This window comes from Niallia endozanthoxylica (assembly GCF_008710145.1).
GTDB lineage: Bacteria > Bacillota > Bacilli > Bacillales > Cytobacillaceae > Bacillus_BD > Bacillus_BD endozanthoxylica.
The window spans coordinates 1-115,343 of sequence record NZ_VYKL01000004.1; the positions used below are offsets into that span (position 1 = coordinate 1).

General features: G+C 37.6%; 106 protein-coding genes, 4 tRNA genes, 1 pseudogene and 1 riboswitch (1 of these 112 running past the window's edge). Of the genes and pseudogenes, 66 read left to right on the plus strand and 45 right to left on the minus strand.

The genetic code is table 11. The annotated features are described in order from the left end of the window. Nucleotides 1-75: 75 nt before the first annotated feature. From F4V44_RS00520 to F4V44_RS00540, 5 genes are all read left to right on the plus strand, one after another. Nucleotides 76-150 (plus strand) — tRNA-Gly (locus F4V44_RS00520). Nucleotides 151-158: 8 nt separating this feature from the next. After that, nucleotides 159-232, plus strand: a tRNA-Cys gene (locus F4V44_RS00525). Nucleotides 233-244: 12 nt separating this feature from the next. After that, nucleotides 245-326 (plus strand) — tRNA-Leu (locus F4V44_RS00530). Nucleotides 327-1,176: 850 nt separating this feature from the next. Continuing rightward, nucleotides 1,177-2,934 carry an ABC transporter transmembrane domain-containing protein gene (locus tag F4V44_RS00535; RefSeq protein ID WP_150438033.1) on the plus strand — a complete coding sequence of 586 codons (1,758 nt, stop codon included), beginning with the start codon at nt 1,177-1,179 and terminating at the stop codon, nt 2,932-2,934. After that, on the plus strand, nt 2,927-4,702 hold the full coding sequence (locus tag F4V44_RS00540; protein ID WP_150438034.1) for an ABC transporter ATP-binding protein: 1,776 nt from the start codon (nt 2,927-2,929) through the stop codon (nt 4,700-4,702). The genes F4V44_RS00535 and F4V44_RS00540 overlap by 8 nt, the downstream gene beginning before the upstream one ends. Before the next feature lie 523 nt (nt 4,703-5,225). Here F4V44_RS00540 and F4V44_RS00545 read toward each other — a convergent pair. Then, the gene (locus F4V44_RS00545; RefSeq protein ID WP_150438035.1) at nt 5,226-5,588 is read right to left on the minus strand and encodes a winged helix-turn-helix transcriptional regulator; all 363 of its coding nucleotides are present in this window, start codon (nt 5,586-5,588) and stop codon (nt 5,226-5,228) included. A 393-nt stretch (nt 5,589-5,981) separates the two neighbouring features. Here F4V44_RS00545 and F4V44_RS00550 point away from each other — a divergent pair, with 393 nt between their 5' ends. The 7 genes from F4V44_RS00550 (at nt 5,982) to F4V44_RS00580 (ending at nt 12,958) form a co-directional block, all read left to right on the plus strand. Further along, the gene (locus F4V44_RS00550; protein WP_150438036.1) at nt 5,982-7,097 is read left to right on the plus strand and encodes an S-(hydroxymethyl)glutathione dehydrogenase/class III alcohol dehydrogenase; all 1,116 of its coding nucleotides are present in this window, start codon (nt 5,982-5,984) and stop codon (nt 7,095-7,097) included. A 4-nt stretch (nt 7,098-7,101) separates the two neighbouring features. Beyond that, nucleotides 7,102-7,938, plus strand: a complete 837-nt coding sequence (gene fghA / locus F4V44_RS00555; protein WP_150438037.1) for an S-formylglutathione hydrolase — start codon at nt 7,102-7,104, stop codon at nt 7,936-7,938. 101 nt (nt 7,939-8,039) lie between these two features. Next, a complete protein-coding gene (gshAB, locus tag F4V44_RS00560) occupies nt 8,040-10,367 on the plus strand; it encodes a bifunctional glutamate--cysteine ligase GshA/glutathione synthetase GshB (RefSeq protein WP_150438038.1) in 2,328 nt (775 codons plus the stop codon). Between the two features lie 87 nt (nt 10,368-10,454). Further along, complete coding sequence (locus tag F4V44_RS00565) at nt 10,455-10,805, plus strand: thioredoxin domain-containing protein (protein ID WP_150438039.1); 351 nt, start codon at nt 10,455-10,457, stop codon at nt 10,803-10,805. 451 nt (nt 10,806-11,256) lie between these two features. Further along, entirely contained in the window at nt 11,257-11,907 is a 651-nt protein-coding gene (locus F4V44_RS00570) for a YdeI/OmpD-associated family protein (protein ID WP_150438040.1), read from the plus strand. A 37-nt stretch (nt 11,908-11,944) separates the two neighbouring features. After that, entirely contained in the window at nt 11,945-12,436 is a 492-nt protein-coding gene (locus tag F4V44_RS00575; RefSeq protein WP_150438041.1) for an SRPBCC family protein, read from the plus strand. A gap of 126 nt (nt 12,437-12,562) precedes the next feature. Next, complete coding sequence (locus F4V44_RS00580) at nt 12,563-12,958, plus strand: VOC family protein (RefSeq protein ID WP_150438042.1); 396 nt, start codon at nt 12,563-12,565, stop codon at nt 12,956-12,958. A gap of 46 nt (nt 12,959-13,004) precedes the next feature. On the opposite strand, the gene F4V44_RS00585 is transcribed toward F4V44_RS00580, so the two are convergent. After that, a complete protein-coding gene (locus tag F4V44_RS00585; RefSeq protein ID WP_150438043.1) occupies nt 13,005-14,402 on the minus strand; it encodes an FMN-binding glutamate synthase family protein in 1,398 nt (465 codons plus the stop codon). A 65-nt stretch (nt 14,403-14,467) separates the two neighbouring features. Then, on the minus strand, nt 14,468-15,880 hold the full coding sequence (locus F4V44_RS00590) for an FMN-binding glutamate synthase family protein (RefSeq protein ID WP_150438044.1): 1,413 nt from the start codon (nt 15,878-15,880) through the stop codon (nt 14,468-14,470). Between the two features lie 164 nt (nt 15,881-16,044). On the opposite strand from F4V44_RS00590, the gene F4V44_RS00595 reads away from it, so the two are divergent. From F4V44_RS00595 to F4V44_RS00620, 6 genes are all read left to right on the plus strand, one after another. Next, nucleotides 16,045-16,785: a YqjF family protein gene (locus tag F4V44_RS00595; RefSeq protein ID WP_150438045.1), complete on the plus strand. Its 741-nt coding sequence runs from the start codon at nt 16,045-16,047 to the stop codon at nt 16,783-16,785. 97 nt (nt 16,786-16,882) lie between these two features. Continuing rightward, entirely contained in the window at nt 16,883-18,457 is a 1,575-nt protein-coding gene (locus F4V44_RS00600) for a spore germination protein (RefSeq protein WP_150438046.1), read from the plus strand. A gap of 23 nt (nt 18,458-18,480) precedes the next feature. Next, nucleotides 18,481-19,695 (plus strand): Ger(x)C family spore germination protein, encoded by a 1,215-nt coding sequence (locus tag F4V44_RS00605; protein ID WP_150438047.1) that lies wholly within the window; start codon nt 18,481-18,483, stop codon nt 19,693-19,695. Beyond that, nucleotides 19,692-19,913, plus strand: coding sequence for a hypothetical protein (locus tag F4V44_RS00610; RefSeq protein ID WP_150438048.1), 222 nt, complete (start codon nt 19,692-19,694; stop codon nt 19,911-19,913). The genes F4V44_RS00605 and F4V44_RS00610 overlap by 4 nt, the downstream gene beginning before the upstream one ends. Nucleotides 19,914-19,953: 40 nt before the next feature. After that, entirely contained in the window at nt 19,954-21,042 is a 1,089-nt protein-coding gene (locus F4V44_RS00615) for a GerAB/ArcD/ProY family transporter (RefSeq protein ID WP_150438049.1), read from the plus strand. Nucleotides 21,043-21,156: 114 nt separating this feature from the next. Continuing rightward, a complete protein-coding gene (locus F4V44_RS00620) occupies nt 21,157-21,528 on the plus strand; it encodes a hypothetical protein (protein WP_150438050.1) in 372 nt (123 codons plus the stop codon). A 243-nt stretch (nt 21,529-21,771) separates the two neighbouring features. On the opposite strand, the gene F4V44_RS00625 is transcribed toward F4V44_RS00620, so the two are convergent. Then, a complete protein-coding gene (locus F4V44_RS00625; RefSeq protein ID WP_191090507.1) occupies nt 21,772-23,340 on the minus strand; it encodes a hypothetical protein in 1,569 nt (522 codons plus the stop codon). Nucleotides 23,341-23,519: 179 nt separating this feature from the next. Here F4V44_RS00625 and F4V44_RS00630 point away from each other — a divergent pair, with 179 nt between their 5' ends. From F4V44_RS00630 to F4V44_RS00640, 3 genes are all read left to right on the plus strand, one after another. Next, nucleotides 23,520-24,311, plus strand: a complete 792-nt coding sequence (locus F4V44_RS00630) for a hypothetical protein (RefSeq protein WP_223881740.1) — start codon at nt 23,520-23,522, stop codon at nt 24,309-24,311. 38 nt (nt 24,312-24,349) lie between these two features. Further along, nucleotides 24,350-24,589, plus strand: coding sequence for a hypothetical protein (locus F4V44_RS00635; protein ID WP_150438051.1), 240 nt, complete (start codon nt 24,350-24,352; stop codon nt 24,587-24,589). A gap of 305 nt (nt 24,590-24,894) precedes the next feature. Continuing rightward, nucleotides 24,895-25,437, plus strand: coding sequence for a DUF6143 family protein (locus tag F4V44_RS00640; protein ID WP_150438052.1), 543 nt, complete (start codon nt 24,895-24,897; stop codon nt 25,435-25,437). A 160-nt stretch (nt 25,438-25,597) separates the two neighbouring features. Here F4V44_RS00640 and ahpF read toward each other — a convergent pair whose 3' ends face one another. The 7 genes from ahpF to F4V44_RS00675 all read right to left on the minus strand — a co-directional run bounded on the left by ahpF (nt 25,598) and on the right by F4V44_RS00675 (nt 34,778). Then, the gene (gene ahpF, locus F4V44_RS00645) at nt 25,598-27,124 is read right to left on the minus strand and encodes an alkyl hydroperoxide reductase subunit F (RefSeq protein ID WP_150438053.1); all 1,527 of its coding nucleotides are present in this window, start codon (nt 27,122-27,124) and stop codon (nt 25,598-25,600) included. A 476-nt stretch (nt 27,125-27,600) separates the two neighbouring features. After that, a complete protein-coding gene (locus tag F4V44_RS00650) occupies nt 27,601-28,908 on the minus strand; it encodes a UDP-glucose dehydrogenase family protein (RefSeq protein ID WP_150438054.1) in 1,308 nt (435 codons plus the stop codon). A 1-nt stretch (nt 28,909) separates the two neighbouring features. After that, the gene (galU, locus tag F4V44_RS00655) at nt 28,910-29,809 is read right to left on the minus strand and encodes a UTP--glucose-1-phosphate uridylyltransferase GalU (protein ID WP_150438055.1); all 900 of its coding nucleotides are present in this window, start codon (nt 29,807-29,809) and stop codon (nt 28,910-28,912) included. Between the two features lie 129 nt (nt 29,810-29,938). Further along, complete coding sequence (locus tag F4V44_RS00660) at nt 29,939-31,573, minus strand: Na/Pi cotransporter family protein (RefSeq protein WP_150438056.1); 1,635 nt, start codon at nt 31,571-31,573, stop codon at nt 29,939-29,941. Between the two features lie 117 nt (nt 31,574-31,690). Further along, a complete protein-coding gene (locus tag F4V44_RS00665; protein ID WP_150438057.1) occupies nt 31,691-32,470 on the minus strand; it encodes a HipA family kinase in 780 nt (259 codons plus the stop codon). After that, nucleotides 32,467-33,582: a glycosyltransferase family 4 protein gene (locus F4V44_RS00670; RefSeq protein WP_150438058.1), complete on the minus strand. Its 1,116-nt coding sequence runs from the start codon at nt 33,580-33,582 to the stop codon at nt 32,467-32,469. The genes F4V44_RS00665 and F4V44_RS00670 overlap by 4 nt, the downstream gene beginning before the upstream one ends. Before the next feature lie 101 nt (nt 33,583-33,683). Next, nucleotides 33,684-34,778 carry a hypothetical protein gene (locus F4V44_RS00675; RefSeq protein WP_150438059.1) on the minus strand — a complete coding sequence of 365 codons (1,095 nt, stop codon included), beginning with the start codon at nt 34,776-34,778 and terminating at the stop codon, nt 33,684-33,686. A gap of 247 nt (nt 34,779-35,025) precedes the next feature. Between F4V44_RS00675 and F4V44_RS00680 the strand changes: the two genes are divergently transcribed. Continuing rightward, nucleotides 35,026-35,096 (plus strand) — tRNA-Gly (locus F4V44_RS00680). Nucleotides 35,097-35,237: 141 nt separating this feature from the next. Here F4V44_RS00680 and F4V44_RS00685 read toward each other — a convergent pair. Then, complete coding sequence (locus F4V44_RS00685) at nt 35,238-35,903, minus strand: B3/B4 domain-containing protein (protein WP_150438060.1); 666 nt, start codon at nt 35,901-35,903, stop codon at nt 35,238-35,240. Between the two features lie 111 nt (nt 35,904-36,014). Here F4V44_RS00685 and queG point away from each other — a divergent pair, with 111 nt between their 5' ends. The 8 genes from queG to yhbH all read left to right on the plus strand — a co-directional run bounded on the left by queG (nt 36,015) and on the right by yhbH (nt 46,700). Further along, the gene (gene queG, locus F4V44_RS00690; RefSeq protein WP_150438061.1) at nt 36,015-37,136 is read left to right on the plus strand and encodes a tRNA epoxyqueuosine(34) reductase QueG; all 1,122 of its coding nucleotides are present in this window, start codon (nt 36,015-36,017) and stop codon (nt 37,134-37,136) included. A 123-nt stretch (nt 37,137-37,259) separates the two neighbouring features. Then, the gene (locus F4V44_RS00695) at nt 37,260-38,156 is read left to right on the plus strand and encodes an amidase domain-containing protein (protein ID WP_150438062.1); all 897 of its coding nucleotides are present in this window, start codon (nt 37,260-37,262) and stop codon (nt 38,154-38,156) included. A gap of 66 nt (nt 38,157-38,222) precedes the next feature. Further along, nucleotides 38,223-38,696 carry a tRNA (uridine(34)/cytosine(34)/5-carboxymethylaminomethyluridine(34)-2'-O)-methyltransferase TrmL gene (gene trmL / locus F4V44_RS00700; protein WP_150438063.1) on the plus strand — a complete coding sequence of 158 codons (474 nt, stop codon included), beginning with the start codon at nt 38,223-38,225 and terminating at the stop codon, nt 38,694-38,696. A 95-nt stretch (nt 38,697-38,791) separates the two neighbouring features. Further along, entirely contained in the window at nt 38,792-39,541 is a 750-nt protein-coding gene (gene nfsA / locus F4V44_RS00705) for an oxygen-insensitive NADPH nitroreductase (RefSeq protein ID WP_150438064.1), read from the plus strand. A gap of 747 nt (nt 39,542-40,288) precedes the next feature. Continuing rightward, a complete protein-coding gene (locus tag F4V44_RS00710) occupies nt 40,289-42,184 on the plus strand; it encodes a PrkA family serine protein kinase (RefSeq protein ID WP_150438065.1) in 1,896 nt (631 codons plus the stop codon). Between the two features lie 279 nt (nt 42,185-42,463). Continuing rightward, nucleotides 42,464-44,155 carry a methyl-accepting chemotaxis protein gene (locus tag F4V44_RS00715; RefSeq protein ID WP_150438066.1) on the plus strand — a complete coding sequence of 564 codons (1,692 nt, stop codon included), beginning with the start codon at nt 42,464-42,466 and terminating at the stop codon, nt 44,153-44,155. Nucleotides 44,156-44,260: 105 nt separating this feature from the next. Next, nucleotides 44,261-45,286 (plus strand): DctP family TRAP transporter solute-binding subunit, encoded by a 1,026-nt coding sequence (locus F4V44_RS00720; protein ID WP_150438067.1) that lies wholly within the window; start codon nt 44,261-44,263, stop codon nt 45,284-45,286. 241 nt (nt 45,287-45,527) lie between these two features. Continuing rightward, the gene (gene yhbH, locus F4V44_RS00725) at nt 45,528-46,700 is read left to right on the plus strand and encodes a sporulation protein YhbH (RefSeq protein ID WP_150438068.1); all 1,173 of its coding nucleotides are present in this window, start codon (nt 45,528-45,530) and stop codon (nt 46,698-46,700) included. A gap of 40 nt (nt 46,701-46,740) precedes the next feature. Here yhbH and F4V44_RS00730 read toward each other — a convergent pair whose 3' ends face one another. Continuing rightward, the gene (locus F4V44_RS00730) at nt 46,741-47,775 is read right to left on the minus strand and encodes a lactonase family protein (protein ID WP_150438069.1); all 1,035 of its coding nucleotides are present in this window, start codon (nt 47,773-47,775) and stop codon (nt 46,741-46,743) included. A gap of 209 nt (nt 47,776-47,984) precedes the next feature. Here F4V44_RS00730 and F4V44_RS00735 point away from each other — a divergent pair, with 209 nt between their 5' ends. After that, on the plus strand, nt 47,985-48,587 hold the full coding sequence (locus F4V44_RS00735; protein WP_150438070.1) for a YczE/YyaS/YitT family protein: 603 nt from the start codon (nt 47,985-47,987) through the stop codon (nt 48,585-48,587). Nucleotides 48,588-48,710: 123 nt separating this feature from the next. Here the strand turns inward: F4V44_RS00735 and F4V44_RS00740 are convergent, their stop codons facing one another. Continuing rightward, complete coding sequence (locus F4V44_RS00740; RefSeq protein ID WP_150438186.1) at nt 48,711-49,352, minus strand: spore coat protein; 642 nt, start codon at nt 49,350-49,352, stop codon at nt 48,711-48,713. Between the two features lie 196 nt (nt 49,353-49,548). Between F4V44_RS00740 and F4V44_RS00745 the strand changes: the two genes are divergently transcribed. Beyond that, nucleotides 49,549-50,082 carry a helix-turn-helix domain-containing protein gene (locus F4V44_RS00745; protein ID WP_150438071.1) on the plus strand — a complete coding sequence of 178 codons (534 nt, stop codon included), beginning with the start codon at nt 49,549-49,551 and terminating at the stop codon, nt 50,080-50,082. A gap of 12 nt (nt 50,083-50,094) precedes the next feature. Continuing rightward, nucleotides 50,095-51,039: an alpha/beta hydrolase family protein gene (locus F4V44_RS00750; protein ID WP_150438072.1), complete on the plus strand. Its 945-nt coding sequence runs from the start codon at nt 50,095-50,097 to the stop codon at nt 51,037-51,039. A gap of 79 nt (nt 51,040-51,118) precedes the next feature. On the opposite strand, the gene F4V44_RS00755 is transcribed toward F4V44_RS00750, so the two are convergent. The 3 genes from F4V44_RS00755 to F4V44_RS00765 all read right to left on the minus strand — a co-directional run bounded on the left by F4V44_RS00755 (nt 51,119) and on the right by F4V44_RS00765 (nt 54,255). Next, nucleotides 51,119-52,420 carry an NCS2 family permease gene (locus tag F4V44_RS00755; RefSeq protein WP_150438073.1) on the minus strand — a complete coding sequence of 434 codons (1,302 nt, stop codon included), beginning with the start codon at nt 52,418-52,420 and terminating at the stop codon, nt 51,119-51,121. A gap of 204 nt (nt 52,421-52,624) precedes the next feature. Further along, nucleotides 52,625-53,623: an inorganic phosphate transporter gene (locus tag F4V44_RS00760; protein WP_150438074.1), complete on the minus strand. Its 999-nt coding sequence runs from the start codon at nt 53,621-53,623 to the stop codon at nt 52,625-52,627. Between the two features lie 14 nt (nt 53,624-53,637). Beyond that, nucleotides 53,638-54,255, minus strand: a complete 618-nt coding sequence (locus tag F4V44_RS00765) for a DUF47 domain-containing protein (protein WP_150438075.1) — start codon at nt 54,253-54,255, stop codon at nt 53,638-53,640. A 249-nt stretch (nt 54,256-54,504) separates the two neighbouring features. Between F4V44_RS00765 and F4V44_RS00770 the strand changes: the two genes are divergently transcribed. Then, nucleotides 54,505-55,329 carry an aldo/keto reductase gene (locus tag F4V44_RS00770; RefSeq protein WP_150438076.1) on the plus strand — a complete coding sequence of 275 codons (825 nt, stop codon included), beginning with the start codon at nt 54,505-54,507 and terminating at the stop codon, nt 55,327-55,329. A 51-nt stretch (nt 55,330-55,380) separates the two neighbouring features. On the opposite strand, the gene F4V44_RS00775 is transcribed toward F4V44_RS00770, so the two are convergent. Continuing rightward, nucleotides 55,381-56,298: an RluA family pseudouridine synthase gene (locus F4V44_RS00775; protein WP_396897464.1), complete on the minus strand. Its 918-nt coding sequence runs from the start codon at nt 56,296-56,298 to the stop codon at nt 55,381-55,383. A gap of 131 nt (nt 56,299-56,429) precedes the next feature. Here F4V44_RS00775 and F4V44_RS00780 point away from each other — a divergent pair, with 131 nt between their 5' ends. Further along, nucleotides 56,430-56,828, plus strand: a complete 399-nt coding sequence (locus F4V44_RS00780) for a YhcU family protein (RefSeq protein WP_150438078.1) — start codon at nt 56,430-56,432, stop codon at nt 56,826-56,828. Between the two features lie 30 nt (nt 56,829-56,858). On the opposite strand, the gene F4V44_RS00785 is transcribed toward F4V44_RS00780, so the two are convergent. Beyond that, complete coding sequence (locus F4V44_RS00785; protein WP_150438079.1) at nt 56,859-57,332, minus strand: thioredoxin family protein; 474 nt, start codon at nt 57,330-57,332, stop codon at nt 56,859-56,861. Between the two features lies 1 nt (nt 57,333). After that, a complete protein-coding gene (locus F4V44_RS00790) occupies nt 57,334-57,768 on the minus strand; it encodes a disulfide oxidoreductase (RefSeq protein WP_150438080.1) in 435 nt (144 codons plus the stop codon). A 232-nt stretch (nt 57,769-58,000) separates the two neighbouring features. Here F4V44_RS00790 and F4V44_RS00795 point away from each other — a divergent pair, with 232 nt between their 5' ends. Further along, nucleotides 58,001-59,743, plus strand: a complete 1,743-nt coding sequence (locus F4V44_RS00795; RefSeq protein ID WP_150438081.1) for a phospho-sugar mutase — start codon at nt 58,001-58,003, stop codon at nt 59,741-59,743. 69 nt (nt 59,744-59,812) lie between these two features. Here the strand turns inward: F4V44_RS00795 and F4V44_RS00800 are convergent, their stop codons facing one another. After that, nucleotides 59,813-60,067 carry a YhdB family protein gene (locus F4V44_RS00800; protein ID WP_150438082.1) on the minus strand — a complete coding sequence of 85 codons (255 nt, stop codon included), beginning with the start codon at nt 60,065-60,067 and terminating at the stop codon, nt 59,813-59,815. 254 nt (nt 60,068-60,321) lie between these two features. Here F4V44_RS00800 and F4V44_RS00805 point away from each other — a divergent pair, with 254 nt between their 5' ends. Both F4V44_RS00805 and F4V44_RS00810 read left to right on the plus strand, forming a co-directional pair. Then, nucleotides 60,322-61,731, plus strand: coding sequence for a SpoVR family protein (locus tag F4V44_RS00805; RefSeq protein WP_150438083.1), 1,410 nt, complete (start codon nt 60,322-60,324; stop codon nt 61,729-61,731). Nucleotides 61,732-61,975: 244 nt separating this feature from the next. Continuing rightward, on the plus strand, nt 61,976-62,998 hold the full coding sequence (locus tag F4V44_RS00810; protein WP_150438084.1) for an AI-2E family transporter: 1,023 nt from the start codon (nt 61,976-61,978) through the stop codon (nt 62,996-62,998). Nucleotides 62,999-63,062: 64 nt separating this feature from the next. Here F4V44_RS00810 and F4V44_RS00815 read toward each other — a convergent pair whose 3' ends face one another. Then, complete coding sequence (locus F4V44_RS00815; RefSeq protein WP_396897465.1) at nt 63,063-63,932, minus strand: YitT family protein; 870 nt, start codon at nt 63,930-63,932, stop codon at nt 63,063-63,065. A gap of 431 nt (nt 63,933-64,363) precedes the next feature. Beyond that, nucleotides 64,364-64,465, plus strand: a riboswitch (purine riboswitch). A gap of 109 nt (nt 64,466-64,574) precedes the next feature. On the opposite strand from F4V44_RS00815, the gene F4V44_RS00820 reads away from it, so the two are divergent. Further along, the gene (locus tag F4V44_RS00820) at nt 64,575-65,870 is read left to right on the plus strand and encodes an NCS2 family permease (RefSeq protein ID WP_150438086.1); all 1,296 of its coding nucleotides are present in this window, start codon (nt 64,575-64,577) and stop codon (nt 65,868-65,870) included. A gap of 79 nt (nt 65,871-65,949) precedes the next feature. Here the strand turns inward: F4V44_RS00820 and cydC are convergent, their stop codons facing one another. The 7 genes and pseudogenes from cydC to F4V44_RS27715 all read right to left on the minus strand — a co-directional run. Beyond that, entirely contained in the window at nt 65,950-67,686 is a 1,737-nt protein-coding gene (gene cydC / locus F4V44_RS00825) for a thiol reductant ABC exporter subunit CydC (RefSeq protein ID WP_150438087.1), read from the minus strand. After that, nucleotides 67,683-69,410: a thiol reductant ABC exporter subunit CydD gene (gene cydD / locus F4V44_RS00830; protein ID WP_150438088.1), complete on the minus strand. Its 1,728-nt coding sequence runs from the start codon at nt 69,408-69,410 to the stop codon at nt 67,683-67,685. The genes cydC and cydD overlap by 4 nt, the downstream gene beginning before the upstream one ends. Continuing rightward, nucleotides 69,410-70,423 carry a cytochrome d ubiquinol oxidase subunit II gene (gene cydB / locus F4V44_RS00835; RefSeq protein ID WP_150438089.1) on the minus strand — a complete coding sequence of 338 codons (1,014 nt, stop codon included), beginning with the start codon at nt 70,421-70,423 and terminating at the stop codon, nt 69,410-69,412. The genes cydD and cydB overlap by 1 nt, the downstream gene beginning before the upstream one ends. Then, nucleotides 70,410-71,813 (minus strand): cytochrome ubiquinol oxidase subunit I, encoded by a 1,404-nt coding sequence (locus tag F4V44_RS00840; RefSeq protein WP_150438090.1) that lies wholly within the window; start codon nt 71,811-71,813, stop codon nt 70,410-70,412. Before F4V44_RS00840 ends, cydB begins: the two co-directional genes overlap by 14 nt. 284 nt (nt 71,814-72,097) lie before the next feature. After that, on the minus strand, nt 72,098-73,477 hold the full coding sequence (locus F4V44_RS00845; protein WP_150438091.1) for a hemolysin family protein: 1,380 nt from the start codon (nt 73,475-73,477) through the stop codon (nt 72,098-72,100). A 63-nt stretch (nt 73,478-73,540) separates the two neighbouring features. Next, nucleotides 73,541-73,693 (minus strand): hypothetical protein, encoded by a 153-nt coding sequence (locus tag F4V44_RS27710; RefSeq protein WP_223881742.1) that lies wholly within the window; start codon nt 73,691-73,693, stop codon nt 73,541-73,543. A gap of 105 nt (nt 73,694-73,798) precedes the next feature. Then, nucleotides 73,799-73,933 (minus strand): annotated as a pseudogene (locus F4V44_RS27715) (MerR family DNA-binding transcriptional regulator); the annotation flags it as partial. A gap of 473 nt (nt 73,934-74,406) precedes the next feature. On the opposite strand from F4V44_RS27715, the gene F4V44_RS00855 reads away from it, so the two are divergent. Further along, a complete protein-coding gene (locus F4V44_RS00855; RefSeq protein WP_191090508.1) occupies nt 74,407-75,477 on the plus strand; it encodes an ATP-binding protein in 1,071 nt (356 codons plus the stop codon). Nucleotides 75,478-75,507: 30 nt separating this feature from the next. On the opposite strand, the gene F4V44_RS00860 is transcribed toward F4V44_RS00855, so the two are convergent. Both F4V44_RS00860 and F4V44_RS00865 read right to left on the minus strand, forming a co-directional pair. Continuing rightward, nucleotides 75,508-76,065 (minus strand): GNAT family N-acetyltransferase, encoded by a 558-nt coding sequence (locus F4V44_RS00860; RefSeq protein WP_150438094.1) that lies wholly within the window; start codon nt 76,063-76,065, stop codon nt 75,508-75,510. A gap of 46 nt (nt 76,066-76,111) precedes the next feature. Continuing rightward, complete coding sequence (locus F4V44_RS00865; RefSeq protein ID WP_150438095.1) at nt 76,112-76,987, minus strand: cation diffusion facilitator family transporter; 876 nt, start codon at nt 76,985-76,987, stop codon at nt 76,112-76,114. A 365-nt stretch (nt 76,988-77,352) separates the two neighbouring features. Between F4V44_RS00865 and F4V44_RS00870 the strand changes: the two genes are divergently transcribed. From F4V44_RS00870 to F4V44_RS00880, 3 genes are read left to right on the plus strand one after another with little or no spacing between them, the layout of a single operon-like run. Continuing rightward, on the plus strand, nt 77,353-77,577 hold the full coding sequence (locus F4V44_RS00870) for a FeoA family protein (RefSeq protein WP_150438096.1): 225 nt from the start codon (nt 77,353-77,355) through the stop codon (nt 77,575-77,577). Further along, nucleotides 77,577-79,583, plus strand: a complete 2,007-nt coding sequence (feoB, locus tag F4V44_RS00875; RefSeq protein ID WP_150438097.1) for a ferrous iron transport protein B — start codon at nt 77,577-77,579, stop codon at nt 79,581-79,583. Before F4V44_RS00870 ends, feoB begins: the two co-directional genes overlap by 1 nt. Before the next feature lie 17 nt (nt 79,584-79,600). Further along, a complete protein-coding gene (locus F4V44_RS00880; protein WP_150438098.1) occupies nt 79,601-79,759 on the plus strand; it encodes a FeoB-associated Cys-rich membrane protein in 159 nt (52 codons plus the stop codon). Between the two features lie 205 nt (nt 79,760-79,964). On the opposite strand, the gene F4V44_RS00885 is transcribed toward F4V44_RS00880, so the two are convergent. Further along, the gene (locus tag F4V44_RS00885) at nt 79,965-80,165 is read right to left on the minus strand and encodes an alpha/beta-type small acid-soluble spore protein (RefSeq protein WP_150438099.1); all 201 of its coding nucleotides are present in this window, start codon (nt 80,163-80,165) and stop codon (nt 79,965-79,967) included. 346 nt (nt 80,166-80,511) lie between these two features. Between F4V44_RS00885 and F4V44_RS00890 the strand changes: the two genes are divergently transcribed. Beyond that, nucleotides 80,512-80,754: a hypothetical protein gene (locus F4V44_RS00890; RefSeq protein ID WP_150438100.1), complete on the plus strand. Its 243-nt coding sequence runs from the start codon at nt 80,512-80,514 to the stop codon at nt 80,752-80,754. A gap of 50 nt (nt 80,755-80,804) precedes the next feature. Here F4V44_RS00890 and F4V44_RS00895 read toward each other — a convergent pair whose 3' ends face one another. Further along, the gene (locus F4V44_RS00895; protein WP_150438101.1) at nt 80,805-80,993 is read right to left on the minus strand and encodes a hypothetical protein; all 189 of its coding nucleotides are present in this window, start codon (nt 80,991-80,993) and stop codon (nt 80,805-80,807) included. Nucleotides 80,994-81,207: 214 nt separating this feature from the next. Here F4V44_RS00895 and F4V44_RS00900 point away from each other — a divergent pair, with 214 nt between their 5' ends. The 3 genes from F4V44_RS00900 (at nt 81,208) to F4V44_RS00910 (ending at nt 84,411) form a co-directional block, all read left to right on the plus strand. Then, nucleotides 81,208-81,561 (plus strand): YlbF family regulator, encoded by a 354-nt coding sequence (locus F4V44_RS00900; RefSeq protein ID WP_150438102.1) that lies wholly within the window; start codon nt 81,208-81,210, stop codon nt 81,559-81,561. A gap of 222 nt (nt 81,562-81,783) precedes the next feature. Continuing rightward, complete coding sequence (locus F4V44_RS00905) at nt 81,784-82,650, plus strand: Cof-type HAD-IIB family hydrolase (protein WP_150438103.1); 867 nt, start codon at nt 81,784-81,786, stop codon at nt 82,648-82,650. 243 nt (nt 82,651-82,893) lie between these two features. Next, complete coding sequence (locus tag F4V44_RS00910) at nt 82,894-84,411, plus strand: coproporphyrinogen III oxidase (protein ID WP_150438104.1); 1,518 nt, start codon at nt 82,894-82,896, stop codon at nt 84,409-84,411. A 257-nt stretch (nt 84,412-84,668) separates the two neighbouring features. Here the strand turns inward: F4V44_RS00910 and F4V44_RS00915 are convergent, their stop codons facing one another. Next, entirely contained in the window at nt 84,669-84,854 is a 186-nt protein-coding gene (locus F4V44_RS00915; protein ID WP_150438105.1) for a YhzD family protein, read from the minus strand. A 150-nt stretch (nt 84,855-85,004) separates the two neighbouring features. Between F4V44_RS00915 and F4V44_RS00920 the strand changes: the two genes are divergently transcribed. The 4 genes from F4V44_RS00920 (at nt 85,005) to F4V44_RS00935 (ending at nt 91,711) form a co-directional block, all read left to right on the plus strand. Then, nucleotides 85,005-85,907 carry an ABC transporter ATP-binding protein gene (locus tag F4V44_RS00920; protein ID WP_150438106.1) on the plus strand — a complete coding sequence of 301 codons (903 nt, stop codon included), beginning with the start codon at nt 85,005-85,007 and terminating at the stop codon, nt 85,905-85,907. After that, nucleotides 85,900-87,156: an ABC transporter permease gene (locus F4V44_RS00925; protein WP_150438107.1), complete on the plus strand. Its 1,257-nt coding sequence runs from the start codon at nt 85,900-85,902 to the stop codon at nt 87,154-87,156. The genes F4V44_RS00920 and F4V44_RS00925 overlap by 8 nt, the downstream gene beginning before the upstream one ends. A 341-nt stretch (nt 87,157-87,497) precedes the next feature. Continuing rightward, complete coding sequence (locus tag F4V44_RS00930; RefSeq protein ID WP_150438108.1) at nt 87,498-88,715, plus strand: metallophosphoesterase family protein; 1,218 nt, start codon at nt 87,498-87,500, stop codon at nt 88,713-88,715. A 23-nt stretch (nt 88,716-88,738) separates the two neighbouring features. Continuing rightward, the gene (locus tag F4V44_RS00935) at nt 88,739-91,711 is read left to right on the plus strand and encodes an ATP-binding protein (RefSeq protein ID WP_223881748.1); all 2,973 of its coding nucleotides are present in this window, start codon (nt 88,739-88,741) and stop codon (nt 91,709-91,711) included. Nucleotides 91,712-91,739: 28 nt separating this feature from the next. Here the strand turns inward: F4V44_RS00935 and F4V44_RS00940 are convergent, their stop codons facing one another. Then, a complete protein-coding gene (locus F4V44_RS00940; protein ID WP_150438110.1) occupies nt 91,740-92,972 on the minus strand; it encodes an HD domain-containing protein in 1,233 nt (410 codons plus the stop codon). A gap of 198 nt (nt 92,973-93,170) precedes the next feature. On the opposite strand from F4V44_RS00940, the gene F4V44_RS00945 reads away from it, so the two are divergent. Continuing rightward, the gene (locus F4V44_RS00945; protein ID WP_150438187.1) at nt 93,171-93,359 is read left to right on the plus strand and encodes a sporulation YhaL family protein; all 189 of its coding nucleotides are present in this window, start codon (nt 93,171-93,173) and stop codon (nt 93,357-93,359) included. 157 nt (nt 93,360-93,516) lie between these two features. Here the strand turns inward: F4V44_RS00945 and F4V44_RS00950 are convergent, their stop codons facing one another. Continuing rightward, the gene (locus F4V44_RS00950) at nt 93,517-94,368 is read right to left on the minus strand and encodes a peptidylprolyl isomerase (RefSeq protein ID WP_150438111.1); all 852 of its coding nucleotides are present in this window, start codon (nt 94,366-94,368) and stop codon (nt 93,517-93,519) included. Nucleotides 94,369-94,549: 181 nt separating this feature from the next. Between F4V44_RS00950 and F4V44_RS00955 the strand changes: the two genes are divergently transcribed. Further along, entirely contained in the window at nt 94,550-94,633 is an 84-nt protein-coding gene (locus F4V44_RS00955) for a YjcZ family sporulation protein (protein WP_150438188.1), read from the plus strand. 71 nt (nt 94,634-94,704) lie between these two features. Beyond that, on the plus strand, nt 94,705-94,794 hold the full coding sequence (locus tag F4V44_RS00960; protein ID WP_071396037.1) for a YjcZ family sporulation protein: 90 nt from the start codon (nt 94,705-94,707) through the stop codon (nt 94,792-94,794). Between the two features lie 116 nt (nt 94,795-94,910). Here F4V44_RS00960 and F4V44_RS00965 read toward each other — a convergent pair whose 3' ends face one another. Next, complete coding sequence (locus F4V44_RS00965; protein WP_317978296.1) at nt 94,911-95,096, minus strand: hypothetical protein; 186 nt, start codon at nt 95,094-95,096, stop codon at nt 94,911-94,913. A gap of 295 nt (nt 95,097-95,391) precedes the next feature. Beyond that, a complete protein-coding gene (locus F4V44_RS00970) occupies nt 95,392-95,940 on the minus strand; it encodes a DUF3267 domain-containing protein (protein WP_150438112.1) in 549 nt (182 codons plus the stop codon). Between the two features lie 148 nt (nt 95,941-96,088). On the opposite strand from F4V44_RS00970, the gene F4V44_RS00975 reads away from it, so the two are divergent. After that, a complete protein-coding gene (locus tag F4V44_RS00975; RefSeq protein WP_150438113.1) occupies nt 96,089-96,427 on the plus strand; it encodes a DUF1878 family protein in 339 nt (112 codons plus the stop codon). Between the two features lie 5 nt (nt 96,428-96,432). Here F4V44_RS00975 and F4V44_RS00980 read toward each other — a convergent pair whose 3' ends face one another. The 5 genes from F4V44_RS00980 to F4V44_RS01005 form a co-directional block, all read right to left on the minus strand. Further along, the gene (locus tag F4V44_RS00980; RefSeq protein WP_150438114.1) at nt 96,433-97,008 is read right to left on the minus strand and encodes an HTH-type transcriptional regulator Hpr; all 576 of its coding nucleotides are present in this window, start codon (nt 97,006-97,008) and stop codon (nt 96,433-96,435) included. Between the two features lie 252 nt (nt 97,009-97,260). After that, nucleotides 97,261-97,617 carry a YtxH domain-containing protein gene (locus F4V44_RS00985; RefSeq protein WP_150438115.1) on the minus strand — a complete coding sequence of 119 codons (357 nt, stop codon included), beginning with the start codon at nt 97,615-97,617 and terminating at the stop codon, nt 97,261-97,263. 417 nt (nt 97,618-98,034) lie between these two features. Then, nucleotides 98,035-98,565, minus strand: a complete 531-nt coding sequence (locus tag F4V44_RS00995) for a tryptophan transporter (RefSeq protein WP_150438117.1) — start codon at nt 98,563-98,565, stop codon at nt 98,035-98,037. A gap of 129 nt (nt 98,566-98,694) precedes the next feature. Next, nucleotides 98,695-99,777, minus strand: a complete 1,083-nt coding sequence (serC, locus tag F4V44_RS01000; protein ID WP_150438118.1) for a 3-phosphoserine/phosphohydroxythreonine transaminase — start codon at nt 99,775-99,777, stop codon at nt 98,695-98,697. A 159-nt stretch (nt 99,778-99,936) separates the two neighbouring features. Beyond that, a complete protein-coding gene (locus F4V44_RS01005; protein ID WP_150438119.1) occupies nt 99,937-100,356 on the minus strand; it encodes an HIT family protein in 420 nt (139 codons plus the stop codon). A gap of 1,259 nt (nt 100,357-101,615) precedes the next feature. Here F4V44_RS01005 and F4V44_RS01010 point away from each other — a divergent pair. From F4V44_RS01010 to F4V44_RS01025, 4 genes are all read left to right on the plus strand, one after another. Beyond that, entirely contained in the window at nt 101,616-102,356 is a 741-nt protein-coding gene (locus F4V44_RS01010; protein ID WP_150438120.1) for an ABC transporter ATP-binding protein, read from the plus strand. Beyond that, the gene (locus F4V44_RS01015; protein WP_150438121.1) at nt 102,349-103,560 is read left to right on the plus strand and encodes an ABC transporter permease; all 1,212 of its coding nucleotides are present in this window, start codon (nt 102,349-102,351) and stop codon (nt 103,558-103,560) included. Before F4V44_RS01010 ends, F4V44_RS01015 begins: the two co-directional genes overlap by 8 nt. A 77-nt stretch (nt 103,561-103,637) precedes the next feature. Next, nucleotides 103,638-104,357, plus strand: coding sequence for an EcsC family protein (locus F4V44_RS01020; RefSeq protein ID WP_150438122.1), 720 nt, complete (start codon nt 103,638-103,640; stop codon nt 104,355-104,357). A gap of 138 nt (nt 104,358-104,495) precedes the next feature. Further along, entirely contained in the window at nt 104,496-105,128 is a 633-nt protein-coding gene (locus tag F4V44_RS01025) for a phosphatase PAP2 family protein (protein WP_150438123.1), read from the plus strand. A 176-nt stretch (nt 105,129-105,304) separates the two neighbouring features. Here the strand turns inward: F4V44_RS01025 and F4V44_RS01030 are convergent, their stop codons facing one another. Then, nucleotides 105,305-106,696, minus strand: coding sequence for a hypothetical protein (locus tag F4V44_RS01030; RefSeq protein WP_150438124.1), 1,392 nt, complete (start codon nt 106,694-106,696; stop codon nt 105,305-105,307). Between the two features lie 386 nt (nt 106,697-107,082). On the opposite strand from F4V44_RS01030, the gene F4V44_RS01035 reads away from it, so the two are divergent. Together F4V44_RS01035 and F4V44_RS01040 are read left to right on the plus strand one after the other, a co-directional pair. Further along, nucleotides 107,083-107,457 carry a PilZ domain-containing protein gene (locus F4V44_RS01035; RefSeq protein WP_150438125.1) on the plus strand — a complete coding sequence of 125 codons (375 nt, stop codon included), beginning with the start codon at nt 107,083-107,085 and terminating at the stop codon, nt 107,455-107,457. A 320-nt stretch (nt 107,458-107,777) separates the two neighbouring features. Beyond that, nucleotides 107,778-108,281: a response regulator transcription factor gene (locus F4V44_RS01040; RefSeq protein WP_223881743.1), complete on the plus strand. Its 504-nt coding sequence runs from the start codon at nt 107,778-107,780 to the stop codon at nt 108,279-108,281. A 138-nt stretch (nt 108,282-108,419) separates the two neighbouring features. On the opposite strand, the gene F4V44_RS01045 is transcribed toward F4V44_RS01040, so the two are convergent. Further along, nucleotides 108,420-109,298 carry a LysR family transcriptional regulator gene (locus F4V44_RS01045; RefSeq protein ID WP_150438126.1) on the minus strand — a complete coding sequence of 293 codons (879 nt, stop codon included), beginning with the start codon at nt 109,296-109,298 and terminating at the stop codon, nt 108,420-108,422. 277 nt (nt 109,299-109,575) lie between these two features. Here F4V44_RS01045 and F4V44_RS01050 point away from each other — a divergent pair, with 277 nt between their 5' ends. The 5 genes from F4V44_RS01050 to F4V44_RS01070 form a co-directional block, all read left to right on the plus strand. Further along, nucleotides 109,576-111,651: a (Fe-S)-binding protein gene (locus F4V44_RS01050; protein WP_150438127.1), complete on the plus strand. Its 2,076-nt coding sequence runs from the start codon at nt 109,576-109,578 to the stop codon at nt 111,649-111,651. 24 nt (nt 111,652-111,675) lie between these two features. Continuing rightward, complete coding sequence (locus tag F4V44_RS01055) at nt 111,676-113,442, plus strand: thiamine pyrophosphate-requiring protein (RefSeq protein ID WP_191090509.1); 1,767 nt, start codon at nt 111,676-111,678, stop codon at nt 113,440-113,442. A gap of 104 nt (nt 113,443-113,546) precedes the next feature. Beyond that, entirely contained in the window at nt 113,547-114,557 is a 1,011-nt protein-coding gene (locus F4V44_RS01060; protein WP_150438128.1) for a tripartite tricarboxylate transporter substrate binding protein, read from the plus strand. Nucleotides 114,558-114,649: 92 nt separating this feature from the next. Further along, nucleotides 114,650-115,102 carry a tripartite tricarboxylate transporter TctB family protein gene (locus F4V44_RS01065; RefSeq protein WP_150438129.1) on the plus strand — a complete coding sequence of 151 codons (453 nt, stop codon included), beginning with the start codon at nt 114,650-114,652 and terminating at the stop codon, nt 115,100-115,102. Between the two features lie 12 nt (nt 115,103-115,114). Further along, nucleotides 115,115-115,343, plus strand: partial view of a tripartite tricarboxylate transporter permease gene (locus F4V44_RS01070; protein WP_150438130.1) — the beginning only. Its footprint extends 1,277 nt past the window's final position; 229 of the gene's 1,506 nt are visible here — the first part of the coding sequence; its start codon is at nt 115,115-115,117; its stop codon lies beyond the right edge, outside the window.

A 115,343-nucleotide genomic window follows, 5' to 3' on the forward strand; every position in this document is an offset into this window, starting at 1 on the left:
GCTATAGCCAAGCGGTAAGGCAACGGACTTTGACTCCGTCATTCGTTGGTTCGAATCCAGCTAGCCCAGCCATTCGCGGAAGTAGTTCAGTGGTAGAACACCACCTTGCCAAGGTGGGGGTCGCGGGTTCGAATCCCGTCTTCCGCTCCATTTCTTTCGGCGGCATAGCCAAGTGGTAAGGCAGAGGTCTGCAAAACCTTTACCACCGGTTCGAATCCGGTTGCCGCCTCCATTTTTATATCACGCCGGTGTGGCGGAATTGGCAGACGCGCACGACTCAAAATCGTGTTCCTTCTGGAGTGTCGGTTCGACCCCGACCACCGGTATCTTTAAGTAAAAACGAGTTAAATTATGAAACAATAGATCACGCACAAATGTTGATATATAAATATTTGTGGGTGTTTTTTGTGTTTCTTGAAAACGACTGAAAAAAGTTAGGTTTTGAATTTGTTTTACGCATTTTTTACAAAGAGATTGGAACAAATGTTAACTAATTTTTTATTAAAATAAACATATAGTAACAATTCTGTTGATTTTACAAGTGCATAAAAATACTTAAGATTATGAGAAATTTATTGAACCAGGTCCTATTCAAAAACAAATAGTTTGGGCTCAAGGAAAAATATCAGAAATTACACCTGAGAAGTAGAAGGTTTTTAAGTCGTTCAAAAAACTCTTCAAGAATGACTTTTAACTTCATTCAGCAGAAGTCCTCCACTTCTACAAGTGGGAGATGAATGCAAGTTGCTCTTCGATTCAGTGGGGGTTCAAACCCCGGCTGAATGAAGTTAAGCCTCCGGCGGATGTCTCGGATTTTTCAAGGGTAATTTATCGAGCGAGCTCGATAAAAATCCGGACGCAAATTCGACGAGCGAATTTGATCAAAAGAGCTTGCTTTGAGGATATTAGAGTTGAATCCCTTGCTTAAACTAGACAATTAATAGACAATGATTGTTGGAATTGATATTTCTTTTTATTTGAAGACTGTCTATTTTTTCTGAAAACTGATATTCGCTCATAGGTTTTGATTTTCGAAGTGAATGGGAGGCCGACACAACCGTTCACAGCAATTAGCAGAAAAATGAAAGAGGACAAGCACTCGCAAATGAGTGCTTTTTATTGGTGCAGAGAAGATGACAGGGCTCATATTCTTATGTTTTTACAGGGGGTGGTTGAATGAAGGTTTTTATGGATTTGAAATGGTTCTTTAAACAGGAAAAAAGACCATATATTGTAGGAATCCTTTTATTGATTTTGGTTGCGATGCTGGAATTGGTTCCGCCAAAAATCATTGGGATTATTGTAGATAGTATCAAAGAAGGGACTTTAACAGGAAGCCAACTTCTAAAATGGATGATCATTTTAACGGTCACAGGTATTTCGATGTATGTCATTCGCTATTTCTGGCGGTTCATGATTTTCGGTTCCGCTTATAAGCTTGCTAGACAGCTGCGAGATATGCTGTATTCTCATTTTACGAAAATGTCGCAAACCTTCTACCAAAAGAAAAGAGTTGGAGACTTAATGGCTCATGCGACGAATGACTTACAGGCGATTCAGCAGACCGCAGGAGCCGGCGTATTAACCATGGTCGATTCATTGACGATTGGGATTGCGGTCGTTGTGGTAATGGCAGCTACGATCAGCTGGGAATTAACGCTGATTTGCTTAATCCCTATGCCATTCATGGCGATTATGACGAACTGGTATGGTCGTTTGCTTCATCAACGGTTTTACAAGGCGCAAGAAGCCTTTTCATCTTTGAACGACAAAACGCAGGAGAGTATTACAGGAATTAAAGTCATAAAAACATTTGGTCAAGAAAAGGAAGATGTTGAAGAATTTTATCACCAATCAGCAGATGTCGTGAAAAAGAACTTGGCCGTTGCGCGGGTGGATGCCTTATATGACCCAACCATCGCTGGCATTGTAGGGGTCTCTTTTTTCTTATCCATTGCTTTTGGTGCGAAGTTTGTCATAGATGGAATGATTACAATTGGAGAACTCGTCTCGTTTAATGCTTATTTAGGATTGCTCGTCTGGCCGATGCTGGCATTTGGCTGGCTGTTTAATATTTTGGAAAGAGGAAGGGCTTCTTATGACCGGATCAGGTCGATCCTAGATGAACCAGTGGATGTAAAAGATACACCAGATGCGCTAGATCAAGTTCCAACTGGGGATCTTGCGTTTCATATTGATGATTTTACTTACCTAGGAGAACAGCAGCCGGTATTAAAACAAATTCACTTTAGGTTAAGAAGGGGAGAAACCCTCGGCATTGTCGGAAAAACAGGAGCTGGAAAAACGACTTTATTAAAACTTCTCATTCGAGAGAGTGAAGGGTTTGATGGAGACATTTTGTTTGGCGAAAGACGTATAGACCAATATAAACTTGAAAGGCTTCGTGAAGCCATTGGTTATGTACCACAGGAGCATTTCCTATTTTCTGCGACGGTTGCAGAAAACATTTCATTCGCAAAGCCGGATGCTTCAATCGAGGAGGTTCATCATGCCGCGAAATTAGCGAAGATCGATCAGGATATTCTTCAATTTACGGATGGGTATGAGACGATTGTCGGCGAGAGAGGCGTCTCCCTTTCCGGTGGACAAAAGCAGAGGATATCTATTGCCAGAGCATTATTAATACAACCGGAAGTCTTAATTCTCGATGACTCTTTATCCGCCGTTGATGCGAAAACGGAAGAGGGAATCCTAGCATCATTAAGGGAAACTCGCGCTGGAAAAACAACGATTATTACAGCACACCGTTTAAGTGCAATCCAGCATGCGGATAGGATTCTCGTTCTTGATGAAGGAGAGATTGCCCAAATGGGTACACACGATGAGCTAATGGGACAGGATGGCTGGTACAGGGAAATGTATCTCCATCAGCAGTTAGAAGCAATTGTAGAGAAAGGGGGATCTCATGGGTAAACCAACTGAATTTACAAAACAGGAGCAGCGTACGATCCTTTTTCGCTTGCTTACCTATACGACCCCTCATTATAAAAAAATTATTTTTGCCTTTATTCTGCTTACGTTGGCTACATTGGGGGAAATTGTCGGACCGCTAATGATTGCGCACTTTATTGATCAATATTTAGCACCGAGACATCTTCCTCTTCAGCCATTGCTCGTTTTAGGAGGAGGCTACCTTGCGATTCAAGTAGCAAAGTCGTTTATTACGTATTTTCAACAATATAATTTTCAGGAGATTGCCTTAAAAATCATTCAAAAAATCCGTGTGGATGTCTTTAGAAAAGTACAAGGGCTCGGGTTAAAATATTTTGATAAGACTCCAGCTGGAAGTACGGTTTCTAGAGTGACGAATGATACAGAGGCCATAAAGGAACTGTTTGTAACGGTTCTTGCCAGCTTTATCCAGAGTGGATTTTTACTTATCGGTATTTTTATCGCGATGTTCATCTTAAATGTGAAATTGGCAGCATTTTGTTTAATCATTATTCCGCTTGTCCTTTTGATCATAAAAATGTATCGGAAATACAGTTCGCGTTATTATGCGGAAATGCGTGAACAATTAGGTCTGTTGAATGCAAAGATTAATGAATCATTGCAGGGCATGGCCATGATCCAAATGTTCAGACAGCAGAAAAGACTGGAAAGAGAGTTTTCTGCAATCAACGAAAAGCATTTTCTTGCCGGTCGCAGAAATATTAAACTAGACAGCTTGCTCTTAAGACCTGCAGTCGAGCTCGTGTATATTGGTTCTTTAATTATGGCACTGAGCTATTTCGGGATTACCTCTTTAAATAGTCCTGTCGAAATCGGTGTGGTTTATGCTTTTACAACGTATTTGAATCGTTTCTTTAGGCCAGTGAATGAGGTGATGAGGCAGCTATCGTTGTATCAACAAGCCATTATTGCTGCGGGCAGGGTATTCCGACTGCTTGATGAAACAGAAATGGCACCAGAACAAAAGAATGCTGGTGAAACAAAAATTCAAGATGGGGAAATCCAGTTTCGTGATGTCAGCTTCTCCTATGATGGGAAAAAGGATGTGCTCAAAGATATTTCCTTCACGGCAAAACCCGGTGAGACGGTCGCATTGGTCGGTCATACGGGCAGCGGAAAAAGTTCCATCATTAATTTGCTGATGAGGTTTTATGAATTTGAGCGAGGGGATATTTTGATTGATGGAATGTCCATTAAGGAATATTCACTTGAGGAGTTACGGGGAAAAATGGGGCTCGTCCTTCAAGACCCTTTCCTATTTTATGGGACAGTAAAGGATAACATTCGTTTGCATAACGATTCAATGACCGATGAAAAAGTAAAAGAGGCAGCAGAGTTTGTTCGTGCCCATCGCTTTATCGAAAAGCTAGAAGATGGTTATGAGCATCGAGTCGTTGAGCGTGGCTCGACTTTCTCTAGCGGACAGCGGCAGCTTATTGCATTCGCCAGAACCATTGCGACGAATCCAAAGATTCTTGTTCTCGATGAGGCAACGGCTAATATTGATACGGAAACAGAAGAAGAAATTCAAGCTGCTTTAGCAAAAATGCGTAAAGGGAGAACGACGATTGCAATCGCGCACCGATTATCAACGATTCAAGATGCTGACTTAATTCTCGTTTTACATCAAGGAAACATTGTTGAAAGAGGATCACACCAGGAACTATTGGCTCAAAAAGGACTCTATTATCAAATGTTCCAGTTGCAAAACGGTCTCGTCGTTTCGTAATATTTGTCACAAATATTCACGTGAAAGACTAATATAGCAACTGTTACAAACTAAATCAGTTATTATCTGATTCACGTTCCAACCTTGCAGGAGGGCGTCACTCCTATATGGATCACATTTAATTTTTCAATATGGAATGCCGATCCGCTTCCTTGAACAAGCCTTTTATTACGCAGTAATGAACAGCGCAGCGAAAGGAGAGCGGGTCGGTATTCCCAGCCAATCTTAGCCGGAAAATCAATTGGGACTTATATAGACTAAAAGATAGATTTAGACGATAAGGGAAGAGAAGGGTTTGAGTCATTAATGTATAAAAGCCACGAAACGCGTTTCGTGGCTTTTTAAGTTTTTTCACCCCAACAGTTAAGAGTATTCTCGCAACTGTGTGTAAGTCGTATACATTAAGAGAGTTGAGATTAATATTCAATTCCTTCCGTTATCCTAATATTCTATATCGATTTTTTTGGAAATGGATAGCTTGCAGTCTCTGTATATCCTCTTGCCTATTGAGTCAACTTAAATTTTATTCAACTGTTTTTTTACTCGCATTTTCATCCATAAATGTTTTAAATTGATCTCCCCAATTACAAATGGAAGTGACAACAGGTTCTAATTGAAGACCAATTTCGCTTAGTTGATATTCCACTTTAGGAGGTACAACCGGGTATACGACTCTAGTTATGATATGATCTTCTTCTAATTCCCTTAATTGTCTAATTAACATTCGTTGATTGACATCGGAGAGGTATTTTTGTATTTCACTTAACCTTAATGGAGACTGCTGGAGTAAACACCATATAATTGCTATTTTCCAGCGTCCACCTATCACCGATAAAGCCAAATCCTTGCTAGTAAAAAAAGTTTTGTCTTTATAGAAAATAACCATCTATTATTATCCCCTTTACTGTTGTTTTTTTATTTGTAGTGACAAAAATGTCAGTATTGTTTGGTGAATTATAATATGTAATTATGGAAAAGTAAATGAAGGACAAAAGGCAAAAGGGACACAATTGAAAAGTAAGCTCCTGTTTGATTTAAGTCAGGAGAATACTTTTATCTGGCTTAACTGGCAGTAAGACCCTCCCCTTAAGATTCTGAGTACAATAAAAGAAGATAGTGGGGGATGAAAGAAAACCTCCACTGATGAAAGTTTCACTTTATTGATACCACTTTATTGATATTTTGGCTATAGTGACAAAAATGTCAGTATTGTATCCTAAATACTAATATGAAAAAATATAACTGTAAATACTTATAACAAAGGAAAGAAGGGATTCAATTGAAAAGTAGAGCTGCTGTTGCATTTAAACCAGGAGAACCACTTCAAATTGTGGAAATAGATGTAGAAGAACCAAAAGCAAAAGAGGTATTAGTGAAAATTCTCTATACTTCAGTCTGTCATACAGATGCATTTACATTATCTGGGGATGATCCGGAAGGCGTATTTCCTGCTGTACTAGGTCATGAAGGTGCTGGTGTTGTCGTTGCTGTAGGGGATGAAGTAACTTCAGTAAAACCAGGGGACCATGTGATTCCACTATACACAGCAGAATGTGGAGAATGTAAATTCTGTCGTTCTGGTAAAACAAATTTATGTAGTGCCGTTAGGGAAACCCAGGGGAAAGGGTTAATGCCTGATGGAACCACTCGTTTCTCTTATAATGGAGAGTCAGTTTATCATTACATGGGAACAAGTACATTTAGTGAATATACAGTCGTTTCTGAAGTCTCTTTAGTAAAAATTGACAAGGAAGCTCCACTTGATAAAGTTTGTCTATTTGGATGTGGTGTTACGACAGGGATTGGTGCAGTACATAAGACAGCAAAAGTGGAAGAAGGAGCTGTGACAGCTGTATTTGGTTTAGGCGCCATTGGATTAGCTGTTATTCAAGGATTGGTTCAAGCAAAAGCAAGTCGAATTATTGCCATTGACTTAAATGAAGATAAGTTTGAGTTAGCTAAAAAAATGGGAGCAACTGATTTTATAAATCCATCTAAATTTGATAAACCAATTCAAGAGGTAATCGTTGAAATGACGGATGGGGGAGTCGATTACAGCTTTGAGTGTATTGGGAATGTTGAAGTCATGAGATCTGCTCTTGAATGTTGTCATAAAGGTTGGGGCGAAAGTATTATTATCGGTGTAGCAGGAGCAGGTAAAGAAATTCATACTCGTCCATTCCAATTAGTAACAGGAAGAGTATGGCGTGGATCTGCCTTTGGTGGAGTGAAAGGAAGAACCGAACTGCCAGGAATGGTTGAAGATTATATGAACGGTGAAATTGATTTAGATTCGTTTATCACCCACCACTTAAACTTTACAGACATCAATGAAGCATTTGACTTGCTTCATAAGGGCGAATCCATCCGTACAATTTTAACTTATGGAGAGTGAGAAAGTGAGTCTTAAACTTATTGAAAAACGTCGCTCTTTCGGCGGAGAACAATGTAAATACACTCATTATTCGGAAGCTTTAAAATGCGAGATGACATTTAGTATTTACTTACCATCAAATAAAGAAGAGAAAAAAATTCCTCTTATCTGGTGGCTCTCTGGTTTAACATGTACGGATGATAATTTTAGTCAAAAAAGTGGATTTCAACGATTGGCTGAAAAACATCAAGTGGCCGTTATGATTCCAGATACTTCCCCACGTGGAGAACATGTGCCTGATGATGAAGGATGGGATCTTGGAAAGGGTGCAGGCTTTTATGTCAATGCGACACAAGAGCCGTGGGCAAAGAATTATCATATGTATACGTATATAGTGGAAGAATTAGCAGCAATTGCACCAACATTGGTTCCCCATTTTTCAGGAGAAGAAAGCATAATGGGTCACTCAATGGGTGGGCATGGTGCTTTAGTGATTGGCATGAAAAATAAAGCAAGGTTCAAAGCGATTTCTGCCTTTTCTCCTATTTTAAGTCCAAGTAGAATCCCATGGGGGTTAAAAGCTTTCTCCGCTTATTTAGGGGAAGATCAAGCTTCTTGGAAAGAATGGGATGCTTCAGAGTTGATCAAAGAGGTTGGTATGCCGCCTATTCTCATTACGCAAGGAACTGAGGACCACTTTTATCCAGAACAATTAGATGAAACTTATTTTTTAAAGAATGCTCAAGAAAAGAATCACGTAGTCCATTATGAGAAAAAGGAAGGTTATGATCATAGTTATTTCTTTATAGCTACTTTCTTAGAGGACCATTTCTCTTTTCATATGAAATACTTAAAATCATAATCATTAGGGGATGCAAATGAAAATATTCACATTTCAATTGAATGTGGATATTTTTATATATCCTTCGTCAGATATGTGGTTAATTGGGAGGGATCGCAGCTATGGATTTCAAAAAAATGTTAGCTAATGACCGTGTGAAACCATACTTATTAAAAGCCCGTTATGGGATTGAAAAAGAAAGTCATCGAGTTGACCAGTCGGGAAATTTAGCTAAAACAGATCATCCTAAGAGCATTACGTTAAAAGATGATCACCCATATATTCAACGAGATTTTTCAGAAACACAAATGGAATTAATCACACCTGTTACGGAGACTGTAGAGGATCTGTTTAATTACTTAGCAGCGATCCATGATGTTGCTTATCGCTCAATGGATGATGAAATGCTTTGGCCATTAAGCATGCCACCACAGTTACCAGAAGATGAAGAAGATATTGTGATTGCGAAATTGGAAAATGTCGAAAATGTTCGATATCGTCAATTTTTATCTCAATCTTATGGTCGTCGTAAACAAATGGTTAGCGGAATTCATTTCAACTTTGAATTCGGCAAAGAGTTGGTTCAAGCGTTATTTCGCTCACAATCGGAGATAGAAGATTACCAGCAGTTTAAAGCGGAAATGTATTTAAAGGTGACAAGAAATTATTTACACTACCGTTGGTTTATGACTTATTTTTATGGGGCTTCTCCTCAGAGTGAAAAGAACTTTTTTGAAGATGATTCTTTGAATGAAACCGTAAGAAGCATTAGAGCCAGTAAATACGGTTATGCCAATTCGGATGATGTTCAAGTGTCGTATAGCAGTATTCGGAACTATATATTGGATCTTGCTTCCATGGTTCAAAGAGGGCTTCTATCAGAAGAAAAGGAATTTTATGCACCTGTTCGCTTAAGAGGGGGGCGTCATGTTTCAGATTTAGAAGATCACGGTGTTCAATATATTGAATTGCGCAATATCGATTTAAATCCTTTTGAAAGACATGGAATTAGTGAGGAACAAGTAGAATTTCTTCATCTTTTCTTACTTTATTTACTATGGAAAGATGAAGGTGATCATTGTGATGAATGGGTAAAAATGGGGGATTCCTACAATGAGATCGTGGCTCTTGAGCATCCATTAGCGCGCACACAATTTGAAGTAGAAGCGGACAAGATGATTGATGAGATGGAGCAGTTAGTAGAAATCTTAGATTTACCTGTTTCTGATATGTTATTTGTTCATCTGAGAGAAATGCTAATGGATCCAAGCAAGACTTTAGCGGGCAAACTTTATAAAGAAAATGAAAAAAGCAGTCAAAGTCTAGTAGCTACATTAATCGCTAAAGAAAATTATAAAAAATCCTGGGAGAAACCATATCAATTAGCAGGATTTACTGATATGGAATTGTCCACTCAGATTTTAATGTTTGATGCGATTCAACAAGGTGTGCAAATAGAAATCTTGGATCGACAAGCTCAATTTTTAAAGCTGAAATTAAACGATCATATTGAATATGTGAAAAATGGGAACATGACAAGTAAAGATAATTATGTATCCACTTTAATTATGGAAAATAAAACAGTAACAAAGAAAATTCTTCACCAACATGGATTTCGAGTGCCTAAGGGTGAAGAGTTTCAAACAATCGATCAAGCTTTACAATCCTATCATTTATTTTCCACTAAACCTTTTGTTGTGAAGCCGAAAACAACAAACTATGGGTTAGGAATATCCATCTTCAAAGATGGTGCAAAGGAAGAAGATTATCTTAAAGCACTCACTTTAGCCTTTAAAGAAGATCATTCTGTTATAGTAGAAGAATTTATGAAAGGAACAGAATATCGATTTTTTGTGTTAAATGATCAAGTTCATGCTGTTTTATTACGAATTCCTGCGAATGTAAAAGGTGACGGTAAACATACTATTGAAGAATTAGTCATAGAAAAGAATCGTGACCCGCTAAGAGGAAGAGATCATCGGACCCCTTTAGAAACGATACAATTAGGTGAATTAGAGAACCTGATGCTTAAAGGTCAAGGATATCAAATGGATTCCATTCTAGAAAAGGATGTAATCGTCTATCTTCGTGAAAATTCTAATATTAGTACAGGCGGAGATTCCATTGATGTGACCGATCTCATTCCTGATGATTATAAAAAAATTGCAGTGGATGCGGTATCCGCCCTAGGCGTTAAAATTTGTGGAATCGATTTAATTATTGAAGATACAGAAGTTCCTGCAACCGATAAAAACGCTTATGGAATTATTGAAGCGAACTTTAATCCATCCATGTATATGCATGTTTATCCATATAAAGGCAAATCACGAAGATTAACCATGCATATTATCCAGTATTTATTCCCTGAACTATTACAAAGTCAGGACTCGAAATTTATCAAACTAGGGGTACCGCTAGCAAAACGCGAATTTACAATGGTACCATGTTAATGCAAGGGGACGGTTCTCCCGTTTTCCAAATAATTAGGGAAACAAGAGAACCATCCCACTGTGTACCTAAGAAAGGAGATTGGAACGATGATTGCTGCTTATGAAGAAGATGTAGCTAGTTTTGATAAAATTGATTCCGCAAAAGCACAGGAATTGATAAAAGGAGAAGGCGAAGCGGTTATCTACATTGGCAAGGCTGTATGTCCTTATTGTCAATTATTCATTAAAAAACTAAAAAAAGTGGCTGTAGAAACGGATACTCACATCTATTATATCAATAGTGTGGAGGAATCTGATATGGAAGGGATTACGGCCTTCCGTAATGAATATGACATTCCAACGGTTCCCGGTTTCATCTATACGAATGGTGACACAGTAAACGTGAAATGCGATTCATCCATGTCAGAAGAAGAAATCAAAACTTTTATCAATAAATAACTCAATACCAATGACAAGTGTCTGCTACATTTTGCTTGGAACATTTTTAAACAAGGTATATATTAATTTGAAAATCTAAAAAGATAAATCGTGTTATTCAATGAAAGGGCGCTTTTCTTCAATATCACAAAATATCAATCGCTAGATACAGTGATTCCATCTAAAAGTTTAAGGTAAACGAGATATTTTTTACACAACACTCACACATAACCTTATAATTTCAGCCCTGATCGCGTTATTTCGACCCCGACCACCGGTATCATTAGATTAAACACTCACAAATGTTGACATTACAATGTTTGTGAGTGTTTTTTGTTTGGAAGGAAAATATAACTATTCCATATATTAAATGATTTCTAGGAGGAATTAATATTCTTTTATAGAAAATGAGATTTGATAGTTAAATTATAGATACATCGTTTTGAATAGTAATCTAAATAAGGAGTATGTCATGACCATAATCATTAAATTAAATCTAACAAAATACAAAAAAATGGCGGTAATAAATCAACCTAGTGAATATAATCTATTTTCTAATTGCCAAACAACATTAACTGGAGAACATGATGCTATATTCATTTTTGTTGAAAGTATTGATGACATCGTCCAGCATACTCAACGTATTTTTAATGAGAAGTACTTGCTTGATAAAGGGTATTTGTTTTTTGCTTACCCGAAGAAAGGGAATAAGAGGTATCCTACTTTTGTTCATAGGGATGAGATTTTTCCAGCATTAAAGGTTGGAGATGATGGTTATGTACAGGATAGTGATTTGAAGTTTTCCCGGATGGTAAGCATGGATGATACGTTTACTGTTGTTGGACTTAAGCATGAGCAGAAGAAATCGAAAAAATCATCAGCTGCAAGCCAGTGTGTCGCAGATTATGAACATAATGTAGAAGATGTCAAAAAACTATTAACTGACTATCCGAATGAACTTGCATTCTATCAGAATCTGACACCAGGTTATCAAAGAGATTGGGCTCGCTATATTTTTTCTGCCAAACAACAAAAAACACGTGAAAAACGTCAGGAACAAATGGTTGATATACTATCACAAGGCTATAAAACAGTTGATTTGTATCGACTAAACAAGAAATAGATGATATTTTTGAGGGCAAATGACAGGGGGAGATTGGTTGAGTGTCAATTTTGAAGTGAAAAGAACCATCAAGGCATCCCAACAACCAGTGTATAGCAGTTTATTTGATCTTGATGCTGCTAGGAATTGGATGCAAGGCTTTGTGCGAATAGAACGGTTGGATGATGCTCCGGTGCAGGTGGGGAGCAAATGGCTCGAAACTAGGAAGATGTTTGGTAAAGAGGCTACTGAGCACTTTGAAGTAGTTGAACTGAACGGTACTGATAAAATTGTTCTGCGCTGTGATGGAACGAAAGGCACCACGGGCAAAGGAGAATTTGTGTTTACATATACACTTGTATCGTCAGGCGAAGAAACAGAGGTTACTTTAAATGGGGAGATAAATGGTCTTACTGGTTTAACAAAGCTTTTCGGGAAGCTGATGGTGGGAACTTTTAGTAAAGCGTGTGCGAAGGATTTAGATGCATTAAAAAGCTATTTAGAGAATGGAAAGAATGAATACACACTCAACCAATCGTTTAAGGGATAAAATAAACCTGCTGGCTTGTATAAAATTCTGTATTTGTTTCCATAATAGGCGTGGACATCGTAGAGGAACAGTTTTGCTGTATAGATTCATATAAACTTAAATTTTACGAAAAATTAGGAGGAAATTATGGGAAGACCAATTCATTTTGAAGTTCATGTAGATGATATGGAACGAGCGCAGAAATTCTATGGAGAAGTATTTGGCTGGAAGTTTGAAGACTGGAGTGAGTATGCAGGAATACCATATTTTGGAGCTGCCACGGGTGGTGAAAATGAGCTTGGTATTAACGGTGCGTTAATGCAAAGGCAAGGCCCTTCTCCAGCACAGAATCAGCCATTAAGTGGTTACGCCTGTACAATGGGAATAGAAGATTACGATTCAACTGAAGCTAAAATTCTTAGTCATGGCGGGAAGGTCGCCTTGCCAAAACATGCATTACCTGGAATGGCGTGGCAGGGATATTACATGGATACAGAAGGAAATATTTTCGGCATTCACCAGCCAGACAAGAATGCGAAATAAAATTAATCTAGATTTGGCAACACTCACAAATGTTTTGTGAGTGTTTTTACTGCTTAGTGTTAAATGTATATGGAATGCCAATCATTTTAGCGGTAGACTCATCGTACGATACCAAATCTTCTTTTGTTAATTCTTTTAAAGAGTGTTTTCCCATGGCTCTTAACGCCATTTTCATTTCCTCGATACTTGCTGTTAAGAACTTTTCCGCTGATTTTATGCCGTCTTCTACTTTAAATTGATCTTTGAATTTCCCATCATACCAAACCGCTTGTGTGGGCGGTTCAAATGGAAGGGCATTTAGGGATTGAGTATGTGCAAGTGTAAATAACATAGCTGAGCCTACATATACCGCATCAGCACCGAGGGCAAGGACTTTTAAAAAATGCCCAGGTACTAAAAGACCGCCTGACACGATTAAACTAATTTGTTCTTTCATATTTCTTTTTGTTAAGTGATTAACAGCCCTAACAACTCCATGCAATGTTGGGATTCCAAAGTCATCGCATAAAATGGGAGGTGCCTCTTTCATGGCTGCTTGTCCGCCATCAATCGCAATATAATCCACGCCCATTTCAATTAAATGATCGATATCTTCTTCAATTTTTCCTCCCATGCCTATTTTCACTCCAATGGGAACACCGCCTGATATACTCCGAAGTTCCTCCACAAGCTCTTTCATATCCTGTAATGTTTGGTTTTCAAAAAAATTCTCATCAATCACGGCATCTTCATTTTCCTCAAGTCCCATTACTTCGCGAGCACGCCCTTTTAAATCTTGGGCTTTAATCGTTCTGCCCATGCCAACGATTGCCCCTTGACCTAATTTAATTTCGATCATGTCAGCACGCTTAATAGTATCATCTTCCTTTGCCCACGTTGCTTTGGAAAATTGTAAAATATATTTCCCTGCAGCATCTAACTCCTCGGGTAAAATACCGCCTTCACCAGAATTTATGGCGGTTCCGGCATTTTTTGCTGCTGTTGTTAAAGAAAGCCTTGCCTGTTCGCTAATCCCGATTCCATAGCCCATCCCGCTGATGATTAGTGGAATAGAGAGTTTCATCGGTTTTTTTGCTTTTGGTCCAATAGTGACCATCATATCTACTTCCTCCTCACCATTGGTTGGGAAGGGTGAAACTTGAGCAGGAATAAAGGTAACGGATTCTAAATGCGGCCACTTTTTTGCTGAACCAGTAAGCGGCCGATGAAGGATGGTGCCTGTTTCAGCACGCAAGCTATTTTCTAGCAGATTTTGAATGCCCATATGCCGTAGTCCTGGCATCAACTCCATAATATTTTCTTGATAGCTATCGGTTAAAATAATCTTTCCAGCCTTTTTCACAACTTGTTTAAAAATCCAACGCCAGCCTAACAATATAAATAAAGATAAGACAAATAAAATGCTTATCATTGCAAATACCAAATAGGATAAAATGTTCAGCATATTCACTTCTCCATTATTACATTAATTTCATTCACCATTACAATTTACAGGAAAATAACTGCCATTCAGTGCTCTTTTTGTTCACCTTCCCAAGCATCAAATGTATAAGGAATTCCAATCATTTTAGCGGTTAGTTCATCATATGAAACTAAGTCTTTTTTTGACAATTCTTTTAAAGAACGTTTTCCCATGGCTCTTAACGCCATTTTCATTTCCTCTACACTCGCTGTTAAGAATTTCTCCGCTGATTTTACACCGTCTTCGATGTTAAATTGGTCTTTGTATTTTCCTTGATTCCAAACAGCTTGTGTAGGTGGTTCAAATGGCAAGGCATTCAATGATTGCGTGTGCGAGACAGCAAATAATATGGCAGAGCCTAGATAAACAGCATCTGCACCGAGTGCAAGTACTTTTAAAAAATGTCCAGGTACAAAAAGTCCACCTGAAACAATTAAACTAATTTGTCCTTTCATTTTTCTTTTTTCTAAATGCTCAACAGCCCGAACAACGGCATGTAATGTCGGTATTCCTATATCATCACTTAAAATAGGGGGGGCACCGAGAGTTGCAGCCTGGCCGCCGTCTATTGCAATAAAATCAACACCTAAATCAATTAGATGGTCAAGATCCTCTTCAATTTTTCCACCTGTCCCTATTTTGACTCCTATAGGAACACCACCCGTGAGGTTTCTAAGTTCTTCAACAAGGTCCTTTACATCTTGTAATGTTTGATTTTCAAAGAAAGTATCAAAAATTACTGCTTCTTCATTTTCTTTAAGTCCCATCACATCACGAGCACGACCAGTTAAATTTTTGGGTGAAATCCTGCCGCCCATTCCGAATAATGCACCTTGTCCAAACTTAATTTCAATCATGTCAGCACGCTTAATTTTCTCTTCTTCCTTTGACCATTCTGTTTTAGAAAATTGCAAAATATATTTTCCTGCTGTGTTTAATTCTTCAGGCATCACTCCCCCTTCTCCAGAATTAATAGCAGTTCCTACATTTTTGGCTGCTTCCGCCAAAGATAACCTCACTTGTTCACTGAGTGCAATCCCATAGGCCATACCGCTGATCATAAGTGGAATTTGAATTTCCATTGGTTTTTTTGCTTTTGGTCCGATTGTGACCGTCACATCTACTTCTTCGTCTCCATCAATTGGAAATGGTGTCGTCTGTGCCGGAATAAAGGTAATCGGATCTAAATGCGGCCATTTTTTTGAAGAACCAAGTGGACGATGAAGAACGTCACCTGTTTCAGCACGCAAGCTATTTTCCAGCATATTTTGAATGCCCATATGCCGAAGTCCTGGCATCAATTCCATAATATTTTCTTGATAGCTGTCGGTTAAAATGATTTTCCCTATACTCTTCACCATTTTTTTCATCCACCAACGCCAAGCCGCAAGCACGAAAATAAAAAGGACAAATAATATGGAAACCATGGCAAAAGCTACATAGTATAAAACGTTTAACATATCTTCTTCTCCACTATCAATATTTATTAGTTATTCATACTCTTCATTATTTCTCAAAAAGAGGGAATTATGTTATTTAATGAAAGATTTACCGTGAAAACATAAAGTAGCATGGTTTTTACTTTCTAAATCAGAAGTACTTTTAGGAAAGGAGGATTAGTTGTATGGATATCATGGGAGATATTGGTCGCCGTCCTTGGCCGTTGCCTTCAAAGAATTGGATTATGCGTCAACGTTGGAGAAACCTATTATTTTCTCATTGGCCCATTCCGCCAGAAATTTTAAGGCGTCACATTCCTTCTGCCTTAGAAATTGATACTTATCAGGGTTATGCCTATTTGGGAGTGATTGTATTCGTGATAGAAGGAATACACCCTCGGGGATTATCATCTATATCCTTAACTCCTGTATTCCCGGAAGTTAATCTAAGGACATATGTTCATTATCAGGGCAAACCTGGTGTTTTTTTTCTTTCGCTTGATGTGGAAGACTGGGCCTCCTATACCATTGCAAGGCGATGGTATCGTTTGCCTTACAAAAAAGCCTCGATTTTGTTTCAAAAGGATGGAGAAACCTGTATTTGTCAAAGTGTACGTAAAGGTACAATAGACCCTTCTATTTCATTTGGGGTAAAATATGAGCCCACATCAGAGTTGTATTTTCCAAAAGAAGGAACGCTGGATTATTGGCTGACTGAGAGATACTGTCTCTTTAGTACGAATAATGGCAGCAATATCTATTCTGGTGAAATTCACCATCAACCCTGGCCATTGCAAAAAGCTGAGGCAGAAATAAGCAAGAATACGCTATTTACCCCGTTTAAAATGGAAGGAGTGGAAGGAAAGCCTATCTATCATTTTTCGAAAGGATTGGATACATTATTTTGGAATATCAAGAAAATGTGAGAGGAATGTCAGGATTGGGGTTTTCTGTATAAAATAGCCTAAATGAAGAATTCTAGAATAAAGGAATTCGGTATCTGCAAGATGAGGGGGATTCTGCTTGATTCGTAATATCGATAAATTGCTAAAGAAAAAAAAGGAAAAGAAGCCGACGGCATCAAACAATCAGGAAAATTCCAAGCCAAAAGAGGCTCTTTCAGGCAATTTAGATCAAGATGTCGATACCTTTCGTTCCATTTATCAAAATTGTTCAGATGTTGTATTTCGTTCTTTTTTTATTTCGGGACAAAAGAAAGCGATGCTCATTTATATTGAAGGACTTTCAGATGTTGAGGGAATCGAGAATTTTGTACTTCTTCCTTTCATGAGAGAAATCAGTCCTTCTGGTTCCTTGAATGAATATCTCGAACATAAAATGCCTGTCTCGAAGGTGAAAAAAGTAAATACAGTGGCAGGATGTATTGAGTCGATTTCAAATGGAAATCCTCTTCTTTTATGTGAAGGAGATGTTAATGCTTATTCCTTAGGTTTGGCTAAACGGGAGCAGCGATCGATTGAAGAACCCGTAGCTGAAGGGGGAATTAGAGGTTCACGAGAAGGGTTTACGGAATCGCTTGCGATAGGAACTTCTCTATTGCGGCGTATTATTAAAAGTCCTGCTCTTAAAATGCAATCGATGACAATTGGAAGTTATTCGAGAACAAATGTTGTACTTGCTTATATTGAGGGAGTTGCAGATAAAACACTGATTGAAGAAATCATGAATCGTCTGAATCGAATTAAAATTGATGGAATATTAGAGAGCGGGTATATTGAAGAAATGATTGAGGATAATCCCTATTCCCCTTTCCCGCAAATTATGACAACAGAACGGCCAGATATTGCTTGTTCTAATCTATTGGAGGGCCGGGCAGCCATTCTAATAGAAGGAACTCCCTTTTGTTTAATTGCTCCTATTTCTTTTTTTTCTTTGCTTCAATCACATGAAGATTACTATCAACGATTTATGATAGGAACAGTCATTCGTTGGCTTCGTTATCTTTTTTTGGGAATCTCCCTATTGTTACCTTCATTATATGTGGCTGTTTTGACGTTTCATCAAGAAATGGTGCCCGCTCAATTGCTCCTTAGTATGGCAGCTTCCCGTGAAGCAGTTCCTTTTCCGGCCATTGTTGAAGCGCTGCTAATGGAAATTGCATTTGAGGCACTGCGGGAGGCAGGTATTCGATTACCGAAACAAATTGGTTCAGCTGTCAGCATTGTTGGGGCGCTCGTGATTGGTCAAGCGGCTGTTCAAGCAGGGTTGGTTTCAGCACCCATGGTCATTATTGTAGCGATGACAGGAATCTCTTCCTTTATGGTTCCTCGATATATTGCTGGAATTGCGATTCGGATGCTGCGTTTTCCAATTATGCTGCTTGCCTCTACTTTAGGATTACTTGGCATCGTGATGGGAGTTATTGCTATAGCGATTCATTTATGCACCTTACGTTCCTTCGGTGTACCGTATTTATCGCCACTAGCACCGCTAAAAGCCCGTGAGCTAAAAGACGTATTGTGGAGATCTCCTTTGTGGATGATGGATACGCGCCCACACCTTACCGGGGAATCCAATGTATACCGTCAGGTTTCGGGACAGACACCAAGTCCGAAAAAGGGCGATAAAACAGAGTAAAAAGCAGGGGAAGATGAACAAACATGATGGAAAGAGGCAATGGACAATATTTCGTGAAAAGGATTCCGCTTGTGCTTTCAATTTGTATGTCAATCTTTGTCTTAAGTGGATGCTGGGATCGGGTGGAAGTCAATGACTTGGCGATTATCACTGGAGCTGCCATCGATAAAGGTGGTGATAATCAAATTGAACTCTCCCTCCAAATCTTTATACCCAAAACATTAGGAAGCGGGGGAGGACAAGCTGGTGGAAGCGGAGGAGGGAAAATGACAGTCACTGCATCTCAAACAGGAAAAAATATTGCAGATGCTCTTTCAAAGCTTCAAGGGAAGATTCCTCGTGAAATTTTTTGGGGACAATGCAAAGTATTCGTAATTGGAGAAGAATTAGCGAAACAGGGAATTCAAGAGCAGATGGACTTTTTACTCCGTCATCCTGAGCCGAGGGGAAGAGCCTATGTCTATGTTAGTGAAGGGAAGGCAAAGACGATTCTTGAAGTAGTACCTAATCTAGAAAGGTATTCGGCAGAAGTTTTGCGGGAGATAACAAATTATCGTATCGGGATGCAAATTACACTTCAGGACGTAGATGAAATGTTGACAGGCATAGCTCCAGCCGTTGCACTTCCATATGTTCATATTGAAAAAGAACAGACAAGTGAAGGAAAATCGCTTAAGTATGTTCATATTGATGGAACGGCTGTTTTCCACAAGGATCAAATGGTTGGAATCCTTACGGAAGCGGAAACTAGAGGTGTTTTATGGTTAAGAGATGAAATCAGAGGATATACAGTAAATGTCGGAATTGAAGGTGAGGAAGGGCTTGTGTCTTTGAATCCGGTAGCAGCACGTGTTCATTTGAATCCTCAAATTGAAGGGGATAAATGGAAAATGACTGTGGATGTGGATACAGAAGGAGCGATTGTCCAAAATGAAACGAATATTAATTTTCATGATCCAAAGTTGTTGAAAAAGGTAGAACATGCCTATCAGAAAAGTATTGAAACTCGTATAGAAGAGGCCCTTAACCAAATACAGCATAAATTGCATGCAGATATCGTTGGTTTTTCAAAAGAATTTTATCGAAAATATCCTAATGAATGGAAAAGAGTTGAAAACCGCTGGGATGAGATGTTTTCGGAAATGGACATAACGATTAATGTTATGGCTCATATTCGCAGGGATGGTTATATCAATGAGCCAGGAGCAATGACAAAAGAAGAGGTGAAAGAAAAGTGAGATGGGGAGCATTTTTCGGAACGACACTTATTATTACCATACTTATTTTCATGCAATGGCCAAAAATTAAAAAATACTCTAAAAAAGAAAAATTGGTCTTTTTCATTCTGCTTTTTATCGGTTGGGGATTATCTCTGTTCGATCTTCCGCATATAGCGGGGCCAACGACATGGATGAAAGTAATTTTCAAACCATTTGCACCGCTCATAGAGTCATAAAAACAATCATTTTATTATTTAGCACAAGGAAGGAAAAAGGATGGAGAAAGAAAAAATTTCATCGCTTCAGATGGCAATCATGTTATACCCTTCTATTATTGCTACGAGTATTATTTCTGTGCCAAGTATTATAGCGAAATATGCAAAGAATGATTTATGGATCTCACCGATTCTCGCGTCTGTTATCGGATTTGCGACCGTTTATATTGCCTATGAATTACATAAACGGTATCCGAAACAAACGGTGATTCAATTCAGCGAACAGATTGTGGGTCGGTTTGCTGGAAGAATAATCAGTTTAATGATTCTTAGCTTTTATATTTCAGGTACTGGGCATATCATTAGAGGGTACAGTGAATTTATTGTTGGTTCTTTTTTAATTAATACACCGATTAGTGTCATTATGACAACGATGGTAATTCTTTGCGCATTTGCTGTGCAAGGAGGAATTGAAGTAATAGGGAGACTTGCTCAGTTATTTTTACCTGTGTTTATCCTGCCGATTCTTATTTTTTTCATTTTATTAAGCCCTGACTATGATATGAAAAATATATTTCCAATATTAAGTGAAGGAATCATGCCTCCAATCCAGGGCGCAATCGTACCAGGGGGGTGGTATTCGGAATTTTTCCTGATTATTTTTCTTCTGCCCTTCTTAACAGATGGAAATAAAGCTAGAAAATATGGGATGATATCTGTTTTAGCCGTAATGGTGACGTTGGTTATGGTTAATTTGGCTGTTCTTTTTGTGCTAGGGCCAACAACCCCTTCTAAAAATTTTCCTTTAATGAATGCCACGCGATATATTAGTATTGCGGAATTTTTTGAAAACCTGGAATCCATTGCTATGGCTATTTGGATTGTAGGTGCTTTTATTAAAATCTCTGTCTTTTATTATGCGACTGTTTTAGGCACTGCACAGTGGTTAAACCTTTCGAACTACCGGGTCGTTATATGGCCATTTGCGATTATTTTTATAGAATTTGCTTTTTGGTCAATACCTAGTTCGGCAGAATATACAGCTTATCTTACATCGGTAGTTCCTTTTTATGGACCCTTGGTACAGACTATTATTCCATTGTTTTTATTGTTGATTGCGATTGTACGCAAGAAATTAACAGCAAATTGAATCAAGCCGTGGCTGTCCCTTTCTTAAGCTTCAAATAATAAAAGGAACGGTAGTAAAGCCTATTAACAGATTAATTATTAGTCTTATTATAATATTTTTAGTTGGAGGTACTATTTGTTTAACAAAAAGAACAATACAAACCACTACGAAGAAGCACCATTTGCAGCTGGAATGAATTTTGATTTTGAAGAGGTAGACCCTTTTTTAAGACGTCTATCATCCTCAATTTTAGATTCAGGTTTTAGTCAAGATGATATCAATACTATTCAATCTGAAATTAACACAATGAAAGAAGATAACGAAGTAAAAGAAATTGGAATCTTTGATGTTATTTATAAAGGACAACCGACAAAGATACGGATTCAAGCTGAAATTCATATTGAGGATGTTGACAAAGAGATTGTTCTATATATGTTTAGTATTCAAGAATTAGTTGACATCATAGACGAGGAAATGCTGAAAACGGAAGAAGAACGGGAATTTTAAGTGAAAAGTTTCGCAATATCTATTTTGGATTAGATAAACAAGAGGGAGACGATCTTTAGTCAAGGAAAAAAGAACGTTCTCCCATGAAAAGCCATCTAAAAGAAAGAAACCAATAGAGGAATTAAAAGAAGCCTTATAAGTTGAAATAGAGCAGATACGCATGGAGAATGCGCATTTAAAAAAAGTGACAGGTCTTAATTTAGAAGAAAATGGTACTTTGGGCTTATTAGAAATACATTTTATCTACAGCTTAATTTCCTTATTAGCAATTTTAATTTTTATATCTTCGAAGACAGCCTTCTTCCGGCTGTTCTTTTTAGTAAAAAGGATGGCGCGATCCCAGATAACATCAAAAAGTGCTGGACCAACGAGAGTTTGTTTATCAACATAGATTCTAAAGATGATAGAAGCGTCCTGATGATTATCCACTCCGTAGGCCGTTCCATTCGGGTTGCCAGTACTATACGGTACAATAATATCCATTCCTTGTTCATCAATGTTTCTCGACATTCTGCACACATAATAGAACGTTTCGTTTTCGTAGCCTTCCGGGAAAAGTTCGGCTGCAGTGCCTTTGAATTCAGTGGTTGTGTTCGCTACAGCTACACCATTAAAATGCTCAGCTCCATAGAAGCTTGCATTGGAAAAGACCGCTTTTCCGGTTTGTTCATGGTTCACACCATAAAGGATCAGAAAATCATCATCCGATTTGAATTGAAAATAATCTGACTCAATGTAGATGGCATCCCTGTTATCCGCCCAGACATTTACATCATTTAAGATAGCCTCAAATCCCTCCACAATCGCTAGGTCAAAATTCAGGTCAACATGATCAAATTCTTCACTTCCATATTTGGCAAGAATCTGATTCCTGAGGTAATCCAGTTCATATCTTGCATAAGGCAGAATTTGAAATTCCGTGGTGCCTGTCTCCTTGATTTTAAGATTTGGAATGGGCCAAGGGGTTAGACTCTTGTAAGGTGTTTTAGGTGTTACTCGAAACACCTTCATGTAGCGGCTTAGATTATTCAGATATTGATCTCCGATGAATTTTTCGGCCCAAATGACGGCTCTCATAATATATGAAAAGGTATCCTTTCCCTTCTCAAGACCCATGTTTACCAAACCCGCTGGAATATTATCATCATTCATGATGCCCGGATCAAAGCCTGCTCCTGCCAGCGCATCACGCATTTGCTTATTTACACTCTGATCGGCTGTAGTAATAATAATCGTTGCACTGTTAAAAGGGCTGCCAGCTGTTCCTCCCTGCGTATTCTCCGTCCAAATGTTGAAATTATTTAATTGATCGCCAAGGCCTCCAAATACACCATGATAAAAACCTGTTTCCGCATCGCCTGCTGTAACCTCCTCGTCGCTGTAATCCTTGCCAGGTTTATTCTCAACAAAGCCAAGATAGCTCCGAAATCCGAAATAAACAGCCTGCGGAGGTGTCTGACCAATCATGACAATGGCTTCATCAGGCCGCAGTTTATAAGTAAATCCAGGTGCTACATAATTAAGATTAGGAGGATAATTAGTAGGATCATCCGGGTTATATCCAAGTGGAGGTTTCTGTCCTTCGGATGGATGTTGATTAGGAGCTGGCGGCAGCAAAACGGGCGAATAGGGAGCACCCGCATGATTTCCCATAGCATTATCCACAACACCTTCACTCACAAGCTTTAATACGTCTATATACCTTAATTCCCCTTCCTGTATAATAAAACCTCTCTCTTCTAATGTTGAGATAAACCTATTTATATTATCATTATGATCAGTAAACTCATTCATCATTGGGTTTTGATACATCCATGTCATCTCCTTACTAACTGTGAAAGCCCTGATAATAAGAATATGAAAATGGAGAAAAGTTGGTGCTATACGTATTGTTGACTCTGGCTATGAGCACATGAAATAAACGACATTCCTTCGTTCCTTCATGTCATGACCTTCATATACTACAATAAATCATTTTAGGAGGTCATACGTTGAATGACTATCCCTATCTATACATGAATCCTTATAGGAATCCTTACGTTCATTCAGGCTATAGGTCTCATGCTGCTGCTAGACAGAATAGGTATATCCTCGATAAACAAATAGGAGATGTAAACGGTGACAGCATACCGGATATCGTGTACCTAGTAGGTGAAAAGAATGAGAAACCTTTTTATGAAAAAATAAAAGTTATCGTCCAGGACGGCAAGACCAGGCTGTGGTATGTGATTCCCTTGGATTCCCAATACAGTATGGCCTATACTCCATGGCTGATTCTTGCCAGCTTTGCTAACGTAAATAGAAATGAAATAATGGTGAATCTCCCTGTTGGAGGAAGCGGGGCGCTAACCTATTACTATGTCATCTCTTTTCTCAATAATCAGGCAGAATATATACTTGGTCCTGAACAGTTTATGAACCTTTCGGATACCCTGGGCTTTGAAGTAATCTATTTGGATCATTATCGAGTACTTGTGAAAAGTGAAACACTCAATCAGTCCTATACACTGGATATTAGCGCCAGAAAGGAAGTATATGAAGGAAGTGTTTATGACAAGGATGGCAAGCTTATCAAACCCCAAGAGGGATTTGTCATTGATCTACCGCATCTGTATCCCATCAAAATAGACGGAAGTGTGCCTTATAAGCTGGAAGCGCAGCATGATATAGCAGGAACATCACATGCGGACCGGCTTGGATCTATCGTTTTATACTGGAAATATAAGGGGGATAATCAATCCTGGGTGTTAGATCCTAAGATGTTTTTTGTCACTCTTCAGTAATTGAATATGTAATATTTGAGTGAAAAGGGGGGGATTTCATGCCTTGGCAGCAAAAAATAGGGTACTTGTTAGGTCAGCCGGTAGGAATTTCGTTTATGGATGGTACAGGAACCTCAGGGGTCTTATGTGATGCATATGGTGGCAGCTTGTACATCATGGAGTATTTATATCAGTCACAATTTGCAATTAAGCATTATAGTTACAGCATGATTCAGGATATTCATCTTTTTCCAGGCTGTCATAATCAGCAGCAAACTAACGGTTCAGTAGTCTATTAACCTAAGAGGGAAAGAGATTTGCTTTTTCAATTAGATAGAAAAACCTAATATCAAACAAAATGATTTGTTAGATATTGGGTTATATTTTATTTTCTTTGGACAGGCGTCATACTATTGAAATTTTGATCAAATGTATCTATTAGTGATAAAAACATATTCCATTTATCAATATCACTCTCATAACATACATAAGTTTTAGCCAAGTTGGGGTATCAATGATGTTTCCCTTTTTTTGTTTTTTATTATCCTTGTCCAAACCATTTTTATCAAATTTCATACACTTAAGAAAGGAGTGATGATTTCTTATGCAATCGTTTAATCATGATGATCGATTGAGTAAAGTTGTAAACATACCTAACCCCTTGTATCAATCTTTACAGGGGAGATATTTTGTTGGACAAACGGAACACATTCGTTTCGGAAAAGGAAAAAATGCGTGGGGAGGCTTGGTTAACCCGTTTAAATCGGATGTCAATTTGTTTGTCAATGCGTTTACAATAACTAATCATTCTAATCAACCTGTTGAAGCTGAAATTTGGTTTAATTCTATTCCTCCTGGGAATCCGATGATTTCGAAAAATGTAACACCCGCAAACACAGCCCTTTCACCGCTTCCAAAGCCCGAAGGTAGAATCGCCTATGATGAAATGGTTGAAGGATTTCCGAGAAAAGGAGTCATGGCATTTAGGCGGATTGTCCCCCCGCAAAGTACGTTAGCCAGTGATGAAGATGGAAAATTTATTTTCCCGCCAGGCGGGTCATTTATTATTTTTCTAGTTTCACCAAACAATGAGATCATTCAAGCGGAAGTGGCATTTGGCTGGTTTGAAAAAAATAAAAGGGAATAGTGTGATAAGACAATTAACTAAAATACAAACTGTTTAGAAACACTTTGGAGATGTGAAGTGCTGTTCAAGCATCTCGAAAATCGATGCAACTTCTAATGAAGTAACAGAGGAAACAAAAAAAGCCGCTCCTCATTTAATAGAGAAGAGCGGCTTCATTATGTTAATTTCTAATCAGATATTCAAATGCACCTAAGGCTGCTGTTGCGCCTGAACCCATGGAAATAATAATCTGTTTGAATTTGCTGTCTGTACAATCTCCTGCTGCAAATACACCAGGAATATTTGTAGACCCAGCTTTATCAACAATGACTTCACCGCTGCGATTAAGCTCAACGGAGCCGCGAAGCCATTCAGTATTTGGAACCGTACCGATTTGAACAAATACCCCTTGCAGTTCAATATGTTGTTCTTCGCTAGTCACACGATCGATGTAGGTAATACCATTTACTTTGTCTGTACCAGTAATCTCCTTAATTTGAGCTTGTTCAATGACCGTTACGTTAGGCAGACTGCGCATACGATCCTGCAATACAGGGTCTGCTTTTAATTCCGATCTTGCTAAAAGGGTAACATGCTTGACGATTCCAGCTAAATCAATGGCTGCTTCAACGCCGGAATTTCCTCCGCCAATGACAGCCACATGTTTTCCAGCAAATAAAGGTCCATCACAATGGGCGCAGTAGGCAATCCCTTTATTTCTATATTCTGTTTCTCCAGGTACATCGGCATTACGCCAGCGGGCACCTGTTGAAAGGATAACCGTTTTACTTTTTAGAACAGCGCCATTTTCAAGTTCAATTTCAATGAATTCTTTCTTTTCCAATCCTTTGGCACGCTGCAAATTCATGATATCCACGTTATACTGCTTGACATGTTCTTCTAAAGTAGCTGCGAGCTTAGGACCTTCAGTGTAGTTCACAGTAATTAAGTTTTCGATTCCGACTGTATCTAATACTTGACCACCGAAACGATCTGCGACAATCCCTGTACGAATTCCTTTTCGTGCTGAATAAATTGCTGCGCTCGCACCTGCCGGACCGCCTCCAACAATAAGAACATCATAAGGTTCCTTATCCGCAAATTCCGAAGCATCGGGCCCGCTGCCAAGCTTCACAAGAATTTCTTCCAGTGACATGCGTCCACTGTTAAAGAATTCCCCATTTAAATGAACCGTTGGTACAGCCATGATATCCTTTGCTTCGACTTCTTCACGATAAACAGCACCATCAATCATTGTATGTGTGATGCCAGGATTTAGAAGACTCATGACATTAAGGGCTTGGACGACATCAGGGCAGTTATGGCAGCTTAAGCTGGCATAAGTTTCAAAATGATAGTCACCTTTAATTGCTTTAATTTGGTCGATGACTTTTTGGTCTGCTTTTGGAGCTCTGCCGCTTACTTGAAGCAAGGCTAATACCAAAGATGTAAATTCGTGACCAAGAGGGATACCGGCAAATGTAATTCCAGTATCTTCACCAGGACGGTTAACACTAAAACTAGGAGTTCTTTCTAATGTTGTTTGCTCCACCTTTATGTTAGATGACATAGCTGCTAATTCATCTGCTAAAGCAGTCATATCGCGTGAAACATTATCTGTTCCCGCACTCACTTTAATATGTACTTCACCTTCCATAAGCTGTAAGTATTGAGATAATTGTGTTTTAATTTCTCCATCTAATATCATATGTAATTCCTCCTTATTTGCTTATAATCTTATTATACTATTTGTTGATTTATTTGACCTGAAGAAGTGTGGACAAGTTGAGTTTCTTTATTAGTCGTGTCATGTGAGTCTACATATTTTAATTTATGGCTATGTTAACGAATCATGTTGTAAGTCAGATTTTTGACTCATCCGTGAGAAATGTCCATTTCTCACGCCTTTCAGCTATGCTGAAAGGTTGCTGTAGGGTTATGAAGTGACAGGAGAAAATGAATTTTCTTCTGTCACTTCATAACCCTACAGCTTTAGATGAGTCAAAAATCAATGATGTTAATAAATAAAACTTACTTTATAATAATTATTATTAATTTATAATCATTATCGTTTAAATGACTGTTTTTGTCAAGCATACTAGATTTATTTTATTATCACATACTAAAAAGCGAGTCGTTCTATTTTGAACAACTCGCTTTTTAGTATGTGATAATAACTCTAATTTAATTGATCACAATCGATGGCTTTCCGACTGGATAATATTCAATCTTTGAGCAGGCTCTAATTTTATCCTCTGCCAAACTATTCCGGCCGTCAAAAATAATCGGTTGCTTCATTTGTTTTGTAACCTCTGCCAAATCAAGCTTTTTAAATTCTTCCCATTCTGTCACAAGCAAAAGAGCATCAGCATTTTTAATGGCTTCTTCAACAGATTCAGCATACTGAATGGTATTTCCAATCACCTTTTTTGCATTTTCCGTTGCAACTGGATCGTAAGCGATAACTTCTGCACCTGCTTGGTGTAACAAGCGAGAAATGACGATGGAAGGGGCTTCTCGCATATCATCGGTGTCAGGTTTAAAGGAAAGGCCAAGCATGGCGAATTTTTTCCCTTTTAATTGCTGAAACCGTTCTAAGGCCTTTTTGACAAGCAGTTGGCGCTGGGATTCATTAATGCTAATCGTCTCTTTTAATAAGGAGAAGTCTACTCCATACTGGCCGGCAGTATGAAGCAATGCTTTCACATCCTTTGGAAAGCAGGAACCGCCATATCCAATACCTGCCTGAAGAAAGGCTTCACCGATTCGTTTGTCTTTTCCCATCCCATTTGCCACATCAATAATATTGGCTCCAACTGCTTCGCAAAGATTGGCTATCTCATTGATGAAGCTGATCTTTGTTGCTAAAAATGCATTTGAAGCATATTTAATCATTTCTGCACTTTTAACATTTGTCATAAGGACGGGAACGTTTAATGGACGATACATTTCTTGTATTTTTAGAGCAGCTTCATTGTCTTCAGAACCGATGATAATTCGGTCAGCCTTCATGGTATCTTTGATGGCTGAACCCTGTCTTAAAAACTCAGGATTGGAAACCATTTTAAACGGTTTTTTAGTATGGTTAGCAATAATGCTTCTAACATAATCATTGGTACCGACTGGAACCGTACTTTTAATTACCACGATGGCATCCGGTTTCAGGTGGGCTGACACATCTTTTGCGGCTTGCACAAGATAGGATAGGTCTGCAGCTCCATCATTGCTTTGAGGAGTGCCTACTGCAATAATAATGATTTCTGCCTTTTCTAATCCTTCTTGATGAGAGGTAGTGAAGTGAAGTTTTCCTGCAGCAGTATTTTTTAAAAGCAGGCTCTCGAGTCCAGGTTCATAAATAGGGGAAATCCCTTGACGGAGCCGGTTGATTTTTTGCTGGTCAACATCGATGCAAATAACATGATGACCAACTTCCGATAAACAAACACCAGTAGACAGCCCGACGTAACCAGTTCCCAAAACAGCTATTCTCATGTTAATCAGTCTCTTCCTTTATGATAATCTCTTTACTAGCAATAGCTTTTAAATAAGAAAGAACCTCTTTTTTGATGTCGTCCCTTTGCAGAGCAAAATCCAATGTTGCTTTAATAAAACCAATTTTATCACCCACATCATATCGGGATCCTTCAAAGTTGTAGGCTAATACAGCTTGTTGTTTATTCAGTTCATTTATGGCATCTGTAAGCTGAAGCTCATTATTGTATCCAATCGGCAGCTTTGACAAAATATCGAAGATTTCAGGTCTTAATACATATCTGCCCATAATGGCATAATTTGATGGTGCAGCTTCTTTCTGGGGTTTTTCAATTAATGAATCAATATAAAAGAGATTTGGTTCAATATTTGCTCCTTTTGGTTTAATAATGCCGTATTTATGGACCTGATTTTCCGGTACCTCTTGGACAGCTATACATGAACTATTGCAGTATTCAAATACATTAATCATTTGCTTTAAACATGGCGTTTCAGACATGACAATATCATCACCAAGCAATACGGCAAATGGCTCATCACCAATAAAGCTTTTAGCGCACAAAATGGCATGGCCAAGGCCTTTTGCCTCTTTTTGACGGACATAATATATATTGGCTAGGTTTGAAATTTTCTGTACTTCTTTTAATCTAGAAAGCTGATTTTTTTTAAATAATGCGTCTTCTAACTCATATGATTTATCAAAATGATCCTCAATGGATCTCTTGCCTCTGCCGATGATGATAACAATTTCTTCTATTCCTGAGGCCACCGCCTCTTCTACAATATATTGAATCGTAGGTTTATCAACAATCGGCAGCATTTCCTTAGGCTGAGCCTTTGTAGCTGGTAAGAAGCGTGTACCAAGACCAGCTGCTGGAATAATTGCTTTTCTGATTTTCATAAGCTGCCCCCATTTCTAAATTCCTTATTCTTTTATATGCTTACAGACAAGTACCGGTCACGTTAGTAGCCTATCATTCTGTATTTCGTGTCAGTTCTAAATAGTTATATAGATTTCGTCTCTAATCGATTAATGATGTTCACCTAGGACGGCATCAGCAATATTAACCGCATGGTCTGCAATACGTTCTAAGTTATTGATAATGTCTATGAAAACCACTCCAGCTTTCGGGGTACATGTCCCATCTGTTAAACGAAGAATATGCTGCTTTCGGAATTGCTGCTCCATGACATCAATCATTGTCTCTTTTTCTATTACCTGTCTAGCGATATCTTTGTTATTCCCTTTTAAGGCAGTCAAGGCTTCTTTTACAATAGAAATAGTCATCTCGTACATTTCATCTAAATCCTTCTTGGCAGAATCAGTCAGATTTACTTTATTGGCCATTTGAAACTCTATTAATTCAAGCATATTTTCACAATGGTCTCCGATTCTTTCAATATTTCGAACGGTATCTAGCAAAATACTATGCTCCTCGGATTTTTTGACAGATAAGGAGGCAGATGAAAGCTTTATTAAATATTCTGTAATGGTTTGGTCGAGGTGATTAATGGCTGTTTCTAGCTGATACATACTATTTGCAAATTTTGCTTGCTTCGTATCAATAAACCTTTTTGTTTCTGTAAGACCGCTAACAGCCATTTCTCCCATGTGAAGAACTTCTTCTTTTGCTTGTCCGAGAGCAATGGTTGGTGATTGTTCAATAAAAATAGGATTAAGGTGTTTGGGCTGGAAACTCCAAAGGGTATCTTTTCCTGGGATTAATTTTGTAACGATGAAGGCAAGAACGGAGACGAAAGGAAGAAGGAGAAGGGTATTAGTAGAATTAAAGATGCCATGTGCAAATGCAATCGCCATTTCTGGATTTAAATGGAGCATGGATTGCAGAGATTGTATGAGTGACGTAAACGGAACTAAAAGGATTAAAAAGAGGGTTGTACCAAAAACGTTAAACAAAACATGGGTGGCAGCTGCTCTTTTGGCAGCAATAGATGTACCAATGGAAGCCAAAACAGCTGTGATGGTAGTCCCGATGTTATCTCCGAATAAAACGGGAAGAGCTGCATTGAGATCTAGCAGTGATTCAGCATACATACTCTGTAAAATACCGATTGTTGCACTCGAGCTTTGAACGAGGACAGTGAAGAGGGTTCCAACGATGACACCAAGAAATGGATTGGCACTTAAGTCAACGGTTAAATCATGAAAGGCTTCCAATGTTCGAAGCGGCTTCATTCCATTACTCATTAATTCTAAACCGTAGAAAAGGGCACCAAACCCAAATAATACTTGACCTAGATAAGTCAGCTGTTTTCTCTTTTTAAAGAAGAATAAGAATACCGCACCTGCCGCTAGAATCGGGAGGGAGTACTCGCCTACATCTATTCCGATAATAAATGCAGTTATCGTTGTCCCGATATTCGCCCCCATAATCACTCCAATTGCCTGCCGTAGTGTCATAAATCCGGCACTTACTAGGCCGACAGTAATAACAGTAGTAGCTGAACTGCTTTGGATGATTACCGTGACGAAAATACCGGCTAATACGCCCATTAAAGGATTGGTTGTAAATTTATCGAGGAGATACTTTAATTTGTCTCCTGCAGAATTTTGAAGCCCGTCGCCCATTAATTTAATCCCAAACAGGAAAATACCAAGGCCTCCAAAGAATTCAAACAGCATTTGTTGAATATTTAGATCCATCTCGTCAACTCCTAACATAATTTTTTTGCTGCTAGTAATGTTGCAGAGGGTTTTCTAATGGCAAATGACCATTGAAAACCCTCAATAAATAAGTAACTTGATCCTTTGATTAGATTATTAAGAATGTTGATTATCATGTATGGGCCAATAGATTTTATTGACAAATTTTTGCATGAGGTCAGGCAGGATTTTTTTTCGGCGAAAGAGTAAAGAGCTGACCATTGCTTTTTTCTCCTCTTTTGTGACCATCCATTCGTCAGGTATCATAGAAACAATTTCTTCAATTAAAAAGATAGGGATAGTTTCGATAATGTCTAATTGATCAAATAATTGATTCTCATCCTCAATAAAAGAGGCCATGATTTGATGTGTCGCACTTTTAATGATTCCGACAGGCAGGTCCTCGATCTCTTCTATCTGCCAATTATAGGTACCGAATACTTCGGCATGGTCGATTGCCCACAGCCGATAGGTATTTTCTTGTTCTTTCTTTAACAGGATGTTTTTTCGTGTCCGGTCGCTGTTATACAGCCAATAATCAAAGGCAATGATACTCGCGAGTTCATTTGAATTGGATATATTAGGTATATTAGGTACCTGGTGGCCATCTTGACAATCAGGAATATAGGTGAGTGCAAATTGGTAGGGAGTATTGTTTATCTGTGCCAGTTCAGGAACTTGAGAAGAGAAGCTCTGCGGGATATCTACGATTCGAGCAAATGGGATTGGCAGACCAAGGTAACGTGCCAGGCAATAGGAGACCCATTCATTAGGTAATGTTTTTTCAAAACCCGTTTGAAAATACTTGACTACATAATCCTTTCCATCACTAAATGAAATTAAATGGGCGTTGGATTTACCTTCTAATTTTTTCTGATAGGCAATGGGTTCAATCATTGGTCAATCACCTCGTCATTACCCTCATGATTAATCGGAATTAACTTTTTCAATAGACTAATATATTGATTAGCCACTACCTGGATATCAAATTTTTCTTGCGCATGCTTGGCTGCTTGATTTGACATTTGTTGATGCATTTCAGGATTATCGAGAATAGTGTAGAGCTGCTTAATCGCATCCTGCACATTTTGCCCTCTAAAGAGAAGACCTGTTTCTCCTTGGACAACCAGCTCTGTGACAGGCATCATATTGGATGCAACAACCGGAACACCGCAAGCCATGGATTCAATAAAGGTATTTCCGAAGGATTCTGATTTTGTTGTTGCTAACGTACATCCGCCTGATGAGCGAATTTTTGCATAGGCATGCGGCATCTGCTGATAGGGAATGACGGGAAACCATTTGATAATATCGGAAAGCTGTTCTTCTTTCCAAGTCTGTGCAAATTCTTCGCGTTGTATACTTTGCGCTCCGCCAATTACCCAAAACTCTATGTCATCCCGTTCAGCCTTTATTTGTTTGGCAATTTCTATCAGCATCGGCCAATTTTTACGTTTATCCAATCTTCCTATCCAGCCAACCACCTTTTTACCGTTTTCAGGCAGAGGACTGCTATTCATATCAATTTTTTCTGCAGGTAACGGCCGGAAGAATGATGTATCGACACCATTGTAAATTACATTTCGTGGAATGGAATCAGTTAGAATGGATACTAATCGTTTTTGATAATGTGATGGTACTATGATTGTTAATGGATTGATTCCTTCGAAGGATTTTAAGTGGGGCATTAGTTTGATTAGTTCGGGGGTGCGGGCTTCAATGATGACAGGACCTTGATAGTTTGCCTTTTGAATCCACTTATAAGCAGCTGCGGTGTCAACGACTATAATGGCATCATAGGCGTTTTGCTTAATAATTTTTACAATTTCTTTCTTGTCCTTTGTTAAATATACAGGAGCAACATCCTCCATAATATGAAGACCGCCATGGTCAGTTGTATAAAGAAACTCAGTATCTATGCCATGTTTTTTAAAATAGACTGCGCGGTTTCTCCATCCTGCATTAACTCCGCCAACAGTGAGTAACCGCCAAATAATTAGCACTTTCATTTTGGTCACTCCTCACTAAATTTTTTAGGGATCCTCCTCTTTTTATGATTGTTTAGTTAATTTTTTGTTTATTTGTTGTAAAGCATTTGTTTACTATATGATTAACGGCGGTTTTTTTTCCCTTTTCTTCCGTAATTTTTATTCTTGTTTTCTTTTTCTTTTATCGGATATTCACTGTACCTTTCATTTCTAAATCCATAGTATCGGTCATTTTCTGAAATTCTGCCTTTATTACGGTATCCAAGAAAGCCATCTTTATCAGAATATTTTTCTTCTTTATTATTCTTATTCTTACTCTTAACATCCTCTTCTGTTTTTTCGGTGTCGGTATTTTTGCTTTCTTTTTCTTTTAAAGTTTCTTTTGAAGTTAGTTTTTCCATATGTTGTTCGATAGTATCCATTACTTTATCCGGGTCATATCCTTGCACAAGCATAGCTTTTACCCACTCTTCTTTAAAAACCTTGTGAACTAGGCTTTCTAATTGACCAGTATAAATTTTTTGCTCATTCGTTGTCAGCAGCTTTTTGCTTTTATTTTTTAATGTCTCTTTATCTGTAGATTCAGTCATTATTTTTTGACAAATTTGCCTTGCTTGTTCCTCCATTTCGATGTAATGCGTCCATTCTGAATACAACTCTGGATGCAGTGCTTGTACATGAGATAAAAAGATTTCTTTATTTTCTTTTCCTAAGGATGTTAGTAATTTCCGAGGGTATGGATAAACACGATCACGCCAAACCGTTCTGGCAACATCAATCACTTTTAGATTTCCTTCCGGCAAAATGAAAATCTGTCTTTTATGATGGTCTATCCTTTCATATCCGATTTCTTTAAAGGTGACTAACAGATCAATTAACTTCATGGAAAGTTCTTCTGTTAATGGCTGTGATTGCAAATACTCTCTTAAATCAACGCCTCTAATAATTTCCATTGCAATATATAAGGGCCCTTTTGCATAAACCTTTGGAAAGAGATCGGTCTGCTGTCCTAAGCTTAGAGCATAATGTTCACGCTCACAATCTTCTTCATTTCCAAATATTTTTATACAAATATCATCTGAATATTGAAAAACAGCTCCTTGTCGCCCTTTCCCCATCATGGTTAACGGGGAATAGTTAACGACTTCAACGTCTTCATTTTCCATATTACGAACCGTAATTTTACTGGTGTACTTTTCCAATTCCTTAGTGTCCATTTATTTCCTCCCGCTTCCTAGTAGACTATAATATTTATCCTCTTATATATGTAGTCACTTACATGGAGAAATGGAAGGGCATGTACCTAAATAATAAAAAATGTATCCTTGCTTATGAATAAAAAGAGGTAATGAAAAACAGTTTTTTGACGAAAAGCGACAAAAAACAACATAAATTTGCTATTTTTTTAAATTATTTATTGCATAATGACTTTTTTTTTGTTAAGATTATTTTTGTTGATGCGATGCGGGTGTAGTTTAGTGGTAAAACTACAGCCTTCCAAGCTGTTGTCGTGGGTTCGATTCCCATCACCCGCTCTCGATATATTTCATGATAACAACGCAGTATTTCGTTTCCTAATGAGAACGAAGTATTGCGTTTTTAATTTTGCTAGAAAAGCGATAACGTTAAATCTAGACTAAATAAAGGGATTTCGTGCTGAAGTCCCTTTTACTATATTATTCCATTATTTGCCAATGGGCTGTACCCCCATGAATCTGAGTGAACATACTCGCTAACGAAGCAGTCATTTTTTCTGCCTTCTCTATTTCGAGCGATGGCTGCAGGTATATAATCTGAATGGCGTTTTTTGTTGCTTCCGTAACTGCTGCTTTTTCTGAATCAACGAAAGGGCTGCCAAAGGCTGATTCGTTATCGGCTGATACGATTAATCGGTGCAATGAATTCATTCGTCCATTTAATCCTAGATATTCTTCTTCTTCTTGTCCCAGTCTTATGGAGATAGGTCCGGCTAGTTTATCACTGTCATATACTCCAATTGGAATTTGATATTGTAAAGAGAAGAAATTATTTAAATCAATGGCGCTATGTATCGGCATAAGATACTTTTGGTTTTGCACACGTCGATATAACGCTTCAGCAGAATGACGATAACGATTAGGGTCCTTTCCTGTTTTTTTGAAAATCTGTCTCCACTCTTGAATCCCTGAGAAATCCACTACTTTTTTGTCATCAAGTTCAAAGAAAATGGATTCTTGAAAGAGCTGCAGGCGCCCCTTTACCATTTGTGGAGATTCGCTGACACAAATATCATGATATTGGATAAAACCAAGTTTAAAATGGGGGATAAGGTTTGTTACTTCAGTAGCAATTGTTATTTCCATTGTTTCCGCCTCCAAATTCTTTGTAAAATAGTATAACATAGTATAGCATTATATCTTCTTGCCCATTTATCAATATGACTATAGATAATAAAGATGAGAGGAGGAGCTAAGTTGAATTACTCTCAGTTAAAACAAGAGGTCATTGAATATAGTAAAACGATTGGAATTGATAAGATTGGATTTACAACGGCTTCTCCTTTTAATGATTTAAGAAATCGGCTAATACGCCAAAGGGAATTGAATTTTCAGTCAGGTTTTGAAGAAAAGGATATTGAAAAAAGAACGAACCCTAGTCTTTTAATGTCTGGTGCCCAATCAATTATTTCGATAGCGGTCGCCTATCCTTCTAAAATGAAGAATCGTACAATAAGCAAAGAAGGGGAGAGGCGTGGAATCTTCTCACGGGCTTCCTGGGGATTGGATTATCATATTGTGCTGCGGAGGCGTCTAGAGAAGCTTGAAGAATTTATTCGTGATAAAGTACCGGAAGTCCGCCTGAAATCAATGGTCGATACGGGAGAATTAGCTGATAGAGCAGTTGCCGAAAGGGCTGGAATTGGTTGGAGCGGTAAAAACTGTGCGATTATTACGCCTGAATTCGGCTCATATGTCTATTTGGGAGAGATGATAACCAGTCTCCCATTTGAGCCGGATACGCCGCTTGAGGATCAATGCGGTACGTGTAATAAGTGTATTGAAGCCTGTCCGACAGGTGCACTTGTGGCAGGAGGACAAATTAATGCACAGAGGTGTATTTCTTTTTTAACGCAAACAAAAGAGGCGATTCCAGAGGAATTTCGGAATAAAATAGGAAACCGTTTATATGGCTGTGATTCGTGTCAAACAGCCTGTCCTGTTAATAAAGGAAAGGATTTTCATCTGCATGCGGAAGTTGAAGCAGACCCTGATATTGCAAAGCCTCTGTTACAACCGCTGCTTTCCTTGAGCAATCGTCAATTTAAAGAAAAGTTTGGTCATGTATCCGGAGCTTGGCGGGGAAAAAATCCGATTCAGCGGAATGCTGTTATTGCTCTTGCTCATTTTAAAGATCAAACAGCCCTTGATGATTTGATTGATATTTTAAAACATGATCCGCGCCCTGTCATGCGTGAAACGGCTGCGTGGGCTATTGGAAAAATTGATGGAAAGAATTCAAGAGCCGCGTTAGAGGAGGCTCTTGAGAAAGAAACGGATGAGGCTGTAATCTTCGAAATTAATAAAGTATTAAGTTAATGGGAGGGAAATCCTCCTATTTTTTGTGTTTTTTTCAGACAAGTGAGCATAAGTCTCTTTCTGTAATTTCATTCAAGTTAACAAACTCCTTTCATATATATAGTTTGAAAGGGGTGAATGAACATGCGGCAGCAGTTAAATGAGTTGCTTCAAGAGCGGGTTCAGCAATGTGTTTCAAGTAAAAGAACTTCATATTCAGTATGTGAAAAAATAGAACGTAAGAGAGAGTCGTTACATTGTCGAGAGGCAGAGATGGTGAAAGTGAACGCAAAAGGAGTCATCAAGGAGATAAAAAAGGAAAATGATGATATAGAGAACGTGTTCTATCAAATCCATTTCCGCTATTTTATTAAGCAAAAAAAACGGCTCTATTTGGAAGAGGAAATAGAAAAAAGACAAGCTCAATTTTATAAAGGGATGCTCGTTTATGATGAGGAGTTAAATCCATTTCAACTGAACGAGATAACAATGGATGATTCCTCATTCATGGAGATAGATGCAGGTGAAGATAGAACGGCTTTTCGTTATGATCGGCTGAAGGCCGTTCAATATGCTGAAAGATGGTGGAATGATTATAATCCGGCATATAAAAAATTTGATGAAGACTGTACTAATTATATTTCGCAATGCCTTCGCGCCGGCGGTGCACCAATGAGGGGATATCCAAACAGAGGCACAGGATGGTGGATGCAAAATCAGAATTGGAGCTACAGCTGGACTGTTGCCAATTCATTAAGATGGTATTTGCCAAACTCCAAAACAGGCTTAAGAGCAAAGGAAGTATCAAGTCCTGACCAATTATTATTAGGAGATGTTATTTGCTACGACTTTGAGGGAGATGGACGTTTCAATCATACTACGATTGTGACAGGAAGGGATGCCGAAGGGATGCCGCTTGTGAATGCCCATACTTTCAATTGCCGTATGCGTTATTGGGCATATGAAGACTCAACTGCCTATACACCAAATATTAAATATAAGTTTTTAACCATAATGGACAATAAAGGCTTCAAAGCTTAATCCACCTTGTTTCAAGAACGAACGGTGGTATAATAGCATATAGAGTTTATGGCAGAGGTGAAAAAATTGGCATTACATGTAGTTTTATACCAACCAGAAATTCCTGCAAATACAGGGAATATAGCCCGGACTTGTGCGGCTACTGATACTACTTTACATTTAATTCATCCGCTAGGGTTTTCTACTGAGGATAAATTGCTTAAGCGAGCCGGTCTGGATTATTGGGAATTTGTTCAGATTATTTCCTATGAATCCATAGAGGAGTTTTTTGAGAAAAATAAAGGTGGAGAGTTCTTTTATCTAACAAAGTACGGTACTAAGGCTCATTCCTCTTTTGATTACAGTGACAGGGATAAGGATTATTATTTTATTTTTGGCAGAGAGACAAATGGTCTGCCGAAGGATATTATTGAAAATAATCATGACAGGGCATTAAGAATTCCAATGAATGAAAATGTCCGTTCTTTAAATCTTTCTAATGCTGCAGCCATCCTTGTATATGAGGCATTGCGCCAGCAGAATTATCTTCATTTAAAATAAGAGAAAGGAACCTTAGCCAGGTTCCTTTATTTTTATTTTCCCATGAACTTCGTTATGATAAAGGTATTAATACATATTTTGGAAGGATGGTTGTTATGAATCAAGTCATTGAGACCTTACTAGCACACCGCTCTATTCGCCAGCTGCAGGATAAGCCCTTAACAAAAGAACAGGTCGAACTAATTGTCGCAAGTGCGCAGGCAGCTTCTACTTCAAGTTATATTCAATCATACTCAATTATCGGTATTACAGATCCTGCTAAAAAACAGAGACTTGCGGAACTGGCAGGAAATCAGAATTATGTTGAAAAAAATGGTCATTTCTTTGTCTTTTGCGGTGACTTATACCGCCATGAGCTTGCAGGCGATATGGAAGAAAAGGAAGTCATTGATTCAATTGAAAGTACAGAAAAGTTTATGGTTATGTTAATAGATACAGCACTTGCCGCTCAAAATGCTGCCATTGCTGCTGAATCATTAGGATTAGGAATTTGCTACATTGGAGGAATCCGAAACCAGCTTGATGAAGTATGCGAACTGTTAAATACGCCGAAAAGGGTTATACCGCTGTTTGGTATGGCAGTCGGTTATCCCGAGAAAATAACGGATCAAAAGCCGAGACTCCCATTAGCACATATTTACCATGAAAATGAATACGAGCAGGACGAATCTGTCTATAAGCAGCAGCTAGAGGAATATAATAAGGTAATTTCTCGTTACTATTATGAACGTACAAAAGGAAAACGTGATGATACGTGGACCAGCCAGATAGCAGGCATGCTCGAGAAACAGTCGAGAATGTATATGCATGATTTTATGAAGAAACATGGATTAAATCTAAAATGAAAAAAGGCCGCAACGAGCGGCCTTTTTGCTTAACTTCTTTTGTTTGTCTAGCTCCAGACGCCATCGGCTCTTTGGTCTACAGTCAAGCCGCCCAGAAAAGTAAAGAACACCTTTCCGTGAGACTCGTCATATGCTTGAGGGCCGCAAGATGCGGGTCATGCAGACGTTGCCACAGGATGTGGCGTTTTTAGTCTGCGTTCCTCATAAGCGGGCGCCTTCCGCTTTTCGCTGTTACTTCGTAATCTTCGGTTTGTCGTTATAACCTGCTGTAAAAATCGCAGCCAGGAAAGTTACCATTACTCCAAGAACTAGGATTGTCCCCATCGTTATGTAGGCCTCCTTTAATAAGTTATGGAAATGAATACTAATTAAGTAGATAGTTTCATTATAGCTTATTCTAAAAAATCTGTGAATGCAATGTTAGAAAATTTCCAACAAACAAAATAGTTAGTTTTCAAAATAGTAATCATTATTTTTCATTTCTAGCATAAATAAAGAACTATACCTTTTCTTTCTAGGCCAAGTTGATTCTCCTTTTTAGGCATGTTGGAACTTAACTAAGCATACATTGTATTAATCAGCTTGGAAAAAAGTGAAGCTTTCATTATTAGGGTACTCCTTTATCCAGTGATGAAAGTGACAAATCATAAGAAGGCGTTTTATTTGAAGGTTGGCACTTGCTCGGACTTTTACAGTCAGTTCGTTCTTTGGCCAGTAAACTGGGATAATGCGACAGGGGAGGTCCATATGGATATATTAAAAAAAATTGAACTATATCGTAAAGAAGAGGAAATGCTTAAATGGGAAGGTACATTTGGCGAATATTTAGAGATTATTAAGGAAAAACCATGGGTTGCCCAGTCAGCTCATTCAAGGGTCTACAACATGATAAAAGACTCTGGTGTCGAAGAAGTAAGTGGTAATAAAAGATATAAATTTTTTTCCAATCAGCTATTTGGCTTAGAGGAAGCATTAGAAAGATTAGTAGAGGAATATTTCCATCCTTCAGCTAAGAGGTTGGATGTCCGGAAGCGTATTTTGCTTTTAATGGGTCCTGTCAGCGGAGGTAAATCTACTTTAGTCACGATGTTGAAAAGAGGATTAGAAGCGTACTCATTATCGGATAGAGGGGCTGTCTACGGTATAAAAGGCTGCCCAATGCATGAAGATCCGCTTCATTTAATCCCGCTTCATTTACGGAAGGATTTTTACGATGAATATGGAATTCGGATTGAAGGAAATCTCTCTCCATTAAATTTAATGCGTTTAGAGCAAGAGTATGATGGTCGGATTGAAGATGTGATAGTTGAAAGAGTATTTTTCTCTGAGGACCGCAGGGTAGGGATTGGTACATTCAGTCCGTCTGATCCAAAGTCACAGGATATTGCTGATTTAACAGGAAGTATTGATTTTTCAACGATAGCTGAGTATGGTTCTGAGTCAGATCCGCGCGCCTACCGATTTGACGGGGAATTAAATAAAGCAAATCGCGGAATGATGGAATTCCAGGAAATGCTAAAGTGTGACGAGAAATTCCTCTGGCACCTGCTTTCGTTAACGCAGGAAGGTAACTTTAAGGCAGGAAGATTCGCCCTCATAAGTGCAGATGAATTAATTGTTGCCCATACGAATGAAACAGAATATCGTTCCTTTATCTCAAATAAGAAAAATGAAGCGCTTCACTCTAGAATCATTGTGATGCCGATTCCGTACAATTTAAAGGTGACGGAAGAAGAGAAAATCTATGAAAAAATGATCCGCGAGAGTGATGTGTCTGATGTTCACATTGCACCGCACACCTTAAAGGTAGCAGCCATGTTTACGATTCTAACAAGATTGAAGGAGCCTAAAAAAGGCGATATTGATTTAGTGAAGAAAATGCGTCTATATGATGGTGAGAGTGTCGAAGGCTATAATCGTGCGGATGTTGAGGAGCTTAAAAAGGAATATGTAGATGAAGGAATGAGCGGAATTGATCCTCGTTATGTAATTAACAGAATTTCTTCCACGATTATCCGAAAAGAAATGACAAGCATAAATGCTTTGGATGTACTCCGTTCCTTGAAGGAAGGCTTGGACCAGCATCCATCCATTACTGCAGAATTACGTGAAAAGTATTTGAATTATATCTCCTTGGCACGGAAGGAATATGATGATATTGCGAAGAAGGAGGTACAAAAGGCATTTGTTTATTCTTATGAAGAATCTGCAAAGACCTTAATGGATAACTATTTAGATAATGTTGAAGCCTATTGCAACAAAATCAAGCTTCGGGACCCTCTTACTGGTGAAGAAATCAATCCGGATGAGAAGTTGATGCGTTCGATAGAAGAGCAGATTGGCATCTCTGAAAATGCTAAAAAAGCATTCAGAGAGGAAATCTTAATTCGAATTTCTGCCTATGCTCGTAAAGGAAAACGATTTGATTACAATTCACATGACCGCCTGCGTGAGGCGATTCAGAAAAAGCTGTTTGCTGATTTGAAGGATGTAGTTAAGATTACAACCTCTACGAAAACGCCAGATGAGCAGCAGCTAAAGAAAGTGAACGAAGTCGTTGCACGATTAATTGATGAACATGGCTATAACTCTACTTCTGCCAATGAATTATTGCGCTATGTTGGCAGCTTATTAAATCGTTAATAGATTAATATAATATTTTGAGGCTATCCTTTACAATCGGATAGTCTTTTTGTTTTTGGCTTTGTGTATTCACAGTGTCCATTTCTCACGAATGAGTCAAAAATCAGGCTTATCAACATGGTTCGCTAACAAAGTTTTGTTTTTCCTTCTGCTTATTATGCGGCAGTTCAGATAAATAGTTCAAAAGTTACATGATAATAGATAAGTGTTACTTTACTCACAGCCCTTACTTATCAAGTACGTTAGAATTATTATATCAATTTAAAAGGGGAACTTCATATGGGGCTAACAATAGGAAAGAAACTATTAGCTGGATTTTTGTTTATTCTTTTATTATTAGCAATTGGCAGTGTTATTTCAATTAATAGAATAAGTTTTACAGAGCAGACCTACAAACAGCTTATTGATGAAAATGTAGAAAATTCCATGCATGCAAAGGATTTACAGGTACTTTATCTTAATCAATCTACAACAATAAAAAATTACTTAATGACAAGCGATGATACATACATATTGCAGTATGAAGAGTATTTAACACAAGCAAATAAGAAGCTAAAACAAATGCTTGAAGGCTATAACGATGAAAAGGATATAGAGATTATTAAACAATTAGCTGCTTTCCAGACAAGGTATGATGAGATTGTTCAAAAGGAAATAAGGTTGAAAAAAGCAGGAGATGAAATCGGATACATTAATTTAATGAACACATCAGGAAAAACGATTTCTAACGTTTTTCAGAAAAAAATTGCAGAACTTGATAGTGGACAGGAGAAAATTGTATTTAATGGGATTCAGAATGCATCCTATTCGGTTTCTGAAACAAAGATCTTTGTTCTAATAATAGGATTGATAAGTGTATGTGTTGGAATTGTTCTTTCGGTCCTGATGAGTCGCTCGATAGCAAAACCGATTAAACAAGCAGCAGAGGTGATTCATAAAGTTGCAGAGGGTGATTTACAAATACAGGAGTTAAAGAAAAAAACGAATGATGAAGTCGGGATTCTTTTTGATTCCTCTAATAGAATGGTGCAGGATTTACGGGAGATTGTGGGGCAGATTCAAGAATCTTCAACAAGTATGGCATCGAGCAGTGAGGAGTTGGCTGCCAGTGCGATGGAAAGCACTTCAGCTGCAGAGCAAGTATCCAGAATGACGCAGGATAGTGCAGAAGGCAATGAACAACAATTATTACAATATAGAGCACTATCTCATTTAATTAATGAGATGAATAATGGGATACACCAAGTGGCAGTAAACAGTGAAGATATGCTTCATTTAACGAAAATAACAAGTGATTTGACTGTAGAAGGCGAAAAGTATATTGACCATGTTGTTGGACAAATGAATCAGATTCAACAAACTGTTTCAAAAGCAAGCGGTTCCATCCATTCTTTAAGGGAGCGTTCAGATGAAATAAGCCAAATTATTGGAATCATTACAGGTGTTGCTGAGCAAACAAATTTACTGGCCTTAAACGCAGCTATCGAAGCTGCAAGAGCGGGCGAGCATGGAAGAGGTTTCGCAGTTGTTGCAGAAGAGGTTAGAAAGCTGGCCGAGGAATCAAAAAAATCTGCAGGAAAAATTACAAAAATGATACACCATATTCAAGTTGAAACATTGGAATCCGTACAAATGATGGAACAGGAAAGTATGCAGGTTGAACAGGGATTGAAAGAAACAGAAGAGGCCTGCCATGCATTCAAATCGATATCTAAGGCAATGGGAAAAGTGACAGAAAAGGTAGATGAGGTTTCTTCCTCTGTTGCAACCATGTTAGAGGCAAGTGATCGTATTATGCAATCAATAGAAAGGGCAAAAGAGATTGCTGAAAGAAGTACCCATAACAGCCAAGAGAGTGCCGCAGCAACACAGCAGCAGTTTGCTGCGATGGAAGAGGTGGCTGCATCGGCACAGTTTCTTTCTAAAATGGCGGAAGATCTTCTGTCTATTATTTCTAAATTTAAATTATAGATTTGTTTATTAACATGTTTAAATTTTGACTTATCAACATGATTTGTTAACATAGCCTAAATTAAAAAATAGAAGAAAATGAGATGACAAAGGGAGTATCATTCCATGAGAAAACGGAAATTTATATTGGTATTTATTATGGTTTTTGCAGCAGTTTTGACGGCATGCGGTCAATCTTCTTCAAATAAAAATCAAGATGAAAGTAAGAAGGATACCTATGTGATTGTTGCAGGACATGCGGCAGCAAAGGATCATTTTGCACAAAAATCATTTGAGAAGTTTAAAGAGCTGGTTGAAAAGAATAGTAATGGAAGAATAAAAGTGGAAATCCATCCAGGCGGCGAGCTTGGCGGAGAAAGAGAAATGGTTGAGCAAATTCTGCTTGGTGATTTAACAATGATGGCTCCAGCCTCTGCGCCTTTAGATGCAGTAACCAAGAGTATGGCAGTTTGGGATCTTCCCTATTTATTTACCGATCGTCAAATGGCTCATAGAGTGTTAGATGGGGAAGTAGGGCAGGAGGTACTTGATTCAATGTCTGATAAAGGTTTAGTTGGATTAGCTTATTGGGAAAATGGATTCCGGCATCTGACAAACAGTATCCTTCCCATTGCAAGTGTTTCAGATTTTGCAGGAATTAATATGCGGACACTAGAAAATCCAATGCAAATTAAAGCATGGTCTTTAGCCGGAGCAAATGCGACACCAATTGCTTTTACAGAATTATATGCAGCACTGGAGAATCATACAGTTGATGCCCAGGAAACGCCTCTTTCACTCATGTATTCTATGAAATTCTATGAAGTTCAGAAATATTTATCTCTCACAGGTCATACGTATTCACCTTGGCCGGTGGTCATGAATAAACAGTTTTTTGATAGTCTTCCTGATGATTTGCAGCAGGTTGTTCGTGATGCGGCCTATGAAACTCGTGAGTATAACAGACAGTTATCAAAAGAAGATGAAGAACAGGCATTGCAGTTGTTAAAGGATCAGGGGATGGAGGTTTTGGAGTTAACAGAAGCACAAAAACAGGAATTTAAACATGCGATGAGTGAGATTTATTCAGATGTCAAAAATGATGTTGGAGAAGAATTATTTGATAAATTAATGAAAGAAGTCTCGATGTAAGTATTATAAACTATGTTTAAGACCCGGTGTACGATGCTGTACACCGGGTTTTTGATATTAGTGAATACTTGTCCTTTTTTTAGGCAAATGATTCATTATTGAAATTACTTGTAAATTATTTTGTCTTTCCGCATATGATAGAGTAATCCACCATTTTATCTCCATTTTTCACTCGGGATAGTGTATGCATGTGAGGAAAAAATGTGCAAAGATAAGCAAAAACTTTTAAGGAGGGGTTGAAATGAGCGATAAAAATAACCATCAATTTGTGATTTCCAAAGAAGATTGGTCCCTCCATCGCAAAGGCCAAGATGACCAGCAGCGGCATCAGGAAAAAGTTCAAGAAGCGATTCGTAATAATCTCCCCGATTTAATTACTGAAGAGAGTATTATTATGTCAAACGGTCGAGAAGTGGTAAAAATACCGATTCGTTCTCTTGACGAATATAAGATTCGCTATAACTATGATAAGAACAAACATGTGGGTCAAGGCGACGGGGACAGCAAAGTTGGTGATGTAGTAGCTCGTGATGGTTCGGATGGAAAGAAAGGACCTGGTAAGGGTCAGGGCGCAGGCGACCAGCCTGGAGAGGATTATTTTGAGGCAGAAGTTTCTTTAATGGAATTAGAAGAGGCCTTGTTTAAACAATTAGAACTGCCAAATTTAAAAAAGAAAGAGTTACAGGAGAATATTGTTGAGGATATTGAATTTAATGATATTCGGAAAACCGGTTTAATGGGAAATATTGATAAGAAAAGAACGATGATGTCTGCCTTTAAACGAAATGCGATGAAAGGGACGCCTAAATTTCATCCTATCTATCAGGAGGATTTGAAATTTAAGACCTGGAATGAGATTGTAAAACCAGATTCAAAAGCAGTGGTTCTTGCTATGATGGATACAAGCGGAAGTATGGGGATATGGGAAAAGTATATGGCCAGAAGCTTTTTCTTTTGGATGACTAGGTTTTTAAGATCCAAATATGAAACGGTAGAAATTGAGTTTATTGCCCATCATACGGAGGCAAAGGTTGTGTCGGAAGAGGATTTCTTTTCAAGAGGAGAAAGCGGTGGAACGATTTGTTCATCCGCCTATCGCAAAGCACTTGAGTTAATTGAGGAAAAATATCATCCAAACCGCTATAATATTTATCCATTTCATTTTTCTGATGGAGATAATTTGACCTCTGATAATGCTCGCTGTGTAAAGCTTGTAGAGGAATTAATTAAGCTATCGAGCATGTTCGGCTATGGTGAGGTCAATCAGTATAATCGGCATTCAACACTTATGTCTGCTTATAAAAACATTAAAAATGAACATTTCAAATATTATATTCTTAAGCAAAAAGCAGATGTATTTCATGCCATGAAGAGCTTCTTTAAAAATGAGGATGAGAAAAAGCAATATGCATAAAAAAAACCGGCAGTGCTCAGAGCATCTGCCGGTTTTTTTACTATATAAATTTTACGCATACCGGGTGTGGAACGGTGATATCCGATTGTATTAATGTTAGTTCTCCTGTTTCAGTGTTTCTCTTGTATACGGTGAGATTACTCGATTCTTGATTTGAAGCAATCATAAATTCCTCTGTCGGATCAAGAGAAAAATCACGCGGCCAGTCACCTTCTGTTGAAATATGCTCTACAAAGGTCAGTTTGTACGTCTCAGTATCAATGTTGAACACGGCAATACTATTATGACCGCGATTACCTGCATAAACAAATCGTCCGTCAGAAGAAAGCTTAATGGCGCTGCCTTGATTGTTACTGCTAAAATCAGCAGGGATAGTGGAGATTGTTTGGATTTCTTTGAATGCTCCATTATTGGTATCATATTGTAATACAATGACCTCTGAACTGAATTCGGTCATGAGATAGGCAACTTTTTCGTTTGGGTGAAAGGCAAGATGGCGCGGGCCGCTCCCCGCCGTAAAGGATAAGTGATTCACTTTTACTAATTGATTATTAGTTAACTTGTAAGTCAGAAGCTGATCAATTCCTAAATCAATCACTGTAATATATTTTTCATCTGGAGTAAAGGCTGCAAAATGTGTATGTGGCTTTTGGTCAGCGTGCTCTCCTTGATGCTGGGCAATAGAAGGATTTGTATGAATGGTGCCCTCTTCTGAATTTATCTTATAGGCTGCAGCCGTACCCTTATGATAATTGCTTGATAATAGATGCTGATTATTCCGATTGACACTTACATGACAGGGGGGTGAACCTTTTACTGTTTGCTGATTTAGAAAATGCAATTCACCTGTTTCCCTATTAAGAGAATAGGCTGCAACACCTCCATTTTCTCCTTCTTTTGCAACTGAATATAAATATTCTTTGTTTTCACTAATTGTCAAATATGTAGGATTTTCTATTTTTGCAGCAAGCCTAATTGCCTCAATTGCCGCTGTTTCTGTATCAAAGATGAAGGAGTAAATACCTTCACTATCGCCTTTTGTATATGTACCGATAAACCCATGAAATTTTGTCATCAATCGATCCTCCTATAAATTTCTATGCAATCTGTATCTTAACATAATTAAGATTCGATTAGCGAGCAGCTCTCTATAGAAAAGGACTTGAAATTCCCAATCAATCGGAATAAATAGAGGAAAAGCTGTATATTTTATAACAACGTATCCTGTAACTAGATAATCCTAATTAATGAGGAAAAGAATAAATAGATATTGAGGGAAATCGGATGGGGAAAAAAATTCTTTTTTATGTGGTTGGAATCAGCATTGCTTGTTTAGGTGTTACTTTTATTTTGAAGTCAAATGCTGGGGCAGGTCCTCAAGACGTCGTGTTAATGGTTTTATCGGAAAAGTCGGGTTTGACCTTTGGAACGTGGGTGATTATTTCACAAGGATTGTTTTTATTATTTAATTCGTTACTCTTAAAGAAAAGGCCCGAGTTTGAATCGGTTATTACAATGATTTTCTGGGGGCTTGTTGTTGATTTTTGGATGGAAATTGTTTTTTATGATTTAGAATTATTTTTAAGCACCGCTTGGTTAAGGTGGGTTTGCTTTCTATTAGGTGTATTATTAATTGGAATAGGGGTGGGGATTTATTTAACGCCTAATTTGCCAAGAATGCCATATGACGGCATGATGGTGGCTTTATGTGAAAGATTCCAATTAAGTCTAATGGCATCAAGAACGATTCTTGAAATTACCTTTATTATTATTGGAGTCTTAGTAGGAGGTAACATCGGAGCAGGTACGATTGTATTAGTTGTATGTATTGGAACCATTATTCAATTTTTCAATCAACTGTCGCGAAAAATATATACAATTAGTTAAGGGGGTGTCCCATAAGGTGTCTGGCATCCACAAGTTATCTATATCCAATGCGATATTACGCAAAGTGATAAAGGATACTGTATGTGGTGCTTGACACCTTTGCTTTGGGACATCCCCTTTTCGTTATTGCAGTGTTTGACCTGTTGTCGTTGTATAGCTGTTAAGTACTAACTGCATATCTTGTGCATTCAGCTGTGCTACTTGGTAGTATTGATGCTTGTTCTGGTATTGGAATATTTCATAGGCCATTTCAATATAGTTTGGTACTGAATCAGCGATGACCCTTCTGACAACAGGGTTTGTTACCTCAAGAGCCGCTTTTGTCAGAAAAGCTGAGTCAGCTTTTATTAATCCTAACATGTAATTGGATATACAGCGGTCTCCAATTTCTGACGCATTCATTTTTGGTTTTCTTGGCTGACTTGGGGTTAAGCCATAAACCACGTCATTAGATTGCGTCATTTCATATCTAGAAGTATGGTGTGATGGGTTCATACCGGATTTAAAGCATTCTGTTAGGATATTATAATTATCTAGCATAAATTGATGCTGACGGTTAATGATATCCGTTAATTCAGGATCCTTTACATGCTGCTTATAAAGTAAATATTGATCAAGGGTTGATATAGTGCAGCTTAATACTTCATGAACATCCATTAGCTCATGACCGCCATGCTTTGTATCTGTAGGCTGCTGCATATTCTGCATCATGGCTTGGTTGTTTATAGCGGACTGTTGGTTCATTGGTTGCTGCTGTATGTTCATCATTTTATGAATGACCTCCAAATCATAATTGCAGGCGTATTCGCCGTACATGATTATTGTGTTAAAAATGTTTTTAATCATGTAAGGGAGTTTTACCCATGAATGATATTGTCATCTAAAAATGGGGTACATGATTGACTTTATATTATCACTAGTGATAATATAATCAATATAAATAACAAAAGGGTGATTAATAGTGAAAGAACGAAAAATTGATATTTTACTGCATCCTGTCCGCTTAAGAATTATCCAAAAGTTTCTTGGTGGTGATGAAAGAACCGCAAAGGAGCTAGCTAAGCTCCTGCCAGAAATCGCTCAGGCAACTCTTTATCGTCAGCTTGATACACTTGTAAAGGCTAATATATTAATTATTACTGATGAGAAACCAATTCGTGGAACAATTGAAAAGGTTTACTGTTTAAACCCGCTAGAAGCAAGCATAACAGCTAAAGATGTAAACACTGTTTCTAAAGAAGAGCATATCCAATATTTTATGTTATTTACAACCCATCTATTAGCTCAATTTGAGAGCTATTTAGAGAAGGAAGAAGTTAATTTGGAACGTGATGGTGTTGCATACAGGCAGACTGCCTTCTATTTTACTGATGATGAATTTCATGATTTCGTTCATGAAATTGTGAAGGTTTTTCAACATGCATCGACAAATCAGCCAGCTCCCGATAGAAAGAAACGATTTATTTCAACGATTATTATTCCGGAAGCCGATTAGGAGGTTGAAAACATGGGGGAAAATGAATATGTTACGATTGAAAGTCAATTTACGCTTAAGGGCACGTTAACGGTCCCGACTGACTTCAAAGAAAAATATCCGGCTATATTAATTATTCCAGGAACGGGTATGACGAATAGAGATGGCAACGACAAAGGAATCACGCTCAATCTTTATAAGGATTTAACTGATTTTTTAACCTCTTTGGGTTTTATCACGCTTCGATATGATAAGAGAGGAACTCATGAAAGTGCAGGGGATTATTATACAGCCGGTGTTAACGATCTTATTGATGATGCCGCGGCTTGCGTACGGTTTTTAAAAAGGGATCATCGTGTAGATACCCATTCCATAGTTATTTTGGGGCATAGTGAGGGAGCTTTGCTTGCACCGGCTGTTCATGACCGGGAACCAGTTGCCGGACTTATTCTGTTGGCAGGGGCAGCGGAGCCTTCAAAGGATTTATTGCCAAAACAGTTTGCCATGGCGATGAAAGAAATTAGGGAAACAAAAGGATTTAAAGGCTGGCTATTTAAAATCCTGAATGTAGCAAAAAAGGCTCAAAAACAGCAGGATACAGTGATGGCAAAAATACTGAATTCAACGGAAGACACATTGAAAATCAAAGGGACAAAAGTGAATGCTAAATGGATGCGGGAGCAATTTGACTATAATGTCTGTACGTATTTACAAAAAGCAACCTGTCCAACATTAGCGATAAGCGGGGAGAAAGATATTCAATCACCTCCAGAGCATGCAGAAAAAATAGCAGGGATGGTGAAAGGTGAAGCGGAGTGGTATATGATTGATAATATGAATCATATCCTTCGTAAATATCCGAAAGAACATAAGATGCTTACTTTGATGAAGGAATATAAAAGTATGTTTGACCAGCCAATGGATGCTGAACTTTTAGAAAGAGTGGAAAAATGGCTGAAAGAAAAGTTTCCTGTTTAACACAAAAAAGGTGTCAGTTACCACAAAAGGACAAAACGAAACGATTTGTCCTTTTTGTGGTGCCTGACACCTTTTCATATTAATGCGGCAGAAAAGCCAGTTGATAGAAGAAAAGTACAGCAAAAACATAAACAATTGGATGAACTTCACGCCATTTACCCTTTACAATTTTTAAGAGAGGATAAGAAATAAATCCAAGTGCGATACCAGTTGCAATACTTGATGTCAATGGCATGCTTAAAATGATTAAAAAGGCTGGAAAGGCTTCTTCAAATTCATTCCATTTGATATGGACCACATTTCCCATCATTAAACTTCCCACGATGATTAAGGCAGGAGCTGTAATGGCAGATAGTCCTGATACTGCACTGACAAGCGGCCCGAAGAAGGCAGCTGCGATAAATAAGACGGATACAGTTAATGTAGTTAATCCTGTTTTCCCTCCGGCAGCAACACCTGTAGATGATTCGATATAGGCAGAGGTAGGACTAGTTCCGAACATTGCTCCAACTGTTGTTGCTATGGAATCTGAGAGAAGTGCTTCACGAGCACGCGGCATTTTATTTCCTTTCATTAGTCCAGCCTGCTGTGCAACAGCAAGCATTGTACCTGTAGTATCAAAAATAGTTACTAATAAGAAAGAAAAGACAACTGCATAAAGGCTGTGTTGAATCACATCACTAAAAGCTGTAATTGGATTAGCAACCATTAGTCCTTCAGGGAGACTAGGAAGTGAAACAAATCCTTCTTGGAATGAAAGTTGGCCGAAAAAGAATGCAATTAAACCAGTCAAAACCATTCCAATGAATAATGCTCCATTAACGCCTAGTGTCATAAGAATTAATGTAATGGCTAAACCAACTAATGCTAATAAGGCGGATGGTGAATGAAGATCACCAAGTGCAACGAGATTCGATGGGTGGCTTGTAATCAAGCCTGTTAATCGTAAACCGATAAAGGCAATAAATAAACCGATACCAGCACTAATTCCGTGTTTTAGGTTTTCTGGGATGGCTTCAATCAATACTTCTCGGAAGCGAGTTAAAGATAAGATAACGAAAATGATACCTGCGACAAATACAGCCGCAAATGCTGTTTGATAGTCAATATTTCCATGTGAACCAACAACTGAATAGGAAAAATAGGCATTCATACCCATACCTGGGGCAATAGCGATAGGATAGTTAGCGAATAGTGCCATCCATAGAGTTCCGACAACAGAGGCAATAATAGTTGCCAAGAATACCTGTTCAAAAGGAACGCCGGCATCGGAGAAGATAATAGGATTAACGACCACGATATATACCATCGTTAAAAAGGTAGTGACACCGGCCATAATCTCAGTTTTTACGGATGTGTGGTTTTCTTTGAGTTTAAACATAATATCCTCCATAAATTACGAACGTTTTACAAACACATTTTATATAATATTCGCTTTTATTATGTAATTCAAGTTTTTTCTTAGTATAAGTAAAAAACAAATATTGATGCTTTTAAATGAAGAAAAATACATGTAAATGAGCAAAGGGTAAGAATCCGTTACTGGACTCCTACCCTTTAGATTCTTATATGAAATCATGGCAAATTAAAAGAATAGATTTAGTATATAGTAAAAAATACCAGCTACAGTTGCTGAAATCGGTAAAGTGATAACCCAAGTAATAAGCATGCGCTGTGCCGTGCCCCATTTAACGCCTTTTAAGCGATGGGATGCGCCAACACCCATAATAGATGAAGAAATAACATGTGTTGTACTTACTGGTAAATGAATATAAGTGGCACCGAAGATAATCAGTGCACCGGTTAAATCGGCAGCAACCCCATTTACAGGACGAATCTTCATAATATTGCCGCCTACTGTTTTAATAATTTTCCAACCACCGACGGAAGTACCAAGACCCATGGCAAGAGCACAGGAAAATTGAACCCAGAATGGGACATCGTCTGTAGAAAGCTGTCCGGCAGCAATTAAGGCCATTGTGATAATTCCCATTGCTTTTTGTGCATCATTTGTTCCGTGAGAGTATGCCTGTAAAGCGGCAGTGAAAATCTGAAATATCCGAAAGCCTTTATTTGTTTTTGCTAAGTTGTTTTCTTTGAATACTACTTTAAAGATACTATATACAATATAACCTGCGACAAATGCAAGAATTGGTGAAATGATAAGTGCTTGAAGAATTTTAAGAAAGCCAGAATAATTTAGTGCGTTAAATCCGGCTGCAGCTATCGCAGCACCGGCAATGGAACCGATAATGGCATGTGATGAGCTGCTTGGAATTCCATAGTACCATGTAAGCAGATTCCAAAAAATAGCTGCCAGCAGCGCTGCTAAAATAACAACAGAGCCATTTTCTAATGTAAAGGGATCTACAATATCCTTCGTAATTGCTTTTGCTACACCTGTAAAGGTCATTGCCCCAACAAAGTTCATAATTGCTGCTAATATAATTGCTTGCCTCGGTCTAAGTGCCTTAGTTGAAACCGATGTTGCAATTGCATTGGCAGTGTCATGAAACCCATTAATGAAATCAAATGCTAAGGCACAAATGACAATTAAAGCGGTTAATATTAAAAGTCCATCCATCTAGTCATTACTCCTTATGCATTTTTCATTATGATAGTTTCTAACGTATTGGCAACACTTTGGCAGTAATCAGCTATATCTTCTAGGTTTTCATAAATTTCTTTGTACTGAATGATTTTAATTGGATCTTTTTCAACAGAGAACAAATGTTTAATTGATTGTCTTCGAATACCGTCACATTTTGATTCATAATCTTTAATCTTGATTGCATGGTCGCGAATTTGTGGAAGCTTTTTCGTTGCAAGAAGATCGATTGAATCTTGAATTTCATGTGTACAGTTTTTAATGGCATCAACGAATTTCAGCATGAAATCATCAGCCACGGTAATAGAATACATTTCAAATAGAGCGGAACAATGTTCAAGACCATCTAATACATCATCCATGCTCATTGCTAGTGCAAGAATGTCTTCTCTTTCGATAGGTGTGATAAAGGCATTATTCAATTCTTTGATGACATCATGGATATATGTATCTCCTTTTGTCTCATAGTCTTTCATTGTTTCGGAAAAGATTTTTAAATCACTGACATTCTTTAATTTATAATCATAGAAATAGTTTGTTGCTTCCTTCAAATTAGAAGAAATGTTGTTTAGTAAAGTAGAGAATTTATCCTTTTTCTTGAATACCATTTTGTTACCCCCAATTATTTATCCACTTTTTCCAAATAAGCCTAGATAATTTTATAAGAAAAATGTCGAATGTTAAAGTAATTTCACGAAAAATTTACATAAAATTAATATTAACAGACTTGCTATCTTTATAATGTATTTTTGTACTATATAATATTTGTTTGATTAAAGGATTTATGTGTGTATTTTATTCAATCTATCTAATATTAGTGTTAAGCTATGGTTAAATTAGGTAATGGAGGTGCTAAAATGGTCATAAGCATAAATCATAAAATTCGTTTGCACAACGGAATAGACATGCCGCAGTTTGGTCTAGGTGTTTATAAAGTGGAGGACGGAAGCGTTGCTGTTGATACGGTAAAAATGGCCTTAAGCGTAGGGTATCGCTCCATCGATACGGCTGCGTTCTATGATAACGAAGAGGGAGTCGGTCAAGCGCTGAAGGAAAGCGAGATTCCGAGGGAGGACATCTTTGTAACAACAAAGGTTTGGAATACGGATCAAGGCTATGAAGAAACACTTGCAGCTTTTGAACAAAGCCGTAAAAAGCTTGGTTTGGATTATATTGATTTATATTTAGTTCATTGGCCTGTAAAGGATAAATATATACATACTTGGAAAGCTTTAGAGAAGCTATACCAAGAGGGAGTAATAAAAGCAATCGGTGTGAGTAACTTTCAAATTTATCATTTAGAGAATTTATTCTCCCATGCGAACGAAAAACCAGTTTTGAATCAAATCGAACTTCACCCTTTATTGATACAACAAAGGGTAAGGGCTTTTTGTAGTGAAAACGATATTGCTGTTGAAGCATGGTCGCCGATTGCCAGAGGAAATTTAATAGAAAATCCTATCTTACAGTCAATTGCTGAGAAGTATGGAAAAACAAGCACACAGGTGATTTTAAGATGGCATTTGCAAAATGATATTATTGTTATTCCGAAATCTGTGACACCATCTAGAATAAAAGAGAATGCGGATATTTTTAATTTCTCATTAACAAATGAGGATATGGAAAAAATCAATGGATTAAATGAAAATAAACGATTCGGTCCAAATCCAGATGACTTCTAAATATAACAATACATAAAAAAATCCTGCACACTTGCAGGATTTTTTATGTATCTAAATAGAATAGGGGTCAATTCCCGTAAAAATATTTTGGGTATCAAGAAATGGAGCATGGCATGTGATTGTTTCTTCTGTAATTGGATGGACAAATTCCAGTTTTATGGCATGTAATGCCTGACGCGAAAATATCGGTTTCCCTCCGTAAAGAAGGTCCCCCGCCAAAGGAAATCCTATATGGCTGAAATGCACACGGATTTGATGTGTCCTTCCAGTTTCAAGGAAGCATTTTACCAGTGTGAGATTCTGCTTTTTATTGGTTTGCAAGACCTCAAAATGAGTGACAGCCCTCTGACCGGATGGAGAGACTCGTCTTCTTGTTGCATGATGGCGATCTCGTCCGATTGGTTCCTTAATGGTCCCTTTTTTGGCTGTTATGATTCCCTGAACGAGAGCTAGATAGGTCCGCTTAATTTCCCTCTTTTCAAGCATTTGATCAAGTATAGAGCCGATGAAAGGATGTTTGGCAAATAGCACGGCTCCGGTTGTATCACGATCAAGTCTGTGAACATGCTTAACTTGTCGATATTCTGCATTTGAAAGGAGATGATAGGCTACTGCATTTGATAGTGTATCTGTTTCTTCTGGGACATTGGGATGTGTATCCATTTTAGCCGGTTTATTGACAACGATTAAATGATCATCTTCATATAAAATGGATAATTCATGATAGGATGGCTGAATTCCGAATTCCTGCTCGGAAAAAAAACGGATGGCTAGACGATCATTTAAGTTTAATGCAGCCGTCCAATCAGCTGGTTGGCCATTTACTTTTACGCCTTTTTCCATTCGTAAAGAATGGGTTAGTTTTTTAGGTGCCTGCCAAAAGGTCCGAAATATTTCCTGGACAGAATAGTTTGTCCATTTTTCCGGAACAATGATTTCCAGCCACTCACCTTTCCGACTTGTTTCAATCATAAAAAGCTCCTTTTATCCATTTTCTCTTGCTTGTGGTGTGAATTACCACCATGATATCACACGATAATATGTTATTCTATGTATATCTAACATGGATGAATATTGAGTAGTTAAAGGTGGGGTATTTTGTGAAGGTGGTTTTTGCTTCAACTCCAGATCAGCAAGAAAAAATTATGGAGTTAATTAGGCAACTGTATTCAGATGTATTTCCGAATTATTTTTCAGATGATGAAATTGCTAAGTTTGAAAGGCTTAACGTATTACATATTTCGTCGAGCCAATTTGAAAAATTGGATACGTTAAAAGATGCTTTTCAAGTGATTACAAGCTTACAAACATTAATTTCGATTCTTGAAAGTGAGAGTCTAGATGAGCAGTATATTGAAACATACTATAAAAATATATCTATTCTAGAACAATACGGTTTGAATTTTCCATTTGAATTTCAGCAGTTCGTTGACTTAAAAATAACAGGAAATAATGAATTAAGTATCTATTCAAAAGCTGCAAATGAATTGCTTATATAGAGAAAAATAAAAGGCTGCCTATGCAGCCTTTTATTTTTCTTGACTATTCTCAAGAAACCATTGTCTGTATTCTGCTTCACTCGTTAAGCCTGTAATTCTGGCCGCTTCTTTTCCATCTTTATATTGAATAATTGTTGGTGTTTCCTGAATGCCGTAATCATCCCATCCCTGCTCAAATTCGAGTAGATTATATTGTACCAGGTCAATCCCCATCTCTTCAGCTAATGGTGAAAGAATGGGGGTTGCTTCTTTACAATAAGGGCAGGTTGACTGGAAATAATAAACTGTCATATCTTCCTTGTCATTTAATTTTTGTTCAAGCTCGTCTGGTAAGATAATGTTTTGGTAATTTTCATCTTCTAATAGGGCTACGGTTTCCGGATGAAGGGTGTCTTTTCCATATGGATTATCTTCCACTTTTTCGCTGTTTTGCATGTTCGTAAGGACAGCGACTCCAGTAAATAAAACAATAATGATAGCTAAAAATATAAGTACTTTTTTCATCTTATCTCTCCTTTGATTGTTTCCAGATGAGAATACTGCAAATGAAGATAATAATAAATGCAGTTAGTGCTAAAAATGGAATGGAAATAAATCCAAACCAATTGATGTACTGACCTGTGCATGGAACTCTTCCGCAGGCTGGTGCAAAATCGGCAAGAAAGCTTAGTTTTTGTATTGAATAGTGATAAATAGAAATACTGCCTCCGACTGCCGATAAAATCATGGAGTACAGTGCCATCTTATAATCCTTTTTTACATAAGCAATCCCTAATAAAATCGTTAAGGGATACATAAGGATACGCTGATACCAGCACAGCTCACAGGGCTCGAATTGACGAATTTCCGAAAAATACAAGCTGCCAAACATAGCTATGACAGAGGCTGCCCAGGCGGTGAAAAGGAGTGGCTCTCGTTTATCTTTTTGATTTTTTACCATTTTTGACTCCTTAAGAAAATAGTATTAGCTTGTACAAATTATTCCATCTATTTTGAATTATATATGGGAAATGGAAAAGGTGTAAATAAAAAGCCGAAGTTTGTTGTTTTTTTTCTACTAGATGAATCGGGGCACTTCTTTATTAATTGGTATATTTCCTGTATATTTTAAAGAGTACCTCATATTAAGCTTATAATGTGATAAAGATGGATTGATTCAGGAGGGTTACATAATGAATTGGAAGCAAAAGGCTGAAAAATGGATTCAATATGATGGGTTAGATAAAGTTGTTAAAGAACAATTAGATAAGATTAAAAATGATGACAAGAGCCTTGAAGAGGCATTTTATAAAGATTTAGAGTTTGGAACAGGGGGAATGAGAGGAGAGATTGGTGCTGGCACGAATCGAATGAACCTCTATACGATACGAAAGGCTACAGCCGGACTTGCTGCTTATATTGAGGCAAATGGATTTGAGGCTAAAAAAAGAGGGGTAGTCATTGCTTATGATTCAAGGCACTTCTCTCCGGAATTTGCCATGGAAGCTGCTAAAACATTGGCATCGAGAGATATTCAAACCTATGTATTTGATGCATTACGACCAACACCAGAGTTATCATTTGCCGTCCGTTATTTACAGGCTTTCTCTGGTATTGTTATTACAGCAAGCCATAATCCGCCTGAATACAATGGATATAAAGTATATGGACCGGATGGGGGACAGCTGCCTCCTGAAGGAGCAGATGTAATTATTGCAAAGATAAACGAGATTGAAAATGAATTATTAATCGAAGTAGAAGACCAACAAGAATTAATGGATAAGGGCTTAATTACGATTATTGGTCAAGAAATAGATCAAGCGTACAATGAAAAGCTAATGACCATTTCAGAGAATCCTGCTATTGCAGATGAAGTGGATGTGAAAGTCGTATTTACGCCGCTCCATGGTACAGGAAATATCCCGGTTAGAAATGGGTTAAAGTCCTTAAAGTATCAGCATGTGTCAGTTGTTAAAGAACAAGAATTACCTGACCCAGAATTTTCGACAGTAAGTAGTCCAAATCCGGAGGAGCACGCTGCTTTTACATTGGCGATTGAGGAAGGGAACAGGATAGGCGCAGATCTTTTGATTGCAACAGACCCGGATGCAGACAGATTGGGTATTGCAGTCAAAAATGATAAGGATGAATATGTCGTTCTGACTGGAAATCAAACAGGTGCTATTCTTTTGCATTACATTTTATCTGAGAAGCAGGCAAAGGGTACTTTACCGAGGAATGGTGTAATGATCAAAACCATTGTTACAAGTGAATTAGGAAGGAAAATTGCCGAATCCTTTGGTGTAACAACGCTGGATGTCTTAACCGGATTTAAGTTTATTGGAGAAAAAATAAAGGAATATGAAACAACTGGTGAATATAAATTTTTGTTTGGCTATGAGGAAAGCTACGGTTATTTAATTGGGGACTTTGTACGTGATAAAGACGCAGTCCAGGCAGCGCTCTTGGCGACTGAGGTAAGTGCTTACTATAAAAAGAAGGGCATGAGCCTGAATGATGCGCTGCTTTCTATTTTTAATCAATACGGCTATTTCCAGGAGGGTCTTCGTTCTTTAACATTAAAAGGGAAGGACGGGGCTGAATTAATTCAAAAAACACTTGCATCCTTCCGCTCTACTCCGCTTAAAACATTAGACGGTTTAAAGGTTTCTGCAGTAGAAGATTATTTAACCTCTTCTCGAATCGAAGCAGATGGAGCAGAGAAGGCGATTACCCTGCCAAAATCAAATGTGCTTAAATATTATTTTGAAGACGGGACCTGGATTTGCTTAAGGCCATCTGGAACAGAACCAAAAGTGAAATTTTATTTCAGTGTGCATGGTTCAAGTTTACAAGAGAGTAAGCAAAAGCTGGAAAATATTGAAAAGAAATTTATGGAGCTTGTTGAACAAAAAATAGCTGATTTGTCAAAATAAAGCATTTTAAAAAACACGGATTCTTGTAGGAAGAACCCGTGTTTTTGTATTTTCTTGAGAGTCAGCCTCTCATTTCAACATGTATTGTGTTTCTTCTGTTATATTGTAATCATGCAGTTCAAGTGCATGATCAATATATCTAAGTAAAGAATATAGATGTTTTTCGATGATGGAATAATCCTTTTCAAAATTATAGGCATGAAGAAAATGTTCAATTTTCTTTGCCAAAAAGTTGTCGGATGTTCTTACCATAAGGATTAATAAGTTATCCCATTCCGAGCGGTGTGTATAATATAATGCCCGGTCATAATCCATAGTCATCAAATCCTCTCCTCCTCCTTTGTCTTTAAGGAGTTGATATTAGTGTATGAAGGAACAAAAAAATATTACAGTGTAAATGTTGGACACAATATAAAACAACAAACGTTCCAGTATGCTTTTGCACATTCTTTACAAGTTCAGTACACATATCTTTGGCAAGTTGCATTTCCTTTTCATTAATTGCTTGACACAAATATTCATCATTCAGCTTTTTCCCTCATACATTGTGATATGGAAGCATGAAGGGAGAGAGTGGGATGAACGAAGCAGAAAGGAAAGAGCTCGAATATGCAATAGCTGAGATTACAGAGATTGCTTCAGGTTTTGGACTTGATTACTATCCTATGCGTTATGAAATATGCCCAGCAGATATTATCTATACTTTTGGAGCATACGGAATGCCTACACGCTTTTCACACTGGAGCTTTGGAAAGCAATTTCATAAAATGAAGCTTCATTACGATCTTGGCTTATCAAAGATTTATGAACTTGTTATTAATTCAGACCCTTGCTATGCCTTTTTACTTGATTCAAATTCACTTATTCAAAATAAATTAATTGTTGCTCACGTATTGGCACACTGTGATTTCTTTAAAAATAATGTCCGTTTTCAAAACACGAAAAGAGAAATGGTTGAGAGCATGGCAGCAACGGCTGACCGAATCAGGCAATACGAAATACTGCATGGGAAACAAGAGGTAGAGTTATTTCTAGATGCTGTATTGGCTATTGAAGAACATATTGATCCGTCATTAATGAGGCCGAAGTTGGCATGGAATTTAGAGGATAATGATTTTGAAGAAGAGGTAAAAAAATCTACGCAGTATGATGATTTATGGTCGCTTGATGAAGTGAAGACGGCAAAAGAAGATACAAAAAAACAGCGGAAATTCCCACCAAAGCCTGAAAAGGATTTATTACTGTTTATTGAATCGTATAGTCGTGAACTGACTGACTGGCAGCGGGATATATTAACCATGATGCGCGAAGAAATGCTTTATTTCTGGCCGCAACTGGAAACAAAAATTATGAATGAGGGCTGGGCTTCTTATTGGCATCAGCGGATTTTGCGGGAAATGGATTTAACAAGTGCTGAGGCGTTAGAGTTCGCAAAATTAAATGCAGGTGTTGTACAGCCTTCACGTACAAGCATTAATCCATATTACTTAGGATTGAAAATTTTTGAAGATATTGAAGAAAGATATAACAATCCAACAGATGAAATGCAAAAAAGAGGAGTAGTACCAGGTTCAGGCCGGGAGAAAATGTTTGAAGTTCGTGAAATTGAATCGGATATTTCTTTTTTACGTAATTATTTAACGAAAGACTTGGTTATGCGTGAAGATATGTATTTATTCCAGAAACAAGGAAAAGAGTATAAAATTGTCGGGAAGGAATGGGAGCAGGTCCGTGATCAACTTGTAAACATGCGGGTAAATGGGGGATTTCCGTATATTACTGTTAATGATGGGGATTATATGAAGAGTGGAGAGCTCTATTTAAAGCATTGGTACGAAGGAATTGAATTGGACTTACGTTACTTAGAAAAGGTTCTGCCATATGTACATCAACTATGGGGAAGAGCCGTCCATCTTGAAACGATAAGCGAAGAAAGACATATTTTATTTACGTATGATGGTAAAAATATTCAACGAAAATTTATTTAACATCCTAATTTTATTTCTTTTACATGAAAGGAGGCTGCACTTTTACTTAGTGACAGCCTCTTGTTTTATTTCTATACAATTCCAGAGTGAATAAAGTCTAAGGCTGCAGCTACTAGAAAAAGGAATGTGAGTTTCTTGATTTTATGTATACGCACGAAAGAAAATCGGCTAATATTAAGATAACGAGATGGCTCTTACCTGTTTTGATAAGCAGCCTATAGGCATTATATAAAGGGGATGGATTATGAATGAACTTACAAAATTGCTGCAAAATAAAGGGTTAAAAAGAATATTCATTTTTGTACTTATCCTTCTAATTTTATACAGTATGAAAAGCATGATTAATTTTATTTTGCTTACATTTATTTTTTCCTTTCTAATGGATCGTTTAGTTACCTTTGTTACAAAAAGGATCCCTATTAATAGGAAATTGACTGTATTAGTATCCTATACTCTTATTGTTGGCTTTTTATCTTATGGGATTGTGAAATACTTACCAATTGTAATCTTTGAGATTACGGCGTTGATTAAACAGGTGACAGCCTTTTATAAACAGCCACAAGAAAATGCCATAATGAATTACTTAGTTAGTATGCTCGAGAAAAATCAAATATCTCAATACTTGGAGCAGGGTCTGACTTTTGTAATTGGATATTTTACTAATTTTAGCCAACTAGCATTACAAGTTTTTCTAGCTCTTTTACTAAGTTTATTTTTCTTATTGGAGAAGCCAAGACTGGTTGCTTTTACAAAGAAATTTAAAAATAGCAAACTTGCTGCTTTTTATACTGAAATTGAATTCTTTGGCGGGAAATTTGCCCGGACATTTGGAAAGGTTATTGAAGCACAATTTATTATTGCGATTGTAAACTGTGCTTTATCGGTTATAGCCCTGTCTATCATGGGGTTTCCGCAATTGTTTGGATTAGCAATTATGATTTTCTTTCTGGGGCTTATTCCAGTCGCAGGGGTTATTATTTCTCTGATTCCGCTTTGTCTAATTGCTTATACGATCGGCGGATTTATCCAGGTTGTATATATCTTAATTACGATTGCGATTATCCATGCAATTGAGGCCTATATATTAAATCCAAAGCTTATGAGTTCAAAAACAGATCTCCCTATTTTTTATACATTTATTGTGTTAATTTTCTCAGAACATTTCTTTGGGGTTTGGGGATTAATCATCGGTATTCCGATTTTTGTTTTCTTACTTGATGTATTAGAAGTTACGAATCGTGAAGAAATGAATACAGAAAAAAGCTGAGTTGATCTCAGCTTTTTTTGTTCTTTCATTGTATAGGTTTAGGAGGAACATTGTATTTGAAGACTTAGTGGATTGCTTTTTTCTTAAATCTTCCTCCGCGGACTTCTGATATGTTTGCTACGGCAAGGAATGCGGAAGAATCAATTTCTTCAACAATTGATTTCAGCTTTGCTTCTTCTAACCTTGTAATGACACAGAATATGACTTTTTTATCGTCTCCTGTATATGCACCTTCACCGGTTAAATAGGTTACACCTCGTCCTAAACGGGCTAAGATAGCTTCTCCGAGTACTTTGTGATTGTCGCTGATAATCCAGGCAGATTTTGACTCATCGAAACCTATTATCATAATATCAATTACTTTGTAGGCGATGAAATAAGCAATCAGTGAATACATTGCTCGATCCCAGCCAAAAACAAAGCCGGCAATTCCAAAAATGAAAATATTAAAGAACATGACCACTTCACCAACGGAGAAAGGCAGTTTTTTATTGAGAAGAATGGCCATAATTTCAGTGCCATCTAATGATCCTCCGAAGCGAATAACGGTTCCAACACCAGCTCCTAATACAATCCCGCCAAAGACGGTTGCTAAAAGAGGGTCTTCTGTAAAGACAGGTACTTCATGAAGTAAAGAGGTTGTGATTGATAGAATGGTAATACCTAAAAGAGTAGATAAAGCGAAGGTTTTTCCAATTTGTTTATATCCAATATAGAAAAATGGAATATTTAATATAAAGATAAAGAGTCCTAACTTCCAGTCTGTTAAGTGAGATAAGATAATGGATATTCCGACGATTCCTCCGTCGAGGATTTGGTTGGGGACGAGAAACTCTTCTAGGCCGACTCCCATTAATATTGACCCGAAGATAATAAAGAAAGTTCTTTTTGCAATTTGTACGGCTGTTAACTTTTTATGGTTTATTGCAGCCATTACATTCTGTGGCGTTGGTTCCATCCATTTTCCCCCTTCAGTTATGTGAAAAGTTAATCTTGCAACGATTTGCATTTATTCATATTTTATCATAAATTTACAAATAATTATAAAGAGAAGCTCTGAAAGGCTTTTATTACCAATGGATTATACGTGTAAATTATTTGTTTGATAATTAAAATTTATTGTAAAATCCCGAATAAATTAAAGAATTGACGGGTTTTAGCTGTGTCTGCTAGAATGAACGAAATTATACCAATCAATCCAGCTACAGCGACTAGCCCCTCGAGGTCTTAAGTTGTCTTGATGAGAAGGTTAAAATACAACCTTCTCCCCGAGCCACCTTAAGCTTGTCGGACTTGCACAGGATGTGCTGACGTCTACGTTCGCCATAGGACGTGGCGGTTTTTAGTAGACGTTCTGCTTTCCTAGCCGCTTCCGCTTTTTATCCTTGTATATATTCAGAAATAAGGTCTGAATGTTTCTACCAAGCTGCCGTAAATAGCTAGACTACAAGGGAATTTATTCGGGTAGTATCAATCTGATTAAAATTCCCTTTCATCTGCAGCTGCACATATGATGTGCGGCTTTTTTAGTATCCTACAAGCAAGCATTTATTTAGTCATCAATGGAGGAGACATCATGAAAGAGTATTTTCAATTTGTAAGTCGGAATACAAATTATCGTCAGGAGACGATAGCAGGGTTTACAACCTTTTTATCAATGGCCTACATATTGGTTGTTAATCCTATCATTCTTAGTCAATCAGGAATGGATCAAGGTGCTGTTTTTACAGCCACGGCATTATCCGCTATTATTGGTTCATTATTAATTGGTGTCCTTGCGAATTATCCTATTGGCATTGCTCCTAGTATGGGACTTAATTCATTTTTTACATTTTCTGTTTGTATTGGTATGAATATTCCTTGGCAAACAGCTTTAACAGGTGTTTTTGTATCGGGAATATTATTTGTTATTTTAAGTTTATTAAAGATACGTGAGAAAATTATTAACATCATTCCAAAAGATTTAAAACATGCCATTGCTGCAGGAATCGGCTTTTTTATTGCCTTTATCGGATTGAAAAATGGGGGATTAATCGTTGCCAATGAGGCAACCTTTGTTTCTATCGGTGATTTGAAATCGGTGACAACTTTATTAACCATTTTTTGTTTTGTATTAACGATTATTCTGCTCGTGCGCGGGGTTAAAGGGGCCATCTTTTATGGAATGGTTGTTTCAACGATTATTGGTATGGTGTTTGGTATTATAGAAACACCGAAGAGCATCATTGGGGCGGTACCGAGCTTGACACCGACTTTTGGAGAAGTATTCCTTCATCTTGATCAAATCTTTACACCAGATATGCTTGCTGTTATTTTTACCTTTTTATTTGTTGCTTTCTTTGATACGGCGGGTGCATTAATTGCCATTGCTAGTCAGGCGGGGTTAGTGAAAAATAATGAAATCCCAAATGCAGGAAGAGCACTTCTGGCAGATGCTTCGTCAACTGTTTTTGGAGCAGTGCTGGGAACCTCTACAACTGCTTCCATGATTGAATCCAGTTCAGGAATTGCTGCGGGAGGCAGGACAGGCTTTACCTCTATCGTTATTTCTGCTTGTTTTGCTATTTCCTTGCTTTTCTTTCCCTTGTTATCTGTTGTAACGGCAGGTGTGACAGCACCGGCACTCATTATTGTAGGTGCATTAATGGCGATGGAAGTAAAGCAAATTGATTGGCATCAGCTTGAAATTGCTATTCCAGCATTCATTACCATTTTGATGATGCCACTCACTTATAGTGTGGCAACAGGTATTGCTTTAGGTTTTATTCTTTATCCGATTTTGAATATTGCTCTTGGAAGAGGCCGTAAGATCCATCCAATCATGTACGGCTTGTGTGTCGCATTTATTTGCTATTTTATCTATTTAGTTTAATCATTAGAATTTCTAAAATAAAAGAGTTAAATTACGATATAGTTGTATACGTAATTTAACTCTTTTTTCTATGAAAGTATTATTCCGGGTGTCCTCGATCCAATAAATAGAGCTGACGATAGCGGTTATTCGTTTTTATTAAATCTTCATGTGACCCCTTCATTGTAATGGTTCCTTTGTCAATAAATAATATTTGATTCATTTTTTCAATTCCAATTAAATGATGGGTTATCCAAATGACTGTTTTATCTTTAAGGACGGTAAACATGGTATCAAGTAAATACCGTTCTGTTTGCGGGTCAAGCCCGACAGTTGGTTCATCCAATATAACAATCGGAGTATTTTTTAATAGAATTCGGGCTAAAGCAATCCGTTGTCTTTCACCGCCGGAAAAACGCTGTCCGGTTTCTTCCATTTGTGTATCCAAACCATTTGGAAGTGAATGAATGTATTTATCAAGCCTAACTTGCTTTATAACATTTTCGATTTCTTCATCTGTCGCCGATTGATTCCCTAATCGAATATTATTCTTTACACTAGTTGCAAATAAATATGGCTTCTGGTTTAAGACACTAATCATTTCAAAAATGTGGCCACCGTAGTTTTCCGGTTCATGCCCGTTGATATGAATACTTCCTGCTGAAGGGGAAATGGCCCCAAGCAATAATTGTATTAATGTGGATTTTCCTGCCCCGCTCTTTCCTAAGACTGCAATATGCTCTCCATGTGGAATGAAAAAAGAAATTTTCTTGATGGCATCTTTTTGTTCATTTTCATAACGATAATAAACATCTTTTAGTTCTACATTGGCTGTGTCAGAAATAGGGGGAGTTTCTGAGGCCGTGCTTAGCGTTTCAGGAACATACCTACTAATGGATTCAAGACGCTGCATAGATTCAAGATAAGTCGGAATACGCTCAATTGCGTGTGAAAGGGGAAGTAATCCTTCAATGATTGGAAGAGTTACTAGTGTAAACGCCGCAATATAGGTAGGTGCGATTACTCCGGCCTGCGCTTGATTACCAGCCCAAACTCCAACGGAAACAAGAATAAGACCTGTAATCATCTGTAATTGGAAGGTCCGTGTTTGATTCCAATAACGCAGCTTCTTATCTATCTTATTATTAGCCTGAAGGTCAGCTGAAAACCTAGTGATAAAACGTTCCTTTTGCCCGCTTATAATCCAATCTCCTAAGCCGAATATAGCATCTGTTAATGATTGATAAAGGGTGCTGCGAATTTTCTTTTGTTCAATTTGTCGTTTCTTGAGTAAGTAAAGAGAGAAGATAGGATACACGATGACAATAATGCTTAAACAAAAAGTAATCCATAAAGCAAAAATCCAATCAAATAATGCGAGTGAGAAAATGGATGCAACAAATAAAAACAATCCAATAAAGGTTGGAAGGATTGTCCGTATATATACATCCTGCAGATGTTCAATATCATCTGCCAAAGTCCCTAACAAATCACCCGTCTGAAAGCGAGAGCGGATAAATAATGCTTGCGGCTCTAGTATGGTATAAAGCCTAACGCGCATTTGCGAAAGGATTTTTAAGACAGCATCATGTCCAATTAAACGTTCAATATAATGGGTAACCGCTCGGGATATTCCAAACGTACGGACCAATACAACCGGCACGTATACCATTAGGATATTTTCTGGTCTTTGCGCTGCTCTTGAGATTAAGTAGCCGGAAGTAAAGGTGAGCATAGAAGCTCCGACTACAGTTAAGAGACCAAAAAGAATGGCCAGCAGGATAGACTTTTTAAATTGTTTCAAATAAGGGATAATATATAATTGAAAAAGCCTCACGTAAGTCTGTCTCCTCTCTGGGCTTGTATGAGGCGATAATAAGCCCCTTTGTTTTCATATAGTTCTTCATGTGTACCAGTTTCCACAATTCTCCCGTCCTCAATAACAAAAATAACGTCCATTTCACGCATCCAGTGAAGACGATGGGTAGCGAAAAACACTAATTTATTATTTAACAGTGGTAAAATCATTTCCTTGATATCATGCTCTGTTTCGATATCTAAGTGAGCAGTCGGTTCATCAAATAACATAATGGGCCTTTCCTGCAGTAAAGAGCGTGTCAAGGCAATCCTCTGTTCCTCGCCTCCGCTCAATACTCGTCCACCTTGACCGATCCTTTCATCCAATCCCATTGGCAGACGTTCAATTAATTCAGTCAATCCTGTAATTTTAATAGCCTCTTCGATGATTTCTTTAGCTGTATCAGGTGCATACAAGCTAATATTTTCCGCAACCGTTCCAGCGAAAATATAGGGATGCTGCGGTATATAAATCAGTTGTTCCTGCCAGCTGAGATTGGAGAAGTCCTTCATTTCAGTATGATTTACTAGAATGGAACCGCTCGTCGGTAAAGAAAAACCGGATAATACATCAATAATTGTGGATTTTCCAGCACCAGAAGCACCAATAATACCGACTTTTTGATAGCCTTTTACTTCGAAATTTATATCCTTTAGAATTTCTTTATTTTCTGCATCTGACTTTTTATTTAAATGACGGATTGTGAGTGTACTTTCAGTATTCCATCTTGGAATAGATACAGGAATAAGGTGTTCTTGTGACGTGTTAACAGCTAATAGACTATGAATATGTTTACCTGAGTCTTTACCATCCATAGTAGCATGGTAATCATTGCCTAAATCTCTAATTGGCTGAAAGTATTCAGGAGCCAAAATTAATAGAGTTAACGCAGTTTGCAGTCCCATCACACCATCAATCAGTCTTAGACCTAGTTCTACAGCAACAACCGCAACGGAGAGACTCGAAAAAAAATCTAAAGAAAAGGTGGACAAAAAGGCAAGTCGTAATGAGCGGTTTGTAGCAATCCGGTATTTATTACTGACACTTTCAATTGCCTTTTGATGAGATTTGCTCTTTCCTAAATATTTCAAAGTCAAAAGACCTCGTAAGGAATCTACAAAATGCCTGGAGAGCAATTGATAGCTGCCCCACTGTGCAGTTGCATGCTTCTTAGCCACGAGCCCTAATAATATTAGGAAGGAGATTAAAATGGGCATGGTTAATGTAAGGACAATACCTGAAATCAAATCAGAATAAAAAACATAAATAAGCAAGACAACAGGTATAAAAAACATAGAAATGGCACGAGGGATAAAAAGTTCTAAGTATGTGCGGAAGTTTGGAATACCTTCTAACGCGAGAGTAATCATATTTCCTGACCCATTTGTTCCTATCCCTCGCGGTCCTAATTCAAAAAGTTTACGAATGAGAAGGGACTGAATGTCAGAAGATGTCCTTGCAGCAAACCGAAAGGAAAATCTGCCTTTTACCCATTGAATCAAGTGCCTGAAACCAAATGTAATGACAAAGCCTAAAAAATAGGGAAGGACAGCTATAGCTGCTGTCCCGTTAAACATTTTTGTAATTGCAGTGGCTAAAAATATAGCTTGAAAAACAATTACAATCCCTTGGCATATAGTTAGTATAGCGACAATAAATAAATGCGCTTTGATGCCTTTGTAGCTGAAAAGATGTTTATCCATTAATATTCTAAATGCTCCTTATCAGTTACTCGTTTGCGGAATACATAATAGCTCCAAATTGTGTAGGCAAGAATGATAGGTACCATTGTAAACGCAACAATGGTCATTAATTTAAGTGAATACTCACCAGATGCTGAATTATAGACAGTTAAGTTATTAGCAAAATCCGTCGTACTAATCATCACGTTAGGGAATAATGCAATAAAGAAGGATGCCATAACAAGAATTAAAATAAAGCCGGTTGTTGCAAAGCTGAATCCTTCTTTCTTGTTTTTTAATAATGGATAGAGTGCCAAATAAAGGACAATAGCAAGTGCATATAATGGAATAAGTATATTACCTTTATCTGCAAAAGCGTTTGTGTAAATCCCTGTGAGTGCTACAAATAATACAACGACAACTGCACAGGCAAGAAATAGTTTCTTGGCTTGTTCACGAGCACGTTCTCTAATGCTGTCCGTTGTTTTTAGAGAGATAAACATTAAGCCGTGCATATAGGTTAATAATACAAAGGCAATTCCACCTACAATTGTATAAATATTCACAATATCTAAAAGTCCTGCTGTCATATTCATATTTTGGTCAATAGGTACACCTTTTATTAGACTTGTAAATAAAACACCTAACAAAAATGGAGGTAAGAGACTGCCAAGGAAAATCGACCAATCCCATGTTTTTTTCCATTTAGCTGAGTTCATTTTTCCTCTAAATTCAAAAGCAACACCACGGGCAATTAGGGCTAACAATAATACGACAAATGGCAGGTAATAGCCGCTGAATAATGTAGCATACCAGTGTGGGAACGCCGCAAACATGGCACCGCCGCCGGTAATCAGCCAAACTTCATTTGCGTCCCAAAAAGGTCCAATCGTATTAATGAGCACGCGTTTTTCAATCTCATTTTGAGCGAGGAATTTTGTACTCATTCCCACTCCAAAGTCAAATCCCTCTAAAAAGACAAATCCGACAAACAAAACTCCGATAAGTACGAACCATATCTCACTTAGTTGCATGTGATATACCCCTCTCATTAAAAGGATCTGAGTCACTAATATCATCTTTTGGTTTTTCGTGTGGTCCCTGTTTAATGACTTTTATAAATAATGCAACCATTGCAATAGCGAGCAATGTGTAAACCAATGTAAAGGCAACTAATGAGAATAAAACTGAACCGGCAGATACAGTTGGTGAAACACCATCTGCCGTTCTCATTAAACCATTTACAATCCATGGTTGCCGGCCAATCTCTGACATAATCCAGCCGGAAGTATTAGCGATAAATGGGAAGAACAGTGATGCAACCATTAGTTTTAAGAACCAGGTTTTGTTTTCAAGAGTACCGCAGCGTTGCATATATAAACCTATTAAGCTAATTAAAATAAGTATTCCGCCAAGACCCGCCATGATTCTAAAATTCCAGAAGGTGGTTTTAACAGGGGGGATATAATCTCCAGGACCATACAATTTTTCGTATTCAGCCTGAAGGGTGTTCATTCCCTCTACTTTTCCTTTAAACTCTCCGTAAGCCAAGAAGCTTAATGCATAAGGAATTTCTAAACGCATGCCGGTTTGCTTATTTTCTGTATCAATATTGGCAATAACCGTCCAAGCGGCGGGATCACCGCTGTCTTCATACAATCCTTCGGCTGCAGCCATCTTCATTGGCTGCGCACCCATTAGATATTCAGATTGAGAGTGACCGCTGAAAGCAATACCAAAGCTGGAAACTAATCCAATGACAAGACCGATTGTAACGGAACGTCTAAAAAATTCTAAATCTCGTTTTTTCAAGAAATTGTATGCGCTGATACCAATAACAAAAAAGGCGCCAGTAGCTAAAGCTCCAAAGATAACATGCGGAAATGCAACTAATAATTTAGGATTTGTAATAACAGCTAAGAAATCTGTTGTTTCGGCACGGCCGTTTTGAATCGTATATCCAACGGGATTTTGCATAAATGAGTTAGCCGCTAAAATCCAAAAAGCCGACATCATGGTTGAAATGGAAACAAGCCAAATGGAAGCTAAGTGAACTTTTTTAGGTAATTTATCCCATCCAAAAACCCAAAGTCCAATAAAAGTTGATTCAATGAAGAATGCGAGCAAGGCTTCAATGGCCAGCGGAGCACCAAATACATCCCCCATAAACCGGGAATAGCTTGACCAGTTCATTCCAAACTGGAATTCTTGAATAATACCGGTTACAATCCCGACAGCAAAGTTGATGAGGAAAAATTTACCCCAAAACTGTGTCATTTTTTTGTAGACTTCTTTTTTCTTTACTAAGTACATGGTTTGCATGATGGCAATGGTGAACGCAAGACCAATAGATAATGGAACAAAAATGAAATGAAAAATCGTTGTAGCAGCAAACTGTATACGTGCGAGTATAAGTGCCTCCATAACTTTTCCTCCTACTAAAATGAACTTTTTCTATCCTAACTATAGCAAAAAGACTTTGTGCTTTTGTGAACATTTCAGGGACATATTATTACGAATTTGGTAATTTGCTGCTAAAGTGACCGTTATTATTGACAAATAATATGATTAAGTCGGAATAGAAGGAAAAAGTAAAAAGCCTTCTCTAATTTTGTAAGAGAAGGCTTTAATGTATCTATGAATGTAGTCTTTATCATTAAGCAATAGGAGCTTTATAGACATGAGATAATGAATCATTCTTGAAGGTTTTAATATATTGCTTCCGACTTTGTCAAAGGGACAGTGGAATGAATTTCACGATCTTCATAAGTTGGACTTTCGTTATCTTCGAGTATTTGAATCTTTGTGACTTCAACATATTTAATATGGTGCTCTTCCATATCAATAATCTTAAAGGAATAGGAATCAAAGTTAATGACATCACCCTGTTTGGCCTCATAGTTTTCAGTTAAGATCCAACCGCCAATTGTATCAATATCTTCATCATTAATATCAACTCCAAGCAAGTCATTTACTTCACTAACAAGTACTTTAGAATCAATGATAAAATGATCGTCTTCAAGCTTCCTTATTTCTGGAATCTCATCTGTATCAAATTCATCACGAATTTCTCCAACAATTTCTTCTATAATATCTTCAACCGTAACTAAACCAGATGTCCCGCCGTATTCATCCATTAAGATGGCCATATGAATTCGTTCTTTTTGCATTTTTACAAGTAAATCGTGAATAGGTGCTGTTTCAATTACTTTAATTATTGGTCGGATATATGTTTCAAGTGTTTTTGTATTTAGATTATTAAATTCTAAAATATCTGTCATAAGCTCTTTTAGATTAATCATTCCAATTATGTGATCTTTGTCGCCATCCATAATTGGATATCGTGTGAACTTTTCGACGTGAATAATGGAAAGAAACTCCTCTAAAGTTTGATTTTTTGATAAAGAAACAATTTCGGTTCTGGGAACCATAATTTCTTTTGCAATCCGATCATCGAATTCAAATATTTTATTTACATATTTAAACTCAGATTGGTTGATTTCACCATTTTTATAGCTTTCTGACAAAATAATACGCAGTTCTTCTTCTGAATGTGCTAATTCATGTTCCGATACTCGCTTTAGCCCGAAAATACCTGTGATTAAACGGGCAGATCCATTTAAAATCCAGATAAAAGGATACATCATACGATAGAACATAATAAGTGGTTTTGCAGTAATTAACGTAACCCATTCTGCTTTTTGGATGGCAACTGTTTTGGGTGCAAGCTCCCCTACCACTACATGCAAAAAGGTCATAATCGCAAAGGCCAAAGCGATTGATAGAATTGGAGTTAAAGATTCCGGAATATTCAAAAAGGATAAAAGTGGATGGAGAATATGCTCAAATGTTGGTTCTCCCAGAGCACCAATTCCAAGAGCAGTCATCGTTATCCCTAATTGGCAAGCTGATAAGTATTCATCCAAGTTTGTGATGATTTTTTTCGCTGCAATTGCATTTTTATTTCCCTCTTCAATTAACTGATCAATTCTGGAACGTCTCACTTTAACAATAGCAAATTCAGAAGTAACAAAAAATGCCGTCAAAGCAATCAAAATGGCTATAATAACCAAGTTTAATATGTCCAAATAGATTTCCTTATCCTGTAGGAAACAGGAAAGGAGTCACCTCCTGATAATTCAAAAATATGATTAACTTGTTATTCTCATCAGGGATTCAATGAGAGCTGTTCCTTCTTCATTCAACTTTTTTGACATCGGGTCTTGCTTGTATTTGCTAATAATTGGCAGTAGTACAGAAAGATCATGTTTTAGTTGTTTGATTTGGTTTGTAACAGTCTCCATTTGTTTTTCCACATCCCTGTCTTGGAGCTCGGTATGATTATTTAATTCTAATTTTCTTTTAATCTCATGAAGAGGAAGATGTATTTTTTTATATTCTTCAATTAATTTAAGATCGTTTAATGCCTCTTCAGGATAAATTCTGTAATTGCTATTCGAACGTTTTGCTTGTAATAATCCTAAGCTAGTATAATAGTCAATTGTTCTTTTTGAAACGTTTGCTAAATTTGCTAATTCTCCAATCCGATAAACTGCCCCATCATACCACCTCGGTTCATTTTTTTATCTATTAATTATAAGGTAACCCAAACTATACAGTCAAACGTTACGGTTTAAAAAGGTTTTATACAAATTATATGAAGCGAATAGAGAATTTATGAATTTTCAAAAATTGAAAAAAATAAGTTAGTATACTAAGTTATACGCAGGATTTTTGACTCATCCGTGTGAAATGAATATTTCACACGCCTTTCAGCTATGCTGAAAGGTAGCTGTATAATCATGAAAAGGCAGGAGAAAACGTGTTTTCTCCTGCCTTTTCATGATTATACAGCTTTAGATGAGTCAAAAATCAACTTTATTAGAAAACAACATCTACAATATGTTTAAAACCTCTAAGGCGTATTTCTTATTAAATATAGCAGAAAATCTCATTGTATTTTATTCGAATATTCAGTAAAATTTAATTGAGCATGATGATTAAGGAGGGGCGAAGATTGGGAGTACCGGAAACAGGGAAGTCAAACCATTTTGTCGAGGAGAAAACTGGACAAAATATGGTAAATGGGAAGTCGAATTTCATTGTTAAACTTTCTTTAGACGGTACCATTACTTACATAAGCAAAAATGTATACATGGTGCTGGGATACAATTCTCGGGAGTTAATCGGAACCCACATAAGTAAAATCATGCATCAAGAAGATTATCAAAGGGTAACAAACGAGTGGGAAAGCAGGAAAGAAGAAATCAGTAACTTGACATATCGAATGAAAAAAAAAGATGGAAAAGATTTTACTGTAGAATCTACATCTTCGCCCATCAGCCATTTTGACTCTGAAATACCTGAGGGGATTATTTGCTTTATTAAGGAAGCTGGATTAGATAAAAATGAAGCTGAAAACATCATGATTGAAAGTGAGAAGTTAAAGGTAGCCGGACAATTGGCTGCAGGAATTGCACATGAAATAAAAAATCCGCTAACAAGTATTAAAGGTTTTATTCAGTTAATGAAAGCAGAGGAAAATCCAAATAAAAAATATTTAGAAATTATGGAAGATGAAATTCACAGGCTTGATATTATTTCAAATGAACTGTTGGTTCTTGCAAAACCGCATAAACACAAAGTGAGTGTTCAAAATTTCACAAAGATAGTCACAGAGGTAATCTTTTTGTTAGAAGCAGAGGCATTGAAAAAAAGTATTCAAATAAAAAGTGTGTTTGAAGAGCAGAAACTAATGATATTATGTGATGTCCATAAAGTGAAGCAAGTGCTGATTAATATTTTGAAAAATGCTATTGAAGCAATGGATCAGGGAGTTATAACTATTCATATGGCTAAAAATGCAAATCATGCATTGGTTTCTGTAATTGATGAGGGATGCGGCATTCCTGATGAATACTTAGATCACATAGGAAAACCATTCTTTTCAACAAAAGCGACTGGAAATGGACTTGGATTGATGATATGCCAGAAAATTATTACAGAACACGGCGGAACGATTTCTGTCCAATCAACAAAAATGCAAGGTACAACATTCACCATAAAAATCCCAATTGCAAAGAATTAAAAAAGCTGCAATGCAGCTTTTTTGTTTTTTTTAGTAAGTATACTTTCGTTGTAGCCACTCATTGTACAATATCCCATAAATGATCAAATCATGATAATGATCATAAAGATATTCTCCGTCCCGTATTAATCCTTCTCTTTTGAAGCCAAGTCTTTCGGGGATTGCCCGGCTCTTCATATTAAACTCTCCGCAGCGGATTTCAGCACGATGCAGATGAAGATGGAAGAAAATATAATTGAGAACTGCATGGACTGATTTTGTCATAAGTCCCTTTCCTTCAAATCCCTGTCCTAAGTAGTAGCCAATGCTTGTTTGTTTATTATGCCAATCGATAGAATGAAGACTAATGACACCAGCGAGTTTGTTCTTGTAATGGATTCCTGCGTGGAAGCCATTGTGATCAGCAAATTGTTTCAGCCATGACGGAATGATGGAGTGGTATTGCAAGGGTGAATAAATATTATCAACCCAGGGAAGCCATTTTTTTAGATGCTCTCGATTATTATCAACGAGCTGAAATAATTGTGAACTGTCTTGAATTTGAAGCAATCGAAGTTCAATATCATGATCTACCTTTAATGTGAGCATATCCCCCAAACTCCTTTAATAACGGATTCTCCTAAAGCTGGCCTGCTTATTTAACATATTGATATGGTTCAATGTGTATTAATGATCCTGACACATGATGCTTATCTTTCAGCTGTTCTTCAATTTTTTCAGTTATTTCATGACTTTCAATAACATTTAAATGGGGGTCTACACAAATAGTTGCATCAACAAGTATTTGATTACCTTGCAACCTTGCTTTTACGGTGATTACCTTTTTGACACCGGCAGTATGGATAATGGTTTCTTCCATTCGGTACAGTAGCTTCGTATCAAAGCCATCCGTCAGGGCATGTGAAGAATCCCGAAATATTTGCCAGGCTGTTTTACAGATGATGACTCCGACAATGATTGCAGCTAGAACATCAAGGAAGCCAATCCCAATATATGTGCCTGCTATTCCGATAAAAGCGCCTATACTTACTAATGCATCAGAACGATTGTCGTATGCAACCGCTTTAATAGAGGAGCTATTAATTTTTTTGCTTAGTCTAAAGTTATATAAAGAGACTGCATACATAATGATAGCGCAAAATAAGGCTACCCACGCTGTGAGCCAGTCTGGTGTCACTGCTTGTTCACGAAAAATACTTTGTATTCCATCAATTAATACTTGTAAACCGATTGTCATCATAATAAAGGCAGCTATAAGAGAGGCGATGGACTCTGCTCGATAATGTCCGTATGTGTGGTCTTCGTCAGGCGGTTTTTGTGAAATCTTTAGTCCAATTAAGATGGCAATAGACGATATGACGTCCGTGGTGTTATTTAATCCGTCTGCAGTTAGACCTTCTGAATGTCCCATTTTTCCTATATAGAGCTTTAAAACAGCTAAAATTACATAGGTAAAAATACTAATCCATGCACCTCTTTCTGCTAATTTTAATTGGGTGTTTGCATCCATTTATAATTCCTCCAGCAATCCTCTCTTTCTAAAAGATTATCAAATAAGACATGAGTGGGTCTACACAAACATTGTAGTATCTAGGCATGTCTATTGCGTGAATTGAAAAAAGTTTCCTTATGGAAAATATATATATCCTTTTTAATATTTCGATATCTAGCGGAAGAACCATGTTTACTACTCGTACATGATAGAAAAAGAATTCCCTATGTCGATTGAATAAGTTGGATATATATAAATATAAAGTATATGGTAATATCTATTGTTTTCTAGTCTTCTATAAAAGTTCATCATTATGTTTTTGAAAGGATAATCATTCTCAATTAATCATGATAAAATAAAGGAAAAAAATACAGGTGATAAAGATGCTGGGAAAATTAAAAATTGGTGATAAAGGTAAAATAGCAGATTTATCAATGGCAGATCGTTTAGTAAGAAGAAGGCTGATGGATCTTGGTATTACTGAGGGAACAGAAGTATGTATTAAAGGTATTATGCCCTTTGGCGGACCATTAATGCTTGAATCTTACGGTCAATGCGTCGGAATTCGCAGAAGAGAAGCCTTACAGATAAAAGTGGAGAAACTATAATGGAAGTAGCTCTTTTAGGTAATCCAAATACCGGAAAAACATCGCTTTTCAACCATCTAACAGGCTCTTATGAATATGTTGGAAATTGGAGTGGTGTAACAGTTGAAAAGAAAGTTGGTGTGTTGAAAAATAAAACAGATAAATTAATTGATTTGCCAGGAATATATACGCTTGTACCGCTTTCAAAAGATGAAGGGGTCGTTACGAATTTTTTCTTGCATGATCATGTGGATCAAATTCTAAATATCCTTGATGCCTCTCAATTAAAAAGAAACCTTCAGCTAACCATGCAAATCCTTGAATACGGACAACCTGTAACGATTGGGCTAAATATGATGGATGTTGCAAAACAGCGAGGTATTCATGTAGATGTGAACCAATTATCAGCTAAACTGGGAGTGCCAATCGTCCCGATTATTGCACGTTCTGGAAAAGGCTGTAATGAATTGGCAAAAACAATTGTCACAAATCATTCAATACATCAGGAAAGAGTATTTGTTGATTATGGCAGAGAAATAGATGAGGCGGTCTTAAAACTTGAAAAAATGCTTAATGAAAGTAAAGTGCTTTCATTTAGATGGTTGACGCTTCAACTGCTTGAAGGAAATCAGGATGTAAAATCATATTTAGCTGAATTCATTAAACTAGAAGAAATAAATAAACTTGTACGCGATGTCGAGGAAAAACTAAACAAAGAATATGGCATCCATTCTGCTGATCAATTCATTTACCAACGCCGCAGTGAGTTTATTGAGGAAGTTCTGACAACTGCTATTCAAAGCTCTAATGAGAATAAAATTTATTTGACTGATAAGGTGGACCGAATTGTTACCAGTCGGATTTTGGGAGTACCAATCTTTTTGCTTATGATGTATCTAATGTTCATGCTGACATTTGATTGGCTAGGCTTCCCGTTATCAGATTTACTTGATGGATTTATCTCAGGTCCGATAACCGATGGAATTGAATCATTGCTATCTTTGATGGGTGTATCGGCATTTATTCATGATTTAATCATTGATGGAATAATAGCTGGTGTTGGCGGGGTTCTCGTGTTTGTTCCGCAAATTTTTATTTTGTTCTTTTTTATTTCCTTGCTAGAAGACTCCGGTTATATGGCAAGGGTTGCTTTTGTAATGGACAGAATTATGGAGTCAGTCGGCTTGAATGGAAAAGCATTTATACCAATGATTATCGGGTTTGGCTGTAATGTACCAGGCGTTATGGCAGCAAGAACCATTGAGACATCGAAGGAAAGACTTTTAACGATTCTCTTAACCCCGTTAATGTCATGCTCAGCGCGGCTGCCAGTGTACGCTTTGTTTGTAGGTGCCTTCTTTGTGAAAAATAGTGCATTAGTGGTGTTAGGATTATATGTACTTGGAATTATGTTAGCGTTAAGTTTGGCTTTTCTTTTCTCAAAAACGATTTTAAAAGGGGAAAATACATTATTTGTTATCGAATTGCCTCCATATCGTATGCCGCAGGGACAAACTCTATGGAGAAGTACTTGGGAAAAAGGTAAAGGCTTTATCCGTAAAGCAGGTACATTTATTTTTGCAGGTTCTGTTCTGATTTGGCTTTTATCTTATCTGGGTCCAAGCGGGTTTAATGTGGAAATGGACCAAAGCTTTTTATCATTAATTGGTGGAATATTTGCTCCGCTTTTCGTTCCAATTGGTTTTGGCACATGGCAGGCAGGGGCATCCTTATTAACTGGATTTCTTGCAAAAGAAGCGATTATTTCATCCATGAATATTATTTACTATGTTCCCGATGAGGCTTCTTTACAAGGATTGCTGGCAGCACAATTTACACCGCTTTCTGCCATTAGCTTTATGGTCTTTATTTTGCTTTATATTCCTTGTTTAGCAACAGCTGCAACCATTTATAAAGAAACTGAATCAAAGAAATGGACAGGCTTTTCAATTGGATATGCACTTATATTAGCTTATGTTATGTCGCTTTTAATTTATCAGGGTGGAAGACTGTTTGGTTTAGCATAGGAAAAGAGGCGGAATGAATGATTGCAAATATATTAATCGGTTCAGTAATATTTGGATATGCAGGTTGGGCTCTCTTACGTCATATAAAAAAATCGAAACAGGGCGAATGTGGTTCATGTAGTTCGAAATCATCCTGCTCTAGTTGTTCAAGTGAAATAAAATCAAGTTTAAAGTAAAAGCCCGGGAAATTCCGTTTTTTTGTAATGGACGATTCTCCATTACATTATCCGTTGCAAGTTTTGGCGTTAGATTAGTTTATTGGTAATAACATTGTCAAAAAAAAAGCGTAATGCAAAGCTTTTTAATTAATTTTAAAAGGGTCCCCTTCAAGGAAGGAGACCCTCAGCCATTTTATTAAATTGTTCTAAAAAGAACTGCTTCTTATCGAATACCGCCTAATTGTTGTTCAGCCATTTGAACAAGACGTTTTGTAATTTCTCCTCCGACAGATCCGTTAGCACGAGAAGTAGTGTCTGCCCCAAGGTTTACACCAAACTCACTTGCAATTTCGTATTTCATTTGATCTAAAGCTTGTTGTACTCCAGGAACTAATAATTGGTTTGAAGAATTGTTGTTTGGCATGATACGCACTCTCCTTCGGTAAATTTTTTTTGGTGGACTATTTTGGAATTGAACCAAATTGATTATTCAATCAAGCAGCCAAGCATAGTCCTAAAAATGTAAATTTTATCTCATAAATAATCATTGATTGGTTAAGCTATTGAAGTAGCTTTTTTGTTGCGGTGTGTTGCTTTGTAATGATTATTATGGTTAAAAGTTAAAAAGCTATTCGTTATTAATTAGTGGTAATTATTACCTTTTTTTATGTACCTTTTTTAATAAATATTTAGATAGCTTACACACAGATTAATGAAGTGAAATTTAAGAACGAAATAGATGCAAGCAACATCTTCGGAGGGTGAACAAAATGGGAATTTGCCCAGTATGCAATGGATTTGAAGAATTGAAAATAGCTTGTCCAACATGCGGTTCAGCGGCAACTGATAGAGGGAGAATGATGGATTTCTACGATGATTATAGCGCATATATGCCGATTGACCAAATGAAGCTAGAAGATGGATACCGTAATGATTTAGTAAAAGAACAATGTCCACATTACGTAAAGTGTGATCATTGTGGATATGAAACGGCTTATTTCATACAGGAATAGACAAAAAAGTGCCTGACACAAGCGTGCCAGGCGGACTTTTTTTGTGAATGCTATGATTTCGTTTGATACGGCGGATTTTCTTGATAAAATTCGTGTGCCTCTTCTATATTTGTTTCCTGATCAATTATGTCCACTGTTCCGCCGGAAAGACCTTCATTCACCATTCGGTCAATATCTACATATGCCTGATCTCTTCCTTCAAATTGACTATCCTTTTTAAAACCCTTTTTGTTTTTCATATGATCTGTGACCCTCCTTCGAGTAACCTATAATTAGGTTCCCCTGAATCTAATAAATGTCATACTAAAAATAAAGTGTTTTATCTTCATTCAGCATAATTCCTCCCTGCACAAATTTGGTATTCCTCTAACAAGGTTAAAATTGGTTTCATGTTGGTGATTTAATACATATTTTGGTATAGTTAGATGATGGTTAATATAAAGGAGTGAAAACATGGCTGTAAATTTACATGATAGTGCCTATGAATTAGAAAAAGCACTTAGAAGTAGCGATGAATATAAAACATTGAAGAATCTATATGATGAAGTGAATGCTGATTCAGCAGCAAATGATTTGTTTGGCAAGTTTCGTCAGATGCAGTTAGAGATGCAGCAAAAACAAATGATGGGACAGGATATTTCTCAAGAAGAGATTGCTAATGCACAAATCCTTGTTTCTGATGTACAGAAAAACGAAAAGATTTCAAAGTTGATGGACGCTGAACAGCGCATGAGTCAAATAATAACAGAATTAAACCAAATTATTATCAAACCTCTAGAAGAACTTTACGGTTCTGTTAATCAATAAGGAATAAAGAGCAGAAGATCATATTCTATGGTCTTCTTTTTTTGGCTATAGAAGGTATGGGAAGGATAGAAAATAACCTGCATGAGGACATGGATTATCGCAGATATAAGGTTGATTAGGTACTTTCGCTTTTTTTGTTTATGGTCTGGCTTAGTTCTATTCCTTTTCTTTTTTCATAATTTTAAGTAAAGGGAATTTCACCAGGAATAGGGGGCCATGAACATGATCTACCGAATGCTTGCGCTAAATATTGATGGAACACTGCTTCAGACCAACGGTAAAATTCATAAATCAACAAAAGAAGCGATTGAGTATGTCCAGCAAAAAGGTATTTATGTAACCCTTGTTACTTCACGAACCTTTGCCTCAGCCAAAAAAGTAGCGAAAGCATTAAAGCTAGATAATATTTTAATTACGCACCGAGGTGCTTATATTGCAAAAGAAATAGGAAAGCCTATTCATGCGGCTAGGATACAAGAAAATATTACCTATGATTTAGTTCGTTTACTAGAAGGATTTCCTTGTCAAATTAGGTTAGTCCATGAAAACTATTCCCTTGCAAATAAATATAAGCTCAATCATAATTTGCTTGCCAAAACAGTATTTACTACGGGTGATCCTGTTTTTTATTCGCAGCAGTTCGTTGATTCAATTGGTGATATGATTATTGATGAACCGGCAAACCCTTCAAGTATTGAAGTCTATTTTGAATATAAAGATGACCTGATTGATGTCCAGGAAGCAATCCAAAGAATGTTTACAGAAGTTGACTGTAAGGCTTTAAATGAATTGAGGCTTGATATTGTGCCAGTTAGGGTCTCAAAACTAAATGGACTATTATACTTAGCCGAACGATTAGGCATATCTAGAAACGAAATTGTTTGTATTGGTGATGATAGTGATGATATTGAAATGATTGAGGCTGCCGGTCTAGGTGTGGCAATGGGGAATGCTTCGGTTGAAGTAAAACGAGCAGCCGACTGGATCACCCGCTCGCAAAACCAACAAGGTGTTGCTTATATGGTGAAGGAACATTTCCGTAAACAGCAGCCAATTGAGTTTTTGCGGAAAATGAACATTATTAAATAACAGGGAAGTAGAAAAGCTTGGATATCCAAGCTTTTTTTGATATTTTCCGCTTCGGCGCCTAGCCCCTCGAGGTCATAAGTCCAGGTTAAAGAACAACCTCTTCTTGTCGGATTGGCTTATGCTTGTCGAGGCTGAACAAGGAGCTTCCGCTACTCATAGCCATTTTTCTCTTCTTGACCTTGTTATAGCGATTCTGTACACTAATAACAGTTTAATTTATTTGATAATGTAAAGGTGATTTTATTGTATATAGACATTAAAGGATTAGATGATGAACGGTTTATTCGGCCGCTTGAGTTAATAGCTAATTTATTCTATGAAGAAACAACCATAACTTTTGAAAAGGAAGAAAACTGCGATTTAAGTATTCACTTTGCGCTTGATATAAAGGAGAACTCAGTTTATGTAACTGGGAAATTGTTTGACAAAGAGGGCTTTCTGGAAAGCTCAGAATACGAGAAGGAGTTTTCCAGTTACCAGACGGAAAAAGAACGATTTAAACAAATAAAAAATGCTGTCTCTCATGCATATCTAACCATGCTGCAAAATAAGACAGGAATGATACAAAAGTGGGGAATCTTAACAGGAGTCAGACCTACTAAGCTCATGCACCGTAAAATGCAGGAAAATGTGCCTGTTGATAAGGCACATAAGCAGCTGCAGGAAGAATATTTAATAAAAGAAGAAAAAATCCAGCTGATGCAGCAAATAGTAGAGCGGCAGCTAGCGGTGGTACCGGATTTATATGAATTGAGAAATGAAGTAAGCATTTATATTGGGATTCCCTTTTGTCCGACGAAATGTGCCTATTGCACGTTTCCAGCCTATGCAATAAATGGCCGTCAAGGCTCAGTCGATTCCTTTTTAGGCGGACTTCATTATGAAATGAGAGAAATCGGAAAGTGGTTAAAGGAACATAATATTAATGTGACAACGGTTTATTTCGGCGGAGGTACACCGACAAGTATTACGGCTGAAGAAATGGATATGTTATATGAAGAAATGTATACATCCTTCCCGAATGTCAGTAAGATAAGAGAAATTACGGTTGAAGCCGGAAGGCCGGATACGATTACGGAAGAGAAGCTTGAAGTGTTGAAAAAGTGGAAAATTGACAGAATCAGTATTAATCCTCAATCATATATCCAGCAAACACTTAAAGCAATCGGCCGTCATCATACGGTTGAGGAAACTGTTGATAAATTCCATTTAGCTCGCTCAATGGGAATGAAAAATATTAATATGGATTTAATCATTGGTCTTCCGGGCGAAGGGATTGACGAATTTACACATACATTAAACGAAACAGAAAAACTAATGCCAGAATCGTTAACTGTTCATACACTTTCGTTCAAGAGAGCCTCAGAGATGACCAAAAATAAAGAAAAGTATAAGGTGGCAGACCGCGGAGAAATCAGTAAGATGATGGAGCTTGCGGAAGATTGGACAAAAGCACATTCGTACCATCCATACTATTTATATAGACAGAAAAATATATTAGGGAACTTGGAAAATGTTGGTTACAGTCTAAAAGGACAAGAAAGCATATACAATATTATGATTATGGAGGAGCAGCAATCCATTATCGGTCTTGGTTGTGGTGCTTCAAGTAAATTGGTTGATCCTAAGACAGGGAAAATTACCCGATTCGCGAACCCAAAAGATCCAAAAACCTATAACGAAAACTTTCAGACCTATACAGATGAAAAGATAAAAATGCTTTCTGATCTTTTCCAAGTAAAAACAACCTCTGCTAATTAAAGCAAAGGTTGTTTTTTTATGAATATCAAACTTGATAGTGCTCCAGCGCTTAGCGCCTAGTGGACTTCACACTTCCCCCGCAACGATTGCCTCAACATCGAATCACGCTAGCGCGTTCTTCGTGTTTCCTTTATCTCGGTCCGGAAGTAAGAGGAACATCGACTAAAAACCGCCACGTCCTGTGGCGAACATCGATGTCAGTACATCCTGTGCAGGTCAGTCCATACGTCGCTGAGTAAGGCGCTTCCGCTTTTCTTTTATGAATGAAATAAAATTAACTTTCCGCTCGATGAAGTACAGCGGTGTGTTTTATCATGTAAATTTTTTTCTTTCAGTAAATATTCTGCCTGTAATTTTGCTTTTACATCATCTTCAGCTTCAAAGGTTTCATCAAGAAGTTTTTCACCTGCAGCGGAGAATGCTGTTAATTTATACATCTTCATGAAAATTCACCCCTTGCCTTAATATTCCAACAATTAAATTTTCCCATATTGTGCAGTGAAAGGCAAATTCATCTATTTGGCCAATACCCCTTGGAATGAAACTTTTATTCACTATAATCGTAGTAAAAAGAGACAAAGGAGGGGAACCAGATGGTATTACAGATACATAATGTTACGAAGAGATTTGGAAATTATACCGCTGTAGATCAATTATCGTTAACGATTCCTGAAAAAGAAATGTTTGGTTTTCTTGGGGCAAATGGTGCTGGGAAAACGACGACCTTTAGGATGATACTTGGTATCTTAAAACCGAGCAGTGGGACAATCACATGGGATGGAAAGAGCATTGACTATTCCACAAGCTCTATCATCGGTTATTTGCCTGAGGAAAGAGGATTATATCCGAAGCTGAAAGTACGTGATCAGATGGTCTATTTGGCAAGGCTGCGAGGCATGGCCAAAAAGGATGCATTGAGGGAATTAGATTATTGGCTTTCCCGTTTTAAAGTTCCTGAGTATGCAGATAAGAAGGTAGAAGAACTTTCAAAGGGGAATCAGCAAAAAATCCAGTTTATCGCTTCGGTGATTCATAAACCTAAATTATTAATTTTAGATGAACCTTTTAGCGGTTTAGACCCTGTCAATGTTGAGCAACTAAAAGAAGCGGTTCTTGAATTAAAGAACAATGGAACGACAATTGTTTTTTCAAGTCATCGAATGGAACATGTAGAGGAAATGTGCGAGCATCTTTGTATTCTGCATAAAGGAAAAACCGTTGTTCAAGGTGGATTGAGGAATATCAAACGTGCTTATGGGAAAAAGAATCTAGTCATCCATGCTGATTTTAATCTTGAAGCGTTAAGGTCATTTCCAGGCGTGACTGACGCGAAGCTGACACCTGAAGGAATTTCATTGCAAATTCAGGATGAAGAAGTAACAGCCCCGCGTATATTAAATAGCATTTATGATAAAGGCTTCATTACAAAATTTGTTTTAGAAGAGCCTTCACTAAATGATATTTTTATTGAAAAGGTGGGTGCTTCCTATGAATAGATTTTGGATTATACTTTTTCATACCTATCTTAGTAAGCTGAAAACAAAGTCATTTATTGTGACTACCTTGATAACTGCACTCATCTTAATCGGTTTAACGAATATGACAAACATCATTGATTTCTTTAATAAAGGAAATGAAGAGAATCAGAAGATAGCCGTTATTGATGAAACAGGAGAATTGTTCCCATTAATTGAAGCTCAGCTTAAAACGGTCAATGAAGAGCTTGAACTAGAGGTGTATACCCAATCAGAGGGGAAGGCTGAAGCTGAAGTAGAGAAGGAGAAGTATAAAGGTCTGTTAATTCTTAAGTTAAATGAAGATCAGCTTCCAAGTGCTGTCTATAAATCTTTGAGCGTGGCAGATTATCAAATACCAGGTGATTTAGAGTTTACGCTGCAACAGATGAAGGCACAAATGGCAGCCTCCCAATTACAGTTAACTCCTGAACAGCTATCTAAATTATCGGAGCCCGTTTCATTTGAAAGAGTGGCGTTAAAGGATAATGCTAAAACACAAGAGGAATTAAGTCAGGCGCGAGGTCTTGTCTATGTCATACTATTTGTTATTTATTTTGCCGTCATCATGTATGCCAATATGATAGCCATGGAGGTAGCTACAGAGAAGTCTTCACGTGTCATGGAAATATTAATTTCAAGTGTATCTCCAATTAAGCAAATGTTTGGAAAAATCCTTGGAATTGCTTTGTTAAGCTTGACACAAATGGCTGTACTTCTAGCTGTCGGTTACTATTTTATTAAGCGTAATCTTCAATCCTTACAGGGAGGATTTTTCGAATTCCTGGGCTTTCAAAACATTCCTTTATCAACAATTATTTATGCACTAGTATTCTTTCTGCTTGGGTATTTTCTGTACGCGACACTTGCAGCCTTCCTTGGTTCACTCGTCAGCAGAATAGAAGACGTTCAGCAAATGGTTACGCCTATGACATTTATTATTGCAGCTGGTTTTATGATTGCTATGTTTGGTTTAAATAACCCGGATACGACATTTATTACAGTGACATCCTATATTCCGTTTTTTACACCAATGCTGATGTTTATGCGTGTCGGAATGCTTACGATACCAGTTTGGGAACCGATGCTTGGAATTGTTATCCTGCTTGTATCTATCATTCTTCTTGCTGTCTTTGGTGCAAAAGTGTATAAAGGAGGAGTATTAATGTATGGTAAATCGAATTCCTTTAAGGATATTAAAAAGGCTCTTCAATTAACAAAAAATGATTAATTCAAAAAAGAGATTAGCTTTCGCTAGTCTCTTTTTTGAAATTTCCCATAGAACGTGCATTCGCCTTTTGAAAATGATAAAATGAAACAAAATAGCTTTCTTAATAAAAGGCTATGTTAACGAATAATGTTGATAAGTCGGATTTTTGACTTATCCGTGAGAAATATTCATTTCTCACGCCTTTCAGCTGTGCTGAAAGGTTGCTGTATGGTTAGGAAGTGACAGGAGAAAATTCATTTTCTCCTGTCACTTCCTAACCATACAGCTTTAGATGAGTCGAAAGTCAACAATGTAAATAAATAAAGCCCAATAAAAAGAATAACGAAGTGGAGAATTGTTTTATGAAGGAGATTACTTTTATCCATGCAGCAGATTTGCATTTAGATAGTCCGATGACGGGTCTATCGCATCTGCCAAAGGATATCTTTGAACGGTTGAAAGATAGTTCGTTTGCTGCGTTAAGAAAAATCGCGGATGCAGCCATTCACTATCATGTTGACTTTGTCATACTCGCAGGAGATTTATTTGATGAACAGGATAGGAGTGTACGTGCACAAACGAGACTGCGTAAAGAAATGGAAAGGCTTAATGCCCATCAAATCCAGGTCTATGTCGTTCATGGCAACCATGATCACTTGAACGGGACATGGGTTCATTTAGATATGCCGGAGAATGTACATATTTTTGGAGGAAAGGTAGAGGTAAAAGCCTTTACGAAGCCAAATGCAGTGACTCATTTATATGGATTTAGTTATGAGAAAAGGCATGTAATGGAAAATAGGATGCCTGAATATAGCAAAAAGGATGGGGCTGACTTCCATATCGGGATTTTGCACGGACATCATGAAGGAGCCAGTAATCACAGGGCGTATGCACCCTTTCGTTTAAAGGAATTAATGGAGAAAAACTTTGACTATTGGGCATTAGGTCATATACATAAAAGAGCCATATTACATGAGAATCCTTATGTCATTTATCCTGGAAACATACAAGGTCGAAACAAGAAAGAAACAGGTAAAAAGGGGTGTTATCTGGTTACAATGAATCAGCTAGAGACAAAGCTTGAATTCATTGATACAGCATCTATTCAATGGGAGCAGCTGTTGCTAAATGGACAGGAAGTTAATCAATTTCAAGAACTGTACGTTCTTTGTCAACGAGCAATCGAAGAAAAGCGCCTGCCCGGGAAAGGTGTACTATTATCCATTGCTTTACAAAATATTCAGCTAGATGAGAAAGAACTAACAAGTGTGCGTAATGGAGAGCTCCTGCAAGCATTGCAAGAGGATGAAAGGGAAGAGGATTCTTTTGTATGGCCGATAAAGCTAGAGGTCGAGCAGTCGTTTACATGGGACAGAAGTCAGCTTGAAAAGGAATCTGAATTTTATGCTGAATTGTTTAGGGTATCAGATGATATGGAAAATATAACAGGAAGCATCTCTCAGTTATTTGAACATCCTACAGCTGGAAAATTCTTACCGCCTCTTTCTGAAAAAGAAAAACAGGAACTTAAAAATCAAGCACTCCATACACTAGTAAGTTTGTTGCATAAGAATTAAGGAGGTGAACCCTTTTGAAAATTATGGAGATATACATATATGGATATGGGAAATTTGAAAATCGAAAATTTACCAACATCCAAGACCAGCACGTATTCTTCGGTGAAAATGAAGCGGGTAAGTCTACTATTATGTCGTTTATTCATAGTATATTATTCGGGTTTCCAACAAAACAGCAATCAGAGCTTCGCTATGAACCTAAAAAAGGTGCAAAATATGGCGGACAGCTAACGGTTCTTTTTCCTGATAAAGGGACAGTAATTATTGAAAGAGTTAAAGGCAAAGCGGTTGGGGATGTTTTAGTCAGGCTGGAAAATGGGGTCATTGGCGGGGAAGAATTATTAAAAGAGCTGCTTTCATCGATAGATAAGCAGGTATTTCAAGCAATCTTTTCCTTTAACCTGCATAGTCTGCAAAATGTGCATCAAATGAAGGGAGAAGACCTTGGCCGCTTTTTATTTTCGACGGGAACGATTGGCACTGATCGTCTGCTGAAGGCAGAGAACGAGCTTGTAAAGGAATTAGAAAACCGTTTTAAGCCAAATGGAAGAAATCCGAAACTGAATAGTAAGCTGAAGGAATTGCGCGGGCTAAGAAACGATTTGCGCAGATTAGAAGAAAAGAATGAACAATATGTAAATCTGGTAGGAAAAAGGGGTTTTCTTGAAGCTAGAATCAAAGCTCTCAGATCGGAGTCTCTCCTGCTATCTGCCGAGCAAACTCGTTTAGAGGAATGGAAAAAGGTTTATCCTCTCATTCAAAAAGAAAAGCAACTGAAATATGAACTGTCTCAATATAATGAACTTGTATTCCCGGAAAAGGGACTAGAAGAGCTTGAAAGATTAAAGCAGTATCAAAAGGAGATTGAACGGAAAAGAATTACACTAAAGCAGCGTATCGAACATTTAAAGGAAGAACTTATTTCCTTACAACCCAATGCGGAGCTTATCGAAAAGGAAAATGAGCTGACGAAAGCAGTTGAAAGCTTATCGCTGTTAGAGAAATGGAAGCAGGAAAATGTTCAGCTGCAGGTTAAATTGAATAAGCTGGATGAGGACATCTTACACATGCAGAATAAAATGCATTTGCCACTTACAGACGATGAAATTCTCTCAATCAACACCAGTGTATTTATGAAAGAAAGAGCGGCGGAATTGCAAGCGAAACAAAAACGATTAGTAGACAAAAAATTGGAGCTTGATGATCACTTTCAAGAGGAAAAAAGGCAATTAGAGGAGCTAGAGGCAAAGGAGAGCTCTCTTAAAGACGAACTGCTGCCGGAACTGGAAAGAAAAAGACTACAGGAACAACTGTCTCGTTTTGATTCAAAACGAAATCTGGAGAATGAGTATGAAGAAATAAAGAATCGATTGATTCTTTTAACAGATGCTGTACAGAAATCATCTGCAAAAGTAAAAAATGAAAAGCTGCAATCTACTATCTTTGCTCTTCTATTTATAATTCTTTGTATGTGGGGCATAATCTCCGACACCTTTATTCTGATTATTGCAGGGGGTGCAGGGGCAATATTTGCCGTTTTTTCATATGTAAAAATACGCTCGACCTCAGATTCTTTATTACAGACTGAAATTCAGCAGCTTCAGAAGCAAAAACTAGAAGTAGAAATTAGTATGAAGCAGCCAAAAGAACATCTAGAGATTTTCGAACAAAAGCTTAATAGAGATACAAAGCTTAGAGAACAATTGATTCAATTAAAAATAATGCTTGAAAGGCAGCAGGAACGGTATGATCAAGTAATTGACCGATTTGAGTCATGGGAAAGAGATTCGCTCAAGCTAAACAGGGAAATCGTACTGGTCGGTGAAGAACTTCGGATTCCAAAGGCGATTGCAGCTAAATATTTATATGATGCTTTTGAGTTAATAGACGGGTTAAAGAAACTTTACCAAGAGCGTAAATTTCAAATGGCGCAATATGAATCAAATCAATCCGCTATAAAGGAATTAATGATACCGCTAGGCCATTTAATCCAACAATTCTTAACAGATGACAATCTTCCCCTGCAAGAGGCAGCACTTTTGTTGAAGAGGACATTACGGGAAGAGCTGGATAAACAGGTAAAATATAAAGAAAAAAATGAACTGCTAGAGGTTCTTCTGGATGAATATCAAGTATACCAGCTTGAATGGGATAGAATTAGCTCCGAAATTTCTGTCCTTTATACGGCTGCATCAGCTAAGGACGAACAGCATTTCAGAGAGCTTGCCGAAAAGGCAGGTGTGAAAACAAAGCTCTTAGAGGAATTGAATAACCTGCTATTTCAGTTGAAGCTGTCCTCTTATACAGAAAAAGAAGCGGAGCAGCTTTCTGAAAAACCAGTAGAACTATCCCTTCAGGAGATAGTGGATAAAAGAGAAAAAAAGGAAGGGGAATTAACTCTTTTACAAGAGGAATTAGCTGCTATCAAATATGAAATCCAAATGCTGGAGGAGGGAGGGAGCTATGCGGAACTTCTCCATCGCTTTAAACAATTAAACGCTGAATTTGAGGAAGATGCAAGAGAATGGGCGCGTTTTGCTGTGGCAAAAGAGCTTCTTCAGAGAACGGTTAATAAGTATCAACAAGAGCGTTTACCAAAAATGCTCCGTCTTGCAGAAAGCTATTTGCAGTTTTTAACGGAAGGCAGATATTATCGGATGATCCCGAAACAGGAAGGCAGCGGCTTTTTAATAGAGAGCAGAGATCATCTTCTATATGAGGCGAACGAACTCAGCCAAGCAACGACAGAACAAATATATGTATCATTGCGGCTTGCGCTAGCCCTTACTATATATGAGAAATATAAGTTTCCTATCATCATTGATGACAGCTTTGTAAACTTTGACAGTACAAGAACGAGCAAAGTAACCGAACTATTAAAACAACTAAAAGATCACCAAATCCTATTTTTTACTTGTCATGAACATTTACTTCAGTATTTTCCAGAGGCTGAAATTACTCGCTTAAATAAGCAGAATTCAGTTTCAACGAAATAATAAAAGCAAGGGCAGCCCCTTGCTTTTATTATTTCGTCTCTTCCGTATTTTCATATCGGCTGTCGAGATAGTCAGCAATATGAATAATGTAGCCTTCGATGGTTTGGGGACTTCGAATACAGGAGCCCCATTCAGGAAGGCCGTGATGACATAAAATACAATGTGACATGTGGTGAATATCTTCCAGTGTCACTTGAATCCCTTCTGTTTCTATGATTTTAGACAGCATGAGAACTCCGTATGGAATATGTCCAATCATCACACCTAATTCATCCATAATGATTCCAGTCTGTTTACGGTTTTCAATTGATGCATGGTCAGCGGTTGGGAATAAAAACTTAAATTCCTCATATTTCTTTCCGGCATGATCATATTCTAGCAGCTTACCTATATCATGGAATAATATACTTGTCATAATAAGGTCATAATTTGGATTCTTTTGAGTGTGGTCCATCATACCATATAGCATTGTATATAAATGATCAATGGTATCTTTCCAGACAAGCTGCTGGGTATTCACATTGGCAGCTTGTATTTGATTCCAAATGTCCCTTTTGTGTGCCTTCTCAACATGATTGATAAGTTTCATGATAGCCTGGTAATGATTGTCTTCCGTCTTTAAGATGAATCTAGCAAATCGCATGAGTCCGACCGTGTGCTTAAGCAAACCGCCTAAATAATTATGGTGATAGCCCTTTGCCGCGGGACGAAGGCAAAATTGATCCCAAAACCTATGCATGGCCGCTAAGGAAATATCTTTAAAAGGAGATTGGAGTTCATTCAAATAAGAAAATAGTTCAACCGTCAAGTCATCGATACTTTGTTTTGTATAGGCTAGTAATGTAAAAGGATTAATATCCTCTTTACAAGGTTTAATCTTGTTAATCGTTAGAGATTTATGTCCCTTATAATCTTCTACTTTCGCTTCTACATCAAACAGAGAATAGTCATCTAGCAGCGGTTTCGTTGTCTCTACAGCCCCTTGATTATCCCACATCTTTGCATTAATGTTTCCAGCATTATTGCTGAATCTGATTTTTAAATATTGTTTTCCCGTTTTTGTTGTTTCAACACTATAATCATTTAGGAGCAATCGAACGCGTACCAGGTTCCCGTTTATTTCATCTTGTAAATGAAAGGTTTCTTCACCTGCAGGAAGGAGCGGGGGAGGAAATTCTTTCAGTATTTGCTCCCGTTCTGATTCAGAAGCCTCAAATTGAATCGGAATTAAACCATAAAAATAAGTAGATTCTTCTGTCACGTATATCACTCCTATTAAAATAAAACCAATTGCTGACAAGTTATATATGTATTATCTTCTACTTTTCATTTTAACTTACTTCATGTTGTTTTTGCGATTAAATTGATTGAGTTCCTATAGTTTCTAATTGGTCATAACAATAGGTTTTAGCACATATAATAGACTATCAATTATATCGAAGGTAAAGAGGTGAAAAATATCGATATTCCATTTTGGATTTACTTTGTTGTTGCAGGGATTATCGTAAGTGCTTATATGGTGATTCGAACAGGAAGGGAAGAAAGAATGATGGAAGATGAAATAATAGAGAGGGAAGGCGAAGTCTATATGCAACGATTAGAAAAGGAGAGGGAGGAAAAAAAGAAAACACAAAATTCAGCGGGATAAAGTTAAGAAAAATTGGGAAAAGGGGTTGTCCCGTAAGGTGTCTGGCATCCACAATGAATCAATATCCAGTGCGAACTTACGCAAAGTGATATAGAATAATGTATCTAGAGCCTGACTCCTTTGCTTTTGGGACATCCCCTTTAAATGTGTGCGATTATTACTTTTTCTCTTCTTTTTCTTCTCCTAAAATGCCTTTTAAGTCCTCATCCTTGATTTTAACGTCAGCAGATTTCATTTCCTCATTAATGATATTCATCATATTTTCCTGAGTCATTTGGGTGGACTTGTACTTTGCTTCCATCTCATCCTTCACTTTATCAAACGGTTCCTCTTCCTTCTTTTCAGTTACTTGAATGATATGGAAACCAAACTGAGATTTTACAGGCTCACTTATTTCATTGATATCTAAAGCATAGGCAGCCTCTTCAAATTCAGGTACCATTGCTCCTGGTCCAAACCAGCCAAGGTCCCCGCCCTGTTCAGCAGATCCATCCTTTGAATATTCTTTAGCTAGATCTTCAAATTTGCCGCCTTCATCAAGCTTTGCTTTTACTTCTTTTGCTGTTTCTTCATCTTCTACAAGAATATGGCGGGCTTTAATCTCCGGTTTATAATTTTCTTCGTAGTATTTTTTTACATCCTCTTCCTTCATATTCTTCAATACAGCTTTTTCAATCAAAACCTCTAATTTAACATTTTCGTCCTTTTTAAAAGCTTCTTCATTTTCAAAACCGTATTGAAGGAAGAACGTATCTCCTAGCTGTTCTTTGTATTCCTTTACCTTCTCATCTAGGTCCTTATCAGTCACTTCATATTTATCAGACAGAACCTTTGTGTAAAGGAGCTGCTGCAGCACCATTTCGCCTTGCTTGTCCTTCATTGCTTCATAAAATTCTTCCTTCGTTATATTGCCGGCCTTCGATTCAACAATAGAATCTGATCCTCCATTACAAGCACTTAAAGTAAGTACACCGGCTGCCAGTGTTAAAGGTAATATCCATTTTTTCACGTATAAACACTCCTAATATTAGTATAAGTCGATAATTCAACAATCATTACTATAACATAAATTGGATATAGAACAAATTATTACTGTCCATGAAACAAGTATATTTTAGAAAAAATGGGTATTTGACCATCCCAGATTTGCTATTCGTACATATGATAAAACGAAAGCGAAAGGAGGTAAGATAATGGGGAACTATAGCAACGGTTTCGCGTTAATTGTTGTTTTGTTCATATTATTAATTATTGTAGGGGCTTCCTTTTACTAAAATGATGGGCAGCAAATAGGGATTTGCGGCTTTGTGCAGCTATCACGATCCTATTGAAAGGAGGTGATATTATGGGTCAATCTTACGGATACGGCGGAGGATTTGCGCTAATCGTGGTTCTATTCATCCTTTTAATCATTGTAGGTGCAGCATGGTTATAAGCCAATCTTAATTTGTGGAGAAAAGTAAAGATGAACAGTCTTTACTTTTCCTAAAAACAATAGCGGTGAGAATCATCTCACCGCCTTTTACCATTTCGTTCAAATCTAATGAATAACTAAACCGTAAACAGAAGTTCAACGTAGGAAGAAATTAATAAGATGGTCACGAGAATATTGATTGTATGGAAAACAGTAGCTTGCTTTTCTTCTGGTATCTCCTTTTGCAGACAAAGAGAATTCGTCATCTTATTAATATTAAATAATATAAAGCAGGCAAATAAAATAAAAATGTAGATCAACATTGATTTCCTCCTTTTGAGAGGCAGATTATTCTTAAAAGCTACCTAAATGGAATAGTATGATATTTACATTAGCAAAAAATTTCAAAAAAAGATAGAGAAAATTCATTTAAAATATTTATTAAAATTAATGCTTTGTTAAATAATATTGTTGATTTTTGACTTCCTTAAGCTGCAGCGTCATGAAGTAACCTTTCAGCTATGCTGAAAGGCGTGTGAAATATTGATTTCACACGAATGAGTCAAAAATTTAGCTTATCAACAAGTACTTTAACAAAGCCAAAATTAAAAATAATAATCATAAATTTGGCTGATTGATTAAAATTTCAAAGCCGTTCTCATTCTCTTCAATATATGCACGATTAGGTGCCATTAAAACATTTTTAATATAAATAAAATCAGAAGCACATAGACCTATATGGAAAGCTAGTAAAATGGTAAAATAATGAACATAATGGTTAAAAAACCAGCAAGCAACAAAAAGAAATCCATTAATAAGGATAAATGGAGCAATTAAAGTGATGATATACTGCCATTTTAGGATGGGTTCTATAATTCTTATTTGAATAACAGGAAAAATGAAATATTTAATAGAAACAGTCTTTTTTATTTTATTTTTTAAATGTATGAGTGAGAAAAAGTGTATCATTTTATGGATTGGATACATAAGCCACAATCCTGAAATCAATAATAAGAAATATTTATCTTCAAATGAAGAAGGTACAAATAAATAGGTTACAGGTACATATAAAACAATAAAAGTGCATAGCATGGTTAAAATAGACAATATGCATACACGTTGTGTGTTGTATTTTTTAGTGAGATTTATCTCTTTCAAGCAATTCATTCTATCAGCCTCCAAAAGGAGAAACATAACTTACTAAGTAAATGTACGATGAAAGAATAAAAAAATCAATAGGCAAAAGAATTGATTCGACTTTCTGCTCATATGAGGAAGAAAGTCGTCCATTAACATAGATAAGAGGGGAAAGACAATGGATTTGGAAGCATTATTAGAGAGGATTAAACGACTTGAATACCATCAGTCACTATTGTTGGAAATGAATCAGACAACTAAGTATGCCTTGAATAAATTAATCATTGAAAAGGGAATGGGGGAGAGGGAAGTACAAAGATTATTTGAGGTTTGTGATATGTTGAGCAAGGAGTTAGAAGAACAGAAAGCGGAAGGTTTTGTGAATTTTCATCCGCTTTTCAATAAATTTACTATGAAATTACAAACCGGCGGGCTGCATGCTGAGGATGTCATTGCTGCTTGTATAACCCAGGGGCTATATCTCCCACTAATGACAGAGTTAAAAAAGTATTTATAATGGATTTAAATCAGCTCTGTCTTTTGCGGGAGTTTCTGATGTAATTTCCCTTCTGTTTCTACAAATTCTTTATCGATGTTATGGAAGGATTTTTCAAATATCTCCATAAAATCGTCGCCATAAATATTACGGACGATTGCCATTACTTCCAGCATTTCTGGAAACTTCCCGTATATGTCCTTTAACGGCAGAGAGGCAGAATATGCTGCATTTTGTGCTGGATCATACGCTTCCATTATCTCTAGGAAGATGTTTTCCCCTTTTTCAGTAAGCTGAATGTACGTATTACGCTTGTCGTTTTCTTTTTTAGAAAATTGCAGATAACCGCGTTCCTCTAATTTTTTTGAAAAATTAAAAGCCGTTGATACATGCATAACCCCAAATTTAGCAACATCTGATATAGACGCACCATTTAAATGGTAAGCAATCCATAGAATATGGTGCTCGTTGATATTGAGATCATACGGCTTAATCCATTGCTGCCAATCCTTTTCGATTGATTTCCATAATGCTTTACTAAGTTGACCAATTCTTTGACTAAATAACAGAGCTTCCTTAACTGTATACTCTTTTTCTTCCATCCTCTTAATCACCCTTTTTTTTATATCTGTATATTCATTATGCCAATAAAATAAAGATTAATAAAGATATAAATTTACCAAATTTTTAGAATATCGCTTTATTCTTGTGCAGAATAGCTGTTTAAAGGCTGTTTTAAACATGATGACATTAATTACTATTTTTATAATATATTTATTTTCGATTTAAAAATAAAAAAATCCTTCTTTTTAAAAAGGATTTTTTAAATTTTTTGAAAATTTATTTAAATCATCTCATTTTTTGCTTAATTCTGATTCGAGCTCTTGAATACTCTGTTCAATTTCGGCCAGTTCTCTTTGCAATTCCCTTTGATGTGGTTTTATTTCTTGCTGCCAATTTGACACAGTATGCTTGATTTCTAAAACAAAATCTTTTAATGTTTCAGTCCCTTCAGAAGAGGCTGCTATTAAACTTTGATTCAGCTCTTTTAAATGGTCCTTTAAATCATTTAGTTGATGAAGGACGACTTCTTTGGATTCTTTAAGGTTATTTCGGGTTTCCACTCCTGATTTTGGTGCTGTAAGCAAGGTACTAATGCCGGCAGATACACCGCCTAACAAAAAGCCGATTAAAAAAGACTTTCCTTTCATCAAAACCACCTCATCTAATTTAATAACCAATACTTCTATAAAAATGAAATAGAATCCTTTTTATATTCATTATTTTTATCTAATTGTTTACTGAAGAATGGCGTGTTGCAGTCGTTATATCTTCAAAGTAACAAGCATACATTGTATAAAGCTTTTTCATTTCTAAAGGAGTGCAAACGCTATAATATGATGAATTTATTTTTTTTCTTAAGTATTCTTTCTTTTCTAGCAAGTATTCATTTTTTAGTATCAATTAAAAAACCAGGTGTTTATCCGCCAAAATATATGTTAAAAAAACGTTCTGTGGCAATGGCGGCGGGAGGCCTGATTTTTTTTCTGATTGGATGCATTGTCAGTCTGTTTCACTGAAGCGCAAAAGCAGAAAGAAACCCGTCTATGGGACGGGTTTAAGTATGTTTATTGACTAATTGTTTGCTGATTTGTAATTTTTGTTCTCTTAAGAATGGATGTTGCCACAGGGTAAAGGACAATCATAACAATCGTATTTACTGCTGCTGCCGGTAATACAACCGTAGCAAAAAGTGCTGCAAATGGTCCTGGAAGACCAACGATTAAATAGGCAGAACCTAAAAAGACAATACCTGAAATAACTGTGCCAACAGCGGTTAAGACAGCAACTGAAATGATTGATCTGCTGTATTTGTTAAGCGCAAGGAACAAAGCAAAAAACACAAATGATGTAACAAACTTATCAATAATATTAGGGAATAAGCCGCCAGGAAAAGTGGTCGTGATACCTGAAATAATACCTGTAGCAAGACCTAGAAGCAAAACGCTTTTTCTATCTGGAAACAAAACAATCCCTAAAAACATCATAGTTAACATCATATCAGGTTTCATGCCAAGAAAAAATCCCGGAACAACAGCATGCAGTACAGTTCCCATTCCTACTAATAAAGCAAGGGCAACAAGGTTTTTCGTATTCAATTCTCATCTCTCCTCTTCTAAACTAAGCTAACTTTATTCTTTTCCTGCAGTGCACTCATTGCCTGCAGCGAAAAGTTTCTATTATTATAGCACAAACTTTTCAATTATTGTTAAAGTTAAAAGGCTCTCTTAATAATTTTTTCTGAAATCACTCATAAATTGGGCAAGACGTTCAACATTCTCATACGGAACAGCATTATAAATGGAAGCTCGGCAGCCGCCAACAGAGCGGTGGCCGTTTAAACCAACAAATCCTGCTTCCTTTGCCTGTGCTAAGAAGCTCTTCGTTGCTTCTTCTGAATTTAATGTAAACGTAACATTCATAGTCGATCTTGAGTCAAGCTCAGCATGGCCATTGTAAAAGCCGTTGCTATTATCAATTTCATTATATAGAAGGGAAGCTTTGAGTTCATTTTTCTTCTCAATCGCTTCAAGTCCGCCTTGATCAGTAACCCATCTGAGGACAAGTGATAATAAATAGATTCCAAAGGTTGGCGGTGTATTATATAATGAATTATTTTTCGCGTGAGTGTTATAGTTTAACATGGTTGGAAGGCTGTCGCTTGAACGCTCTAACAGTTCTTTTTTCATAATAACGACTGTAACACCTGATGGTCCAAGGTTTTTCTGTGCACCTGCATAAATCATGTCAAATTGTTCCATATTTAAAGGTTTGCATAAGATGTCACTAGACATATCAGCAATCAGCGGAACATTTAAGCCTGTCGGGAACTGTTTCCACTGAGTACCATAAATCGTATTATTGCTTGTAATGTGTACATAAGCAGCATCGCTTGGAATAGAAGTCGCATCAAGAACTGGGATGTTTTTATAATTATTTTCCTTACTTGACACAGCAATTTCCGCTTTTCCAACCTTCACAGCTTCTTGTAATGCTTTTTCAGCCCAAGAGCCTGTTAATGTGTAGTAGGCTGTTTGTCCTTCTTGAAGAAGATTCATCGGAATCATTGAAAATTGAAGGCTTGCTCCGCCTTGTAAAAAAAGAATCTCGTACTCATCTGAAATGGAAAGTAAAGAACGTAATAAGCTTTGAGCTTCATTATGAACAGCCTCGTAATCCTTGCTTCTATGGCTTAGTTCCATAACAGACATGCCTGTATTTCTAAAATTTAATAACTCATTTTGAGCTTCTTTCAGTGCCCATTCAGGCAGGGCTGCCGGGCCGGCATTAAAATTAAGCGCACGGTTCATTAAGGTATTCCTCCTATGTTTTCTATTACCGTATTTTGTTCGTACATTCACGAGAGTATACAGTAAGTAAAATATTTTTATTTAATATTATCAGAAATTGTCGAAATGTACAAAAACTGATTTAAGAAAAAGCAAAAAAATTCTCCAAAAGGGAGAATTTTAGAGGTGACTGCTGATATTCTCAGCCATTTGCTGCAAATCAAAGGAGCTGTAATCACTTTGGTTATTTTTCCAAACTGCTCCAAAACCATCCCCTTCACCATAGCGCGGGATTAGGTGCAGATGAAAATGGAACACAGATTGTCCTGCTTTTTCACCGTTGTTGTTTACGGCATTTAATCCAATTGGGTTATAAGCTGATTTCAGAGCATTTGCAATTTGAGGCGCAACTTCAAAAATATTTTTAGCGATTTCTGGAGTTAGTTCGAATAGATTTTCTTTATGTACTTTTGGAATAATTAATGTATGACCCTTTGTTACTTGGCTGATATCTAGAAAAGCAACGACATGCTCATTTTCAAAAACTTTCGCAGATGGAATTTCACCATTTACAATTTTACAGAAAATACAATCACTCATTTCCTTCAATCCTTTCGATAGTAGTAAATTTCCTAATATTGTAACATAGGTGCGAACAAAAGAGAAAGCTCATCGGAAAGCGGAACGTTGACTAATAGCTGCTGCGTTCTCGGTGAACGTAGACGTCAGCACATCCTATGCAAGGAACAAAAAAAGGACAGGATTCGCTAGGAATCCCGCCCTGATGCAGGGGAAGAATCATATACAACGTTCTATTACAGGACATTTTCTGCGGTAAACACCTCATTTATTAGTTAAATGTTAGTGCTTATTTAGAAAAGGATTCTTTATTCAAGCTAACCATCCCCTATTTTTTATAGTTTTTTCAAACATATAAAATTTCGGAAATATAGTCTTTGATAAACACCTCATTTTCAAATAAGTTGAAATGATTGGTGTAAAGAATCATCTTGGTTTTCATACAACTTGTGCATTACAACCATCCCCTTATAGGAACGTTTTACTGCATATGGGTATTATTGAATGACATTGTCTTTGACAGACACCTCATTTCAATGATTAGATGTTTTAATCATCAATGATCATACACAACGTTCTATTACAGGACATTTTCTGCGGTAAACACCTCATTTATTAGTTAAATGTTAGTGCTTATTTAGAAAAGGATTCTTTATTCAAGCTAACCATCCCCTATTTTTTATAGTTTTTTCAAACATATAAAATTTCGGAAATATAGTCTTTGATAAACACCTCATTTTCAAATAAGTTGAAATGATTGGTGTAAAGAATCATCTTGGTTTTCATACAACTTGTGCATTACAACCATCCCCTTATAGGAACGTTTTATTGCATATGGGTGTTATTGAATGACATTGTCTTTGACAGACACCTCATTTCAATTGGTGATGATTAATTCATCAATTGCTTTCCCCTACATAGATTAGAATGTCCGTTATTGAAATTTATATACATAGGCAGTTAATTTTTTATAAAAGATCTGGATGTGTTAACGCATCATGTTGATACGTCAGATTTTTGACTCATCCGTGAGAAATGGATATTTTTCACGCCTTTCAGCTGTGCTGAAAGGTTGCTGTATGGTTAGGAAGTGACAGGAGAAAATGAATTTTCTCCTGTCACTTCCTAACCATACAGCTTTAGATGAGTCAAAAATCAACCATGTTAATAAACAAAGCTAAAGATTTAAAAGCAAAAGTAATTTGGTCTAAACTGGACAATATATTAATCGATTTCTTACAATATATATAAGCTAATCCATTATAGGAAGGACGTTTTACATGTCTTTGTTAGAAATTAAAAAAATTACAGGCGGTTACACAAGAAACCCTGTATTAAGGGACGTGTCCTTTAATGTTAATAAAGGTGAACTTGTCGGCTTAATAGGTTTGAATGGTGCTGGGAAAAGTACAACAATTAAACATATTATTGGATTGATGGAGCCGCATAGCGGTGAAATTACCATTAATGGAACAAGATTTGATGAAGACCGTGAAGGATATCGAAGACAGTTTACGTTTGTGCCTGAAACGCCCGTTCTTTATGATGAATTAACACTTGATGAGCATTTGAAATTAACAGCAATGGCTTACGGACTAGAGGAATCGATTTATCGTGAACGAGTTACAGATTTATTAGAGGAATTTCGCATGGCTAAAAGGCTAAAATGGTTTCCGGCTCATTTCTCAAAAGGAATGAAGCAAAAAGTGATGATTATGTGTGCTTTTCTTGTTCAGCCATCTCTATATATCGTAGATGAACCCTTTGTTGGTTTAGACCCGCTTGGTATTCAATCCTTATTGGATTTAATGAAACAAATGAAAGAAAGCGGGGCAGGGATTTTAATGTCTACACATATTTTAGCTACCGCTGAACGCTATTGTGACCGCTTTGTTATTCTGCATGAAGGAAAAGTACGTGCACATGGAACACTCGACCAACTGCGCCAAGAGTTTGCCATGCCGGGGGCAACTCTTGATGATCTGTATATTCAGTTAACAAAGGAAGAAGAAAATGTTTAATGAAAAGTTACTGTGGAAGGAACGGTTTAGCCGGACGAGTAAAGAGTTTTCCCGTTATCTCCGCTACATATTAAATGGACATCTTGTCATTGTATTCGTATTCTTAATTGGTACAGCAGCTTACTATTATCAGGAATGGTTAAAAACACTGCCAGAATCATTTCCATCTGCCATCATTATGGCGTTGTGTCTTGCATTTCTTTTAACCTACAGCCCAATTTTTACATTTATGTCTGAAGCTGATCGAATCTTTTTGCTGCCGCTTGAAACAAAACTAAACGGTTATTTTAGAAAATCGCTGCTGATTAGCTTTTTGGGGCAGATATATTTACTTGTTATCGGGCTGGCGGTATTTATGCCGATGTATGCTGCGGTAAACGAGGGAAATTTCAAACGTTTTTTTTCCTTTGCAGTCATTATGCTTGTTGTTAAGTGGATTAATCTAACAACTCGGTGGTATGTACAATATTACCGTGAAACAACCGTACATAGAACAGATTCCCTTATCCGTTTTTTTGTAAACATTGCTTTCCTGTATTTATTATTTTCAAACGCCGCTTTTTATTTCGTATTAGCCTGCGTGCTCATTTTAATTGGTTTATGTGCTTATTATAAGAAGCAGACAAAGGAGAAAGGGCTTAAGTGGGAATTCTTGATAGAGCAGGATGAAAGAAGAATGACATCCTTTTATCGCTTAGCGAATCTATTCACAGATGTGCCAAAGCTAAAAAATCGAATTAAAAGAAGAGAATGGCTGGATTTTCTTTTAATTAGAGTTCCGTTTCAGCAAAGTGCTTCCTTTACTTTCTTATTTATGAGAACTTTCTTAAGGTCTGGAGATTATTGGGGGTTATTTGTCCGTTTGACGCTTATCGGAGCAGGAGCTATTTACTTATTAACATGGGGTATCGGTCAGATTATTCTGGTTATATTATTTCTCTACCTGACAGGCTTTCAGCTCTTGCCGTTATGGAAGCATCATCAAAATCATTCGCTTCTTGAACTATATCCTATTAATGGAAAGGTGAAAGAAAAGACGTTTCTTGACTTCCTTCGCAAAGTCCTATGGACACAATCCATCCTTCTTTCACTTGTTGTAGCAGGCAAAGGTGATTTCTTGTATGCGCTTGGGGCATTGGCTGCAGGGATTCTTTTTAGTGTATATTTTGTTTCTTACTATAGTAAAAGAAAAATACAAGACTAATGAACGAAAGGACTGTTCATACTATGAAACCAATTGGTCTTTCATACGTAGCTGTTAGGTGAGGGAGTGGTTTATGAATGAATGAGTATGAAGTCCAGGCTTATCAGGAAATTCTGGCTTGGAAACAAAAAATGCTGAAGCGACCAAAAATGATGCAGCGTTTAACGAAACAGGTTCAAGTGAAAATAAATGAAAAAATCCCCGATAAAGCGCATGAAATGATTACAGATGGTATTAAAAACTTTGTGAAAATGACGTTAACGGGTTCGCAGTTAATGACGAGAAAAAAGGAAGATGACGCTCTGTCGCTGGCAGAACGGGATAAGCTCCTAACAGAAAAGCTAGCTGTTTACCGAAAAACAGCCGTTATTGAAGGCGCAGGAACGGGTGCAGGCGGCTTATTGTTAGGGCTGGCTGATTTTCCACTCTTGTTATCCATTAAAATGAAATTTTTATTTGAAGCAGCAACGATTTATGGTTTTGATACAAAAGAATATGAGGAACGAATTTTTATGCTGCAAGTCTTTCAACTGGCATTTTCCAGCGCCGAAAAAAGAGCTGAAACGATGAAGATTATTGAATCATGGGAAGATCGAAAAGCGGAACTCATGGAAATGGATTGGCAGGAGTTTCAGCAGGAATATCGTGACCATATCGATTTTGTCAAAATGTTGCAGCTTGTACCAGGTATTGGTGCTGTTGTTGGTGCCTTTGCCAACTATAATCTGCTTGATCAGTTAGGAGAGACCGCACAAAATTGTTATCGTCTTCGATTATTAGCAGGGAATACCCAATAAGGTGTCAGGCACCACAAAAAGACAAAGTGTTACGATTTGTCCATATATGGTGCCTGACACCTTTATTTATTTTTCACTATTTAACCCTATTATATAGTATAATTTTCCTGTTCATTTGGATTTAGGGAGTTGGATATTTTGAAATCGAAAAACGGACTTATTATCTTTTGTCTAGCCATGCTGGCATCCATGCTCTTAATTATTGCCGCCCGCAGTAATGAAGCATTATCAGTGGACAGGGTTTTATCCAAATTTGTAATAGGGATATTTAAAGAGCAAACCTATCCATTCTTTGAAGCGGTAGCAGAACTGGGCGATACGGTCGGAGTGATAATTGTTGTTTTAATTATGATGCTTATACTGTGGGCTAAAAAGCGTGATTATGTTGGAATGCTTGTATTGTTTATTGGGGTTGCACTCGGTAATGAAGTGAATAAATGGATAAAAGAGCTTGTGGGAAGGGAAAGGCCGCTAACAGCTGCAGACGCAGAATCATTAAGCTTTCCCAGCGGTCACGCGATGGTGGGGCTAATCCTCTATATGCTAGGTTCTTATTTATTAATTAAAAGTATAAAAACAGTCAGTTTGAAATGGTTGATTGGAATAATTGCCTCTATCATTATTCTTCTCATTGGATTAAGCAGGCTTGTCCTTCAAGACCATTTTTCAACAGATGTACTGGGTGGGTTTACAATTGGTATTGTATGGACAATGCTTTGGATTTTCCTTTATGAATGGTTATATGTACGATTTCTGAAAAAAAGAAGCTGACCCCTGTCGGAAGGCACTGAAAAAGTCCATCTAAAAAGAAAAGGGAGTAGATCAACTACTATATGTAGAAGGTCTACTTCCTCTTCTTACTTTATGTTGATGAAAAAGTCCGCTAACTGTTCCAGATAAACACTTTTTCAGCAGTCTCCTCCTATCGGTAGCTTCTTTTTTGTTTTTCATATTAAAAACATTGCAACAATCGTCGTAATCACTAAACCAATGGTTACCGGCAGAAGGTTGCGGCGGGCGAGTTCAAACGGATCAACATTACAAATGGCTGCTGCAGGGATTAATGCCCAAGGAACGAGTGTCCCGCCGCCGACCCAGATAGCTGCAATTTGACCAAGTGCGGTTAAAGTAGCTGCACCTGAGCCGATGGCGGTTGCGAAAAGACTTGCAATAGAGCCGGCTAATGAAATACCAGAAAAGCCTGATCCATCAAGGCCTGTAATGGCTCCAACAGCCGTTAATGTAACCGCTGCAATCTCTTTGCTTAACGGGACTGCAGAAGCAAGAGCAACGCCAAGGTCATTGACAATTCCATTTGATTGCTTAGGCAAATAGTCACCGATAATAGTGGTAAATCCTGCATCTCCTAAATAGAAGAAAGCAGCAATTGGTATAACTGGACCAAAGACTTTAAATCCAAATTGAAAACCTTCTATTAGATAATCGGTTGTTTGTTCAAGCCCTTTCGATTTATGACTGACAAGGGTAATCAAAATTAGAATAAAGACAGAAGTTCCTCCAATTAAGGCTGTAGCATCTCCACCTTGTAAATCAAGGAGTGACATGGCCGCAACATCAATAGCAAAAAGAATGGGGATTAGAACGGCGAAGAAGCGTTTTTGATTTGTGGAAAGAAGTGTTGGTTGGGAAGTTTGCCCAATATCCGTGGTTTCATAGGATGAGGCGGTCAGTTTACCGGATTTAATATCCCTTTTAAGAAAATAAAAGGCGCAAATCGTTGTAACAGCCCCCATCACAATCACAAGAGGAATACTTGCTGATATCACATCTTGAACAGGGATACCCGCAGCATCTCCAGTCAGCTTAGGTGCTGCTTGTATGACGAAATCACCTGAAAGGGCAATTCCGTGGCCGAATAAGTTCATGGCCATTGCTACACCTAATGCTGGAAGCCCTACTCGAATCGCAACAGGCAGTAAGACAGCTCCCATTAAGGCAACTGCAGGTGAAGGCCAAAAGAAAAAGGAAATGACCATCATTAAAAGACCAATAATCCAATAGGCTAAGCCTGGGGTACGGATTAATCGTGAAAAAGGAGAAATCATCACATCATTTATCCCTGTCATGGTTAATGACCTGCTCATTGCCACGATAATCGAGATAATCAGAATAGTTGGCAGCAATTCTGTAATGGCGAAGACAAGGCCTGTAAAAATGCTAATGACAGAACCGGATAATGATCCTGTTGCCATCATAGCAATGGCAAAAAGACCGATAATACAGACAAGAGTGGTATCTCTTCGCATGACCATAAAACCAATAATGAAAATAATAAACAGTACATATAAAAAGTGGATGGCAGAAAGTTCTATTGCCATATTTGTTCCTCCCTTTGAACCTAATTGTTCGTTTAAAAGCGCGTATTCTATAAAAAGAATTGTATGGAACCCTTTTTACAGAATATGTTGGTCAAAAAGAGTGGTGAGCAGAAAAAACTGTCCCAAAGAGGAAAATAATCAATGTTTATCGAAATTCTTTAATCAACGGGTTTTTAGTCTTGTTTTCAAAGCCCGACTTGTCGATAACTATTTGATTTACAAGGAAGAGAATGTTGCTTTAGCTGCTCTAATACAATCTGAGTTTGACTTCCTCTTTTTCTCCTAATTCATTAAAAAGATATGGAGTTTGTCAATAATATTATAGTAATATATTTGTAAGGTGGAGTCGGTATTAGTATCTTTCATTATATTTTTCGAGGTGGCCTATGAGATACAATCGAAATGAATCATTTAGATATGAATTTGAGTGCCCGAAGTCCGTTACATTTAAAATTACCGATGTAAATGGAATAAAAACAGCGACAAACTTAGCGCATGCAAAAATAAAGAATATTAGTCCGCATGGGATGAGACTGTTATCAGATTTAGATATTAAATTGAAAGGCAGCATTAAAGCAGACTTTACATTCTCATTGTACTCAGCCCCAATTACAGTAAAAGGGATCTTCGTATGGCAAAGGAAGGAACTGCACGGCTATAGCTACGGAATCGAAATAGAATCAACAAAAGAAGTTGAAAAAATGATTGTAGAAGAATTAAAGCAAGTATCAAAAGGAACAGTTTATATAAAAGGAAAATAAAAAGGATAAAATTTCATCTAAAGGTTAGGCGTTAAGCAGGCCCTTCTTAAACAGTAGGGGTCTTTTTTGCTGTCTGCTTATTCAAACTCCATGCAGACTTGAATAATAACTTTTGATAATTAATGAAACACTTCTAACCTGTTGGTTCTACCTGCACTTCTTAATATTCTCCGTAAACAACCTTCAACAGTCATTCTTACACTAGGAAATGATACTTATGGATAAAAATATATGTTCCAAAGAAAATCAATAGGATTAGATTCCTAGTCTAAGTCTATAAAAAACAGGAATTGGTTATTATATCTAAATAATGTTTTTGTGTGAAAATAAGTAAGGGAATTTTTCAAACTGATGCGGAAGAAAGTCATCATAGCATGGTTCATTTTCCCGTTAAATGGGGAAATTCTACATATGGAATGATGACAACATGTATTCAATCCGAGTTAATCTATAATGACTTGAATCAATTGATAAATGTATTTATTAGGCTTTTAAGTTTAAAATGCTATATTCAAAATGGTAAACATGAAAAAATAAATTCGTTAAGACAATTAAACAAACAAAAAGTGGAAATCGATCAAGCTGACATAGAGAAGATTTCTGATTTGAAGGAAGTCATCGTTACATTGGATTTAACACATAGAGAAAAAGATGTACTTTTCCTAATACTAGAAGGATTGAACAATGCAGAAGTAGCAGATCATTTGAAAATCAGTCCTCATACTGTAAAAAATCATGTGACAAATATCTTTAGAAAATTAAATGTATCTAATCGTATTCAAGCGATGGCGAAAATATATAGAATAAAATATGACATGGATTGATAGCAGGAACGTTGTTTGGAACTTTCTAAAAATGGAGTTTTTTTTGATTACAACTAACTGTAGGCCCAAATGATAAAAAGGCGACCGGAAAGGTATGCCTTTTTATATCATTTGGGCCTATTCTGATAAATAGTCCAATCAAAACATTTCAATAAACCGCTGGGCACCTTTTGATAGGGGACGATTTTTATCCCAGATAAGAGAAGTTTTATTACGAAGAGGACAATCCTCTATTTCGACAGTTTTAATATCGTCTGACGGGTGAACGGCAAATGTTGATTTTGGCATAACAGCTGCTCCCATCCCGGTTGCGACAAAGGAAAAGATCATGGCAGCATCATGAGATTCGCAAATGATGTTCGGTTTGACTCCTAGTTTTACACAGGCATCTTGGAAGGCGGTATATTTTCCATGCCTGTTTTCTCGTACGAACATGACAAGCGGAATGTCTTCGAGATCCTTCATATGGATAGTTGTTCTAGATGCATTCCACTCCCATTTACTTGGAATGAACAATACATAAGGCTCTATGTGTAAAGTTTTTGATTCATAACTTAGATGCAGGTCTGAAACGAAGCGAACGACAGCTAACTCTACTAATCTATCCTCTAAAAACTTAACCACCTCATGGGGATGGCCATCCTCTATGCGAAATGTAACGAGTGGATATTGATTGTGGAACGCTTGAATTCTTTCCGGCAAATAGGCCACGCCGCATGACCTTGCAGTACCAATTGAAAGCTGTCCCCGCAAGCCATCTCCCGTTTCTTTCACTTCCATTACAGTGTCATCGATTTGAGTTAGGATACTAACTGCGCGTTCGTAGAGAAGCATTCCAGCCTCCGTTAGTTCGACGCTTCTGCTGTTGCGGATAAACAAAGGGGTCCCTAGTTCATCCTCAATTAGCTTTAACTGTTGGCTTAAGGGCGGCTGAGCCATATTCAACTTTTTGGCAGCTCGTGTAATTTGACCTTCGTCTGATACGGTCACAAAGTAACGTAATTGACGTATATCCATCTGCTAATCACCTATCCATATTTTTTTCATATCGCAAATCTATTAAATAGATATTTGAAGTATTAGTATACCAGATGCTACTATTTAAATAAATAATATTCAGAATAATAGGAATTTGAAACAACAGTTGCTAGTGATCATCTAGCAAGAGACCGTGCGCATGGTTTCAAATGCAAGAATGAAGAGTTAAGGAAACAGAGTCCATTCCATTCGACGTGTAAAACAAATGATTGGTGGATGCTTCAGATATAAATAAACAAGGAAAGGGAGTGAATCGGTGCTAATATATTTGAATTTGGCAGCGGTTTTAGCTGTGACAGGATATGCGTTGTATTTATTTTTTCAAATCGTATATAGTCGATATTTGTTTGTAAAGCTCGGCAAGAAACCCGAATTTGAATTGAATCTCAAAGAACGACTGAATAGCGTGTTAGTCAATGGGTTTGGACAAAGGAAATTGTTTAAAGACAAAAAAAGCGGCCTGATGCATTTTATCTTGTTCTATGGTTTTTTCATCATTCAAATAGGACTGATCGAAATCATTATTAAGGGCTTCATCATAGGATACGAATTTCCTTTAGGTGCCCTGCACAAATATTTCAGTCTAATGCAGGAGTGGACAACCTTCCTCATGCTGTGCGGTATATTGTATGCTCTTTACCGCCGTTATGGTGAGAAATTAAAGCGCTTGCAATTAAGAAGGGATATTAAAGCTGCTGTGGTCTACATTGCACTTACCACACTAACCTTGTCTATCCTGCTTACGCTGGGGTTTGAAACCGTGATGCTGGGCCATGAACCTGATTTCGTCTATGCTCCATTCTCTGGAGTAATTGCGGCAGTGTTCTCAAGTGTTGGTACGACCGCAGGAACGGTGTTGTTCTTCGTATTTTGGTGGGTACACCTTCTGACCGTGTTGTCATTTATGGTGTTTGTCCCTCAGTCGAAGCAAGCGCATGAGCTATTCGCGTTGTTTAACTTGTTTTTCAAGAAAGTTGGACCTGTTGGAAGATTGAGAAAAATTGATTTTGAGGATGAAGAGGCAGAGGAATTTGGCGTTGGAGCAATCGAGAATTTTACTCAGCAACAGCTCATTGACCTTTATGCCTGTGCAGAATGCGGACGATGTACAAATATGTGTCCAGCTTCAGGTACAGGAAAGAGTCTTTCTCCAATGGAACTCATTTTGAAAATGCGAAACCATCTGACGGATAAGGGAGCTTCCATTACATCACGTACACCATGGATGCCTGTCTTTGCTTTTAAGGATGCGAGAGCTAATCAATTAGCACTGCAAGGGGGAGTGGGTGCAAATTCCGAAGTAGCGGCTGCTATAGAAATGCCAAATCTAATTGGAGATGTCATCACGGAAGATGAATTGTGGGCCTGTACGACATGCCGCAATTGTGAAGATCAATGTCCGGTGATGAACGAACATGTGGATAAAATTGTCGATATGCGTCGATTTTTGGTTATGACTCAAGGGGAGATGCCAGCTGAAGCTTCACGTTATTTCCATAATATTGAAAGACAAGGGAATCCTTGGGGCACAAACCGCAATGAACGCATCAAATGGCGGGAAGGCATGGAGGACATCATCAAAACCGTTGATGAAAACCCTGAATTTGATGTTTTATTCTGGGTTGGTTCGATGGGCTCGTACGACATGCGCAGCCAGAGGATTGCAAGGTCCTTTGCCCGTTTAATGCATAAGGCAGGAGTAAAATTTGCGATTCTCGGCAATGAAGAGAAGAACTCAGGGGACACAGCGCGCAGGTTGGGGAACGAGTACTTATTCCAAGAATTATGCACTCAAAACATTGAGACGTTCCAAACATACGGTGTGCGCAAAATTGTGACGACCGATCCTCATGCCTTTAACACCTTCAAAAATGAGTATCCGGAATTTGGTCTGGAAGCGGAAGTTGTCCACCATACTCAACTGCTTGCTGATTTACTGAAGGAAGGCAAGCTCAAGCCAACTAAGAAAGTGGAAGAGAAAGTCGTTTATCATGATTCTTGTTATATTGGGCGCTACAACGATATTTATGGTTCGCCAAGGGACATCCTGCGTGCAATCCCTGGAATTGATCTGCTTGAGATGGAACGAAACCGGGAAAATGCGCTCTGCTGTGGTGCCGGCGGAGGAAGAATGTGGATGGAAGAACGCGAAGGGACTCGGGTGAATATAGCTCGCACAGAAATGGCGCTTCAAGTGAATCCGACGCTCATTGGCAGTAACTGTCCTTATTGTTTAACCATGCTTTCCGACGGTACAAAGGCTAAGGAAGTGGAGGAACAGGTGCAGACGCTGGATATTGCGGAAATCATTGAAAAGTCGGTGGAATTTTAAAAAAATAACAAAGGGGTTAAGTTCATGAACGATGTACAAAAGTTAGACAGGTATACGGCGACAGAAGCTTTGTTAGATAGCTACACGGCGTCAGACGCATTGATGGAAGCGCTGCAAGAAGTCGGTATTTCCTATCTGTTTTGCAATCTAGGAAGTGATCACCCTTCGATGATTGAGGCCATGGCGAAGGCCAAAGCGGAAGGGAAGGAACTTCCTAAGGCCATCATTTGTCCGCATGAGAGTGTCGCTTTATCCGCAGCGCAAGGATATGCAATGCTGTCCGGTCAGGCACAAGGCGTGATTATCCATACGGATGTGGGGACGCAAAACTTGGGAGGGGCTATTCATAATGCATTCCGGGCACGTGTTCCGGTATTCATTTTCGCTGGAGAAACACCGTTCACCATGGATGGGGAGCTGCCTGGAAGCCGCAATTCTTATGTGAATTACATGCAAAATGTATACGATCAGCGTGGTATCGTTAGGTCCTATGTTAAATGGGAGGCAGATATCAGAACGGGCAAGAACGTGAAACAGCTCATTTATCGGGCGATGCAGATGGCCCAAAGCGATCCAGCTGGACCGGTTTATTTAACGGGAGCGAGGGAAGTGCTAGAGGAAAATGTGGAAAAACGGTTGGATTCATGGGGGGAATGGGCGCCAATCGAACAGGCAGCCTTAACTAAATGGGGGATTGACGAAATGGTAAGTGCCTTACTAGAAGCCAAAAATCCCTTGTTAATTACTTCTTACCTAGGCAGAAGGACGGAAGCAATTGCTAAGTTGATTGAATTTTGCGAAATATTATCGATACCTGTGGTGGAGCAGATTCCTACTTATGTGAATTTTCCGAGAGACCACCCGCTGCATCTAGGGTACGATCCGAATCCATTTATTCCGGAAGCAGATGTCATTATCGCTATTGATACAGATGTCCCTTGGGTTTCGACACAGGTTCAGCCTAAGGATGAATGCAAAGTCTACTACATTGATTTAGACCCAATCAAGGAAGAAATCCCATTGTGGCATATTCCTGCGGCGAAGAATTATCGTGCGGATGCTTATGCCTCTTTAGTTCAATTAACTGACGCCCTAGCCCAGAGTAATATTAATGAAGCGCGGGTACAAGAACGTTATCTACGTTTAGCAAAGCAACATGATGAGCAGCGTGAAGCTTGGAAGCAGAAAGAACAGGTGGAAGGAAACATAATTACGCCGGAATGGCTAACGGCCTGTTTGAGAAATGTGGTGGACGAGGACACTGTCATATTAGATGAAACAATTACAAATACCATGACGGTAGCTAAACATTTACCGCGCTCCAAAGAAGGAACCATGTTTACAAGCGGTGGTACGTCCTTGGGATGGAATGGCGGTGCAGCGATTGGAATGAAACTCGCAGATCCAACGAAAACGGTCGTAACCTTAACTGGTGATGGTTCATACTTGTTCAGTGTTCCATCCTCCGTTCACTGGATGTCGCGCAGATATCAAGCTCCATTCTTAACCGTCATTTACAACAATGAAGGCTGGAATGCAACAAAGCTGAATCTATTAAAGCGATATCCGGATGGCATAGCGAAGCAAACGGACAGTTATTGGGTGAATTTTGATCAATCTGCTGATTTAGCAAAAATTGCTGAAGCGGCAGGTGGGGCATACGCTAGGATGGTGACAGATCCAAGGGAATTACCTGAAGTATTACAGGAGGCTATGAATGAAGTGAAAAACGGAAAATCTGCTGTGGTGGATGTCCGTTTGGCTAAAATTTCGAATCAGAAAGATTATTAAGCTAAGTATTTCTGAGAGTTTTGATTTTATTGGGAGGTGATGAATGTTTAACCTGTGTTTATTGTAAAAACTATGAATTTAATACTTAGGGGGAAATTTGGAAAATGAAAAAATTCGTTATGCTCTTTTTGTCAGTTTTACTTATTGTACTGGCAGGTTGTTCTAATTCGTCACAACCAACAGAATCGAAGGCGGCTAATGATGAGAAACAGTCCAAAATTGATTATCCAACAAGGCCAATTGAAGTGCTCGTACCGTTTGCTGCTGGTGGCTCTACAGACATTGGTGCCAGAATCATAGAAAAATACCTTCCTAAATATTTGCCAGGTGCACAACTGGTGATTGTAAATAAACCAGGTGGCAGCGGCTCGATTGCGATCACGGATTTGTTTAACTCCAAGCCTGATGGATACACCCTTGCAATGTCTACACACCGTGCTATTTCCATGCAGCCGCTGTATGGAAACGTAAAGTATACACATGAAAGTTTTCAACCGATTGCAAAAGTATTCGGCAATCAGCAAATCATGATTGTGAAAGCAGATGCTCCTTGGGAAACGTTTGAAGAATGGCTTGATTATGTGAAGAAAAATCCTGGTAAATTTTCATATGGAGTAGCTGGAGGACTTGGATCAGGAGCTCATATACCGGTTGCAGAATTGGAAAAGCAGGCAGGCTTTGAAGCAAAGGCAGTATCATTTGAAGGCACACCTCCAGCAATCACAGCAGTTTTAGGCGGGCATGTTCAGGGGGCTATGGTACAGCCGAGCGATGCCAAGTCTCTAATTGAATCTGGAGAGCTCCGCGGATTATTTAATGTCGCAAGTGTACCTGTTCCTTATTTCCCAGATATTCCTTTGTTGAAAGATAAAGGCTTCGATGTTGCGATTGATAGTAATACCTCGCTTTTCGCACCGAAGGGTGTACCACAAGAAACCGTTACGATGCTAGAAGAAGCACTTAAGAAAACAATGGAAGACCCTGAAGTGTTAGCAGAGTTCGAGAAAGTTTCTCTACAGACAAACTATGGTGGTCCTGAGATTGTTCAAAAAGAGGTTAATGAAGAGAATGTGAGATTTGGAAAAATGTTAAAAGAACTTGGCTTAATCAAATAAAATCACGTTATTGAAACAGAGTTGGGTATTCAGGTTGACTCCTGAATACCCGCCATTTTCGTTTTGTCTGTGGAAGGGGATGAATTTTTATCATGAGTAAATACAGGTCAGGAATTTGGGCTGGGGCAGTCATTTTCCTTCTAGCTCTTTTCGCGTTTGTACTGTCATTAAGTTATAGCTATTCTGGTGCTCTTGGACCTGGGCCGGGCTTCTTTCCTACTTGGTTGAGCGGTATCCTGATGGCCCTCTCCATTTGGTATATCTATGAAAGTGTGAAAGGGAAAAATACAAGCAGTGAATCGTGGCCAACTGGACAGTCTCTAAAACATATTTTGTTTATCATCATTAGTTTGGTCCTTTTCGTCATTCTCTTTACTTTATTCGGATTCCTACTTGCAGGGTTTATCTTTTTGGCTATTTTGTTCTACAAAGAGTATAGATGGTACACTACCTTATTAATGTCGGCCGGAATAACAGGATTCATTTACTGGATGTTTAATTCGGTGTTAAAGGTGTACTTACCATTAGGTGGGATTCTATTTTAGGAGGACAGTTAAATGGATTCATTGTTATTGCTTATGCAGGGATTTGAAACGGCCCTGAGTTGGTCGAATCTTCTCTACTGCCTTATTGGTGTAATGCTTGGGATGTTCATTGGCGTACTCCCTGGTCTTGGTCCGGTGTCTGGAACTGCTTTACTAATTCCCATTACTTTCGGGATGGAACCAGTCTCTGCTATTATCATGCTTTCCGGGATCTTTTATGGATCGATGTATGGAGGAACGA

Bases quoted from the DNA above. Each gene is read 5' to 3' on its own strand.
- F4V44_RS00535 (WP_150438033.1), top strand. From the start codon at position 1,177: ATGAAGGTTTTTATGGATTTGAAATGGTTCTTTAAACAGGAAAAAAGA.
- F4V44_RS00540 (WP_150438034.1), top strand. From the start codon at position 2,927: ATGGGTAAACCAACTGAATTTACAAAACAGGAGCAGCGTACGATCCTT.
- F4V44_RS00545 (WP_150438035.1), bottom strand. From the start codon at position 5,588: ATGGTTATTTTCTATAAAGACAAAACTTTTTTTACTAGCAAGGATTTG.
- gshAB (WP_150438038.1), top strand. From the start codon at position 8,040: ATGGATTTCAAAAAAATGTTAGCTAATGACCGTGTGAAACCATACTTA.
- F4V44_RS00565 (WP_150438039.1), top strand. From the start codon at position 10,455: ATGATTGCTGCTTATGAAGAAGATGTAGCTAGTTTTGATAAAATTGAT.
- F4V44_RS00570 (WP_150438040.1), top strand. From the start codon at position 11,257: ATGACCATAATCATTAAATTAAATCTAACAAAATACAAAAAAATGGCG.
- F4V44_RS00580 (WP_150438042.1), top strand. From the start codon at position 12,563: ATGGGAAGACCAATTCATTTTGAAGTTCATGTAGATGATATGGAACGA.
- F4V44_RS00585 (WP_150438043.1), bottom strand. From the start codon at position 14,402: ATGCTGAACATTTTATCCTATTTGGTATTTGCAATGATAAGCATTTTA.
- F4V44_RS00590 (WP_150438044.1), bottom strand. From the start codon at position 15,880: ATGTTAAACGTTTTATACTATGTAGCTTTTGCCATGGTTTCCATATTA.
- F4V44_RS00595 (WP_150438045.1), top strand. From the start codon at position 16,045: ATGGATATCATGGGAGATATTGGTCGCCGTCCTTGGCCGTTGCCTTCA.
- F4V44_RS00605 (WP_150438047.1), top strand. From the start codon at position 18,481: ATGATGGAAAGAGGCAATGGACAATATTTCGTGAAAAGGATTCCGCTT.
- F4V44_RS00615 (WP_150438049.1), top strand. From the start codon at position 19,954: ATGGAGAAAGAAAAAATTTCATCGCTTCAGATGGCAATCATGTTATAC.
- F4V44_RS00625 (WP_191090507.1), bottom strand. From the start codon at position 23,340: ATGTATCAAAACCCAATGATGAATGAGTTTACTGATCATAATGATAAT.
- F4V44_RS00635 (WP_150438051.1), top strand. From the start codon at position 24,350: ATGCCTTGGCAGCAAAAAATAGGGTACTTGTTAGGTCAGCCGGTAGGA.
- F4V44_RS00640 (WP_150438052.1), top strand. From the start codon at position 24,895: ATGCAATCGTTTAATCATGATGATCGATTGAGTAAAGTTGTAAACATA.
- ahpF (WP_150438053.1), bottom strand. From the start codon at position 27,124: ATGATATTAGATGGAGAAATTAAAACACAATTATCTCAATACTTACAG.
- F4V44_RS00650 (WP_150438054.1), bottom strand. From the start codon at position 28,908: ATGAGAATAGCTGTTTTGGGAACTGGTTACGTCGGGCTGTCTACTGGT.
- galU (WP_150438055.1), bottom strand. From the start codon at position 29,809: ATGAAAATCAGAAAAGCAATTATTCCAGCAGCTGGTCTTGGTACACGC.
- F4V44_RS00660 (WP_150438056.1), bottom strand. From the start codon at position 31,573: ATGGATCTAAATATTCAACAAATGCTGTTTGAATTCTTTGGAGGCCTT.
- F4V44_RS00665 (WP_150438057.1), bottom strand. From the start codon at position 32,470: ATGATTGAACCCATTGCCTATCAGAAAAAATTAGAAGGTAAATCCAAC.
- F4V44_RS00670 (WP_150438058.1), bottom strand. From the start codon at position 33,582: ATGAAAGTGCTAATTATTTGGCGGTTACTCACTGTTGGCGGAGTTAAT.
- F4V44_RS00675 (WP_150438059.1), bottom strand. From the start codon at position 34,778: ATGGACACTAAGGAATTGGAAAAGTACACCAGTAAAATTACGGTTCGT.
- F4V44_RS00685 (WP_150438060.1), bottom strand. From the start codon at position 35,903: ATGGAAATAACAATTGCTACTGAAGTAACAAACCTTATCCCCCATTTT.
- F4V44_RS00695 (WP_150438062.1), top strand. From the start codon at position 37,260: ATGCGGCAGCAGTTAAATGAGTTGCTTCAAGAGCGGGTTCAGCAATGT.
- nfsA (WP_150438064.1), top strand. From the start codon at position 38,792: ATGAATCAAGTCATTGAGACCTTACTAGCACACCGCTCTATTCGCCAG.
- F4V44_RS00710 (WP_150438065.1), top strand. From the start codon at position 40,289: ATGGATATATTAAAAAAAATTGAACTATATCGTAAAGAAGAGGAAATG.
- F4V44_RS00715 (WP_150438066.1), top strand. From the start codon at position 42,464: ATGGGGCTAACAATAGGAAAGAAACTATTAGCTGGATTTTTGTTTATT.
- F4V44_RS00720 (WP_150438067.1), top strand. From the start codon at position 44,261: ATGAGAAAACGGAAATTTATATTGGTATTTATTATGGTTTTTGCAGCA.
- yhbH (WP_150438068.1), top strand. From the start codon at position 45,528: ATGAGCGATAAAAATAACCATCAATTTGTGATTTCCAAAGAAGATTGG.
- F4V44_RS00730 (WP_150438069.1), bottom strand. From the start codon at position 47,775: ATGACAAAATTTCATGGGTTTATCGGTACATATACAAAAGGCGATAGT.
- F4V44_RS00735 (WP_150438070.1), top strand. From the start codon at position 47,985: ATGGGGAAAAAAATTCTTTTTTATGTGGTTGGAATCAGCATTGCTTGT.
- F4V44_RS00740 (WP_150438186.1), bottom strand. From the start codon at position 49,352: ATGAACATACAGCAGCAACCAATGAACCAACAGTCCGCTATAAACAAC.
- F4V44_RS00750 (WP_150438072.1), top strand. From the start codon at position 50,095: ATGGGGGAAAATGAATATGTTACGATTGAAAGTCAATTTACGCTTAAG.
- F4V44_RS00755 (WP_150438073.1), bottom strand. From the start codon at position 52,420: ATGTTTAAACTCAAAGAAAACCACACATCCGTAAAAACTGAGATTATG.
- F4V44_RS00760 (WP_150438074.1), bottom strand. From the start codon at position 53,623: ATGGATGGACTTTTAATATTAACCGCTTTAATTGTCATTTGTGCCTTA.
- F4V44_RS00765 (WP_150438075.1), bottom strand. From the start codon at position 54,255: ATGGTATTCAAGAAAAAGGATAAATTCTCTACTTTACTAAACAACATT.
- F4V44_RS00770 (WP_150438076.1), top strand. From the start codon at position 54,505: ATGGTCATAAGCATAAATCATAAAATTCGTTTGCACAACGGAATAGAC.
- F4V44_RS00785 (WP_150438079.1), bottom strand. From the start codon at position 57,332: ATGAAAAAAGTACTTATATTTTTAGCTATCATTATTGTTTTATTTACT.
- F4V44_RS00790 (WP_150438080.1), bottom strand. From the start codon at position 57,768: ATGGTAAAAAATCAAAAAGATAAACGAGAGCCACTCCTTTTCACCGCC.
- F4V44_RS00795 (WP_150438081.1), top strand. From the start codon at position 58,001: ATGAATTGGAAGCAAAAGGCTGAAAAATGGATTCAATATGATGGGTTA.
- F4V44_RS00805 (WP_150438083.1), top strand. From the start codon at position 60,322: ATGAACGAAGCAGAAAGGAAAGAGCTCGAATATGCAATAGCTGAGATT.
- F4V44_RS00810 (WP_150438084.1), top strand. From the start codon at position 61,976: ATGAATGAACTTACAAAATTGCTGCAAAATAAAGGGTTAAAAAGAATA.
- F4V44_RS00815 (WP_396897465.1), bottom strand. From the start codon at position 63,932: ATGGCTGCAATAAACCATAAAAAGTTAACAGCCGTACAAATTGCAAAA.
- F4V44_RS00820 (WP_150438086.1), top strand. From the start codon at position 64,575: ATGAAAGAGTATTTTCAATTTGTAAGTCGGAATACAAATTATCGTCAG.
- cydD (WP_150438088.1), bottom strand. From the start codon at position 69,410: ATGGATAAACATCTTTTCAGCTACAAAGGCATCAAAGCGCATTTATTT.
- cydB (WP_150438089.1), bottom strand. From the start codon at position 70,423: ATGCAACTAAGTGAGATATGGTTCGTACTTATCGGAGTTTTGTTTGTC.
- F4V44_RS00840 (WP_150438090.1), bottom strand. From the start codon at position 71,813: ATGGAGGCACTTATACTCGCACGTATACAGTTTGCTGCTACAACGATT.
- F4V44_RS27710 (WP_223881742.1), bottom strand. From the start codon at position 73,693: ATGGAGACTGTTACAAACCAAATCAAACAACTAAAACATGATCTTTCT.
- F4V44_RS00860 (WP_150438094.1), bottom strand. From the start codon at position 76,065: ATGCTCACATTAAAGGTAGATCATGATATTGAACTTCGATTGCTTCAA.
- F4V44_RS00865 (WP_150438095.1), bottom strand. From the start codon at position 76,987: ATGGATGCAAACACCCAATTAAAATTAGCAGAAAGAGGTGCATGGATT.
- F4V44_RS00870 (WP_150438096.1), top strand. From the start codon at position 77,353: ATGCTGGGAAAATTAAAAATTGGTGATAAAGGTAAAATAGCAGATTTA.
- feoB (WP_150438097.1), top strand. From the start codon at position 77,577: ATGGAAGTAGCTCTTTTAGGTAATCCAAATACCGGAAAAACATCGCTT.
- F4V44_RS00880 (WP_150438098.1), top strand. From the start codon at position 79,601: ATGATTGCAAATATATTAATCGGTTCAGTAATATTTGGATATGCAGGT.
- F4V44_RS00885 (WP_150438099.1), bottom strand. From the start codon at position 80,165: ATGCCAAACAACAATTCTTCAAACCAATTATTAGTTCCTGGAGTACAA.
- F4V44_RS00890 (WP_150438100.1), top strand. From the start codon at position 80,512: ATGGGAATTTGCCCAGTATGCAATGGATTTGAAGAATTGAAAATAGCT.
- F4V44_RS00895 (WP_150438101.1), bottom strand. From the start codon at position 80,993: ATGAAAAACAAAAAGGGTTTTAAAAAGGATAGTCAATTTGAAGGAAGA.
- F4V44_RS00900 (WP_150438102.1), top strand. From the start codon at position 81,208: ATGGCTGTAAATTTACATGATAGTGCCTATGAATTAGAAAAAGCACTT.
- F4V44_RS00905 (WP_150438103.1), top strand. From the start codon at position 81,784: ATGATCTACCGAATGCTTGCGCTAAATATTGATGGAACACTGCTTCAG.
- F4V44_RS00915 (WP_150438105.1), bottom strand. From the start codon at position 84,854: ATGAAGATGTATAAATTAACAGCATTCTCCGCTGCAGGTGAAAAACTT.
- F4V44_RS00920 (WP_150438106.1), top strand. From the start codon at position 85,005: ATGGTATTACAGATACATAATGTTACGAAGAGATTTGGAAATTATACC.
- F4V44_RS00925 (WP_150438107.1), top strand. From the start codon at position 85,900: ATGAATAGATTTTGGATTATACTTTTTCATACCTATCTTAGTAAGCTG.
- F4V44_RS00930 (WP_150438108.1), top strand. From the start codon at position 87,498: ATGAAGGAGATTACTTTTATCCATGCAGCAGATTTGCATTTAGATAGT.
- F4V44_RS00935 (WP_223881748.1), top strand. From the start codon at position 88,739: ATGGAGATATACATATATGGATATGGGAAATTTGAAAATCGAAAATTT.
- F4V44_RS00960 (WP_071396037.1), top strand. From the start codon at position 94,705: ATGGGTCAATCTTACGGATACGGCGGAGGATTTGCGCTAATCGTGGTT.
- F4V44_RS00965 (WP_317978296.1), bottom strand. From the start codon at position 95,096: ATGTTGATCTACATTTTTATTTTATTTGCCTGCTTTATATTATTTAAT.
- F4V44_RS00970 (WP_150438112.1), bottom strand. From the start codon at position 95,940: ATGAATTGCTTGAAAGAGATAAATCTCACTAAAAAATACAACACACAA.
- F4V44_RS00975 (WP_150438113.1), top strand. From the start codon at position 96,089: ATGGATTTGGAAGCATTATTAGAGAGGATTAAACGACTTGAATACCAT.
- F4V44_RS00980 (WP_150438114.1), bottom strand. From the start codon at position 97,008: ATGGAAGAAAAAGAGTATACAGTTAAGGAAGCTCTGTTATTTAGTCAA.
- F4V44_RS00985 (WP_150438115.1), bottom strand. From the start codon at position 97,617: ATGAAAGGAAAGTCTTTTTTAATCGGCTTTTTGTTAGGCGGTGTATCT.
- serC (WP_150438118.1), bottom strand. From the start codon at position 99,777: ATGAACCGTGCGCTTAATTTTAATGCCGGCCCGGCAGCCCTGCCTGAA.
- F4V44_RS01005 (WP_150438119.1), bottom strand. From the start codon at position 100,356: ATGAGTGATTGTATTTTCTGTAAAATTGTAAATGGTGAAATTCCATCT.
- F4V44_RS01010 (WP_150438120.1), top strand. From the start codon at position 101,616: ATGTCTTTGTTAGAAATTAAAAAAATTACAGGCGGTTACACAAGAAAC.
- F4V44_RS01015 (WP_150438121.1), top strand. From the start codon at position 102,349: ATGTTTAATGAAAAGTTACTGTGGAAGGAACGGTTTAGCCGGACGAGT.
- F4V44_RS01020 (WP_150438122.1), top strand. From the start codon at position 103,638: ATGAATGAGTATGAAGTCCAGGCTTATCAGGAAATTCTGGCTTGGAAA.
- F4V44_RS01030 (WP_150438124.1), bottom strand. From the start codon at position 106,696: ATGGCAATAGAACTTTCTGCCATCCACTTTTTATATGTACTGTTTATT.
- F4V44_RS01035 (WP_150438125.1), top strand. From the start codon at position 107,083: ATGAGATACAATCGAAATGAATCATTTAGATATGAATTTGAGTGCCCG.
- F4V44_RS01045 (WP_150438126.1), bottom strand. From the start codon at position 109,298: ATGGATATACGTCAATTACGTTACTTTGTGACCGTATCAGACGAAGGT.
- F4V44_RS01055 (WP_191090509.1), top strand. From the start codon at position 111,676: ATGAACGATGTACAAAAGTTAGACAGGTATACGGCGACAGAAGCTTTG.
- F4V44_RS01060 (WP_150438128.1), top strand. From the start codon at position 113,547: ATGAAAAAATTCGTTATGCTCTTTTTGTCAGTTTTACTTATTGTACTG.
- F4V44_RS01065 (WP_150438129.1), top strand. From the start codon at position 114,650: ATGAGTAAATACAGGTCAGGAATTTGGGCTGGGGCAGTCATTTTCCTT.